Source organism: Paenibacillus sp. 22594 (genome assembly GCF_052044425.1).
Lineage (GTDB): Bacteria > Bacillota > Bacilli > Paenibacillales > Paenibacillaceae > Paenibacillus_AQ.
In genome coordinates this window covers 57,672-173,014 of the sequence record NZ_JBQENA010000005.1, presented here as the reverse complement: position 1 = coordinate 173,014, position 115,343 = coordinate 57,672, and the positions used below count along the sequence as shown (strand labels likewise).

Genomic DNA, 115,343 nt, shown 5'->3' with positions numbered 1-115,343 from the left:
ATACTCTGCAGCAGCAAGAAAAGCTCAGGAAGAATCTCACAGCCGATGTGGCCCATGAATTGCGTACACCCTTGACCACTGTCCAGAGCTATATTGAGGCTTTTCAGGATGGTGTGTGGGAAGCCACGCCTGAGAGGCTCCAGATCTGTCATGGACAAATCCTGCGGCTGGTGCAGCTTATTGATGATTTGGAGAAGCTGAATGCTGCCGAGAACCCGATGCTTCAGCTGCGGTATGAGCGCCTGTGCCTAAATGACGTGCTCCGGGATTCAGTTCATTCCGTTGCCGGCAGACCGGAGCTGGACCAGGTAGTCCTGACACTGAAGGAAGATAAAGAGCACTGGGTCCGTGGTGATTATGAACGGCTGGTGCAGGTATTCGTCAATTTATTAAATAACGCGCTGAAATTCACCAAAGAAGGCCAAGTGGAAATCAGCTTTTTGGAGAATTCCTCTGAGGTCACAGTTTGCATTGCAGATACAGGGGCAGGAATCGCTGAGGACGAGCTGCCATACATTTTTGAACGATTTTACCGGGGGGAGAAGTCACGCAACCGTAAAACCGGTGGAGCAGGGATTGGACTTACCATTGTAAAAGCAATTGTCGAAGCCCATGGAGGACAAATAACCGTCTCCAGCACTTTAGGTACAGGTTCGGAATTCGATGTTCATCTGCCTAGATAAATATCTTGTGATGATACTTCATCTGTTGTGCCGCAACGCAGGCCTCACTGTCGGTAAGACAGATGGGGTCTTTTTTGCATAAGGCTGTAATTTCCTGTCGCAAATAAAATATGGAAAAAATATGCACATATCCTTATACTTAGATAGAATAATGGAAGCATATTGAGGAGGATGAATTTTTTGGATAGACATGCAAGTAAACAGTACAGTACACCCTTCATTCATCAAACAGTCAAAACCGCACTGATTACTACAGTAGCCCTCGCTCTGTTGTTGCCCGGCGGACTGGCCGCAGCGGATTCAAGCCAAACTACTACTGCTGCCGCCCCTTCTGTTATGGAAGCTCAAGGACAAGCCGCAGATGCCACTGATCCCTCCAAAGCCAAGATCACAGAGGATCAGGCCGTTGCCAAGCTCAGAGAGCTGTTTCCCGTTCTGAAGGATGCAACCGTATCCAGTACCCGGCTGGGCGGGGACGGTTCCTGGCCAGCCAGCGGCAATCAAATGATGTGGAATATTTCGTGGAGTTTTGAGATCGGCAACTCAGGTTATGGTTTTTCTAGCCAGGTTGATGCGCTTACCGGGGACTTGATCAATAGTAACATGCCTTATCCTTTCTTGCGGGAAGATGCATATTATCCACCCAAGTTGACGCGTGCAGAGGCACTGGAGCAAGCACGGAAATTTATTGCCAAAGCGGCCCCTTCCCTGGGTACAGGTGACATTCAGCTGGAGGATAACGAGGCCATGAATATGTCAGGGAGCAGCCTGTTCGGAGCCGTTCAATATAACTTCTCCTTCAAGCTTCTCAAAAATGGCCTGCCTACAGCTTCAGATCAACTCTGGGTTACGGTCGATGGCAACGGCAACGTCACTCAGTATAACAAGCCATCCTCCGGACTGGCATACCCTTCGGCCAAACCCGCCGTTTCCCTGGAATCGGCGCAGAAGAAGTATGCGGACAGCTTTGCCTTGGGGCTCTACTATATTCCGGTTTACAAGGATGGTATTGTGGAGCGATGGGTACTGGGCTGGCGTCCGCAGGAACAGTCGCTGTATTCAATAGATGCCCAGACCGGTAAGAGAACAGACAACGAAGGCACAGAAGTCTCCTCTTTGCCGGTAACCTATGAGGCTGTGCCTCAGACTAAGGAGCGATTCCAGGCGATCAGTACCGGTAAGGAGCTTACCGCCGCGGAAGCTGCAAAGCTTGTACAGCAGATAATGCCGATTCCGGCAGGACGCAAGCTTAACGACCAAATGCAGGGTAATGTCTACCCGAATACGAAGCAAAAGGTCTGGCGGTTGTCCTGGCGTGAGAACAGCAGCGCACCCATGGCTGGATTTACACCTACTTCTTACGCTGAGGTGGATGCAGTAACCGGCCAAATCTACCAATTCCAGCTGGAGCAATTTACCGGCAACACGAATGTGAAGCCGCAGCCTGCGCCTGCCGGAGGAAAGAAGCTGTCTCAGGCGGAAGCCAAGCAGCAAGCGATAACACTGGTCAACCGTTTGTATGATCAGGCCAGCAGCGTTCTCAAGCTGGAAGAGCATGGCGGGACATGGAGTGTGCTTCCGGATGGTAAAGGCTACCGTTTTCAATTTGTCCGTTATTATAAGGGCATCCCGCTAAGTGACTCAGGCATTACGCTGGTCATGGATATGTACGGCAGACTCGAAAGCTATTCCGCAATGAGCCGCAGTGATCTCGCAACGATAAAGGAGCAGCCCACCCCGGCTATATCCCAAAGCGAGGCGCTGAAAAGCTATAAGGACCGGTATGTCCTGAAGCTTCAATATAGCCGCATAGGCGGAATGTACACCAACAATGTCTACGTAGAACCGCGGGTTAAGCTTGTCTACAGTCCACTGCCGGTCAACGAACAAGATCAGTATGCAGTCCTGGATGCCTCCACGGGTAAATGGGTGCAGGTTAACACCTATTACGGCCAGAGTGTATTAGCATCTGCAGCAGTTGACCTCAAGGGCCACCCTGCGGAAAAAGCATTAACCGAATTGGTGAAGTATGGTGTCCTTAATCCGGATGCAGACAGTAAAATAAATCCGGATCAAGAAATCACTGTAGGAGATTGGTTTAACTTCATCGCCAAAGCTTCTACTCCATACTATTCAGGATATTCGAATGGAACAGAACCCAAGGCCGTTGCTGGTGTAAGCCCGGACAATGAGTATTATTCGGCTGTAAGCTTTGCTGTGAACTACGGCTGGATCAGCAAGGAAGCTGTACTGCAGCCTGGTAATAAGCTGAGCCGAGAACAGCTCGCCGTGCTACTGGCCTCCTTTTTGAGATACAATAAACTCTCTTCGTTCCTGGTAAATGATACCGCTGTGACCAGCCTTAGTGACAGCGCTGCTATTAAGGAAAAAGGTGCGGTGGCGCTCGTTGTGAAGCTGGGGTTATTACAGGGAGACAACGGCAAATTTAATCCGCAGCAAAATGTTACCAAAGCTGACATCGCCACTGTGTTGATGAAGCTTGTAGAACTGCAGGGCAGAGTAGACCAGGGTATCGGCCAGAATATTCGCCAGTACTAGCTTTATCTGCAGCAAAGCCTGCTCCCCGCCTGATGGCGGGAGGCAGGCTTATGTGTGTTTGGATATTATAGCCGATGTTCTATTTACCGAGCTGCTTATCGACTTCTCGAACCGGATTTTCGCCTACGTTCTCTTCAATCTTGTGACTGCTCATGAACCAGCCGGTGGCTGCAATAATTACGAGCACTACATAGAAGGTAGCCTTCCACCAGGTGCTGTGGGCGAAATCTTCGGACAGTACACCCAGCGAAGGATGGGCCAGTGTGATGACGGCCAGCTTGACGCCGACCCAGCCGACAATAAAGAATGCGGCAACTTCAAGACCCGGACGGGAGTGGAGCAGCTTGACGAAGAAGGACGCTGCGAACCGCATAATAACCAGTCCGATGAATCCACCAGCAAAGATGACAAGGAACTGTCCACCGTCAAGCCCCCCGATATTGCTGATTCCGCTTGGCGGAAGCGCAACGGCAAGCGCAACAGCCGCCAGGATAGAGTCAACGGCAAAGGCAATATCTGCTACTTCGACCTTAAGTACAGTAAACCAGAAGCTGGACTTCTTCTTTTCAACGGATTTTTCACTGCCGCTTTCGGCAGCTTCATCGGTAACAGGCTTCTTGAACAGCACTTTTCGGAAGATATGGTTACCGGCAATGAACAGCAGATAGATCGCGCCAATGGCTTGTACCTGCCAGATGTCCACCAGATAAGAGATAACAAAAAGCGAACCAAATCGGAACACAAACGCCCCGGCCAACCCGTAGAACAATGCTTTTTTACGTTCCTCATCAGGAAGATGTTTAACCATGATTGCCAGTACCAGTGCGTTATCTGCGGCGAGCAACCCTTCCAGTGCTACGAGAACGAGCAATACCCATCCGTATTCTAATAATAATCCCCAATCCATTGCTGCTTCCTCCTCATTTGGATGTAAGTACCACCATTAAATTCCTGTGATACCATTATCTTTGCCAAAAGTATATAAAAAAGACCTTTACCAAGCAGATCAGCCTTTGGAATAAAGGACTAACCTGATTGGTAAAGGTCTCGCTAACAATAGTTCATTGCCGATAAAACCGGAGAACATCCTCACATTCTCGTATTGACGATTTTATCTAACAGCTACTCCCCTTTACGGGATATATTAAATTTTATTGGTTGCGTGTGTGACTTAAAAGTATCATATATGACTTGAGAGCCATTGTCAATGCCTGTGAGAATAAATATCACTAGAAAATGACTGGAATGGAAACGGAAACATGTTACATATAAGTAAGATAACATAACATGTGGTATGGCGAAACTGCAAACATAAGGAAAATGAGGGCTTTTTAAGCCTAAACCTGATTGACGATGTGTAGGAATGAAAATATGATGAGACTAATTAAAGCGGCCAGGCGATTTGTTGTTAGGTAATATAACATTGATTCATTTGGCTCTGCTAGCTAAATTCTATTAGAAATTAAGCAAATGCTTACGAAGCGAGTTTTACTGCGAAGTTGTTTCAAAGAAGTAACGCTCCGTAAAAACTTAAGCAAATGCTTACGAAGCGAGTTTTACTCGATGACACATCAGGGAAGTCAATGCTCGTAAAACTTTTAGGAGGTGGGAAATGATGCAGCCGTCGTCGTGTATATCAAGTGCAGCAGAGGAGGAGCTCAGCCGCCACCCTTGCTACAGCGAGGAAGCCCATCGGTATTATGCCAGGATGCACATCCCGGTAGCTCCCGCCTGCAACATCCAGTGCAATTACTGCAACCGCAAGTTTGACTGCGTGAATGAGAGCAGGCCTGGAGTGGTCAGTGAGGTGCTCACCCCGGAGCAGGCAGAACGTAAAGTGAAAGGGGTGGCTGCTCAGCTCATGCAGCTTTCGGTAGTCGGCATTGCCGGTCCCGGCGATCCGCTGGCGAATCCTGAGCAGACGTTCGATACGTTCGCCCGGGTTAAGGAATACGTGCCGGATGTCTCCCTGTGCCTCAGCACCAACGGATTGACGCTTTACCGGCATATCGATGAGATTATGGAGCTTGATATCCGCCATGTCACCATCACCATCAATGCCATTGATCCTGAAGTCGCCGAAGAGATTTACCCTTGGGTGTTCGACGAAGGTGTGCGCTATGAAGGAAGAGCGGCAGCGGAGCTGCTGATCAGCCGCCAGCTGCTCGGTCTTGAACTGCTGGCAAAGCTGGGTATTCTCGTCAAGGTTAATTCCATTATGATTCCAGGGGTCAACGACCATCATTTACCCGCAGTGTCCAAAAGAGTAAAAGAGCTCGGGGCTACACTGCACAACGTCACACCGCTTATTATCGCACCGGGCAGCCAGTACGAGCTGGACGGCCGCAAAGCGCCCCGTCCGAAGGAACTGCACAATCTGCAGGAGCTCCTTGGCCGCGACGGCATGAAGGTGATGCGCCACTGCCGGCAATGCCGGGCTGACGCCATTGGGCTGCTGGGCCAGGACCGCAATCAGGATTTCCCTCTTGAAGGGATGGAAGCTGATCCGGTGATCAACCAGGAGGCCAGAGCGTTGTTCCAAGGTGAGCTTGATGCGAAGATCCGCGAGCGGGTCCGGGCCAAACAGGCCAGACGATTGCAGGAGAATTCCCCAAAGATAAGGGTCGCGGTAGCTACCCGGGGCGGCGACAAGGTCAATCAGCATTTCGGGCATGCGACAGAATTCCTGGTATACGATACCGACGGAGCGGATGTACAACTGCTCGGTGTCCGCAAGATACAGGCCTACTGCCAAGGCAAAGCAGACTGTAACGGTGATAAAGCCGCCACGCTGCAAGAAATCATATCCATACTAAGTGATTGCCGCATTCTTCTCTGCTCCGGCATCGGGGATGGCCCGCGTGCCAGCCTGAACAAAATCGGAGTCTTGCCTCTCGTCCGTAAAGGTGGAATACAGGAAGCGATTCTCGAAAGTGTGAAGTACAGCTCTTATTTTGAAAATATAAACATTTCGAAGGGATGATGAATCATGAGACAAATAGCTTTCTACGGTAAAGGCGGTATCGGTAAATCCACAACTTCCCAAAACACTTTGGCCCAATTGGCAACCAAATTCAAACAAAGAATTATGATCGTTGGTTGTGACCCTAAGGCAGACTCCACCCGCCTGATTCTGAATACCAAAGCGCAGAACTCCGTACTGGAACTGGCGGCTGAACTGGGTTCGGTAGAGGATCTGGAGCTTGAAGATGTGCTGCAGACCGGCTTTGGCGACATCATCAATGTAGAATGCGGCGGACCTGAACCGGGCGTAGGCTGCGCAGGACGCGGGATCATTACTGCCATCAACTTTCTGGAGCAGGAAGGCGCGTATCAGGATCTGGACTTCGTATCCTATGACGTACTGGGCGACGTTGTATGCGGTGGTTTCGCAATGCCAATCCGCGAAGGCAAGGCACAAGAGATCTACATCGTGTGTTCCGGTGAAATGATGGCCATGTACGCAGCCAACAACATTGCACGCGGTATCCTGAAATATGCTACAAGCGGCGGTGTGAGACTGGGCGGACTGATCTGCAACAGCCGTAACACTGACCGTGAAGATGAGCTGATCATGGAGCTTGCCCGCCGTCTCAATACCCAAATGATCCATTTTGTTCCCCGCGATAACATTGTTCAACATGCCGAGCTGCGCAGAATGACAGTAGCCCAATATAACCCTGCCCATCAACAAGCTAAGGAATACGAAATCCTGGCTGAAAAAATCCTCAACAACAAAATGCTGACCATCCCTACTCCGATTTCCATGGAAGAGCTGGAAGAGCTGCTGATGGAATTCGGTATCATTGAAGATGAAGAAGCAGCGATCAAGAAGCTGCAAGCTTCCGGTCAATAAGACTGCCAAGCCGCGATACCCAGTCATCCGGTGAACGGAGTGGAGAGACGGTCTTCACCGGATGAACTTTCAGTGGCTAATGGCTACGCAGGCGGCTTAAGCGTCCTGCACCACGAAAAGGAGGGTCAATAAATGGGACTGAATATCGAAGAGAATAAGAAATTAGTAGAAGAGGTTCTGGAAGCCTATCCCAAAAAAGCGAAGAAAGACCGCGAAAAGCATTTTCAGATCAATACCGAAGAAGCTCAATCCTGCGGCACTTGTGCCCTGAAGTCTAATATTAAGTCCCGTCCGGGCGTAATGACACCCCGCGGATGCTCCTATGCAGGCTCCAAAGGGGTGGTATGGGGTCCGATCAAGGATATGGTTCATATCAGCCACGGTCCCATCGGCTGCGGACAGTACAGCTGGGGCACGCGCCGCAATTATGCCAACGGAACACTGGGGATCGACAATTTTACCGCTATGCAGATCACTAGTGATTTTCAGGAAACGGACATCGTATTCGGCGGTGATAAGAAACTGGAAGTAATCATGCGTGAGATCACAGAAATGTTCCCCCTTGCCAAAGGGATTTCAGTACAATCCGAATGTCCGGTCGGTCTGATCGGCGATGATATTGAAGCGGTATCCAAAAAGATGTCCAAAGAGCTGGAAATGCCGATTGTTCCGGTACGCTGTGAAGGATTCCGCGGTGTCAGCCAATCGCTGGGTCACCATATTGCTAATGATGCCATTCGTGATTTTGTGCTCGGCAAAGCCGAGCTGGCTGAAACCGGCCCATACGATGTCAATATCATCGGCGATTATAATATCGGCGGCGATGCATGGGCTTCGCGGATTCTGCTGGAAGAAATGGGCCTTCGCGTCATTGCCCAGTGGTCTGGGGACGGTACTCTGAACGAACTGGAAATTGCCCATAAGGCTAAGCTGAACCTGATCCACTGCCACCGCTCGATGAACTACATGGTGGAGCATATGGAGAAGGCCTACGATATTCCGTGGATGGAATACAACTTCTTCGGTCCATCCAAGACCTATGAGAGCCTCCGTGCGATCGCAGCCCGTTTTGATGAAACGATTCAGGAGAACTGTGAGAAAATGATCGCCAGACACCAACCGGAAATGGATAAAATCATCCATAAATTCAAACCGCGGCTGGAGAACAAAAAGGTTCTGCTGATGATCGGGGGCTTGCGTTCCCGCCATACGATCGGCGCTTATGAAGATCTGGGCATGGATATCGTAGCTTCCGGTTATGAATTTGCCCATAAGGATGACTATGAAAAGACCTTCCCGATGATGAAGGAAGGGACCATCATTATGGATGACCCGACTGCGTATGAGCTGGAAGAGCTGGCTCAGAAATTGAATGTAGATCTGGTAGGCTCAGGCGTCAAAGAAAAGTATGTGTACCACAAGATGGGCGTTCCGTTCCGCCAAATGCATTCCTGGGATTACAGTGGTCCATATCATGGCTTTGACGGCTTCAAGATTTTTGCCAAAGATATGGATATGACCGTCAACAGTCCGGTATGGAATCTGATCAGCAAAAAGGAAAAAGCGCAAAAAGAGGGGGCGGGCGTATGAGTAAGGACAGACTGGATCTCCCGGACTACAACTCATTGTTCTCGGAAGAACGCTACGTGCAGCAGCGGGAAAACAAAAAACAATTTGAAGCTCCCTGCAGCGACCAGGATACGGCAGAAGCGCTCGCCTACTCCAAATCTGCAGAATATATGGAAAAGAACTTTGACCGTAAAGCGGTTGTTATCAATCCGCATAAAGCCTGCCAGCCGCTCGGATCGGTGATGGCTGCTCTCGGATTCGAGAAAACACTGCCATTCGTTCACGGTTCGCAGGGCTGCAACTCTTATTTCCGCAGTCATCTCAGCCGCCACTTTAAAGAGCCTACGCCTGCGGTTTCCTCTTCCATGACTGAAGATGCAGCAGTATTCGGCGGCATGAACAATTTGATCGACGGATTGGAGAACAGTGTTGCCCTTTACAAACCGGAGATGGTAGCCCTCTGTACAACTTGTATGGCTGAAGTTATCGGTGACGACCTTTCGTCTTTTATCGGCAATGCCCGCATTAAAGGCGCGATCACGGAAGAATTTCCGGTAGCCTTTTGTAATACACCGAGCTTTGTCGGCTCGCATATCACTGGCTATGATTCCATGCTGAAAGGGATATTGAGCTACCTGTATGAGCGCTCTGGAATTAAGGCCAACCCTGGAATTGGTGCGGAATCCGGTGAGAAGCTGAATGTAATGCTTGGTTTTGAGCCTTACACCGGAAACTTTGCGGAAATCCGCAAAATTCTTGACGCCTTTGATACCCAATATACGATCCTTGGTGACCACAGCGGCAACTATGACTCTCCGGCAACAGGCGAGTATGAATATTATTACGGCGGTACGAAGCTTGCTGATGTGCCTTTGGCAGCCAATGCACTGGGTTCACTGTCCCTGCAGAAATACACCCTGAAGAAGACGCAGGATTTCATCAGCGGAACCTGGAACCAGCAGATCACTGCAATGTCTACACCACTGGGGATCACCGGTACGGATAAGCTGCTGGAAGCGATCAGCGAGCTGACAGGTCTTCCGATTCCGGCTTCACTTACCGAAGAACGGGGCCGCGTAGTGGATGCCCTAACAGACAGCCACCCTTACCTGCACGGCAAACGGGTTGCACTCGTAGGCGATCCTGACCTGTTGATCGGACTGATTGGATTCTGCCTCGAAGTGGGTATTGAACCTGTGCATATCGTCTGCTCAAACGGTGATGTGGATTTTAATGAAGTGAAATTTAAAGATGAAGCTCAGGCTCTTCTGGATTCAAGCCCTTATGGCTCGGAGGCTACCCTGTACATCGGCAATGACCTCTGGCATATGCGCTCGCTGCTTCTGAATGATCCGGTTGATCTGGCTATCGGCAGCTCGCATCTGAAATTTGCCGCCAAGGACGCGGGTGTGCCGCTGATCCGGGTAGGATTCCCGATTCTCGACCGTCATCACATGCACCGTTATCCAATTATCGGCTACCAGGGTACTCTGAACCTGTTGAGTCTGATCGTGAATACCGTACTGGATGAGCTTGACCGTAACAACTCCGGCTTTAACTATGATTTGGTCCGGTAAGAAATTCGTACTTGAAGCAGAATAAATGTAAAAATTATTTTACCCGGCGTTCTCTGGTCCCCTATATTTGGTGAAGTATTTTTTCAGCCACATACAGGGACAGGGCAGGCCGGGAATTTTGCAATCATGTAGAATGGCCGCCTTAGTAGCGCAAGGTTTGCGTGAAGCAAGCAACTTTAGCGAAGGAGATGAAGTGCCATGGACCCTGTTCGAAAAGACGAATTTGACTCCGAGGCTTGCGGGAGCCTAGCCCCGAAGGTAAAGCCCTGTCCACGGCCCAAACCGGGTGAAGCGGCTGGAGGCTGCTCCTTCGACGGAGCCCAAATTACACTGCTGCCGATTATGGACGCTGCGCATCTTGTCCATGGTCCGATTGCTTGTGCCGGGAACAGTTGGGAGAGCAGGGGAACCCTGTCCAGCGGCCCCTCCCTGTCTCAATATGGTTTTGCTACGGATCTTACGGATTCCGATATTATTTTTGGCGGAGAAAAAAAACTGAAGGATAGTATTGACTATATTGCCGAGCGCTTTGCGCCTCCGGCAATATTTGTATATTCAACGTGTGTGACTGCTCTGATTGGTGAAGACATGGATGCTGTCTGTAAGACTGCAGCCGAGCGGCTCGGCATCCCGGTCATCCCTGTGAACAGTCCCGGATTTGTCGGCAGCAAGAATCTCGGCAACCGTCTGGCCGGAGATGCGCTGCTGCAGTATGTTATCGGCACCGGGGAACCATCTCCCGAGATGTCCATGGGTATCAATCTGATAGGTGAATACAATATTGCCGGCGAGATGTGGGATATTGAAAAGCTGATGAACAGTGCTGGTATTTCAGTGACCTCACGTATTACTGGAGATGCCCGTTATAAGGAGATTACCTGGGCGCATCGTGCGAAGGTGAATATGGTCGTCTGCAGCCGCGCCTTGCTGGGGCTCGCCAAGGAAATGGAGTCGAGATACGGTATTCCTTATTTCGAAGGCTCTTTCTATGGCGCCAAGGAAACAACCTATTCGTTAAGACAAATGGCCTATTTGATGAATGACCGCGAAATGGAGCGCCGGGTAGACCGCCTGACCGAACGTGAGGAGGCCCGTCTTACCCAGGATCTTCGTCCATACCGCAAGATCCTGAAAGGCAAGAAGGCGGTGCTCTATACCGGCGGCGTCAAAAGCTGGTCCGTTATTTCTGCACTTAAGGAGCTTGGTGTTCAGGTGGTGGGCGTTGGCACGAATAAAAGCACGGAAGATGACGTCCGGCGGATTGCTGATCGTGTAGGCGACGACACCGAATATATCCCCGAGGGCGGAGCCAGCCGCATTCTCAAAACGGTGCGGGAACGCAAAGCGGATATGATGATCGCAGGCGGCCGCAATATGTATGTGGCAATGAAGGAGCAGATTCCGTTCATTGATATCAACCAGGAGAGACACAAGGCTTACGCTGGTTATGAAGGGCTCTTGCGGCTCGCCAAGGAGCTGACCTATTCCCTGGCCAATCCGATCTGGAAGCTGGCTGCCAGTCCGGCCCCATGGGATAAGGAGGCGCCTCCCTATGACTGTTAACAGAAGGAAGAAGCCGGCTTCGGTCAATCCGATCAAAATCGGCCAGTCGCTCGGCGCCGTGCTGGCACTGCAGGGTTGCTACCGCGCCATGCCGCTGATGCACGGTTCGCAGGGCTGCTCTGCTTTTCCTAAGGCGCTGCTGACCCGTCACTTTCGTGAGCCGATCGCCGTTCAGACCTCCGCGCTGCAGGAGATGGATGTGATTTTTGACGCTAACCGCAATCTGGAAGAGGCTCTGAATTTGGTGTTAAGCAAGCACCGGCCTGATATTATCGGGATCATCGGGACGGAATTGACCGATGTGGCCGGGGTGGATTATCAGAGCATGCTCAAGTCCTACAAGCGGGAACGGAATATGCGTGGGGGGCTTGCTTTTTCCGTGGTATTGCCGGATTTCCGCGGGTCACTTGAATCCGGCTTCAGTGCTACAGTGGAATCCATGATCGATGAGATGATCCAACAAGTAGGGCATAAGGGCTCACGAAGCGTAAATACCCGGCAGATTACGCTGCTGCCCGGATCATTTTTGACACCTGCGGATGTGATGGAGCTGAAGGAGATGATTTCTTCCTTCGGATTCGAGGTTATTGCGCTGCCGGACATTTCGACTTCCTTGTCAGGGCATTTGCTGACCGGGTTCTCCCTGCTGACCCGTGGCGGTGTGCCGCTGGATTCCATGCTGCAGAGCCTGCAGTCCGGGCTGACGATCGCGGTCGGCGGCAGTATGGAGCGTCCGGCAAGGAGACTTCATAATGCGCTCGGTACGCCATATAAGGTATTCGAGAGTGCGATGGGACTTAAGGCTTCGGATGAACTGCTGCATTTTTTGCACCAGATCAGCGGAGAGCCGGTGCCGCTGCGGTATTGCTGGCAGCGGGAGAATCTGCTCGACAGCATGCTTGACGCGCATTTCCAGTTCGCCGGAATGTCCGTTGTGGCTGCGCTGGAGCCAGACCACCTGTACTCGATTTCCGGGTGGCTTGAGGAGCTGGGTGTGGAGCAGAAAGCGCTGATTGCCTCCTATGAAACACCGCTGATTGCAGGGATGGAGCGCGAGGTATGGGTAGGGGATCTGGACGATGCCGAAGTGCTGGGCAAAGGCGCTGATCTATGGATCAGTAATTCGCATGGTATTGCCGGAGCGCAGCGGATGGAAGCGGCGTTTATGCCGGCAGGGTTTCCGGTATGGAATGAGCTGGGGGCATATATGTCAGTCTCTGTTGGATACAGAGGGGCTATGGAATGGAGTAATAAAGCAGGGAATTTGTTAATGCAGAGGGAGGCTGGCCACCGTGAAAGTAGCATTCGCCACAGATGATGGAAATCGAGTGAATGCCCATTTCGGGCAAAGTCCTATGTTTGCCGTATATAATGTGACCAAAAATGGCGGTGAACTGCTTGAGCTACGCAAGCTGCCGGTTGTTCTCAATCAGGATGAAGCCGGGAAAATTGACAGCCGTCTGGCGGCGGTAGAGGATTGTACGCTGATCTTCATCATGCAGATCGGTGCTTCAGCCGCCGCGCGGGTGACGCGCCGCAAGATTATGCCGGTTAAGGTTCCATTCGGCAGCCCGATTGATGAGCAGGTGAAACGTCTGGTTGAGATGCTTCAGGGTAAGCCGCCGATGTGGCTGGCCAAAGTCCTGCGTGCAGAAGAAGAAGGCACAGGTGAAGGGGAGGAATCCAATGGAACCGTTGGCTAATGACAAGTTGGCATTTCAGGCGGAAACTTTCCAAAAGGGAGCGGCGGTACAACCCCGCCGCCGCAAGGCGGTAAAAGAACTGGATCAGGTTACGGCGGATGCATTTGTCCGCCGTTTGTGCAATCTTTTGGATACAGCCGACTTCTTCGGACGTCATGCTTCGCTGTCCCCGCAGGAGAAGATAACCAAGCTGTTTCTGGCTTCGGCCGAGGACAAGGATAAATCCGAATTCAACTGTGCTGTATCACCGAAGGTTCGCCAGCAGGTTCCGGTTCTGTTCCAGGCGATCGCCGGGGTCATGGAAGAGAAGAGCGGAACCATGGTGCAAAGTACTGCCGAGATTAATGTAGAGGGCTTTGGGCGGGGGCTGCTGTACACCGGGCGTGTGATTCTGGTGCTCAAAAGTCTGCGGGCCGGTGCTCCTTTCCCGTTCACTTCCGAGGAGAAGACTATTCGTTATGGAGTGGAATGTATCGAGGAAGGCCTTGCGTTTCTGGAGAAATATAATGAAATGACTGCCTTCCACGGTTTGCTGAGTCTGGAAGGCTAGCGACCAGAAATTTATGTTCAGTCACAGGGGGAATCGGGGATGGAGCAGCTTGCCGGAGGTTTGGAGCTGGAACGGTATGCCCGGCAGTTGAAGCTGCTGGGAGAAGACGGGCAAAAGGCGCTGAAGGAAGCGACGGTCATGGTGGCCGGAATTGGCGGACTTGGAGGAACGGCTGCGATGTATCTGGCCGCGGCGGGCGTTGGCAAGCTTATTTTGGCCCATGAAGGAATGATTGTCCCGCCTGATCTCAACCGGCAAATTCTTATGGACACAGATCATCTGGGGATGGAACGGATCAGTACAGCTATAACCCATTTGAAGCGCCTGAACCCGCATGTCGAGATCGAGGGATATAATGCAAGAATTGAATATGACCTTGCCAAGCCCTGGGTACAGGACGCTGATATTGTAATCGACGCCCGTTATGATTTTCCGGAGAGGTATGCTCTGAACCGCCTGTGTGTAGATACCGGCACACCTATGGTGGAAGCTGCAATGTACGGATTTGAAGTTTCGCTTACCACCGTCATTCCTGGTGTTACACCCTGCCTCGAGTGCTTATATCCGGATGTGCAGCCTCAGTGGGAGCCGCTTGGATTTCCAGTTTTGGGAGCGACATCCGGAATTGCAGGTTGTATGGCTGCGCTGGAAGCCGTAAAATGGATTACAGGGGTAGGGACAACTTATGCGGGCGTGATGCATCGCTTCAGCTCACTCGACTTCGCCTGTTACAGCGTCCATATTTCCCGTAATCCGAATTGCGCTTGCTGCGGAGAAGGAGGTACACCGTGAAAAGTCTCAAGCTATGTGACACGACACTGCGGGATGGCGAACAGGCGGCTGGAGTTTCATTCACGAGGGCAGAAAAGCTGGAAATCGCAAAGTTGCTGTCGGAGAGCGGAGTTGAACAGGCAGAGGTAGGAATTCCTGCCATGGGTAAACGGGAGCAGGAGGATATTGCGGCCATTGCCGAATTGAATCTCCCCATGAAGCTGATGACCTGGAATCGCTCGGTGCCGGGGGATATCGACAAGGCACTGGCTACCGGAGTGAACTGGAGCCACGTGTCTATTCCGGTATCGGTGATTCAGCTGCATGGCAAGCTGGGGTTAACACCGGCGGAGGGGCTGAACAAGCTGCTGGGTGCAGCGGAATACGCCCTGTCGCTCGGGATGACGGTGTCGGTAGGAATGGAGGATTCGTCCAGGGCTAACATGGGTTTTCTGGTGGAGCTGGTGAATTCTCTATATAAGGAGGGCATTCGCAGGTTCCGTTATGCGGATACCGTCTCAGCGCATCATCCGGGACAGATTGCCGAGCGGGTAAGCACGCTGCTTGGTGAGGTTCCTGCAGATGTCGAGCTGGAGGTGCACTGCCATAACGATTTCGGCCTGGCCTGCGCGAATACGCTCAGCGGCGTAGCCGCAGGGGCAGTCTGGGCCAGCACCACAGTGGCTGGAATCGGAGAACGGACCGGCAACGCAGCCATGGAGGAAGTCGCTATGGCCTGGCATCATCTGTATGGCGGAGAGAGTAACGTCAGATTTGATCTGCTGAAAGGCTTGGCCGACAAGGTGATTGCTGCTTCCGGACGAAGTGTTGGCGATGCCAAACCGATTGTCGGGCAGCTGGCTTTTACACATGAGTCGGGAATTCATGTGGACGGGCTGATGAAGGAGAGGGCTACTTACCAGACCTTTGATCCCGCGGAAGTGGGCCGGAGTCACCAATTTGTACTCGGCAAGCATTCCGGTACCGGCGGCGTATCCCATGTGCTGGACCAGTGGGGCCTCGAGATTACCCCGGATACCGCAGGGCATTTGCTGGAGCGTGTCCGCGAATACGCGGAGTCCCATAAAGGCACGGTTCCGGAATATATGCTGGTGCAGTGGCTGATGGAGGAGCAACAGCGGGCTCAGAATGCTGTATAAGCATAGGAGTATTGCCGGTTACGGTGAAAATAAGGTTGTCTGTCTACCGGCAAGATTCCGGCAATGGGCTGAGCCCAATGTTAAGAATTCTCGCAGTCTGGAGTATGGATAGTGCAGGCAGTGGTGTCTTCCTTGGGGGAGACTACCGCTGCCTGTTTTTTTATACTCTCAGGCGCTTAATATCTTGTCTTGGAGGAGAGCCAAACATTCGGGAATACTCCCGGCTGAATTGCGAGGGACTTTCTAATATTCGCTTAAGAGAAACGGCTGCCATCCTGTAGGGGAGGAGGGGCCGTTTTTTTCTTTTCGCGCTCATTTTGCGCTCTGAAATTTACGGTTTTTGAGAAAAGACAGCTTGCATCGCATACGACAAGCCTCTACAATCTTGAGCAGGAACGTTAAGCAGAGAGAGCAAGGATAAGGAGAATGGAGAATCTATGACTAAGAAAACAATCTTTTTTGATATTGACGGTACGATCTATGATGAGCAGAAGAACATACCCGCGTCCACGAAGGAAGCCATTGCTGAACTGAAAAGACAGGGTCATCATGTAGCGATTGCCACGGGTAGAGCCGCTTACATGTTCGAGGATTTGCGCGAAGAGCTGGATATTCATTCTTATGTGTCGCTCAACGGGCAGTATGTTGTTTTTGAAGGAGAAGTGATTTACCGCAACCCCCTGGATACCTCTTCCCTGCAGGCTCTAACCTTGTTCGCCGAAAAAAATGATCATCCGGTGGCTTATATTGATGCCGTAGGCATGAAGGTGAATGTTGCGGAGCATGAGTATATCAGGACTAGTATCGGGTCGCTTAAGCTGGCGTTTCCGACACATGATGCGGAGTATTTTTTGCAGCACGAAATCTATCAGGCGCTAATTTTTTGCCCGGAGGAGAATCAAAAGCTATATGAAGAGACGTATCCGCAATTTCATTTTATACGCTGGCATCCCTTGTGTATGGATGTGCTGCCGGGGAATGGCTCGAAGGCGGGGGGGATCGCTCAAATGATGAAATCGCTCGGAGTCCGGAAGGAAGATATTTACGCGTTTGGTGATGGCCTCAATGATCTGGAGATGCTGAGTTTTGTCGGTCATGGCATCGCGATGGGCAATGGAGAAGATGAAGTCAAGGCTGCCGCGCGCTATGTCACCAAGCCAGTCAGTGAGAACGGAATTCTTGAGGGATTGAGAATGGTGGGCCTGTTGTAGAGAAAACTAATCCTGAGTGGATTGGGCGGGTTGTCCAGCTATAGTATATGTCTGCTGCGGAGCGGACGTGTCCAGGCAAGTGAACAGTTTGTTGTGTTCCCAGGTGATTTTAGCTTGTCCAGGCGTTATAAACACCCGGTTTTCCGAAAAATAAATAGCAGCCTACGAGACGAATGTCCATGCCTCCCATAGGTAAATGGAGTACTATACATCAGAGTCTATGGGAGGTGCTGAAATGAGACGTCTGAAGCTTAAGAAAAAATGCCCGTTTCCTGAAAAGGAACTGCTTGAGTGCCCCTTGCCGAAGCTGTCTAAGAAACGCCCTAAAAGGAAACCTTCAAAACGGAAACATGAACATGGCAAGCAGTGCTGCTGCAAGGAAATCATCGTCAAAAAGCAAATTGTCCGTGTAAACATTCCCCTTGGTGCACTTGGCGCGGCTGGAGCCGCTGGAGCACTTGGCGCCGCTGGTGCTGTAGAAGCGCTGGGTGCAGCTGGAGCTGCCGGAGCGGCAGGAGCTCTGGGCGCCGCTGGTGCAGGTGGATTACTGGGAGCAACAGGCGCTGCTGGAGCTCTCGGAGCTGTAGGCGCCGCCGGGGCGCTGGGTGCAGCAGGCGCCGCCGGGGCATTAGGAGCGCGTGGTGCAACCGGTGGCTTGGGTGCTATCGGAGCGGCCGGGCTTCTTGGCGCCGCCGGGGCTGTTGGTGCGCTTGGCGCAGCGGGTGCAGCGGGTGCAACGGGCGCGCTGGGTGCCGCCGGTGCCCTGGGCGCGGCAGGAGCTTTGGGTGCCGCAGGAGCAATAGGTGCCGCTGGAGCTATCGGCCCGGCGGGAACCGGCGGGCTGGTTGGTCCTCCCGGACCCGCCGGGCCGGCTGGGCCAGCAGGAGCTCCGGGACCGACTGGTGCTGCCGGACCTGCCGGTGCACCAGGAGCCACGGGAGTAGCGGGACCCGCCGGGGTCGCTGGACCTGCGGGAGTAGCGGGACCTGCCGGGGCTACTGGAGCCACTGGGGCGGCTGGACCGTCCGGCGCGGCTGGCGCAACTGGAGCGACGGGCGCAACCGGCGCGGCTGGCGGAATTGCCCAATTCGGCTATGTGTATAACCTCGGCGCGCAAGTGGTGCCGATTGAGGCGGATGTATCTTTTGATACGAACGGTCTGCTGACACCCGGAATTACCCATGCTCCCGGCACAACGACGATTTCGGTGACCAATGCGGGAATCTATGAGGTCAATTTCTCGGTATCCGGTGTGGAACCCAATCAGTTCGCATTGTTCGTCAACGGAGCCCTGGTTCCAGGTACTGTATACGGCTCAGGTGCCGGCACTCAGCAGAATACCGGGCAGGTAATCCTGGCCTTGTCTTCGGGAGATGTGCTGACGCTGCGCAACCACAGCTCCGCGTCAGCTGTCACGCTGCAAACGCTGGCCGGGGGCACACAGGCAAATGTCAATGCGTCGATTGTCATCAAGCAATTAAGCTAGCTTCAGATGGATGGGCAAGCAAACTGAACCAGCACAATCCAATGGAGCAGAGTGGGCAATAATCCAATCAGAAGACGGGAGCACTTCTATACGAAGGCGTTCCTGTCTTTTTTGCTGCCGCTTTATATGCTGAAACGAAGGTTTTATCGAAAATTTGTTATTCCCTTCCTCAGGAGTGGTTAAGATATATTAATGTGTCCGCAAGAGGCCGGGAAGTCCTTTATGCCGGAACATATTTCTTATCCAAGCAGGAATCGCAGAAGCGGAGGGAATCCTTGTGAACCCGAAATGGTGGAAGGAAAGCGTAGTGTACCAAATTTATCCGATCAGCTTCATGGACAGCAATGGTGACGGGATTGGTGATTTGCGCGGAATTATGTCCAAGCTGGATTATTTGCAGGATTTGGGTGTGGATGTGATCTGGATCTGCCCGATTTATAAATCGCCGAACCATGACAACGGCTATGATATTAGTGATTATTGCGACATTATGAAGGAATTCGGGACGATGGATGATTTTGACCGGCTGCTGAGGGAGATGCACTCCCGCGGGATGAAGCTGATGATGGATCTGGTGCTGAACCATACTTCCCATCAGCATCCCTGGTTTATTGAATCCAGAAGCTCGAAGGATAATCCCAAACGGGATTACTATATCTGGAGAAAAGGTAAAAACGGCGGTCCGCCAAACAATTGGGAGTCCTATTTCAGCGGCTCGGTCTGGGAGCTCGACCCCAAGACGGATGAATATTACCTGCATCTGTATTCCAAATTTCAGCCGGATCTGAACTGGGAGAATCCCGCCGTGATCGACAAGCTGCATGAAATGGTGCAATGGTGGCTGAAAAAAGGGATCGACGGCTTCCGTTTTGACGCAATCGCCCATATTGTGAAGAAGGACGGGTATCCTGACGCCTTGAATCCTAAGGGTACGACGACTGTGCGGGCGTATGACATGTTCTCCAATCTGGAGCATGTGCACACGCTGCTGCGCAATCTGAACGAGCAGGTGCTCTACTTTTACGATATTATGACGGTTGGCGAAACTTCGGGGCTTGGCCCGGAGCAGGCGCTGGATTATGTCGGTGACGGACGCCGCGAGCTGAACATGACCTTTCAATTCGAGCATATGAATCTGGACTGTGCGGCTCCGGGCGGAGGAAAGTGGGATACGGTCCCCTGGAGTCTCCTGGAACTCAAGAAGATCATCAGCAATTGGCAGACGGTCCTGCATGACAGAGGCTGGAATGCCAACTATTTGTGCAACCATGACCAGCCGCGTTCGGTATCCCGGTTCGGTAACGATATGTATTACCGCATCCCCTCGGCCAAAATGCTGGCTACCTTTATTCATATGCTGGAGGGAACCCCTTATATTTACCAGGGTGAAGAGATCGGGATGACCAATGCGGGTTTTGAATCGATTGATGATTACCGGGATGTAGAAACACTGAATTACTATGAGGAAAAGCGCACGAATGGCGTTCCCGAAGCAGACATTATGGCCGCTATTCATAAAAAAAGCCGGGACAACGCCCGCACGCCGATGCAATGGGACGATGGAGAGGACGGCGGATTTACCGAAGGCGTACCTTGGATCCGGGTGAACTCCAATTCCCGGGAGATTAATGCAGCCAGTGCGGTCAAGGACCCTGACTCGATCTATCATTATTACAAGAAGCTGATTCAGCTGAGAAAAAAACATCAGGTCATTGTCTACGGTGAATACGCCTTGCTGCTGGAAGAGCACCCGGAAATTTATGCGTATACCCGCATGCTGGAGGATCAGCGGCTGCTGGTGGTGCTGAATTTCTTTGAGCGGGAGCCGGTGTTTGAGCTGCCGGAGGAATTTCAGCCACAGAAGCTGGAGCTGCTGATCTCTAATTACACGCCAAATCATGAGGAAGACCTGAGGAATCTGAAGCTTCGTCCTTACGAAGCAAGAGTATATTTACTGCGACAGAACTAGAGTGGTCTACAGAGTTGCCATGACGCGGGAAGTATGGCGAAATGGCGACTCTTTTTTGAGTTTAGCTATAAAAGACGGTACAATTGCGTTACATTAGGTGATATGTTCAAGCCCCGGTATTCTGAGGAGAATATGGGACAGCGCCATGGGAATCGTGAGAGCTTGGGTTTGAATACACGCGGAGCATACATAGAGAGGTTTGTGCAGGTGCTGCTGCGGGAGGAGAAGGAACATGGGTGAGTGGTATGAGGAGAGTTTTGGTGAGGATTACTTAATTGTATACAAACACAGGGATTTTGGCGGGGCGCGGCGCGAAGTGGAGCGGATGATCGGGTGGCTGGAGCTGCCTAAGGGGGCAAGGGTGCTTGATCTGTGCTGCGGTATGGGCCGCCATTCTCTGGCCCTCGCGGAAGCAGGGTATGAGGTTACCGGTGTGGACCTGTCTGAGGCGCTCCTGCGAGAAGCGCGGGCACAGGCCGGAGCCGAAGCCGTGACCTGGATACGTTCAGATATGCGTCAGCTGCCGCTTGAGGGCGGTTTTGAGGCTGTGGTGAATTTGTTCACTTCCTTTGGCTACTTTGAAGAGGATGAGGAGCAGGTGAAGGTGTTGCGGGAAATCCGCCGCATGCTTGTACCGGGTGGCAAATTCATTGTGGATTTTCTAAATCCGGCTCATGTCATCCGTCATCTGGTTCCGCACTCCGTCCGTGAGGACGGGGATACTCTGATTGATGAGTCGCGGCGGATTGAGGATGGTTATGTTAAGAAGGATATCATCCTGACCTCGAAGTCCTGTGGGGCTTCCCGTATATACCATGAGCGCGTCAAGCTGTATCCGCTGGATCAATTCCGCGAGATGATTGCAGCCGCAGGTCTTCAGCTGGAGGCGGTCCACGGCAGCTATGAGGAAGATGAGTATGTGGCGGAGAGCTCGGGGCGGATGATTTTTACGGGTGTACGTCCGGTGAGGGGATCGTGAGGAAAACAGAGCTAACCTCAGGGGAAGGCGGTGACGATAGCGTGAGGAAAACAGAGCTAACCTCAGGGGAAGGCAGTGACGATAGAATGAGGAAGATAGACCTGACCCCAGGAGAAGCCAGTAGCGATAGCATGCAAAAGGCGGAACTGACCACATGGGAGGGTGGTATTATTCAGGTCTCGGTTCCGATGGACCCGCCGCTGCGCCAGGTGAACAGCTATATTCTCCCTGACCGGAACGGACAGCTTACGGTTATAGACCCTGGTCCGCATACGCCCGAAGCGGAGCTTGCCTGGGAGAATGTGCTGAAGGAGCTGGGCTATTCATGGGGTGAAATTCGGGATATTGTGGTCACTCATCATCATCCGGACCATTACGGTCTTGCAGGATGGCTGCAGTCGCGCAGCGGAGGCAAGGTGTGGATGTCGGAACGGGCCCATGCCGAAGCGCGGCTGACCTGGGGAGAGACAGCTACTCTGAATGAAGCGCTGCCGCAATTCTTCCTCAGCCATGGCATGCCTGGGGAGAGGGTACAGGGAATCAGGGAGCATTTGGAACGCTTCCTGCCCCAGGTCACCCCTCAGCCAGAGGTGACCTATCTCAATACCATGGAGCCGTTCCTCATGGGGAACCGCAAGTGGCAGCCGCTAGTGACTGGTGGACATGCACCGGGGCACCTGTCCTTTTATCATGGCGGCAGTGGGCAGATTCTGTGCGGCGATGCCGTGCTGCCGCAGATTTCGCCCAATGTCAGCCTCCAGCCGGGCAGTGATCCGCAGCCGCTGCTGACCTACATGGATGGGCTGCGCAAGCTGCGTAGTCTCCGGGTAACCCAGGCGTTTCCGGGCCACCGGAAACCGTTCGCGGGTTTTACGGAGCGGGCGGACAGCTTGCTGCGCCATCATGAAGAGCGGCTGGATACGACTGCTGCTCTGCTTGAGGGTGGTCCGCTCAGCGGATTCGCGGTATGCGAAGCGCTGTTCCGCAGCCGCGTGTCGAACGCACACCAGATGCGGTTCGCCATGAGCGAGGCATTGGCCCATCTGGCCGAGCTGGTGCGCCGGGAGCGGGCGGAGGTTCTCCGGCCGGAGAGCGGCGGAGTGACCACGTTCGCGGCAGTGGAGTAAGCTGCGTGTAAACCAGCAGCAATATGATAAAGGCCAGGCCACGTATGGACAGGGGGAACCCCATGTATACGCGGCCTGGCCTTTTTGAGGAACAACGGCAGAAATGCCGTTGTTGAATCGCCCTGGGCGGGTTTGCTCAGAAACAACGGCAGAAGTGCCGTTGTTGAATCGCCCTGGGCGGGTTTGCTCAGAAACAACGGCAGAAATGCCGTTGTTGAACCGCCTGGGGCGGGTTTGCTCAGGAACAACGGCAGAAATGCCGTTGTTGAATCGCCCTGGGCGGATTTGCTCAGGAACAACGGCAGAAGTGCCGTTGTTGAATCGCCCTGGGCGGATTTGCTCAGGAACAACGGCAGAAGTGCCGTTGTTGGAACGCCCCGGGCGGGTTTGCTCAGGAACAACGGCAGAAATGCCGTTGTTGAACCGCCCTGGGCGGGTTTGCTAAGGAACAACGGCAGAAATGCCGTTGTTGGAACGCCCTGGGCGGGTTTGCTCAGAAACAACGGCAGAAATGCCGTTGTTGAACCGCCCTGGGCGGGTTTGCTCAGAAACAACGGCAGAAATACCGTTGTTGGAACGCCCCGGGCGGGTTTGCTCAGAAACAACGGCGGAAATGCCGTTGTTGAACCGCCCTGGGCGGGTTTGCTCAGAAACAACGGCGGAAATGCCGTTGTTGAATCGCCCCGGGCGGATTTGCTCAGGAACAACGGCAGAAGTGCCGTTGTTGAACCGCACAAACGGTCAATTTGTACGGTACCGTACCGTTTACTCTACCTTTTTCATCTTGGACGGGTTGTTGATTTTGTACTTCACAGGATGCTGAGTGAGCTTCTTGGCCACGACCTTTGCTTCAAAGGACACGGTATCGCCGACAGCCAGTTCCAGTTTTTTCAGCGTTGCGCTGTGGCTGGACCAGATTTCATCGATTGCAAGGTCGTGCCCCTCCACAGACACTCCCTCATAAATGATAACCTCGTCATCGTTATCGGAGAAATGATTGGGCACGGTCGTAAACTCTTTGACGACGGCCGTCATCTGCAGCTTCTCTTCAGGCAGGACAAGAGCCGCCTTCTTTGGGGATTTGGCCGGCTTCTTCTTTGGAGCTTCCGGCGTTTCGCCGGCTACAACGGCTACAGCTTCTTCAGCACTTGAGCCCGCAGCCCTTGATGTGGCCTCTGCGTCTCCGCTATCTTCCGGGCCGGCTGCTGAATCTACAGCATTTGCTGCCCCCTCTTCCGCCACAGCATCTTCAGGATCAGTCTCTGAATCCACCGTCTTCGCCGCTTCGGAAACAGCGCCTGCTCTTGAACCGAAGGCGGCAGTCTGCATTTCTTTTAGATAGGCGGGATGAATGCAGTGCTGCTGCTTGTTCTCGAACTGTATCACAACGGTCTGAGGATCAACATATCCTACAATCTCACAGGGCAAAGTAAGCCCTTGCCGCTTGTACAGATAGGTTTTGACCCGGGTTGCTGTGTTGGATAGTAGGTTCCATTCCTTGCAGCGCTCAATCAGCTCATCTTCACTCTCAAAATCCTGTACCAGCATAGGGTTGATCACAAAGGGATAGGTCATCCTGTGTTCACCTTCCTTACCATCTATTATCCGGAGCAGACCAGCCCAAGGGGGTGGTCTGTCCGAAGTCGGTATAGCAACAAAAACGTTATCCGCTATTCCGGCTGTGTCTTTTCTTTCTCCAGCGCTGCCTTCCGTGAGGCTTCCTCAAGATCCTCGGGCGCATGCGGAAGACCAAGCTCCTGCTCGCGGTCTGCCTGCTTCCGGTGAGCGATACGCGAGCTGGCGGCAGCAGCCACTGCTCCTACAATGTCGTCCAGATAGGTATGGATTTGGCCGGTAGTTTTGTCGTTCAGCCGTTCGAGCACCCCTGGCTTCAGCTTGTCCACATAACCGTAATTGGTGAAGCCGATGCTCCCGTATACGTTTACTATGGAAAAGGCCAGAATTTCATCAACACCGTACAAGCTCTCATCATTTTCTATCATGTCCTGCAGAGGGGAGAGCAGCTTGCCCTCTTCTGCCAGCACATCCAGCTGGATACCTGTCAGAACGGCGTTTTGTACCTCGCGTTTGCTAAGCACCATCTCTACGTTATGCACACACTCTTCCATTGTGAGGTTGGGATAATATTTCTTCTGCAGCAGCATCACCAGCTCGGCGATTTCTTCCAAGGTTACTCCGCGTTTATTCAGCCAGAACCTGGTTGCTTCCGCGACCTTTTTGCTGTTTAGACTGTAAGGTATTTTTGCATTAGCATCAGCCATGATCAGTCACCCCGTAAATGTGTCTTAGTTTGGATATTAAGAAAATTGTAACCTGCCTGCGCTGCTATTGTCCAGATTCCGGGAATTTAGGATAAGCTGTTGTTATTTTTTGAGCAGAGGGCTCGTATACATAGCAGTACAACTGATCTTAAGCGTTGAAAGGGGTAATCATTCATGAAGCATATGAAACACATCCGCGGGCTCTCCGCAGCTTGCCTGCTCGCGGTTCCGTTAACCTTGTCCGGCTGCAGTCTGTTCGGATCGGAATCGGCATCGGTGGATCCGCCACCTGGTGAGGTCGAAGCGCAAATGCTGCAAGTCAGCGGTGACGGGACACTGGATACAGGTGTAATCGGGCCCGCAGCACTGGATGGAGCTGACCTTTCCGCCGGAGTGAGTACGGATACTTCGTCTGCTGCTGCAGCCGGAGAACGGACAACCGTTTTCCTGGAGGATGGAAATGGCCTGTTAGCCCCGGTATCTCTAAGCCTGCCGGAAGGCGATGATACCGCCATGCTGAAGAACTCCCTGACCGCACTGGTCAGCAAAGGAGACTATGCCTCGGCATTACCCGAAGGCTTCAAGGGTGTGCTGCCTGCCGGAACGGAAGTGAAGAACATCACCGTAGACAAAGCTAAGCTAGCCGTGGTTGAGTTCAACTCCAAGTTTAATGATTACGAACCGGCAGATGAACGCAAAATACTTGAAGCGGTCACCTGGACGCTGACCGGACAGGACGGAATTCAGGGCGTGCAGCTGTGGGTAGACGGGAAGAAACTTACGGAGATGCCGCTGCAGGGCACGCCGCTGGACCGCCCGTTAACCCGCACCCTCGGAATCAACCTGCCCAAAAACGGACCGCTGCTGATGAATTCCAGCGCGGTCACGGTATATTTTTCTGCAGCTGCTTCAGACGGCAGTTATCAATATTATGTACCGGTTACCCGCTTTGTACCCGCAGGGCAGGATACTCTGAAGGCAGCGTTGAATGAACTGATTGCCGGTCCGGAAACGCAGAAAGGACTGGAGATGGTTATGACTCAGGAAACGGTGCTGGATTCGGTGGAAGCGGGACAGAACGGGGTGGTCACTGTTTCCCTGAATGATGATATGTTCGCGGACGGCAAGGGAGTACCGGCGGAAATGCTTGAATCCGTTGTGCTTACGGTTGCACAGAACTCCGACGATGCGCTGGTACAAATCCGCATGAACGGGCAAAAAACAGTAACCGGCACCAATAACGTTGACTACGGGCAGCCGGTATCGGCTCCGGAATATGTGAATGTGCTGCCGCTGTAAAATCGAAAGTAAGTCAAAAGATGCTTTTGTGCCTGCTCTTTGGTAGAATAAAGCTTGCTACGCTACTGGTTGGAGTCAGAGAACTCTGAACCGCTGTTTACCGTAAGCGTTGCAGGTATTTGTGCTTAGCTTTCCGAATCTTATAGATGAAATTTCAAGGCGATGCCGTCCTGATCTTTATGGGGACGGCATCCCTTTCTGCGTAGAATGTAAGAGGGCGGACGCTGAGGCCACACAACAAACTTAGAGCAAGAGATGTAGGAGGCAGAAAAGATGAGATCAAACGGGCGCAATGCAGATCAGCTAAGGCCGCTGACAATAACCACTCAAACCAATAAATACGCGGAAGGTTCCGTGATCATTGAAATGGGGGACACCAAGGTCATTTGTACAGCCACGGTGGACGAGAAGGTTCCACCATTCCTGAAAGGACAGGGTAAAGGTTGGGTAACCGCTGAATATTCCATGCTTCCCCGTGCAACGCAGACGCGCAACCAGCGTGAAGCGGCACGCGGCAAACTGACCGGACGCACGATGGAAATTCAGCGTCTGATCGGGCGGGCGCTGCGTTCCGTAGTGAACCTGCACGCTCTTGGCGAGCGCAGCATTACACTGGATTGTGATGTCATTCAGGCGGATGGCGGAACACGGACAGCTTCGATTACAGGCGCTTTTGTAGCTATGGCCTTTGCGATTAACAAAATTGCGCTTCAGCATAAACTGAGCGTATTTCCAATTACAGACTATCTGGCAGCGATCAGTGTCGGGGTTGTCGGCGACGAGACTCTGCTTGATCTGAATTATGAAGAAGATTCCAAAGCGAAGGTCGATATGAACGTGGTCATGACCGGCGGCGGGGCTTTTGTAGAAGTCCAGGGTACCGGCGAAGAGCGTCCTTTTACCCGTCAGGAGCTGGATCAGCTGCTGGGTCTGGGTGAGAAAGGGATCTACGAATTGATTGCCGTACAGAAGGAAGTGCTCGGAGCTATCGCGCTCAAAATCCCTTCCGGCCAGCCCGGCCAAGAGGTGTAGCAATGGACTCCGGGGGCGGTATTCTGATTGTCGCGACGAAGAATAAGGGCAAGGTGCGGGAGTTTCAGCATGCATTTGCTCCGCTCGGCCTAACCGTTAAAAGCATGTTCGATTACCCGGATCTGCCTAATGTGGTGGAGGATGGGGCGACTTTTGCCGAGAATGCGCTGAAAAAGTCCCAAGCCGTCGGGGATGCCCTCGGCCTCCCTGTTCTGGCAGATGACTCTGGTCTCTGTGTGGATGCCTTGGAAGGAAGACCGGGGGTCTACTCGGCCCGTTATGCAGGTGAAGGTGCAAGCGATCATGAGAATAATCTGAAGCTGCTGAACGAGCTGGAGAAGCTAAAACAGGGCGAGGACACCGGCCAGCCGCTGCTTAGTACGGCCCGCTTCGTCTGCGCCTTATCCCTGTACGACCCTTCAACGGGCAAAGAATTGACCGCTGAGGGAACTGTGGAGGGCTGGATTACCTCCGAGCAGGCGGGGGCCGGCGGCTTCGGCTATGATCCCCTCTTTTACCTGGCAGAGTACGAAAAAACCATGGCCGAGCTGACGCTGGAAGAAAAACAGGCCATCAGCCACCGGGGGAAGGCATTGCGGTTATTAACCGGGAAGCTTGCGGCGCATCAGGAACTGCAGGGCCAATAACAAAAGAAAGAACAGGCGGGTATTTTGCTCTCTCCCAGCTTTTTAAGCCTCGCCTGTCCCCTTCAAAAAGTCTGTCCGCGAGAGCTGCGGCAGACTTTTTTTATGCAGTGATAAATGGAAAATAGATGATATTACCCCCTAAGTATGGAAATTTCCCCCTAGCTTAATCCGGTACTTTGTATGAAAATAAGAATTGCCTTCATCCTTTCCTTTGTTATGAATCCTCTTATTCTATGTACACTATCCCTCCCAATCGTTTTGTAGGCAAGGCTTTGCCCGACAACAACGTATAAAACGTACTTCTCAAGCACAAGACCAGCTCCGCACACCAGACAACATTACCGCAATTGCAGGCTATGAGAGTATTACAAGATTAAGAGCACAGATGATCATTTTTCGTGCGCTTTTTTTGTGTACTTCATCTAGCATCCCGAAGTCGTGAATCTGATAGAGACAATGGATGAAGGTAAATCCCAATCTGGAGGTGACACAAGGAGCGTTGTCTGAGAAACAGGTTTACAAGCTATGCATAGAACCGAGGAGGTAAATGAAAATGAGGTCGACAAACAGCAGATTTCGTAAAACCTTTGCGCTTGGTATGGCTATTGCTCTTGTGATTGCACTCTTTTCAACGATAGGCACCCATGTCAAAACTGCAAATGCGGCTGCGGGCTACAAGCTCGTCGGTTATTATGCTTCGTGGGCTGCCTACGGACGGGCTTACAACGTTACAGATATCGATCCCAGCAAGATGAATGTGATCAACTATGCTTTTGCTGATATTTGCTGGAACGGGATTCACGGCAATCCCGACCCTACCGGAACGAATCCGGTTACCTGGACCTGCCAAAATGAACAAGGCCAGCCGATCAGCGTCCCGAATGGCACGATTGTGCTGGGTGATCCCTGGATCGATGCCCAGAAAAGCTTCGGAGATGACAAATGGGATGATCCGATTAAAGGGAATCTGAAGCAGCTCTGGAAACTGAAAGAGAAGAACCCGAACCTCAAGACGGTGATCTCCGTCGGCGGCTGGACCTGGTCGAACCGGTTCTCGGATGTTGCCGCCACGCCGGCGACCCGTGAGGTATTTGCGAATTCTGCAGTCGATTTCATCCGCAAGTATCAAATGGACGGTGTCGATCTGGACTGGGAATATCCGGTTAGCGGCGGTCTTGCAGGCAACAGCTACCGTCCGGAGGATAAGCAGAATTACGTGCTGCTGCTGCAGAAAATCCGTGAAAAGCTGAATACCGCCGGAACTGCCGACGGTAAAACCTATTTGCTGACCATTGCCTCCGGCGCAGGCCCGGCATACATTCAGAACAACAATCTTAGCGGCATTGCTGCCGTTGTCGACTGGATCAACATTATGACCTATGACTTCAACGGCAGCTGGAATACGACTACAGGGCACAATGCTCCGCTCTACTACGATCCGGCAGCAGCCTCAACAGGTCTGACTGAGCCGGCGAACTATAATATAGACAAAGCCGTCACAAGCTATCTCTTAAGCGGAGTCCCGGCGAATAAGCTCGTTCTGGGCATGCCGTTCTATGGACGCGGCTGGGGCGGTGCGCCGAGTACAGGGAACGGACAATATCAGGTGTCAGCCGGTATTTCGTCCACAGGCACATGGGAAAAGGGAAGCTATGACTTCTACGATCTCGAGGCCAACTATATTAACAAAAACGGCTATACCCGCTATTGGAACAACACCTCAAAAGTGCCTTATCTCTATAATCCGTCTGCACAAACATTCATCAGCTATGATGACGTGGAATCCTTCGGTTATAAAACGAGCTATATCAAAACCAAAGGCCTGGCAGGAGCGATGTTCTGGGAGACCAGCGGCGACCGCAACAAAACATTGCAGAACAAGCTGAACACCGATCTGGGCGGTGGAGTGGTGCCGACACCAACCCCGACAGCTACGCCAACAGTGACACCGACGGCAATACCAACAGCTTCACCAACGCCAACCGCTACCGTGAAACCGTCAGCTACACCGACCCCAATTCCAACTCCAACTCCAACTCCAACTCCAACTCCTACTGCTACGGTTACCCCAACTCCAACAGCGACTCCAGGAGTAGCCGCCTGGGCAGCAGGAGTCGCCTACAAAGTGGGTGACAAAGTGAGCTATGGCGGCAATGTGTACACCTGTCGCCAGGCACATACCTCGCTGCCAGGCTGGGAGCCGGTTTTGACGCCTGCTCTCTGGTTGTTGAACTAACAGCTCATCTTGAACAGCAAAAAGCTTGCAGAGAAGGCTGAGCCGACTCTGCAAGCTTTTTGTTCAGTTGGAATTTCCGACGGCTGAACCATACATACGGATTTTTGTACAAGAAAAGAAATAGCTGCTCATAAGCTTCCATGCGTTGAAATATAATGCTATGTATGCCTATGTCCAGGTCTTCAAAAAACTTATGCAACGTCATGCCGTTTTTTTCGTTATAGTAGTATATAGCGGAAGGTGGTGGGTTCACCGATGGTGGTCTGGGTATTTTGGTTAATTGCAGCCGGTGTCCTGTTTGTCGTTGAAATGATGACGCTTACGTTTTACCTGCTCTGGTTAAGCATTGGTGCTCTTGCGGCTTGTCTTGTTTCCCTTGTGCTGCCGGATGCGATATTGCTGCAGGTCTTGGCTGGCTCGATCGTTGCCCTGGGGCTGACGATTTGCTCCAGGCCGCTGGTAGCGAGATTCCGCAGTTCGCGGGGGTTCAAGGATACGGGGACAGAAATTGTCGGCAGGCAGGGGCTGGTCGTAGAACCGATTGAGCCGGGACGGTTCGGTCAGGTTAAGGTAGGCGGCGACACCTGGAGCGCAACCTCAATAGAGCCGCTGGGCAAGGATGAAGTGGTCAAAGTGGTCGGAAGAAGCTCCACTATTATTGAAGTAGTAAAATGGGGGGATATGTACTAATGCAATGGGCTATTATTGGAATTATCATTTTTGTTGTTGTCGTATTTGTCGCACTGACCATCAAAATCGTACCGCAGCAGCGGGTAGGGGTTGTAGAGCGTCTCGGTAAATTCCACCGGTTGCTCACACCGGGGTTGAATATCCTTATTCCGATTATCGATCAGGTACGGACGTATCATGATTTGCGGATTCAGCAGGCCAATGTGCCGCCGCAGACCGTGATTACCAAGGATAATGTACAAGTGCAGATCGATACGATTATTTTCTATCAGGTGGTAGGTCCGGAAGAAGCAACCTACGGCATTTCCGATTATGTATACGGGGTGCGCAACATTTCCACAGCCACCATGCGGCAGATCATCGGTAAGCTGGAGCTGGATGAAACCCTGTCGGGCCGGGAAAAAATCTCTTCGGATATCCGCCTAGCGCTGGATGAGGCTACGGAGAAATGGGGCGTGCGGATTGAGCGCGTAGAGGTTATCGATATCAAGCCTCCGCTCGATATCCAGGAAGCGATGGATAAGCAGATGAAGGCGGAGCGCAGCAAACGTGCGATTGTGCTGGAGGCCGAAGCCGCCAAACAGGATATGATCCTGCGTGCCGAAGGTGACAAGCAGAGTAAAATCCTGAAAGCGGAAGGCGATAAGGAAGCGCGCATCCGTCAGGCGGAAGGCTTAGGTCAGGCACAGGAGCTGGAAGCACTTGGCCAGGCCAAAGCGATTCAGGCGGTAGCCGAGGCCGAGAAGGCCCGTATTCAGCTGATCAGCAGCGCCGGACTAGATGAACGGGTGCTTGCGTATCAATCCTTTGAGGCATTGACTGAAATTTCCAAGGGAGCGGCTAACAAGGTGTTCCTGCCTACCAGTGCTGTTGATACGCTGGGTACGCTCGGGGCTATGGCTGAGGTGTTCAAGGTGAGCAAGGAGAGCAAGTAAGAGGGATATTTTACAATTGCGCCACATTCCGTTAAAGTAAAAGCAAAACTTTAAGGAGAGAGAATATGGTGACGCAAAAAGAAATTTCGCCACTGGTGGAAGCGCTGGGGCTGCAGCCCCACGTAGAAGGCGGCTGGTATAAAAGACTATGGAATGCTCCTTTTCAAATTCCGCAGGACACCCTGGGTGAGAGCTACTCCGGGCCAAGAGCATCGGCCTCTTCGATTTATTTTCTGCTGCATGCGGATGAAGCCTCGGAATGGCACACGGTGCTCTCGTCTGAAATCTGGCTGTGGCATTCCGGCAGCCCGATTGTTCTGAGTCTGGGGGGCAGCGGCGACAAGCCGGAGAATGTGACTGAGGTCATTCTGGGCCTTGACATTGCAGCCGGCCAGCAGCCGCAGGTAGTTATTCCGCCAGGCGTATGGCAGGCCGCCCGGCCGCTCGGTGAAGAGCCGGTGCTGGTTTCCTGCATCGTCTCCCCGGAGTTCCATTTCGATGATTTCAGGCTGATTGAGAAATAAATTGAACGGCAATGGAGTGTGGCTGTGTATGCAGCCGCACTCCATTTTTTGCAACCGGGGCATGAACTGCTATACTGATTTTGGAAATGGATGATTACTATATCGGTTTTAAGGTTAAAGGGAGTTTGTTCAAGGATAAGCACGCTGAAATGCAGCGGATTATATTATCCTTATATTTCTCGCTGAGACGGACACTAGCCTGAGTATAGGGTAGCGGGCCGTTTCCGCTTAATACCATTACGTCTGGAGGGCTAATGATGACTGAAGCAAATGGACCATTTTCCGGGGGACCTACGTTAAATGACGGGGCAACCATGCCTTGGCTGGGGCTTGGGGTGTGGCAGACCAAGAACGGGGAAGAAGTGATTCAGGCCGTGAAGTCGGCGGTGGAGACCGGTTATCGCAGTATCGATACGGCTGCCGGGTACAAGAATGAAGAGGGTGTCGGACAAGCCATCCGTGAATGCGGAGTGGACCGGGATGAGCTGTTCATTACGACCAAGCTGTGGAACGGTGACCAGGGGTATGAGTCGACACTGAAGGCTTTTGAGGTCAGCCGCAAGAAGCTTGGTCTGGAGGTTGTGGATCTGTTCCTGATCCATTGGCCTGTGGCCGGCAAGTACCGCGATTCCTGGAAAGCTCTGGTGCATCTGCAAAAGGAGGGGCTTGTCAAATCCATTGGCGTGAGCAACTTCCAGCCGCATCATCTGCAGGATATCATCGACGATACGGGAGTGGTGCCTGCGGTGGATCAGGTTGAGTTCCATCCGCTGCTGACCCAGCGCGAGCTGCTGAAGTATGCGAAGTCGCATGATATTCAGGTAGAAGCCTGGAGCCCGCTTATGCAGGGCAATCTGGATCTGCCGCTGTTGAAAGAGTTAGCCGGTAGATACAACAAGACGGCAGCGCAGATTGTGCTCCGTTGGGATCTTCAGCAAGGTGTCATCACGATTCCCAAATCCGTGCATGCCGAGCGCATCGTGGAGAATGCGGGATTCTTCGATTTCACCCTTAGCGATGAGGATGTCCAAGCGATTGAAGACCTGAATCAGAATCACCGCTTCGGTCCGGACCCGGATAATTTCAACTTTTAAGCGCTTAAATGGCATTGGATAAAATATTGCAAACCAAAGAGCAAGTCTCCTTCGTGGGACTTGCTCTTTGGCTTAGATGGACGGATTAGCGGCAGCTCTGTCGGGAACGAGGCAGGCAGAGCCGCCCTTTACTGTGTAGGCGGGACGCTGCGGCGTCTGCCCAGGATCCGCATCAGCAGAATGCCGTGGATAATAACCAGCATACTGCAGACCATGGCCATCACCTCGGCCGCCTGGTTGCTGGCGGTAAGCAGATCAAAGATACCGTGCCACAGGATCACAGGCAGGATGCTCCAGCGGCTTCCGGCGCAAATCCAGGCTAGCACGACCGAACCGTATGTGAGGCTGATTGCCCAGCCGATCACACCAAAGCCCATCCCGAGGTAGCTTTCATTGAACCAGAAGGCTGGTAAATGCCAGGCCATCCAGATAACGGCAACCAGCAGGGCTGAGGTGAACAGAGAGTAACGTTGATGCAGCTCCGGCAGCAAGTAGCCGCGCCACCCGCTCTCCTCCCCGATCCCGAAGGTAATCATCCATACGAGGGCGGTCATCCAGACACCAAACTGCGGCGGCAGATCAGAGGTTATGCCGAACTGGCGCATATCCGGCGCACTGCCGGTAATCAGGGTATGAGCCAGAATGGCCGCCGCCCCGTAGGCCAGGGGCAGTCCAGCAGCCAGCCCCAGCCATTTTTTGGGGAAAGCAAGAGAAAAAGCAGTTCTACACCAGGCGGTAAATCCGCCTGCTCCCGGCAGCCTCACGCTCACGAGTGTGCCAAGCAGCGGACCGAAGGAGCCGAGATAGAACTGTCCGGGCAGCACCGGCAGGCCAGCGGCAAACTGCTTATTCAGCAGCAGTGGCAGCCAGCACAGCCAGGTGAAGCTAAAGGTCACCAGAATAAAGACAGTCAGCTTTTTTGTGAACAGGGGATTACGGTTAACAGAGGACTCCATCTGGATTAAACCCCTTATGCCAAGATATGTTTCATCTATAGTTGTAGAGGTTTTCCTCTCTCACGGCTGTGGGAATGATCACGCGGGCTGGTCTGTACAGCGATAAATCTGCGTAAACGCTGACCCGGCAGCTGTATTACCCGATCGAAACGTTATACTTGCGCAGCCAAAGATTAACTTGGGACAGATAAGCAAACAGCTGTGGACCCGACATCAACTGGCCGAACCAGGGCAGGTTGCTGGAGGATTCCGGTGACGCGGCGATTTCACGGATTTTGGCGGCGTCTATTAATGGCAGAATAGGTGAAGATGAGTCATCCAGAATGTTCAGCATCTGCGTCCGAACGGCATTTAAGTAAGCCGGATTATGTGTTTTGGGATACGGGCTTTTTTTGCGGTAGAGTACATCGTCCGGGAGAATGCCTTCCAAGGCTTTGCGGAGAATGCCTTTTTCCCGGTTGCCTACAGTCTTGATCTCCCAGGGAATGTTGAATACATACTGCACGAGACGGTGATCGCAATAAGGTACGCGGACCTCCAGGCCTACGCCCATGCTCATCCGGTCTTTACGGTCCAGCAGGGTAGGCATGAAGCGGGTAATGTTGAGGTAGGACATCACGCGCATTTGCGCCTGTTTGCCGGTCTCGCCGTCAAGCTTTGGCACCTCTGCTACCGCATCGCTGTATCTGTCGCCCAGATACTCCAGCGGACGTATCCATTCACGGATCTCCGGTGACAGGAGCTCAGAACGCATTTTTGGTGCGACCGCCCAAGGGAAAGTGCCTGAAGACAGCATTTCTTCACGGTGGAACCACGGGTATCCGCCAAAGATCTCATCGGCCGCTTCGCCGGAAATGGCGACGGTCGCGTTCTTTTTGATCTCCTGGCAAAATAAATAGAGCGAAGAATCCACATCAGTCATCCCCGGCAAATCGCGGGAATAGAGGGCGTTGTCCAGCGCCGCCACCAGCTCGGGGGTATCAAACGCCACATAGTGGTGGATCGTCTTCAGTTCATCAACCATCCGCTTAATCCAGGGGCCGTCTGCACCGGGCTGGAAGGTGTGGCTTTTGAAATGCTTGTCATTATCGACATAATCTACGGAATAGGTATCTACCTGGCCTTGGCCGGTCCGGTTGTAATAGTCCACAGCTAGTGCGGTCAGCGCGCTTGAATCCAGTCCTCCAGAGAGCAGTGAGCAGACCGGAACATCGGAAACCAGCTGGCGCTCCAGAGTATCCTGCAGCAGTTCACGGACCTTGGTCGCCGTTTCATCCACATTGTCAGTGTGTTCGTAGCTGGTAAGCTCCCAATAGGCATATTTGCGGATTCCATTCCGGCTATAAATCATGGCATGACCTGGACGAAGCTCGAATATATCTTTATATACCCCCTGTCCCGGTGTACGGGCCGGACCGATGATGAAAATTTCCGCAAGCCCCTCCGGTCCGACATCCGGCTTCACTTTGGGATGCTGCAGCAGCGCTTTGGGCTCAGAGCCAAAGATAAACACATCGTCGACTTGACTGTAGAACAGCGGCTTCACCCCGAGACGGTCGCGTGCCAAAAACACCTGATCGCGCAAACTGTCCCACACGGCAAAAGCAAAAATGCCATTCAGCTTCTCCGTGCAGTCCGGTCCCCACTCGATATAGGCGTGGAGCAGAACTTCTGTATCACATTCCGTGAGAAAATGATGCCCGCGTTGCTTGAGTTCGATTTTGAGCTCAGGGGCATTATATAATTCGCCGTTATACACAATCGCGTACACCTTGTCGTCATGGCGGGCGATCATCGGCTGGGCGCCGTTCTCGGGATCGATAACGCTAAGTCTCCGGTGTCCCAAAGCGCATGGGCCAGAGATCCAGGTTCCGGCTGCATCCGGTCCGCGGTTCTCCAGGGTTTCAGTCATTTTTACTAGCAGTTGCGAGTGCTGTGTGAGGTCGCCGCGCCACTGGATAAATCCGGTTATTCCGCACATGATGCTTCATCCTCTCTTTTGTGCGATTGTTGTCCAAATATAAGAATTTATATGCTTCACGCAATAAATGATCCTTATATTTCTCGCTGAAACGGATACCTCAAAGCGATACAAAGTATCGCTCCTTCGGAAGCATAGGCTTCTTTGGGGACGGCGCAGCCGTTTCCACTTGTTTCTTTTTTGCCAAGTAATTCAGATATATGCCGAAGGAAGGCATAAAATGTATGTCCTTATCCGAACACTAGAGAAGAGGAAAATTTGCCAGGAGGGATGATGACCAGTGTATTACATTAAAGACGCCAAAATCCGCAGAATGACCGAATACGACGGCGCACCATGTGCAGAGGTTGGCGTATTACCGGGGGCTGTGAGCGATTCCGCCCTTTTGGTGTACATTGTGGAGGACCAGCGTGAGGAAGGCTATGAAATTGTACGCATTCTGACGAATGATGCCGATACCGCAACCGACTGGTTTGATAACAATTTGCATGATGCATTTCAGGACGTAACGTTCAGCGGCTTCACCGGCAGCACCATTATGACTCCGGAGGATGAACGGTCGAAGTTTCAGCAGGAGCTGCTCATTTTTGGAGATCTGAAAAAACAGCTGGAGGCGCATTTCCATAAGCTGTCCTAAAGAGTAGGCTAAAGAGCAGCGGCAGCGGAACTCATGCCGCTGAACCTGCCCCGGCAGCGGCGTTTTGAGGAAGAAGCGCGTGGACTTCCTCTATATTCGCTCCGGGGGCAGAAATGCCGGTAAGGAGAGAAGGATGGACATACTTTTAAGCAGCCTCTTGAAATATTTGCTGAATAAGGTATAATAGATAACGTTGCGTTAATACATATGTCTTATAAGCTTTGCATTTTCACATGTGTCCCGGTAGCTCAGCTGGATAGAGCATGCGCCTTCTAAGCGCACGGTCAGGGGTTCGAATCCCTTCCGGGACGTCAATTAACAGCCTTCCTTCGGGAAGGCTGTTTGTGCGTCCGGAGGATGAGAAGCCCAAACGGTTCGTTGGAGCATAGGCATCGAGAGCATTCGCTTCGCAATCAGCCTAAACGGGCTGTATCCCTTCCGGGACGTCACTGGACAGCCTTCCTTCGGGAAGGCTGTTTGTGCGTCTGGGGGGGAGGAGAAGCCCAAATGGTTCGTTGGAGCATAGGCATCGAGAGCATTCGCTTCGCAATCAGCCCAAAGGAGGCGGGGCACCTTCACATTTCAGGCTTTATTTCGTTACGTCTGTTATAAATAGGAGGAAACAGACCCGCTATTTCAGGTGGATTCCTCAATATACCTGGAATAAAGGGAATTTATCCCTTTAATATCACCAGAAGTCTATTGGAAAGGGGTTATGGCCTAAAATAGAGGGGGGATTTGCCTCTATTTACCTGAAAATTACCTCCCACTCCAGATTAGAGGGTGTTCTACCCGCTATTTCAATTTTTTCGCTCGTTTTTGCCGGGACTCCGAAAATATCCACTCATCATCCCAACCTTTGTCCAAGTCTCCGTCCAAGTCATCCCAACCATCGCCCAACCTTATCCAACCCCATATTAGTAGGTAGGGTCAAAAAATATTGTAGCTCTAATTCATGTTCAGCGTGGAATTGCTACATCCGGTCGGGCTTCGGCAGTCCGAGTACGTCCAAGACCTCGCCTAGGGTATTCTGAAAGCGCCGGGTGAGCCAGATCCGGAAGCGGATGGAGGATTTCTCTCCCTTAAGGATCGGACAGGTGGAATAAAAGTTGTTGAACAGTGAGGCCAGGGTATGAGCATAGTTGCAGATACTACCAGGCGTCAGCTCGCGGCTCGCCGTATAAAGGGTGTCCTCCCAGGTGCTGAGCTGTCTTAGCAAGGCTAGCTCGGCTTTCTCCAGCTGTGCCGGGAATTGGGGGACTGCTTCCTGTTCCGCGGGGGAGTCTGCTTTGCTGAGCACACGGCCCGCGCGGGCGAAGGTGTACATCAGATAGACCCCGGTATTACCTGAAATCTCTGTGGCCTGCTTGAAATCGAACACAATCTCCGTGCCCAGATTGAAGCGCAGTAAGTAATAACGGATTGCGGCGGTGGCGATGAGCCGGCTGGAGAGGCCGGTTTTGTCGGAGCGGGTGGCTTCGATGGTGCTCTCCATGAGCTGGACCAGATCGCTCACCTTGACGCCAATCCCTTGGCGGCCGGACATGGCGTAGGAGCTTTTGCCCTCTGAAGTATCGATGCCAAGCTCAGCGGCGGAAGCCGGACTGAGTGAAACTACACCGTAGCTGACATGATTCAGCTTCTCTGCCTGCTCTGCATACCCCAGTACCTCAAGCGCCTGCTTCACCATCGCCTGCGGGTACTCCTGCCGGTAGTCGATGACATTGACCACTCTGTCCGCCTTGCCAAAAGCCATAGGGCCTCCAGTCAAACCGGTTGTCCACAGTCCCGAGTTAAATTCGCTGTAGCTGAAATCCTTGTCCAGCAATCCGAACTTCCAGAGATGATAGGCAATATCCTTGGCAGTGTAGGTCAAAATTCCGTTAGAACGCACCAGCACCTTGTCCTTTTGATGATCCTCCGACTCGTTCTCCGTCCCCTCAGCCGCCGGTTGTTTCAGGATCCAGCACCCTGCTAGTTTACCCTCTGTCTCTTGGACGAATACTGCAGTCTCTTTTAGCAGACTGAAGGCAGATGACCAGAAGCCTCCCTTTAAAATACTGCTCTCCCAGACCAGAAGATCGTACCCGATGCCGAAGTTGTTCATCTCCGCGACATGCTCTTTTACGATCCGTTCCGCAACCAGTTGGCCGAGCCAGGCCGTATTGCCGTGGCCTTCCTCCAGTTCATGGAGAATGTCGGTCCGTTTATGGACCCTCTCCGGCTGCTCTGCATACTTCTTGTTGACGGCGGCATAAATATCCCAGCAGTAATCCCCGAAACGGACATGCTCTCCTGCCAGCGGCACATGAAGCAAGCCCACTACCGTATCCGCCAGTTGATTGCCCAGATCATCCACATAGTTGTGGACTTCCACGTTGTACCCTGTTTTCCGCAAAATTCTTACCAGTGCATCCCCGATACAGGAGTTTCTCAGATGGCCTATATGCATGGATTTGTTCGGGTTCACGCTGGTATGCTCGACAATAACTTTTTCCCCGCTGCCCGGAGGCAGCTCAAAAGAATGGCCCGCCCACTCCTGCCAGTTGATGTACATATTTATAAATCCCGGAGCAGCGATCTCGATACGCTCGAACAATCCTCCGGTAACGCCCATTTGCTGAAGCTCTGCGATGATTAGTCCGGCGATGGTCATGGGGGCTTTGCGCAGCTTTTTGGCCAATTGCATGGCAATGTTGCTTGAATAATCACCGAAATCGGCGTTCGCAGGCTGCTCCAGTGCAACGGTTACCGGTTCAGCAGATTCTGCGCCAAGGCTATTGATTACTTTGTTTACGCTTTGTTCCAAATGGTTGCTAATCAGTTGACTTAACATTGGATTCCCTCCTTAAAATACAACATAGCTGCCAATTCACAGGTCCCGGCAAACACAAAAAAGCCCCGTCTCTAAAAGAGACGAGGGCATAAGCGCTCGCGGTACCACTCTCGTTGCCGAACACCGGGTTCAGCCACCTCACAGGTTAACGGCCTTCAGCCGGGGCTTCCTACTGCCAGTTCAGAAGTCCATCTCCCGGGTGCGCTTCATGACAGGATCTGTACCGGCTTACACTCTCCCGGCTCGCTGGGGACTAGGGTCCTGGATCACTACTTTCCCGTTCATCGAATGTAGATTGATTTTTATCAGTATAGCGAATTTTTGGAAGAAAGCAATAGCCATTTTGTGGTGAGGCCAAACCAGGCATCAGGACGCTGGAGAATAACCGATCAATCTGCAGCAGGTGCGCCGGTCAGATTCTTAATGTCTGTCGAGCCGTAAATCAGCAGAGCAATTACGATTATAAGCAGAATACCGCCGGAAAATTCCTCTCCGTCAAAGCTGTCCATCCGTCAACGCGCCTCCTTTTTGTCATTTTTCCGGGCTTCAGGAGTTATCAGTTTTCTTCTTCAGGGCGGTCATGATTTCGTTCAAGGTCAAGCTGCTGTTATCATCCAGAAAACTGACCAGCTTATCTACATTGTTAGAATTGCCGGAGCTTAAATCGCCCAAGGATTTATACTTTCCCACCAAACTGACGAATAGGGAAGCATCGGTATACATCTGGATAGAATCAACCCGCAGTTTGCCGGTCAGGAGCAGTACAGCCACTGTATATTCCAATCCTTTTGGAATTTGCTTGTTGGGATTAGCCGGTTGTTTGTTGGCACCGGTCTTTTTCCCCTTTCCAGGAGGGGGCATAGAACTCCCTTCTTCCATAAAACAATCTATTTCTACACTCTATGCTCTTGCGCTGATATCGGTGAATGGAGCCTGTCTTCTGTCCACACGGTTAGCAGCTTGCTCGAATATGAATATATTGTGTGACTAAGATCAAACACTGCAAGAGTCTTAGCTTCATAGGCTGAATGGTGAATAAAAGAAAGGAGGAATGGGACAAGATGGCCATTTTATCAACGGGGCCCTTGGAGAACAATGCGGTTCTGGGGGTTAGACCCACACAGCTGGTGACGGTGAAAATGGTATGCCGAAATACAGTGGGTGCTGTCACTGTAACCATTCAAGGGTATGTGCTTGACACTACAAGAACGTTGTATGTAAATGAAACGATTAATATCGGACCCGATGAAGTCGTGACGAGAAATTATTTTGCTGATTTGGATGCCTTCGAGTTTGTGTTTACAACCGGTTCTGGAGATGTGGAGGCTGTTGGAATATCCGTGTGGGGCAAACAATCGTCTGGTCAGCTGGTCGGAGCACACCGGGTCGTGGAACACGAGAAAACAAGTCAGGATGCATAATATGAAATCAAATTAGAATTGGAGTGCCGTAGAACAGGGACCTTCCGGCCTAAATGAGAAGGTCCCTGTTTTGTTATTTGGAAATGATGACTATTTCCTGCTGTCGATCAGATCATCAGAATCTCGCGGATATCCTGCTCTGTTAGGGAAGATAAGGCTTCCTGCCCCGGCTCGATGACTTCATCGATCAGATTTTTCTTCTTCTGCTGCAGCTCGTACATTTTATCTTCTACCGTGCCTAGAGCAATCAGCCGGATCACCTGCACTACTTTCTTTTGTCCGATCCGGTGTGCCCGGTCTGCGGCCTGCTGTTCGACGGCGGGATTCCACCACAGATCATAGAGAATGACGGTGTCTGCTCCGGTCAGATTCAGGCCCGTCCCCCCGGCTTTGAGCGAGATGAGGAACAGGTCCCTTTCTCCTTCATTAAAAAGTCCACACAGTTCAACCCTCTTTGAAGCAGGAGTATGGCCGTCCAGATAGAAATGTGAAATTCCCTGTAAGCCCAGCTCACGGCTGATCATCCCAAGCATCTCGGTGAATTGTGAGAAAATCAACATACGCTTGCCAGAGCTGCGGCATTCCTCGATAATCTCCAGCAGCTGCTCGAATTTGCCCGATCCTCCCGTATAGCCATCCACAAAAAGTGCAGGGTGGCAGCACAGCTGGCGCAGACGGGTAAGTCCGGCAAGCACCTTGATTCGCCCATTGCCGAACCCATTGCCGAACTCATCGCTCTCCAGATGCTTGAGCGCTTCCTTCCGCAGCCTGGCGAGATAGGCAACATACAGCTTTTTCTGTTCCGGCAGCAACTCGGAGGCCTGAAGGGACTCGATCTTTTCCGGCAGCTCTTTAAGTACATCACTTTTCAGGCGGCGCAGCAGAAACGGGCGGATCCGCCTGGCGACAGTCTCCCGGGGCAAATCGTGAAAGGCTTTTTTGCCCGGGAACAGTCCGGGAAACACGACGCCGTAGATCGACCAGAGATCCTCCAGCGCATTTTCAACCGGGGTTCCGGTAAGGGCGAAGCGGTAGCGCGCCTGTAATGCTTTTACTGCCTGTGCAGTCTGGGTGGCATGGTTCTTAATGACCTGCGCTTCATCCAGAATGAGTGTATGGAAAGACCGCTTAACGTATAGTTCGACATCACGGCGCAGAAGCGGATAGGAGGTAATCAAAACATCACAGCCTGCCGCATTCCGCAGCGTCCGGCTCCGTTCGGTCAGGTTCCCGTCGGCGATAGCCACTTGGATCTGCGGAGCAAAGCGCTTCAGTTCGTTCTGCCAGTTGTAGAGCAGCGAGGCAGGTGCAACGATAAGCGCAGGCAACCCGTTCTTGCGGATATCTTCCAGCTCTGAGAGCAGGAAAGCGATGCTTTGCAGCGTTTTGCCCAGCCCCATATCGTCGGCCAGGATGCCTCCAAAACGGTAGTGAGCCAGCGTCTTCAGCCACTGGAAGCCATACTGCTGGTAATCCCGCAGCACCGGAGCTAGTGTCTCCGGGAGCGGAAAGTCAAGATTCTCCGGACTGTGCATGTTCGCCAGAAGACGGCGGAAGGAGCGCCCAATGCGGATAGCATCGGTACCTCCTTTGCCAGTATCGGCATCCAAATGAAGGCCCTGGATTAAAGGCAGAGAGAATTCTGCACCAGGGATATCGGCAGTCCCCATCCCGAGCTCGTTAATGAGTGCGATAATTTCCTGGAACTCGGCGGTTTCAAGCGGCAGCAGCGCCCCGTCGGGCAGGCGGTAATACTTGCGCTTCTCCTGCAAGGACTTCAATACCAATACGATATCTGACTCGGGAATGCCGTCCATAGCGAATTTGAAATCAAGCCAGTCAGTTTTTTCATTCCAGGTCAAACTGGCCTTAGGGACGCACGTACCGGTAGGCATCCTCAACTTGACAGCAGTAGTCGCATACACCTGCAGCAAGGGCTCCAGCAATGGAATCGTATGGTACAGGAAGTCATATTCCCCTTCCTCGTCGTTCATAATATAGCCGCTGTCCGTCCGGGCAAAAGACTCATGGGCCATCAGCTCCAGAATCCGCTGCTCGGTTTCACTATCCCGCATGAGGATAACTTCATCGCCGCGGTCTCGCACCTGCTCCTCCAGCGGATTGACAACAATCGTTCCGTACTGAAATTCAAGCCCTGCCAGCAGCCGGTCCCGCACCCGGTCCAGATAGAGTCTGGCTTGCAGCTGCGTCTGTACAACCCGGTCCGCAATGGCAGCAGCGATATGAACCTGTCCCAGCTTTTTGAGGCCGGGAATCACCTTGTCCATAAAAGTCTCCATCTGCCCCGGAGCGATAACGATTCCGTTGGTTCTGGACTCGGCCAGCATTTTCTTCAGCTCAGAGAGACGTATGCATTCCTGCACCGGCAGCTTCAGCAGCTTGCTTTCAGACAGTACAAGCCCGTAATCCTCCATGACTGTAAGTTGTGCCAGTCCCTTAATATCCAGCCGGTAGCCTGTTTCTTCAGCCTCATCGAACTGAAAACTAAGCTTGGGAAGCCCGATTTCAATGGGAATGCCTGCGGTGACCGTGTCGCCAGCCTGCCAATGAACAGAAGAGGATGCCCCTAGAACAGGCAGAAGTGACTCCCAGAAAAAAGGCGGAATGGCCAGCACCCGCTCTCCGCCCATACTTCCTGAATAAGAGGAATAAGGCGCGGCATTGCCCTGATAGATCCGTTCATTCAGAAGAATCTCGATCAGCTTCAGCAGCACGGCATTGTCTTCCTTCTTGAAGCTGTGCAGGGCAGGGTCATAGATGAAATGCTTGGAGAATTCAAAGGGTTCGCCGCGGTGAACGCGTTCCAGAAACGGTCTTATTTTCTGGACAATGTAGAGGCGTTTGGGACCCACCTTCAGTTCAAGGCCGAGCATGCGGTTGCCAAAGTTATAGGAAAAGGGTTTGCAGATAAATTCCATCTCCAGCGGGATTCTAACATCTACATAGGTTCCAGCGCCGCTCGGGCGTTGGCGGCTGTTCCCGAACAACCCCAGCATGCTGCTTACAAGATGCCGGTCATTTGATGCATCAGCTAAGTTTGATGAATTTCTGTCCAAATGACGCGGGAACAGCACGCCTGTCTTTCCTGTATATACTTCATGATTGCTGCGGTCTTCATCCGGCTCCATTCCAGATGATTGTCCGTCCACGTCTTCCTCGGTATAGAGGATAGATACCAGAACTGCGGCAATATGCTTGCAAAACGGTCCACCGTGGGAATACGCGGGACAGGAGCATTTGCCGTTCACATCTCCGTCGCTGTCTATGGTAAGCATGATATCGTAAGGCTCCAGTCCGTAGACAGTAGCCTGATATTTCGAATATTCCAGTCCCTCATTATCCTCTACGGCGGCCAGCCGGACCTTTCCACCTTCATAATCCTCTGAGCCCCGTTCAAAAGCTGCCTTGCCGCACAGCAGCCTGATTACCCGTTCCGGCACATAAAAACTCACCGCATGATCACTTCCTTCATATCCTTAATTCCTGAATTGCTATAGCTTCCATATTAGCAGAACATGCGTACGCCTTCAAAGCAGGAATCAAGTGGAAACGGCTTCGCCGTCCTTTTTAAGGGACGGAATCCGTTTCAGCGAGAAATATAAGGATGATTTATAGCGTGAAACATATAAATCCTTATATTTAGAAAAAGCCATCCTCTACCTGCAGATCTGCAGGTAGAGGATGGCCGTGGGTCACGGGCGATGTGCTTAATTCGATTGGATGAGCCCGGATTTCTGGAGGAGTCTTTGCAACATTACGGCTACTTCGGCTCTTGTAACATAAGATTGTGGAGCAAGCTCAGTTCCGCTGCGGCCTGTGATCAGACCTGCCTGCAGGCTGGCGGCAATACTGTCCAGCGCCCACGCAGAAGCTTCACCCGTATCGGTGAAACTTCCAAGAAGTTCAGCTGTGCTGCTGCTTGAGAGTTTCGCTGAAAGCCCTGTGAGATGCATTGCCTGTGCAATCATGGTCATCGCCTGCTCGCGGGTGATGAAATCATCGGGCCGGAAGGTACCATTTTCGAATCCGCTGACCAACTGGTAGCGGTAGGCGGTTTGCACTGCGCTGCTGTACCAGTCGGAGCTGCTCACGTCCGTGAAAGGAGTAGAGCCGTGAGCCGTGTTAAGTCCGAGTCCACGAACCAGAATTGTGGCGAACTCGGCGCGGGTAATCTCACGGGTAGGAAGGAAGTATCCGTTCCCGCTGCCGTCTATAACCATTCTTGCCCCCAGGTCATTGACGGCAGTTTCTGCCCAGTGTCTGGACATATCCCTGAATTCCACCGGATGGGAGACAACAGCATAGGTGCTATTGGTGAGACTGCTGATGACTGCAGCATAACCCCCCTCCTGCTGCACAAACCGGGTGGGAACATGGCGCACAGTTCCGTTTGTTTCAATCACAATGCCGGTAGCGTTGCTTATAATTGTACCGGCTGGAAGAGAGAAGCTCCGTTTCACATAAGTGCTGAAGCCGGACAGGCCGGTGGTTTGGCTGCCGTGAATGAGCTTTACCGAGAAGTCGAGAGGCTCGGCTAGGAACGTGAAGCTATGTTCGGCAGCGGCAGCGCGGGCTGTGCTGTCCAGGCTTGGGTCAAGAGCCGCAATCTCAATTTGAATGCGTACTTCTGCTGCGGATACGTTCGCTCCGAGCTGACCTGCTATCGTATCCCAGCTGATATGCTGTAAGGGAATAATATAGGTTGCTTTGCCGTTGTGAACAGACAAAGCTGCCTGATTCTGCTGCAAATATTGAAGCAGCTGTCCGTTAAGCTCTACGGTCTGTACTTCCGAATGATTTCTAAATTCTATGGAGATCTCGGCGCCAGACGGCTGTGCACCGAGTATTCCTTCGAGCTTTCCTTGTTCCAGAATGAGGGTGGAGTGCTGCCTGTTATTGTCCCGGACAATGGATATAGCCCCCAGATCTACAGGTTTGCCGTTCACAAACATTAATACGCTCGGTACCGCCACGGCTGTTGATGACGGTACACTCGGCGTCACGGGTGTTGCGGGTTCTACAGGATCTCCGCCTCCACTGGTTGGAGCTATTGGCGTTACAGGATTAGAAGAGGCAGACCCGGGACTCTTCCCTGCTCCGTTTATAGCTGTGACGGTAAACGTATAGGCCGTTCCGTTCACTAATCCGGTTATGGTAATCGGACTGACAGCGCCCGTTGCAACGCTGCCGCCTGGTGAAGCTGTAATCTCGTAGGAGGTAATGGCGCTGCCACCGTTGTCCGCAGGAGGAGCAAAAGCTATAGTCACCTGGCCGTCTCCCGCAGTGGCGTTGAGTACGACTGGTGCCGCAGGAATCGTTCTCGGTGTGGCGCTGACTTCATTGGATGGTGCGCTGTCGCCGCCAGGATTGGCAGCCTTGACGGTAAAATAATAGGGGGTTCCATTGGTCAGCCCCGCAGCATCATAACTATAGACCGAACCGGTGACTGTACCAGAGGGTTGTTCGTACTTTCCAGGTACCGAACTTTGGTAGATGGTATATCCCGAGGCACCGGCTGCCGGTTCCCAGTGCAGGTTAATCATGCCGTTGCCGGGAACGGGGGTCTCCAGCACTGGTGCACCAGGCGCAGGGACCTGCGGCGTAGCGCTGACTTCAGCGGAAGCCGGGCTATCCCCGCCGCCGTTGACGGCCTTGACGATGAAATAATACGTCGTCCCGTTGGCGAGGCCTGTGGCATCGAAGCTGTAGACGCTACTAGCCACCGTTCCGGCAGCGGCTCCGTACTCGCCGGAGGCCACGCGGGTATAGACTTTATATCCGGTAGCTCCGCTGACCGTAGTCCATACCAGCCGCACCTGACCGTCACCTGCGGTCACCGCTTGCACAACCGGCGCACCCGGCGCAGGAACCTGCGGCGTGGCGCTGACCTCGGCGGAGGCTGCGCTGTCTCCGCCGCCGTTGACGGCCTTGACGACGAAATAATACGTCGTCCCGTTCGCGAGGCCGGCTGCCGAATAGCTGTCGGCAGCCGCGCCCAGGGTCGCCAGTGCGGTTCCGTAGGTTCCCGGAACCGTGCTGGCGAAGACCTTGTATCCGGTCGCGCCGCTGACCGGGATCCAAGACAGCGTGACCGCCGCATCCCCGGCGGCCGGCGCGGCCAGTACCGGCGGTGTCGTATCCTTCACCGCCAACGTGAATAATGGATGGCTTCCCGTATCCATGACAAGTTCAAATACATGCTCCCCTATCGACAGGGTGGACAGGTACTCTTTATGGAAAGTCAAAGTGCTCCCGGACACTGTATAGGCGGTGGTATCTACTACAGCTCCCCCCAGCTTCAAACCGGTCAGCAGATTTCCGTTCAGGGTCAGCTCTGCCTGAACATCCCGGTAATGGCCTGCTGAGGTATTGAAGGCATATTGATCAAAGCTTCCCGATGCAGGAGTAAGTGTGCTGTCCTGTACTCTTCTCACTGTGAGACTGTATATGTTGGAATAGCTGGTGTCTTCAGCAGACACTTTGATGCGGATGGTGTTGGTACCGACGGTCAGAGGGACGGCTGCACCCTGCCCATCCGTTACTGCCCTATAACTCCCGCCATTAACACTGATCTGGATCTGGCCAGCGGCGTCCGACAGGGTTGGCGTTACCGTCAGGCTGCCGGAGCGGACATCAGCCAGTGTATAAGCATTTACAAGGCTGGAAAAGCTCTCACTCAGGCTCCCCGGCGAGACTGAGAGCTGAGACAGGAGCGCATTGTTGCTTTTTCGGTGAACATTCAGGCGGTAGAGCTTCTCAGTGATTCCGTCCTGGGCGGTTACCTTAATTACAATCGTATGATCTCCAGGGCCTAACGCCAGAGGAGCGCTTTGGGAGCCGCTGATTATAGGGTCATAGCCGCTTTGGCTGTTTTGAATGCCTACGGTTGCTGTGGAATCTGAAGTGGTGGGGATTACAGTAATGCCGGTGTCATAATCAACATCCGGTAACGTATAGCTTGTCACAGCGGACTGGAAAGAAGGGGTCAAGCTGAGACCTTGGACGGACAAGGCACTCAAGTTGGTATTGGTTGAGGGCAATCCGCGGGTGACGGTAAGAGCATAGGTATTGGTGTTCGAACTATCCTGTGAGTTGACCTCGACATACACCATATTGCTTCCCACATTAAGCGGGACAGAAGAAGAAACACCGCCTTGGGCACTGTCACCGCCAATACTTACAGCAGCGGCCGGATCATCCGCTTCAGCAGTAACCCCGAGATTACTCTCCGAATAGGGAACGTTTAAGGTGTAACTGGTAGTTGAGGGGTTGAAGGCAGGAGATATGTGGCCTGCGCTTACGCTTAAGCTTCGAAGATTTGCATCATCCGTCTGCGGATAATAGACCTGGACGGTATAAATTTTAGCAGTTGAGCTATCGGATGAAGTCACTTTGTACTGGAAGATATTGTTTCCCCGATTGGTTGCCAGATAGCCTGTCGAGACGTAAGAGCCAATGGGTGTCCAGGAGCCTCCATTCATTGAATATGCCAGAGTTGCTCCTGAATGGGCCGGAATGGCTGCGGCGTAATATCCTATTTCCGAACTGCGCATATGTACTGTGTATTCCGTGATCTCAGGGGAGAAGGCAGGCGAAAGCTCACCTCCCCCCTGATAATAGTAGCTCAGAGTAGCATCGGAATTCGATACATCTGCCTTAGCAACCCATGGCAGAACAATAGCCAGCATGGACACAGCCAGACAGGTGGCCAAATATCTTACGATTCTCATTAATAACCCTCCGTATGTATAAAAATGATAATTGCTATGATTTTTATCATTATATCATACGGATATTTGATGAAATCGGGATTTTAACAAAATTTTCTGTTCATTATTAGTGATTCTCACGCCGTAATGCCGGACCGCCGATTCCATGCAGCATAAACTCAATAGTCAGGTTGATCTCAGCTTCATCATCCCAGTCTTTGTCCGGCATCAGCAGCAGGCGTGCCAGCAGATACCCGATTATGGAGGAGATGGTGAAACGTATAATTGAAGGGGTGGGGACATCTGCCACCTCGCCCTTTTCTTTGAAATGATCGGTGATATTCGTTACCCGCTCCATTATATTGTTCATAACATTTTCAATGAACTGTTCCCGAAGAGCCGGCTGGAAGGGGATTTCCTGTACGAATATTCTCAGGATCTTAAAGTTTTTGCGGGCGAACTCCAGGCGGTTCACCATAAAGGCCCGCAGGAACGCTTCATAGCTCTCAAAAGGGACATCCAGCACTCCGCCGAAATTGCGCAATACGAAAGGCGCGATCATCTTGGCCATCGCCGGGCTTACAATAGACAGCAGCAGCTCTTTTTTGGTTTTGTAGTAGCGGAATATGGTACCTTCTGCCACTCCCGCTCTTTGGGCAATTTCACTGGTGGCGGCAGCAGCGTAGCCCTTTTCGGAAAAAATCTCAATTCCCGCCTGCAGAATGGCTAGCTGCTTGGGTGTCATCTTTTGTTCTTCACTGATGGCCAGCAGCTCCTCGATCCATTCTTCCTGATCTTGCTGCTCTGCCGCTTTTTTCTTTTCCATGCGGTTGTCCTCCCAAAACTTTTCCTTCAATATAGTCTACCACAGGAAATTTGAAGTTTACATTTTACGGTGTTTACGCAGAGCCAGCACATTAAGGAGCATGAACAGTAGGGAGAAGCCAATCAGCGCATAGACATCAAGGTCGATGGCGTTCCAGCCTTTGCCGCGGATCATGATATTCGTCAGCGCTTCCGAGCCATAATAGATCGGTGTTGCCAGTCCGACGCGCTGCAGCCATAGGGGAAGGGTATCCAGCGGGAACAGACCACTCAGAAAAATCTGCGGAACAATAATCAGCGGAATGAACTGGATCATCTGCAGCTCATTGGCGGCATATGCCGAGAGCAGCGTGCCCAGGGTCAGCGCCGACATGGAGAGCAGGAGGGTCAGCAACAGCACATAACCGAAGCTTCCCGCCATCATAATACCGAGCACCTGGATAGAGAACCAGGAGATCAGCAGCGCCTGGAACACGGTGAAGATACCGAATCCGCAGACATAGCCAAGCACGATCTCCCAGCGCTTCAGCGGGGTGGAGAGCAGACGCTCCAGGGTTCCGGTAGTCCGCTCCCGCAGGAAGGATACACCGGCAATCAGGAAGACGAAGAAAAAGATAAATACACCGATCATAATCGGACCAAAGCGGTCAATGGTCTTCATATCCTCAGCGCCGTACAGATAGCTGATCTGCGGCTGCAGCCGGCCTTGTCCGGCATCTGCCGGGTGAAGATTCTGCATTGCTGCAGTCAAAGCCATAAGCACCGCTCGGTTTGCAGTCGGATTGCTGCCCTCAAGAATAACCTCGGGTGTCGTTCCGCTTAGCGTAATCAGGGCATCCAGCTCACTTTTCTGAAGGTCGGCTTTGCCGAGGTCTGCTGATTTGTATGCAACAACCGTGGCGTTCTGCGCTTCGAGCGCGCTGGTGAAAGGGATCGCTTCGCCGGAGACGCCGATTTTCGGCTCATAGGCATTTCCATTGAACACCAGACTCATCAGGCTGAGCACGAGAAGCGGGGCAATGAACATGAGCGCCATTGTTCTTTTATCATGAATGAATTGCTGCAGGATTCGCAGGGTAATTGCGCGTACTCTCATCGCCGGGCACCTCCATAATATAGAAAAGCGTCTTCCATTGAAGCTGCGCCTGCAGATTGCAGCAGACCTTCCGGAGAATCCACAGCCAGCAGCTGTCCGTCCCGGATCATCGCGAGCCGGTCACATTTTTCCGCCTCGTCCATCACGTGGGTAGTCAGCACAATGGTGGTGCCTTTTCCGTTCAGCGCCCGCAGCTCTTTCCATATGGACTTTCGCAGTACCGGATCAATGCCCACGGTAGGCTCGTCAAGAATGAGCAGCGGCGGTTCATGCAACAGGGCGATAGCCAGCGACAGGCGCCGTTTCATTCCGCCGGAATATTGATCCACGCGTTTTCGCAAATGCTCCTGCAGGTTTACAATTTCCATCACATCGGCGATCCGCCGGGTACGGTTTCCGCCTTTAAGTCCATAAAGGGAGGCAAAGAATTCCAGATTTTCTTTGGCGCTAAGCTCTGTGTAGAGTGCGTCCGACTGTGCCATATAGCCGATTTGCTGCAGCAGCGAGAGCTTGGGCACATGGGTACCCAGCACCTTCACCTCTCCTGAGGTAACTTCATCGATGCCGGTCAGCAGCTTCACGAGAGTGGTTTTTCCTGAGCCGGAAGGGCCAAGAATACCAAAGGTTTCGGCCTGCTCCACCTGGAGTGAAATATCCTTCAGCACCTCTCTGCTGCCAAATGCGCGGCGGACATGGGTTACAGTAATCACAGGATTTACTTGGTTCATGTCAATCTCCTCGATTCCAAATTTATGAGTGAGTACTCACTCATTATTCTATAACAATCCGTTTCAGATGTAAATTTCTTTTTCGGCAGTGAATCTCTAACGGAAAGATTTTTTTAAATTTTAACCAAAAAGGGTTTTAATCTGTGGAAGTTCAGGGTAATTATGGGTATCAGTGAATATTCTAATGATATACATTCCATATTGGAGGGGTTGGGAGATGACCTACGGAAAGGTTATGCTGGGCTTGCTGATATTGGTGGCCGCGGCAGGACTTGGTGCATGCAGCAATCCCGGAAGTGAGGCGGGCGGAGGGCATTTTCGCACTTTGGAGCAAGAAGGAGTGGACAAGCCGCAGTATCTTCCCAGGGATTTGCCGATTCCAGCCGGTGCGGGTATTACTTTTACTGAGGGTGAGGCGGCCCACGGAAAAAAATCCTCCATGCTGATCTATGAAACCCGGGAAAGTATGGATGAACTAGGCAGCACCTATCAAAAGTATGTAAATGACAAAGCGCTGAAGCGCGGGACACAGATTGTGGACAGGAATAACATGATTATTAGTGGCAAGGTTCCTGATGCTTATTCCTATTCTATTATTGGCACCAGCTCGGCTTCGAATCCCGGCAGTACCGAAATTATCGTAACTTGGATTGAGAATTAACGAATTTAACCTAAAATTTACCTTAAGGCCGACCTTGATTACTCAGGTGCGGTCTTATTTGTGCAGTTAATATTTCCATAACATTCCTCTCGAACAGAATTGACACTCGTGGATGAAAATAACATTAGCAGTTACCTATAGGAAAAGGGTGAGTCTAATTGAGAAATAGTAAATGGTTCAGCGCGGCTTTGGCTTCAGCACTTCTCGTAACTGGAGGAGCGGGAAGTATTTTGGCAACAAGCAGCAGTGCTAATGCTGCCGCCGTTAAGACCACAGCAGTCAAGGAAGGCAGCACCACCTGGACTGTGAACGGAACGCCAGTGACCCTTAGCACTATTGACAGCAATGGCTACAAGCTGTACTCGCTAAGTCAAGTGGCAGGAGAGCTTGGCGCCAAGCTGATCTTAGGCAGCAGCGGTTTTGAACTGAACGACAGCAAGGGATTACATAATGTAATCATTAAAGCAGGTGCAAAAAGCTATCAAGTAGATGGTGCGGCACAGCAATTCACCGTTGCACCTGTCCATTATAACGGTAAAACGTATGTAGAGCTGACTAAGCTGGTTACTTCACTAGGCGGAGAGCTGCAGGCTGAAGGTCAGACGATTCTGAGCTTTGCCCGTCCAGAAGGCCAGTTTGATACGCTGCACTGGAGTGCCAATGGAAGCATTATTGCGAACAAAAGCGATTCCGAAACAGCTCAGCTGTTCAAATTCCGCACATACCCTGGCGACTACGAGGTTTTCTCTTCCAATGAAAGCGCACTGGATTTCGCAGTTTCCGCAGATCAGAACTGGGGCGCGTTCACCGATGAGACAGGCCAGCTGAAGCTGATCAACCTCGCCAGCGGAGCCATCTCAGCACTGGGGACGGATACCAGCGTGAAGACGGATCTGGTCTGGTCGCAAGACGGCAAGACCATCTACTTCATCCAGGGCGACAAGCAAGAGAAGATCGCTCAAATCTCCGTAGAGACCGGTGCCGTCAAAGCACTGCTTGAAGATAAAGTGGAGAATAAATCGGAGCTGCGTCTGTCTGCTGATGCCAAGAGTGTTGTCTACATTGTTAACGTAACCGGGGTTGCCAAAAATGATGCTGACAGTACGGAAGATTCGCTTACTGTAGATTTCAGCAAAGCCGGAGAGCAGCTGTATAAGCTGGACCTCGCTACTAAAGATGCGAAGCCTGTAGCTCTCACTACAGCGCTGGACAATAAGCTGTATCCGGAAATTCTGGCTAATGGCGGAGTTGTGTACCTGAGTGCAGATCCGGATGGCAATGCAGCCAACACCCTGAAATCCATCGCAGTGGACGGTACCATTACGAACATCGCTCTTGACGTTGAACCTTCATGGTCTACTGGAGTATCCACAGGTCTGATCGTCTCAGGTACAGCAGCGGATGGAAGCACGTCTATCTATTCCATTGATGCCAGCGGCAGCAAAACGGTGCTGTTCCATACGGCCGAAGATGTATCCGAAGTAGCTGTATCCAAAGACGGCAGCAAGCTTGCTGTTGTCAGCGACGGCAAAGTGCTTGTAATCCAGGGCGGCAAAGCACTTCAGCTCTCCAAATAAACGACCGAGGCAACATCCACATCATATAACGGCGGAACCGCCGAGAGGAGAAATTATTCATGAAGATTTTCAAAAAATTCACAGTTACAGCATTGACCGCGGTTATCGCGGTAACAGCATCTTTTGCCGGAATCGCGGCTGCTGCAGATTCACTTAAGGGGAAAATTACAGTCAACGGATCAACCGCATTGCTTCCGCTAACACTGCAGGCAGCCAAAGAATTCCAGAAACTTCATCCGAAAGTCAAAATCGCCGCTTCCGGTAAAGGTTCCGTCACTGGACCGCAAGCCGTGAAGAAGGGGATTGCCGATATCGGCGCATGCGACTGGGATGCAAGCATGGACGTTCCCGGCTTCAAAGCTTTTGAAGGACAAGTAGCTAACAAAGTAGCAGTTATTCCTTTTGCCACCATTGTTAACAAAAATGTAGGTGTAGACAACCTCACCACCGAGCAGCTGCAAGGCATTTTCTCCGGAAAAATCACGAACTGGAAAGATGTCGGCGGATCGGATGCCAACATTGTAGTTGTTACCCGCGCCTTCGGTTCCGGTACACGTGTTAACTATCAGGCAAAGGCACTGGCTGGCGGAGATATCACGAAGAAAGAGAAGAACTATAAGGAAACCGGATCAAGCGGCGACATGAAAACAGCTATTGCCACAACTCCTAACTCCATCGGCTACATCGACCTTGTCTATGTAAGTGGCGGCGACATTAAGGCTGTGAAATTCAACGGTGTAGAAGCAACTTCAGATAATGTCATCAATGGCTCGTACAAGATTTGGGCTTACGGATACTACATGACCAAAGGCCAGCCTACCGGCGCAACTAAAGAATTCATCGATTATGTACAAAGCAAGAAGTTCCAGCAGGGTTCCCTGAAGAAGCTTAAATTCATTCCGATTTCCGCAATGAAGGGTTAATGGTAAGTCTTTTAGAATCATGAACATATATTGAACGGTAACAGCGGCCAGCTCCGGAGTTCATGCGGGGGTGGCCGCTTACAGGAGGGAAAGTATGGGGGCACCGGTCCAGGACCTGGCATCGCGGGCACAGAAGAGCAGTCTTGCAGAAAGTAGTATAAGCACGAAACGCCACAACAGGCATTTATTCGGCAACACCATGTTCCGTTATTATTTTCTGTTCAGTATCCTTGCACTTTGTCTGGTGCTTGGACTTGTCATTGTATTCATCGGTAAAACGGCGCTGCTTCTGTTCGCTAACATCTCGCCGCTTGATTTCTTCTTCTCATTTAACTGGAGCCCGGAAGAAGAAGCCTTTGGCGCCGCTGCCTTTATTGTAAATACATTATCACTAACGGCCCTGACACTGCTCATTGCGGTTCCTGTTTCAGTAGGAATGGCTGTGCTGTGTGCGGAAATTGCTCCGAAATGGCTTAAGAGCTTTATCCGGCCGGTGCTGGATTTGCTTGTGGGGATTCCTTCTATAGTCTATGGCTATCTGGGGTTGACTGTACTATTGCCTTTTCTGCGCAGAGTCAGCGGGGAAGGGCTGGGAGACGGTCTGCTTGCGGCCGCGCTTGTCCTGGCTTTGATGGTGCTGCCGACCATTTGCCGGATCAGTGATGATGCCATCATTGCCGTTCCAGGCAAATACCGGGATGCAGCTTATGCCCTTGGCTCCACCCGTCTGCAGGTGATTATGCGTGTAGTTCTGCCTGCAGCCAGCAGAGGTATTATCTCGGCAATTATTCTGGGCATGACCCGTGCGGTCGGAGAGACAATGGCAGTTGTGATGGTCATCGGCAACACGCCGCAGCTGGCCAAAACCCTGTTCACCCCTTCTTCCGTGCTGACCAGCAACATTGTGATGCAGATCTCTAATGTGGAATTTGACTCCACCTGGAACTATGCGCTGCACATGATGGCCTTTCTGCTGCTATTGATTTCGTTTGTGCTGATCCTTATCATCCGCGTATTAGGCCGGAAAAGGAGGGATGCGGCATGAATTTCACCCGAACAAGACATTCTGCCCGTTCACAACGTAACAATAAACTCGCTACCATTGCCTTTTACACACTGGGCGCTCTGGTTATGCTGCTGATTTTCTGGCTTCTCTTCACTATTCTAAGCAAAGGCTTGCCTTCGCTCAGACCAGACTTCCTGATCAAGCAGCCGGAGGAAATGGACGCAGGGGGCGGTATTGGCCCGGTGCTGTTCAACTCCTTCTATATTTTGTTCATTTCGCTCCTGATTTCGATTCCGATTGGTGTCGGGGCCGGGATTTATATGGCGGAATATGCACCGGATAATCGATTTACCGGAGCGCTGCGCATCTGCGTGGAGTCGCTATCCTCGGTTCCTTCCATTGTATTCGGGCTGCTGGGTCTTGCAATCTTTGCCGAATACTTCAATGTCGGACTGACCATTCTCGGCGGCGGTGTCAGCCTGGCACTGCTCAATCTGCCGATGCTGGCCCGCGTTACGGAAGAAGCGGTTCGCGCCGTTCCCGGAGAGATCCGTGAAGCCGGTTATGCCCTGGGAATGACCAAGTTCCATGTCATCCGTAAGGTGGTGCTGCCGGTAGCCATGCCTGCCATCGTGACCGGTGTCTGTCTGGTGGCAGGACGCGCCTTTGGGGAGTCGGCTGTAATCATTCTGACTGCGGGGCTCAGCACTTCCGGCGAGATGTGGGATTTCAATCTGTTCTCTCCAGGTGAGACACTGGCTGTTCATCTGTGGTATGTACAGTCGGAGGCTATTGTTGAGGATGCACGGCAGATTGCCGACAAGTCCGCAGCCGTGCTTGTGTTCGTGGTACTGCTGATTAATTTCATCTTCCGGTTCCCGTTGTGGCTTGGACGCCGCCGGGGACGCTAAGTGGCAGCAGATCTTTCATTTATGCGTTCTAATGAATACAGAAACGGATGCCGACCTTGGTAAAGGGGGCATCCGTTTCTGCTTATGCTCAAATGTTAATTGCTTAAAATTGTAAACAATACTAAAATGAAAGCAATCCCAATTCCATACAAATACCCCTTTCATCAATTGTACCTTATAAGGAGGTGCGTAAGATGCCCAAACGTATGTCCGAGCAGGATCTGAACAAGCTGATCAATATGCTGGAGCTTACACCTAATGATGGTGAACATGAGTTTCTTGTTAAAGAATCGTTCATTAGCGATGGGTCTCCTGACGATGAACTATCGGGGCGTCTGTTAGTAAGGGCAGACAAAATACTCGTACAGGACCCGCTTCCCGGCGGAGCGCCAGCCGTGATCTCGGCCGTTCTTCCCGTAGTGATCCATGTCAATGGACAAGCCATTGAAGAGCCAACCCCTGTTACGTCACAGGATATTATCGATTGGGAGCTGTCTGAGCCTCCCTTATATGCAATTACCATTTCAGAAGACCGGTTGATGGCCTTTTTTACTCTATATTCCCCGAAGAAATTTCGCTGGCGACTAAACAATCAATATTCTTCGAGTGTGCTTAAAGTTGATGCTTCCATTGATCTGGAGACGGTAACCGGCCAACTGGGGCTGAATCAGATTATTGTAGACTTTGAGCAGCGGGGAATCATTCAGAATCTGAACATTTCCGGCATACATGGAGAACTGCAGAATCCCACCTATCAGCCCATTCCCGCATCCAAAGGAAGAGCGGCCGTACCCGGGGAGAATGCACGTTTGGACTTGTTTTTTTCCGAAACCATTGAGAATGAATTTAATGAAATCGAAGGGCAGGTAGACTACCGCAGCCACCTTCGTATTCCGTCAGCGATCAGAGGGCAGGTTATCGCCCGCAAGACTCCGATTGCTGAAGGGATTCCCGGCTATGATGTTTATGGAGAAATTCTCTACCCGCCTCCCCCGAATGACATTACTGTACTGGCAAGGAATAACACCGTTCTGCTGATTAATAACGAGGTGCGGGCGTTGTATGAAGGAAGGCCAAGAGTCACGGGTGACAAAATCAAAAGTTTCGATATCTGCACCACCTACCTCGTTCCCGGCAATGTGAATATCAAATCAGGCAATATCGTATTCTCAGGAGATGTTGTGATTCGCGGAGATGTTGAAGACAATATGATTATTGAGTCCCTGGGTAATGTGTATGTGGCCGGAAGTATATATAATTCTACAATTACGGCTACCGGCAGTATTCTGGTTAAAGGGAATGTGGTCAACAGTAACCTGTATTCGGGATACTTTGGCGTAATGTACAACCGGATCTATAACTGTTCCAAACAGCTGATTGATGAGGGCAGAAATTTGCAAAAGGCGGTCTGGATGCTGAACCAGGCAGTGCAGAGCCGCAATCAAAGCGTAAATTACGGACAAGCGGTTCTGCTGTTGCTAGAGAGCAAGTTTCAAAAGATTCCACAGATTATTAAGGAACTGCTCTCGGTACTGACAACCGTTCAAGCCAATTATCATCAGGATTTGGGCCAGACACTGCATTTCCTGAATCTGTTCCTGAAGCCGGTGCAGCTTGTGGATTTCCTGACAGAAGCTTCGCTGAGCGGAGTGATCGGGATGCTGGAAGAACTGCATTCCGGTGTGGCCCGGATGCAGGAGTCCAAAGTAGAGGTCAATATCGGCAAATGCCAGAACAGCACATTGAAATCGAATGGAGATATTCTGATTCATAGAGATGGAATTGTGCAGAGCGAGTTGTTTTCCTCAGGAAATATTACGTTTCTGAAGACATTTTCCGTCTGCCGCGGCTCCAAGCTGGAGTCGGGAGGGACTATTTCTGCTTATTACGTCGGAGGTGAGAGCGGCGCGCAATCCCTGCTTAAGGCCAAGCACAGCATTACTGTACGCAAAATGTACCATGGTAAAATTACCGTAGACCGGTATACTACCGAAATCACCGAGCCTGTAGAGAATATGAATTTTGACGCCGAAAAGGTGCGTATGCTGAGACTACAGATGGAATCCAAGTGAATGCTGGCAGAGGGGAGCAACGCATCCCGCCTCGCTCTGCCAGTTTCATTCTCCGACACAGAAACAGCCCTCCGGTTGGAAGGCTGTTTCTTGTTGCGCCGGAAGTTCAATACAATCTGCTGTTATTCCCGCGTCCGCGCTTCTACCGTAAAGCTCCACGCACGAATCCATCCGCTTTTGCAAGCCGCCGCCGTGCCTCGCCAGCATCAACATCACTTAGAATCATAATAATGGCTGTTTTCACATGACCTTCAGCAAGCGTAAAAGCGGCCTCAATCTGCTCCTCGGAAGCATGGGTCGCCAGCTCAATAATACGCTTGGCTCTGTAGACCAGCTTCTCATTGGAGGGGTTGAGGTCGACCATCAGATTCCGGTAGACTTTTCCGATTCTAATCATGGCGGTTGTCGTCAGCATGTTTAGGATCATTTTTTGTGCTGTGCCTGATTTCATCCGCGTGGAGCCCATAACAACTTCCGGTCCTACTACGGCTTCAATCGTCAACTTGCCAACCCCGGCCATCGGTGTGCCCGCGTTATTGCATAGCCCAATGACGACGGCCCCCAGCTCCCCGGCCCGTTTCATTGCTCCTAGCACATAGGGGGTGCGTCCACTAGCAGCGATCCCAATCACTACATCCTTATCGTTGACGGCACAATCGTCGATGTCCTGTGCCCCCAATTCTACACTGTCTTCCGCACCTTCCACCGGATCTTTAACCGCCCGGAAACCTCCGGCAATGAGTCCCTGCACCATGGAGGGAGGGGTGCCGTAGGTGGGCGGGCACTCCGAAGCATCCAGAATACCGATTCTCCCGCTGGTTCCGGCTCCGACATAGAACAGTCTGCCGCCGTTTTGAAAGGCGTATACAATATAATCTGCCGCCCTGGCGATCTGCGGGATCAGGCCCTGGATGCATTCGGCGACGAGGCGGTCTTCATTGTTAATCAACTGCATAATTTCAGCAGAGCTGAGGCTGTCGATGTCCGTGGTATTATCGTTGGGCTGCTCTGTCATCAAATTTGCTAAAATATCGTTCATGAGGTTTCGTCCTCCTGTCTGTCTATTGTTGTCTGTGATAGTGTTTCGATTTCCCGTTCGCTTCGTCCAGCCGCAGCTTCCCCAGCCTTGCCGCCCCCATGGACGGCGGAGCTCCATGGCTCCCATCCACAATCTCCAGTGCACTGCTAAATTTCAGCAGACTCTGGCAGAAGAGTCCGTGAAAAATGGGGGAATACCTGAAGACCGAACCGCTGAGGACTACAGGAAGCTGCGTCAGTACCGGGTTTTGGCGTAAGAGCGCAGCCGCCGTATCGCTAAGAGCTTCTGCCTCTTCGGAGAGAATGGCAGTTGCGGCGGGGTCCCCGGCTTCAGCCGCTCCGATACAGAGCTTCGAGAAGGCAGCAATCTCAGCTTTGGTATGGGAAGGATGATAAATATATTCCTTCAAATCAGTGATCCGCTGTAAACTGTATTCTTCCATAATCATACCGGTCATTGCGGTAGGAGGCTGAACAGCGTCATGGCTGCGCATTACGGTCTGGACTGCACGGAGTCCAATCCGGTAGCCGCTTCCTTCATCCCCAAGAAGATGCCCCCATCCCCCGGTACGACGGCAGGAGCCATCAGGGCTGTAGCCATAGCAGATCGAGCCTGTCCCCGAAATAATCAGTGTTCCGAAGCTGCTGCCCAGCGCAGCCATTAATGATATTTGTCCTTCGGATTGGATGAATACCGGGATGGATAATCCACGCTTCAATAAATGCTGATGAACAGCCGTCTTTAAACAGGCTTGTTCCTCATTTGTCGAAAAACCTGACACTGCAAGACAGATCGAAGCCACATCAGCTATGTCCGTCTGCAAACGTTCCAGCAATCCGTCAATAGCTGACATGACTCTTGTAAGCGCTACACCTAAGGTCGCGCTATGAGGATTGGAGGGGCCGCCGATATAGCGTGCAAGTATCTCTCCCGCCTCATTCAAAGCGGATGCATCGGTCTTTGTGCCGCCACCATCAAGGCCTAAGTACACTTTCATCGATCACTCACCACTTTGATTTTTTCCTAATTATATGAGAATCCACCCATAAAGTAAAACAAAATTTCACAAATAAAAAAGTTGTTGAAATTTTATTTTACAGCTCATATAATGAATTCATTCCAAGTGATTGGGAGAATAGCAAACGGAACGAGTTATATTATCTAACATTGATTTGTGGAGTGTTTGTGTAAGGTCGGCCATTATATGAGGGGGTGCTTGGATTTAATGAACGGCGGATTAATTCGACTGAGGGAAATGTATGATGCATTAAGTCCTTCTGAACACAAGATTGCTGCTTATATCCTGCAGAACCCGGATGAGATGATTCAGCTCTCTATTGCGGATTTGGCAGCGAAGAGTGGATCGAGTCAGGCGGCAATCGTAAGGTTGTGCAAGACTATTGGTTTTAAGGGCTATCAGGATCTGAAGATCAAGGTGGCGGGGGATCTGCAGGGCAGAGATCCGGCAATCATCGGCTATCAGGAAATCCGCCCGAATGATACCATTGCGGCGATCATGCAGAACGTATCCAATAATAATATTCAATCGATCCGGGACACGCTGACGATTCTGGATGAAGACATGGTAGAGCGGGCCGTGGAGGCCATTGACCGCGCCAAGCGGATCTATTTTTTCGGCGTGGGTGCTTCCAATCTGATTGCGATGGATGCCCAGCAGAAGTTTCTGCGGATTAACAAGACCAGCTTTTCCTTTGCTGACCCTCATGTTCAGCTTACGAGCGCGATAACAGCTTCAGAAGAAGATGTGGCTGTGTGTATTTCATACTCCGGAGAGACCAAAGAGGTCATCCGGGCCGCTTCTATTGTCAAAGAAAATGGAGGGACTGTCATCAGCATTGCCAAGTATGGCAGCTCTACCTTGAGCAAGAGCGCAGACATCCCGCTATGCACCTCCGCTACCGAGAATGAAATCCGCAGCGGAGCGATGGCTTCCCGGATCACCCAGCTTAATCTGATTGATATTCTATATCTTGCTGTTGCGAGCCGGAATTATGAGCAGTCCGTTACTTATTTGGAGAGAAGCAGACAACATATCAAACGGCTATAGCCTGGAAAACAAAGGGGAGACAATAATGAAGAAAAGTTTAGGCTTGGGTTTGGTTCTGGTCATGATGCTGATTAGCGCTTGCGGTAACTCCGGAGGCAAGGAGGCAGCAAACAGTCCGGATGCCAAGGACACCATTACGGTCTGGACCTATCCGGTTCATGGAACCTACGAGGATGAGCTCAAAGGACTGGTTGCTGATTTCCAGAAGGAGCATCCGAACATCACCGTTAAGACGGAAGTGCTGTCTTGGGCAGAAGGTCCGAAGAAATTCGATGTTGCCCTGAATGCCGGCAGCCCTCCTGATCTGTATTTTCACAGTGTAGATGGCACTTATGTCAACACCGGACTGGCACTGGATCTCGACCCGTTCATGACCGATGAGATCAAAAATGACTACCTGCCGGGAACACTTGCGCTCGCACAAATAGGCGGTAAACAGTATGGCCTTCCACTGTACCAGTTCCAATGGGGTTGGGGCGGAAATAAGCGCATTCTCGAAGAAGCCGGAATTGACTGGGCTGCCATCCAGCAGAACGGCTGGACCTGGTCTGAGTTTGAAGCGGCGGCTGCCAAGCTGACTAAAAAACTCCCGGACGGCTCCACCCAATACCCGCTGGTCACAGACGGAACCTCGCTCGATTTCATTGAGATGCTGTCCCGCAACAATAATATGCCGGATGTTCTGGACGAATCAGGTGCTTTCCAGTGGAATGATGACCGTATCCTGGGTACGCTGAGCTTCATCAAAGGCCTGCTGGATAAAGGTTATTTACCCAAAGAGACTTCAGCAATTGCTCCAGCCAAACGTTCCGATATGTTCTATGCCGGACAAGCGGCTATAATCTCCAAGGCTATTCCCTACTATGATGTCATGATTCAGAACCGCAACAAGGAAATTGACGCCGGTACGGTAAAAGGCGAGAAGATCGACTTTGTCCTGCTCCCGGTTCCCCATAAGGATGATGCTCCTGCGAAAACGACTATGGGAGCAGAAGGCTATATTGCTTTTAAACAAAAGAACGACAAAGGCGAGCAGCATGCCAAAAACACCTTCCTTGTCCTGGATTACCTGAGCGGGGCGAAAGCCGGAAACTCCTCCAATGAATTGGTGCTGCCATTCGTACGTAAATCCCAGGCAGAGCAGTATGCAGGGAAAGCACTGGGCACAGAAGAGACCATTAAGGCATCGGAGATCATGGCCAAGAATATGGCAATGCCTGTTACCTTGAAGCTCGATACGGCCATTGCCGCCAAAATGAAGCAATTTAAAGAGCAGGTAGTCACTCCAAACATGCAGGCGCTGTATTCCGGAGAGAAAACACCGGAAGCTGTTGCTGAAGATTTCAAGAGTAAAGGCAGCCAAATGCTGGGCAAATAGTTCTTTTATCGGGGGCGTCCTTCAGATTGCGGATAGGGCGTCCTCTCTGAATAGAGGAGGGGTAAGGGATGACGACAATCGCGCCAAAGCGGGTGCGCAGTTCCGCCGGCAGGTTATGGCGTGAATACGGCTGGGCCTACCTGTTTATCCTGGCACCGGTCCTGCTGTTTCTGGTGTTTACACTGTATCCGGTCGTATCGGCTTTGATCATGAGCTTTCAGCAGTACAACATTATGAACTCGACCTGGATCGGCTTCGATAATTATGAACGGCTGTTTCAGGATGCAACCTTCTGGAAATCGATGCGCAATACCGTCATTTTTACGGTGTGCACGGTTCCCGTCAATATCATCATCACCTTTGTGCTGTCTTATCTGATCTATCAGATGAAAACCAAGTGGCAGACCTTCTTCAAGGCCACCTTGTACCTGCCTGCAGTCGCCTCGGGCGTAACGATATCCATCGTGTGGCTGGCGATTTTTGATCCGACGAATGTCGGGCTGTTGAACCGGTTTCTGGAATGGTTCGGCCTGGACCCGGTGATCTGGCTGGGGCAGTCCAAAACCGCGCTGTTCTCGCTGATCCTCATGAACTGGCTGGGCTCGCACGGAGCGGGAATCATTCTGTATCTGGCCTCGATGGGCGGAGTTCCAAAATCGCTGTATGAAGCGGCGGACATTGACCATGCCAGCGGCTGGACCAAATTCACCCGTATTACCTGGCCTTTGCTCAAACCGACCACACTGTATCTGCTCGTAACGGGAGTCATTACTTCCTTCCAGGTGTTTATCTCCGTGTATATGATGACCCAGGGCGGGCCTAACTTTGCGACAACAACGATTGCTTATCTGATCTACCAGACGGCGTTCCAGTTCTATGAATTTGGCCTGGCTTCCGCGCAGTCGTTTGTGCTGGCCTTTCTGATTATCCTGGTCTCTGTCATTCAATTTAAATACTTCTCGAGTGACGTCGAGTATTAGGGCGGAAGGAGCGAACCTGTTATGAAAACCAGATCAAAGACCATTTTTCTGCTGATCGCGGCTGCGTGTCTTATCGTGTGGAGCATCGTGACCATTATTCCGCTGTACTGGATGCTTGTCGGTTCAGTGCAGGACTCGGCGGCAACCGCCAGTTTCCGTCCCAGCATGCTGCCGGAGGCCTTCTCATTTGCTCCGTATGAACGCTTTTTCGCCAAAACAGCGGCCTGGCGCTGGCTGCTCAACTCTTTGTTCATTTCCTCGGTGCTGACGGTTACCAATGTATTTTTTGCTTCCCTTGCGGGCTATGCTTTTGCGAAATTGAAATTTCCCGGAAGCAACGCGATTTTCTGGGTGCTGCTCAGCACGATGATGATCCCGGCCCAGGTCACGCTGATTCCGCTCTATATTCTGATCGTCAATGTGTTCAATCTCGGAGACAGCTATACCGCAATTATTCTGCCTACAGCCATTACGGTCGGCAACATTTTTTTAATGAAGCAGTACATGTCTTCGCTGCCGACCTCACTGATTCATGCGGCGCGGATCGATGCCTGTAGTGAATTCGGGATCTTCTGGAAGGTGATCCTACCGCTGGCGAAGCCGGGGCTTGCCGTACTGGCCATTTTCACGTTCGTCGCTTCCTGGAACGAATTCTTCTGGCCGTTTCTGATTACGAACTCTACGGAGATGCGGACCATACAGGTGGGTCTGGCATCCTTCGTGTTCGCGGAATCGACGGATTTCGGGGCGATTATGGCGGGGGCGAGCGTAGGGGCTTTGCCGATGCTGATTTTATTCTTCTCTCTGCAGCGCTACTTCCTGCAAGGCATTACTATCGGAGCCGTCAAAGGCTGAGTTACAGCAGAAATTCTATTTTTGGAGGGGAAGAGCCATGGCACGAGTTGAATTCCGCAATGTGCGCAAACAATTTGACGATCAGAACAAGCAGACCTTTACGGCGGTGGCAGGTTCCGATTTTGTGATTAACGATAAAGAATTTGTTGTGTTCGTAGGCCCCTCAGGCTGCGGCAAAACCACCTCGCTACGGATGATCGCAGGACTGGAGCAGCAGACGAGCGGGGATATTGTGATCGGTGAACGCATCGTCAATAACCTTCATCCCAAGGACCGCGATATCGCAATGGTTTTTCAGGATTACGCGCTGTATCCGCATATGACGATCCGTGAGAATTTGTCCTTTGGCCTGAAGAATCTGAAGAAGCCGAAGGCTTATATTGAGCAAAAGGTCCAGGAGGCCGCAGCGATTCTCGGTCTCGAGGACATGCTGGAACGCAAGCCGCGCGAGCTGTCTGGAGGCCAGCGTCAGCGTGTGGCGCTGGGTCGGGCCATTGTACGGGATCCGCAGGTATTCCTCTTCGACGAGCCGCTGTCCAATCTGGATGCCAAGCTCCGCATTCAGATGCGGGTTGAGCTAGGTGAGTTGCACAAACGCCTCGGCGCTACCATTGTGTATGTGACCCACGATCAGGTGGAGGCGATGACGCTCGGTGAACGGATTGTGGTCATGAATAAAGGGGTCATTCAGCAAGTGGCTTCTCCAACCGAGCTGTACGCCAACCCCCGGAATATGTTCGTGGCCGGTTTTATTGGTTCTCCGGCAATGAACTTCATTGATGCACGGGTGGAAGGAGAGCGTATCCGGATTGACGGAGCGGAATTCGTCCTGTCACAAGATGCTGCGGAAGGGCTAAAGAGCTATAACGGCCGTGAAATTATTCTTGGCATCCGCCCGGAGCATATTTATGGCGAAGACTTCGCGCCAGGTGTATCGACAGAACATCAGATGCAGGCACATATCAAGGTCGTCGAGCATCTCGGCTCGGAGAATCTGGTCTATTTTAAAATAGGCCGCAGAACCGTTACCGCGAAGGTCCATCCGGAGACAAAAGCATACAGCAATCTCGACAAGCAGTTCATCTTCGATCTGAGCAAAGCGCGTTATTTCGATCCGGCAACGGAAGAGAGAATCGTTTGGTAAAGCAGTGGATCAAATCACAGAAGGAGGAGACAAGTCATGCAGAAACTGAATCAGGTATTAGTCAGTACGGGGGTGGAGTCATTTCGGGAGATTGTGCCTATCGCGCTGCTTAGTCTGGCCAGCTCAGCCATGCTGGTGCCGGTGGTGATTTTCACGCCTATGGCGCTGGCGTTTATACTAATTCCGCTTCTATATATGCCTTTGTTCTATGGCGTATTCTATGCGTATCACCGGAGAACGGAAGGAAAGAAGCTGTCGGTCAAAGAGATGTTGTCGGGTGCCTTCAAGGGCTTTATCCCAGCCGTCGTGTTCGGCCTGTTCTGCTCCTTGCTGGTGCTGATTTTAGGGTCCACCTGGTGGTTCTACGGCGGCCGCGACGGGGTGATGAACTGGACGATAGCCATTTTTCAGACTTATTTTGTAGCAATGGCCTTTGTCTCCCAATTCTATACACTGCAGCTGGTGCACCAGAATAAGATTGGTATCTTCAAGGCCATGGGGGAGAGTGTCAAGCTCTTTCTCCGCTATCCTGCCTATACCATCGGTGCCTTCTTTCAAGCGCTGGTCGTTGGTGTAATGCTCGTGGTTACGGTTGTCGGTTTTGCCTCGCTGTTTAATGGTATGCTTGCCGTTTATCTGCATAAAGCGGCTTATAATGTGCTTCACCCTGAGGAAGATACCGAGGCTGAAGGTGTTCCCGAGACGAGCCCGTCCTATGCGGAAGGCAGGCTGATATGACCGGAAAGGGAAGCAATGGAGCGGAGCGGCGTTCCGGTGACGGCCAGGTTTTACGCGGAAGACAGGCTGCTGTAAGGGGGGCTGTCCACAGCGGAGCGGACCGGCTTGCCGCAGGTCTGTCTCATCCCCTGCTGGACGGACAGCGGATTGGGCTGGTGACGAATCCAACAGGCATCACAGCAGATTTTCGTTCTACGGTGGAGGTTTGCAGAGGGCTTGCTTCCTCCAGACTTACCGCCCTTTTTGCCTGTGAACATGGGATTTACGGTCAGCATCAGGCTGGAGTGAGGTTCGGGGATGAATTCGATGCTGTGCTGGGCATTCCCGTCTATAGCTTGTATGGGGAGCAGAAGACGCCTGTTTCTTATATGCTGGAGGGCTTGGATACCATTGTTTTTGATGTCCAGGATTTGGGGGTACGGTTCTATACGTATCTGTCGACACTTCTGTATGTTATGGAGGCCTGTGCAGAGCATGGCATAAGCCTGCTTGTGCTGGACCGGCCGTCACCGCTTGGCGGCACTGGCTGCGAGGGAGGGCTTTTACAGGAAGGCTATGAATCCATGGTTGGCGCATGGACCATGCCTATCCGTACCGGAATTACAATTGGCGAATTCGCGCGGATGGCCAATGACAGGAAGGGCCTTCACTGTGATCTGGATGTGATTCCGCTGGCAGGCTGGAGGCGGGAAATGGAATTTACGGATACAGGGCTGCCCTGGATGCTGCCTTCGCCCAACATGCCGACTATAGAGACGGTGCGGGTGTATGGCGGCACTTGTTTTTTTGAGGGGACCAATCTGTCAGAAGGACGCGGGATGACGATTCCGTTCCAGTGGATTGGAGCGCCTTGGCTGGATGGCGCCTGTCTTGCTGACGCGATGCGGAAGCATGAACTTCCCGGTGTGCATTTCCATCCCCTGCATGCAACACCGGCGTTCTCGAAGCATCAGGGTGAATTATGCGGTGGGGTGCGCTTGTTCGTGACAGACCCGCAGAGGTATGAGGCGGTGCACACAGGGCTTACTCTGCTGCATGAGGTGAGCACGCTGTATCCTGAGCATTTTGAATGGCTGACTCCGCCGGAGGGCAGGGCGAGATATTTCATTGATTTGCTGACTGGGGGAGAGAAGGTACGCCGCTCTATCGGCACAGTGGAAGGATTGCAGGCAATTGCTGAGGAATGGCGCCGTGACAGTGCTAAGTGGCTGGTTATGCGTCAGCCTTATCTTTTGTATTCTTAAATCTTAACCAGATAACTGAATTCGGGGAGGCGCAGTGATGGCAATCGTTTGGCGTGAAGTGGCAAGGCAGGAAACCGGTCTTGATGGGGCGGTCGCGGCAATGAGTCTGAACGATAAAATCGGCCAGATGCTGATGTGCGGCTTCGATGGAACTGCGGCATCGGATGAAGTGCTTAAGCTTGTGGCTGACAATGGGATTGGCGGTGTGATTTATTTTGCCCGCAATGTGGAGTCGCCGGAGCAGGTTTCCTTGCTGACTGCGGATCTGCAGAAGGCGGCAGCCGAAGGGAGCAAGGCTCCACTCTGGATTTCGATAGACCAGGAAGGTGGCATGGTTGCCCGGATTACCGATGGCATCGCGCTTATGCCTGGCGGGATGGCGATCGCTGCTGCCGGATCACAGGATGACGCCTATCAGGCGGCACTCATCAGTGGCCGCGAGCTGGCCGCGATGGGCATTAATTTGAACTATGCCCCTGTGCTGGATGTCAACAACAACCCGCAGAATCCGGTGATTGGCGTCCGTTCCTTCGGAGAGTCGCCGGAACTGGCAGCTGATTATGGCGCGGCGATGATTCGTGGCTATCAAGAGGCGGGCGTTGCCGCTACAGCGAAGCATTTTCCGGGTCACGGCGATACTGACGTTGACTCACATCTTGACCTTCCAACGATCCGGCACGGCCGGGAGCGAATGGATCAGGTGGAGCTGGTTCCGTTCCGCAGAGCCATCGCCGAAGGTGTGGACGCCATGATGTCGGCACATATTTACTTTCCGGCACTTGAGCGCGAGAAGCTGCCGGTTACCCTATCGAAGACGGTGCTGACTGGACTGCTGCGTGAAGAGCTGGGTTATCAGGGGATCATTATGACCGATTGCATGGAGATGAATGCTATTGCCGAGCATTACGGAACGGTGGAGGCATCGGTGCTGGCTGTTGAAGCAGGCGCGGATATGGTTCTGGTCAGCCACCGTGCCGACCGTCAGCTCGCAGCGATTGAGGCGATCCGCAGTGCGGTAACGTCTGGCCGCATCAGTGAAGCGCGGATTGGTGAATCCGTCCGGCGGCTGCTGGCGCTGAAGGTGAAGCGGGGAGTGATTGCCGCAGGCACGGAGGCTGAGAGGAATGACGGTGCTATGGGTGCAGCTGGCGATCATCCTGGTGCAGCAGAGGTAGTCGGAGCAGGGGCTGGTACCGTTAAGGGCGATACGGCTGCGGCGGGAAACTCGGATTCCAGCGGGAGACTTGCTGTCCTTGGAGCTGCGGCGCATCTTGAAGTGGCACGGCGTATCAGTGAGGCTAGCATAACGCTGGTTCGCAATAACAGTTCTATCCTTCCGCTGAAGAAGTCAGGGAAGACACTGGTCATTACGGCTGCGCCAGTGGTGGCAACGCTGGTCGATGAATCATTCTCAGCCGTGCCCGGACTGGGAGCAATACTCGCAAGACACGGGCTGGATGGCATTGATCGTGTGGTTCCTGCTGCCGAAATCGGGACTTATGCGGCAAAGCTGCTGGAGGAAGCGCGTGCAGAGGAGGTCGTGCAGATTGTCGTCGGCACGTACAATGCCCAGTTTCATGCCGAACAGATTGAGCTAGTGGAGCTGCTGCTTGATCTTGGGAAGCCGCTGGTGGTTGTGGCCCTACGCAATCCATACGATCTGCTGGCTATGCCAGGTGTTCAGGCTTACGTCGCTGCTTATGAGAGCCGCCCACTTGCGCTGGAGAGCGCAGCCCAAGCGCTCCTTGGACACATTGCATACCAGGGCAAATTGCCCGTGTCACTCGGTAAGGAATACCCTGCTGGCTGGGGTATGGAATCATGATTGGCCCGCTCTGGAACAATAAGCCCAGCTCAGTGGTTGTAGGACTAATGTCAGGCACTTCGCTGGATGGCATAGATGCCGCGATCGTTTCTATAGAAGGAAGCGGACTACAGGCGGAGGTTAAACTGCTGCATTATTACAGCACCCCTTATGATGCTGAACTCAGGGAGCGGCTTAAGGAGCTGTGCACAGTGCAGCATTCATCGGTAGATCTGGTGTGCGGTATGAACGTGTATCTGGCGGAACGTTTTGCCGAGGCTGCCATTGAGGCCGTTCGCAGTGCCGGGATGGAGATGAAAGAGATCGACCTGATCAGTTCGCATGGGCAGACAGTATGGCATATTCCGCGGCCGGATATTCATGACCCCTATCTTGTCAGATCCACGCTGCAGCTCGGTGATTTGTCCGTGCTGGCGAAACGGACCGGGTGCATGGTTGTCGGAGATTTCCGCCCGGCAGATATGGCAGTTGGAGGCCAGGGGGCACCGCTGGCTCCTTACGGGGACCTGATTCTGTACCGCGATCCCGGCAAGGGGAGGTTGCTGCAGAACATTGGGGGTATCGGCAACTGTACGGCGCTGCCACCGGCGGCGGGGCCGGAAGATGTGTTCGCTTTTGATACCGGACCCGGCAATATGGTCATCGATCAGGTCGTATACCTGCTGAGCGGTGGTGAACAGTCTTACGATGATGGCGGAACCTGGGCAATGCAGGGGACAGTAGACTGGATACTTGTAGAGGAAATGATACAGCATCCGTACTTTGGGCTGCAGCCTCCGAAGTCTACAGGCCGTGAGGTATTCGGCAAAGCCTACGCCGAGGAATTTGCCGCCAAGGCGAGAGAACGAAGTTTAACCGATGCGGATATCGTAGCAACGGCTACAGCCTTTACCGCGCGGACGATAGCGGAAGGCTACAACCGGTACGTGTTCCCGTTATGCCGGATAGACGAGGTCATTGTCAGCGGAGGCGGCGCGCATAATGCTGCGCTGCTGGACATGCTGCAAGCAATGCTGCCGGATCAGAAGGTACTCACCTCAGGCGAACTAGGCTACAACGATGATGCGAAGGAGGCTATTATTTTCGCTTTGTTGGGCAATGATTTTATGCACGGAGTGGCGAATAATCTCCCGTCCGCTACAGGGGCAGAGCGGCAGACCATTATGGGCAAGCTGGCCTTTCCTTAGGTGTGCGCGGCTTACACAACAGATGCTCAAGGCTGCTATGGCTGTTAACGGCTGTTAACGGCTCTGAGCATATGCTTCTGATTCATTCACGCTTAATAAGCTGCGTCGATTGGATTTATGATGGATTTTGACCCCCAAATCCCCCGGTTCAACTATATTGGTACAAGACTTTTCCAATCTCCAATGTTACGGACACAGAAGACACTATTTACTGGGAAAACCCTGTTGGCAGACACTTGCGGACAGAGAAGCCGTTATTGGAACGGAATTCTCCCGTTTTGTACTGCCTTAGCCAGATTAACGTCTCTCCAGTCCGCAACCACCCCGAATACAGTGGTATTGTGCAAATAGCGTCTCTGGAGTCCGCATAACACATAAATCGTAACGTCATAGAACAGCCTCCCCGAAGGGAGGCTGTTCTATGACGTCCCGGAAGGGATGCAGCCGAAACCCCCGGCTGATTGCGAAGCGTGTGCTCCCGCAGTGTATGCTCCAACGCCCCTTGGGGTTCTCATCCCCGGACACACAAACAGCCTCCCCGAAGGGAGGCTGTTCTATGACGTCCCGGAAGGGATTCGAACCCCCGACCGTGCGCTTAGAAGGCGCATGCTCTATCCGGCTGAGCTACCGGGACATGATGTGATACTGAAAAGCAAGCAAAAATTATGTTATCATATATAGATAACTTTTTCAACTTGTTTTTTTGAAACGGCAGTGGGATATGCTATAATCTACAATTGATCATGGTTCGGAGAAAAGGAGGTGCCCTCATTAATCATTCGAATTCCCCCGCCAAAGAGAATATCGTGCTGTTTCCGAAGACGTTGGATTATTATCAGATTCAGTTGACGGTAATGCTGGAGAGTGAACGTTACGGGGAAGCGATGGAACTTCTGCGGTTTCTGCTGCAATGCCAGGGACAGGAAGAGCGGCACTACGAGGAATGGCAGTCACTTTTGGAATGGCTGGAGGCAGCCTTCCCCTATGCAGCTCATAACGGAGATGACAACACGGAGAACTCTGCAGGCGAACAGGATCTGAAGGAAGAAGACATGGCCCGGATACTGGCCAAATCCAAGCTTGAAGAGGACGCAGATTATCCTAATAAACTGCTGCAAAAGGTAATGCACGAGCCTTTGTCGGAGGCAACGATTCTCGCGCTGGAGCAATTGTCCTATCTCGAAGGTGGTCACATTGACGAGTCGCTTACCGGCTGGCTGGAGCAGACGGCGGTTCATCCGCTCCTGCAGTTCAGGACCCTGCAGACACTCCGCCGACGCGGAGCGCAAGGTATCATCGGGTTGCTGCGCTCTGGTGAGATGTCCTATATTGAGATCGAAACGGTGCCGCTGGCCAATGAAGAATTCCCGCCTCAGGTGACCCAGGTGCTGGAACGGGTAGCTGAGCAGGCGGAAGTGCATGAGCCGACACTGTATTATTTTGCCCAGGAGCTGTGGGGTCAGTTCATGATGTCAATTTATGGTTCAGATGAATACCGTAAGCTTCTTGAGGGGGAGGACGCGCAGCTTGATATTTGGGCAGGTACGCTGCATCAGATGGTGTCCGAAAGCCTGAACGGAACCCGTCAGGAGGAGGAAACGCGGGCCATGTACGGGATCACAGGCAGCATGCGCTTTCAATTCGAAGGGGCATACCGCTCTCTCAAAGGATTTGTAAAGAGTTCTCTACTTGATAAATAGAGCAATGTTGTATATAATATAATGGTTATTCTGTGCGTGAATTGCGTGATAATTTTTAAGAAAACATGTAACCTATTTTTGGAGGGAAAAGTATAATATGAAAGCAACCTGGGAAAAAATAGAGAAGAACCTTGGAGTTCTTGAAGTCGAAGTAGAAGCAGAACGTGTAGCTGCAGCGCTCGACAAAGCTTTTAATAAAGTAGTTAAGAAAGCAAACGTACCTGGTTTCCGTAAAGGTAAAGTGCCACGGCCGATTTTTGAATCCCGTTTCGGTGTAGAAAGCCTGTATCAGGATGCCATCGACATTCTTCTTCCTGAAGCTTACGGTGAAGCGGTTGAAGAAACCGACATCTTCCCTGTTGACCGTCCTGAAGTCGACATCGAGCAGTTCGCCAAAGGCCAGCCGTTCATCTTCAAAGCAAAAGTTACAGTGAAGCCTGAAGTAACTTTGGGCCAGTACAAAGGCGTAGAAGTTCCAGTTCAGAAGGCAGAAGTTACTGAAGAAGAGCTGGATGCTGAACTGAAACGTCTGCAAGAGCGTCACGCTGAGCTTGTTGTTGTGGAAGACGCACCAGCAGCTAACGGCGATATCACTGTGATCGACTTTGACGGATCTGTAGATGGCGTGCAATTCGAAGGCGGTCAGGCTGAGCGTCATTCGCTGGAACTGGGAAGCAATTCCTTCATTCCAGGATTCGAAGAACAAGTAGTAGGTATGTCCACTGGAGACTTCAAAGATGTTGAAGTAACATTCCCTGAGGCTTACCATGCTGAGAACCTTGCTGGCAAAGCAGCAGTATTCAAAGTGAAGCTGCATGAAATCAAACGCAAACAGCTTCCTGCCCTGGACGATGAATTCGCTAAGGATGTAAGTGAATTTGATACCCTTGAAGAATACAAGGCAGATCTGAAGGCACAGCTGGAATCCCGCAAACAGGAAGAACTCAAAGGCGTTCGTGAAACTGCGGTAGTTGACGCAGCAGCAGCAAATGCTGATGTTGAAATTCCTGATGCTATGATCGCAAGTGAAGTAGCGAACATGGTTCGCGATTTTGATAACCGTCTTCGTCAGCAAGGCATGAACATGGACATGTTCCTTAGCTTCTCCGGCCAGACTCGTGAAGATCTTGAGCTTCAGATGAAGGGCGACGCCGAAAAACGCGTGCGCAACAACCTGGTGCTGGAAGTAATCGCGAAGGCTGAGAACATTGAGGTTTCTGAAGAAGAAGTAACAGCAGAACTCGCTTCCATGGCGGAATCCTTCAAACGTACTCCTGAAGAAATCCGCAGCATCTTGGCGGCCAATGGTTCCCTGAGCAGCTTGAACGATGAAATTTCGCTGCGCAAGACTATTGATTTCCTCGTAGAAAACAGTGTTGAAGTTGAAGCTCCAGTAGTAGAAGAAGCTGCAAAAGAAGAAGCTAGCGCTGAGTAATCATTTTCGAGAACTGCATTCCAACTAGAACGGCCAAGCAAGGCGGCCTCCATAAACATAGATAAGGCGCGTAATTTCTGTTACGTGCCTTATTTTTATCGGCGGAGGTAAATATCGAATACATAATCACAGTCATAGGAATTGGCATTCTCATGGGATTTGCGCTATAATGGCATGCACATGAACAATGCGATATCTGCAGCAGTGAAAAAATGACATAGCGCCTTGAACGTGTTAAAATATTTTTGAAACGGAAAGACTAATCTGTACAGAGAAAAGAGGTTGGTGGCATGAGTCTGGTACCAATGGTTGTGGAATCAACAAGTCGGGGAGAACGGTCATACGATATCTATTCCAGATTGCTGAAGGACCGCATTATCTTCCTAAGCAGTGCGATTGACGATGATGTCGCCAATCTGGTCATTGCCCAATTGCTGTTCCTGGCAGCAGATGACCCCGAAAAAGACATTCACCTGTACCTCAACTCGCCCGGTGGTTCTGTGACAGCCGGCATGGGTATATATGATACGATGCAATACATCAAACCGGATGTCTCGACGATCTGCGTGGGCATGGCGGCAAGCATGGGATCGCTGCTGCTTACGGCAGGGGCTCCAGGCAAAAGATACGCGCTGACTAACAGCGAAGTGATGATTCACCAACCGCTCGGCGGCGTTCAAGGGCAGGCATCCGATATTTGGATTCATACCGACTGGATTCTCAAAACGAGACAGAAATTGAATCAAATATATGTGGATCGCACAGGTCAACCCCTTGAAAAAATCGAACGGGATACAGACCGCGATAACTTCATGAGCGCGGAAGAAGCGAAGGAATACGGGCTTATTGACCAGGTACTCTCTTCACCGATCAAATCTTAAAGGGGTGGTTAGATGTTTAAATTTAATGATGAAAAAGGGCAATTGAAATGTTCTTTTTGCGGCAAATCTCAAGAGCAGGTTCGCAAGCTTGTAGCAGGACCGGGCGTTTATATATGTGACGAATGCATCGAGCTGTGCACGGAAATCGTGGAAGAGGAGCTCGGTCATGAGGAAGAGCTGGATCTGAAGGATATTCCGAAACCGAAGGAAATCCGTGACATTCTTGATCAATACGTCATTGGCCAGGAGCAAGCGAAGAAATCTCTCTCCGTTGCCGTGTATAATCACTACAAGCGTGTCAACAGCCAGAGCAAGATCGAAGATGTTGAACTGACGAAGAGCAATATTCTTCTTCTCGGTCCAACAGGATCCGGTAAGACACTTTTGGCGCAGACTATGGCTAAGATTATTAATGTTCCTTTTGCTATCGCAGATGCCACTTCCCTCACGGAAGCGGGGTATGTCGGTGAGGATGTCGAGAATATCCTGCTCAAGCTGATTCAGGCTGCCGATTACGATGTGGAAAAAGCAGAACGAGGCATTATCTATATTGATGAAATTGATAAAGTAGCACGTAAATCGGAGAATCCGTCCATTACCCGTGACGTTTCCGGTGAAGGTGTACAGCAGGCCTTGCTGAAGATTCTTGAAGGTACTGTAGCTTCTGTTCCTCCACAAGGTGGACGCAAGCATCCGCATCAGGAATTTATCCAGATCGATACCACGAACATTCTGTTCATCGTGGGTGGTGCTTTTGACGGCCTGGAACAAATGATCAAACGTCGTATCGGCAAAAAAGTCATCGGCTTCAACGCAGCGGTTGAAGGTCAGAAAGATCTGAAGACCGGCGAATATCTGTCTATGGTATTGCCGGAAGATCTTCTTAAGTTCGGTCTGATTCCTGAGTTTGTCGGCCGTTTGCCAGTTATCTCGACTTTGGAGCCGCTTGACGAGAACACATTGGTTCGCATTCTGTCCGAACCGAAGAATGCTCTCACCAAGCAGTATATCAAGCTCCTGGAGATGGACAATGTAGCACTCAAGTTTGAGCCGCTCGCTCTGGAAGCTATCGCCAAGGAAGCCATCAAACGCAACACGGGAGCCCGTGGACTGCGTGCCATTATTGAGAGCATTATGCTTGATGTAATGTATGAGGTTCCTTCACGTGATGACATCAAAGACTGTGTCATTACCGAGCAGGTTGTACAGGAGAAGTCACTACCTGAGCTGAGCCTGAAGAAAGACAAGAAAAAAGAGGAAAGCGCCTAAGCGCCTTCCTTATCCATACAAGTGATTTACAATACAAGTCATTGTCTCCACCTTACAACCGCCTGTATGGCGCGGGGAGGGTGGAGCTTTGATCGTTATGGGGGGAGAAAACCATGTTCTTGAGACACCAGACCCGTCCCGTCAATGTCGGCGGGGTAATTATTGGGGGAAACAACGAGGTTGCTATTCAAAGCATGTGTACAACCAAAACAGCTGATGTTGAAGCAACTGTAGCCGAGATCCTGCGGCTGGAGGAAGCGGGCTGTCAGCTTGTGCGCGTGACGGTCAACAATGAAGAAGCTGCGGCTGCAATCAAGGAGATTAAGCAACGGATTCACATCCCGTTGGTAGCGGATATTCATTTTAACTATAAGCTGGCTCTGCTTGCGATTGAGAACGGCATAGACAAGGTTCGCATCAATCCGGGGAACATTGGCCGGCGCGACAAAGTCGAAGCTGTAGTCAAGGCCTGTAAGGATAAAGGTATTCCGATCCGTATCGGTGTCAATGCCGGTTCTCTGGAGAGCCATCTCCTCGAGAAATACGGCTATCCGACTCCTGATGCAATGGTGGAGAGTGCCCTGTATCATATCGGAATCCTGGAAGAACTCGATTTTCATGATATCATCGTATCTCTCAAAGCTTCCGATGTGCCGATGGCGATCGAAGCTTACCGCAAAGCAGCGGAGGTCATTCCCTACCCGCTTCATCTTGGGATTACCGAGTCGGGCACATTGTTTGCCGGTACTGTGAAGAGCTCAGCGGGTATTGGTGCGCTGCTCTCTATGGGTATCGGCAGTACCGTGCGGATCTCGCTCAGTGCCGATCCGGTTGAAGAGGTGAAGGTAGCCCGTGAACTGCTCAAGACCTTCGGTCTGATCTCCAACGCTCCAACACTGATTTCCTGCCCAACCTGCGGACGGCTGGACATTGACCTCTTCTCTATCGCTAATGAAGTGGAAGAGTATATCTCCAAGCTCAAGGTGCCGATCAAGGTGTCTGTGCTAGGCTGTGCGGTTAACGGCCCGGGTGAAGCTCGTGAAGCGGACATTGGGATTGCGGGTGCACGCGGAGAAGGTCTGCTGTTCCGCTACGGCCAGATGATTCGGAAGGTTCCTGAAGCGGATCTGGTATCGGAGCTCAAGAAGGAAATTGACGCCATTGTCGTTCATTTTGAAGAAACCGGTGAAATTCCGGGCCGTAAGCATGCAGGACTGGCTCCAACCGTGCAAGTGGGCAACTCAGAACAGTGATCGATTCGGAACTTATTATTAATTCCATCCATTTGTGATTTGCATACAAATCTGGTGACGAAGAACGTCCCCTCATGCCCCGGATCATCCGGTGGCGGGAGGGGACGTTTTTATTTGAGTAGGAGGAACAATATGGACTATGAGCGAGTGAACGAGGAGTTTATTCAGCGTCACCTTTCCAGTCGTTCCGGGGAACGGAGAGGAAGACTGGAGAGGGGGCATCAACACGCGGAAGCATTGTTTTTGCGGAACGTTTGGTGGCCGATTCGTGGCAATTTTAGCGAGCTGCATCCAGAATACGAGGTCATGGATTGGCGAGGGCGGTCTTATTTTGCCGACTTTGCCTTTCTGCCGGGGCCGGTGAAATTACTTTTTGAGATCAAAGGCTATGCGTCCCACGTCAAAGAGATGGATAGGCAAAAGTACAGCAATGAATTGAATCGAGAGACTTTTCTGTGTGCCATGGGCTACCAGGTGCTGTCATTTGCCTACGATGATGTCGAGCGGCGTCCTGAGTTGTGCATTACCTTGTTACGCATGGTGCTAAGCAGATATATGACCGCGGTTGTACCAGTAGATAAAGCTCTGCTTGCTGAGAGGGAAATAATACGGTATGTGATTCGTCAATCGGGTTCAGTGCGGCCGCGGGATGTTGCTCAATATTTTACATTGGACCCCAAAACAGCGCGGAATACACTGAACAGACTTTGCGAAAAGGGCTGGCTGAATCCGGTCACGCATGGAGCTGGAATCCGAAAGGTGCGGTATGAGCTGGCGCGTAGTGTTCTGGATTATTGGGATTGAGTTGTTATGATCCAAGCTCTTAAGCTTTGTTGATGACAGAAGGCCTATGATCTGAACGGAGTAAATCTATACTCGGAAAGGAGTAGAATATAGGGATTTTCTCCCTCTAAATTAGACGAAATGAGTGTTTTTAGGCCATTAGAGGGAATGACGCCCGTTAATCTCTAAGAAAGTTCTGTTTTTGACTAACAGTTAGAAATTACAGGGTGTAAATCCCTCTATTCGCTCAAGCGTAGGGGAATCCGTCAAATTATAGGGCGGATTTCCCTCTAAGTGATAAGAGATGTACGTAGAACGCTCGGCTAGCTCAACCTTATAGATCAATCGCACAGCTCGTCCACACATCTCATCAGCACAGCTCCAACCCTTACATAAAAGCAGAATGTCCTCAGCCGCAGCCAAGCCACATCATCACGCTCTTGTCCTCCCGAAAGATACAACCTTCCAATCGAGCCAGCACTGTTTCGTTATTCTTTCAGAAATCCCTTTATGGGCGTTTACGAATGACTGAAAAGGCTATACTACCTAGTAGTAACCAAATACAGGACAGATAGACTGTAGCGAACAGGAGGATGACCTATGGAATTAAGTATATTGCTGATGATCGTGCAGCTCTTTTTCGCGCTGGTCATCGGCGTTTATTTTTGGAATCTGCTGCGGGGACAGAAGACCAATAAAACGGCGGTGGACCGCGAATCGCGCAAGGAGCTCGACAAGCTGCGGAAAATGCGGATGATCTCCCTAACCAAGCCGCTATCGGAGAAGACGCGCCCGGCCAGCATTGGTGATATTGTCGGACAAAAGGACGGCTTACGCGCACTGAAGGCTGCCTTGTGCAGTGCCAATCCGCAGCATGTCATTATTTATGGGCCGCCAGGTGTCGGCAAGACTGCGGCTGCGCGTGTGGTAATGGAGGAAGCGAAGAAAAATGCGCTCTCCCCCTTCAAAAGTGATGCGAAATTTACGGAGATTGATGCTACCACCGCCCGTTTTGATGAACGAGGGATTGCTGATCCGCTTATTGGCTCGGTGCATGACCCGATTTATCAAGGGGCCGGGGCCATGGGGGTGGCCGGTGTGCCGCAGCCCAAGCCGGGGGCAGTTACCAAGGCGCATGGCGGGATTCTGTTCCTGGATGAGATCGGCGAGCTGCATCCGATTCAGATGAACAAGCTGCTTAAGGTGCTGGAGGACCGCAAGGTGCTGCTCGAGAGTGCTTATTACAATTCCGAGGACAGCAATACTCCTGCGTATATCCATGATATTTTTCAAAATGGCCTGCCGGCCGATTTCCGGCTGGTCGGTGCTACCACGCGCTCACCGGATGAAATTTCACCAGCGCTGCGTTCCCGCTGCATGGAGATCTATTTCCGGCCGCTGCTGCCGGAGGAGATTGCTATCATCGGACGTGATGCGATCCAGAAGATTGGGCTGAAGCCAAGTCCCGAAGCCATTGAGGTGGTGCAGCAATATGCCACTAATGGACGTGAGGCGGTGAACATGATCCAACTGGCCGCAGGACTTGCGTTAACAGAAGGTCGGGATACGCTGAGTGCGTCAGAAGTGGAATGGGTGGCCAGCAGCAGTCAACTGCCTATGCGAACCGAAAGAAAGATTCCATCCTCGCCTCAGATTGGGCTGGTCAATGGTCTTGCGGTATACGGGCCGGGCATGGGGACATTGCTGGAGATCGAGGTATCGGCAGCACCGGCCAAGAACGGGCAAGGCAGAATTAACGTGACCGGAGTAGTAGACGAAGAAGAGACCCGCGGTGGTTCACGAACCATCCGGCGCAAGAGCATGGCCAAGGGCTCCGTGGATAATGTGCTGACGGTTCTCCGGACGATGAATCTGGAGCCTGACCGTTATGATATTCATGTTAACTTCCCAGGGGGAACACCGATTGACGGTCCTTCTGCCGGGGTGGCGATGGCTGTGGCTATAGTTTCTGCGATCCGGCACCTGCCAGTGGACAACACAGTAGCCATCACCGGTGAGATTGGTATTCATGGTCGGGTGAAGCCGGTAGGCGGAGTGATTGCCAAGGTTGAAGCAGCTTTTCAGGCGGGAGCCACTACTGTATTGATTCCAAAAGAGAACTGGCAGTCGCTGTTTGCCGACCTTGCACCGCTAAGAGTAATACCAATGGATACGGTTGAAGAGGTTTTTCGTCACTTATTCGGTGCTGAAACGGCGGATGTGCGCCTGCCGGCAGTGTCAGGGGAGACCTTCTCCGCATCACCATCGCTGTTAAAAGCAGATGCCAGTGGTGACAGTGCGAAGGGCTGATCCTCTGAACGAGGGGAACCCTACAGCCCAGTCCTCTTCAGTGGGACTGCCAGGGAATATCCAGCAGGCCTTTTTCACACAAAGCGATGTGTGTCAGAGGCCTGCTTTTTGAAATATAAAGATTTATATGTTTCACGCTAAAAATCATCCTTCTATTTCTCGCTGAAACGGATACCGTCCTTAAAAGGACGGCGAAGCCGTTTCCACTTGTATGAGGACAGAGCGGACATATTCAGGGTAGAAGTAGCGAATAATAAATCAGGTCTGGCGGCGCGGATTGGCTTAGCTGGAAGCTGCAGCGTTGTGCATCCTGTTGGTGTTTTGATGCCGCTTTTGTTAGAATGAAACATATGACACTACTTGAGAACCATGGGAGGTGCGAAAGCGATGATACAAAGCAAATCCAAAGGTCGTCGTTTTCCTTTATTGCCGCTTAGAGGTCTTCTTGTATATCCCAGCATGGTTCTTCACTTGGATGTGGGACGCGAGAAGTCAGTTCGGGCGCTGGAAAAAGCTATGGTTGAAGATAACCTGATTCTCCTCTGCTCGCAGTCGGAAGTGAATATTGAGGAGCCGGGACAAGAAGATATTTTTCGGGTGGGTACAGTCGCTAATGTGCGGCAAATGCTGAAGCTTCCCAACGGTACGATCCGTGTGCTGGTGGAGGGTGTGGAGCGCGCCGAAATTATTCACTATACGGATAATGAGGAGTATTACGAGGTCATGGCCCGAGTGCTTCCGGAGGAAGAGGATGTGGATCAGCAGAGTGATGCCTTGATGCGTACCGTGCTGAACCAGTTCGAGCATTACATCACTCTCTCCAAAAAAGTCACTCCAGAAACACTGGCCGCTGTCTCCGATATCGAAGAGCCGGGCCGGCTTGCGGATGTCATTACGAGCCACTTGGCGCTGAAGATAAAGGATAAGCAGGAGATCCTGGAGACGATCGATGTCAGCAAACGTCTGGAGAAGCTGCTTGATATCCTCAACAATGAGCGTGAAGTGCTGGAGCTGGAGCGCAAGATCAACCAGCGGGTGAAGAAGCAGATGGAGAAGACCCAGAAGGAATATTATCTCCGCGAGCAGATGAAAGCCATCCAGAAGGAGCTTGGGGATAAAGAAGGCCGGGCAGGCGAAGCCGAGGAATTACGCAGTCAGATGGAAGAGAAGCAGCTGCCCGAACGCGTGCAGGAAAAGATTGAGAAGGAGATCGACCGGCTCGAGAAAATGCCGGCAAGCTCAGCTGAAGGCGGAGTGATCCGTAATTATGTCGATATGCTGTTGAGTCTGCCGTGGAGCGAGTCAACGGAAGATGATCTGGATATCCTGAAGGCGGAGCAGGTGCTGGATGCGGACCATTATGGTCTGGAGAAGCCGAAAGAGCGTGTGCTGGAGTATTTGGCCGTACAGAAGCTGGTCAAGAAGCTGAAGGGTCCAATTCTCTGTCTGGTAGGTCCTCCGGGCGTCGGCAAAACCTCGCTCGCGCGTTCCATCGCCCGTTCGCTGAACCGCAAGTTCGTACGCATCTCTCTGGGAGGCGTGCGTGACGAAGCCGAGATCCGTGGGCATAGACGCACCTATGTCGGAGCAATGCCGGGACGGATCATTCAAGGAATGAAGACTGCAGGCAGCATCAATCCTGTATTCCTGCTGGATGAGATCGATAAGATGGCGGCAGATTTCCGCGGCGATCCTTCGGCAGCACTGCTCGAAGTACTGGATCCGGAACAGAACAACACGTTCAGCGATCATTTTGTCGAATTGCCGTTTGATCTGTCGAATGTCATGTTCGTGACGACAGCCAATACCGTGCATAATATTCCACGTCCGCTGCTGGACCGGATGGAGATGTTATACATTCCTGGCTATACGGAACTGGAGAAGCTGCAGATTGCCAGCCGCTACCTGCTGCCGAAGCAGCGCGAGAACCACGGTCTGGAGGATACGCAGCTGTCTATTGAAGATGACACCTTGCTGAAGATTGTCCGCGAGTATACCCGGGAATCCGGGGTGCGTAATCTGGAACAGCAAATTGCCGCGTTGTGCCGCAAGGCCGCGAAGCAGATTGTATCCGGTGAGAAGGAGCAGGTTAGCATTCTTCCGGCAGAGATCAAGGATTATCTGGGCGCCTCGAAGTACCGCTACGGAATGGCGGAGCTGGAGGATCAGATCGGTACGGTTACCGGACTGGCTTGGACGGAGGTTGGCGGCGATACACTTCTGATCGAAGTCACGGTAGTTCAGGGGACCGGCAAGCTGACCCTGACCGGACAGCTGGGCGATGTGATGAAGGAATCGGCGCAGGCCGCCTTCAGCTACACACGTTCCAAGGCAGAGGAGTTGGGACTAGCGCCCGATTTTCACGAGAAGAACGATATTCACATTCACATTCCCGAAGGCGCCATTCCCAAGGATGGCCCGTCTGCAGGGATCACCATTGCTACGGCTCTGATCTCCGCACTCACGAAACGTTATGTCTCTAAGGATGTGGCGATGACAGGTGAAATTACGCTACGCGGACGGGTTCTGCCGATTGGCGGATTGAAGGAGAAGTCGCTGGCCGCCCACCGTGCCGGTTACAAAAAAATCCTTCTGCCAAAAGACAACGAGCGCGACCTGAAAGAGATCCCTGAGAGCGTCCGCAGCGATGTGGAATTCGTGCCGGTCTCCCACATGGATCAGGTGCTGAAGCATGCGCTTGTCGAGCACCACAACGAAATCAGCAGTGAAGCGCCGAGTAGTGTGCATTAGAAAGGAAGTCCTATGAAAGTTAACAATGCCGAATTTATCATCAGCGCCGTTGGCCCTGATCAATACCCTGTTGACGCCTTGCCGGAGATTGCTCTGGCAGGGCGCTCCAACGTCGGGAAGTCTTCCCTTATCAACCGTATGATTAACCGCAAGAATCTGGCCCGCACCAGCTCTACACCGGGCAAGACGCAGCATATGAACTATTATCGTGTGAATGAGAGCATGTATTTTGTCGATTTTCCTGGCTACGGTTATGCGAAGGTCTCCAAGACGCAGCGCGCCTCATGGGGCAAAATGGTCGAGAAATATATGGCCGAGCGTGACACGCTGAAGCTTGTTCTGCTTATTGTGGACCTCCGTCATCCGCCTACCGGCAATGATAAGATGATGTTCGACTGGTTGAAGCATTATGACCTGCCGTTATGCGTAGTGGCAACCAAAGCAGACAAGATTCCCAAGACCCGCTGGCCCAAGCATATCAAGATCATGAAGCAGGAGCTTGGTGTGCTGCCGGGAGATAATTTCATTTCTTTTTCCTCGGAGATCGGACTTGGCAAGGATGAATTGTGGGAGCTTATAGACCGCTATAATCAGGCCTCTGAAGAGGTGTCGTTAGCTGACCCGGAGATTGAAGAGGGTGGAAATGAACCACAGCCGGATGAACCCTCCGAAGCCTAGAGGTTAGCTGTGTGATGCGTAATCTATAGGATCAGCGCGTATTACTCACAGAATAGTGAGGAATACATATGTAATGTGTGGCTCTTATCCTTTTCTCCCGCTATAAGATGAATTATCGGCGTATATCCTGTTCCTCCTGATGAGAAACCCGCGGCTCTTCATTGTATAATCATGCTAAAGGCTGTTACACAGAATTGAGGGATGGTCATGGCTCAGAGATTGGCTACAGAATATGTGAAGGCGACTTTGCAAATGACGGAATTTCAGATGAAACAATTTCTGCTTACTGCCGATACCTCCTTCATCAGCCACCGGGTGAAAATTCTGGGCGGCGGAGAACAGGAGATCGTCCTGGAGGAGGCGGGGGGCGAGGAGGTTCATTTATCCTTCCAGCAAAGAGGCAGCATCTATGTATGCGCCCTGTCCTGTACCATTGTGAACCCGCATCTGAACAACGCAATCCGCAAGCTGTTCGTTACCTACAAGGGGAGCGGAACAGTAAATCGAATATATCAGGGCTTCACCATGGTCTATGTGTACGAGAGCGGTTCGGTCCGTAAAATCTCTGAAGTTACCCCACTGGGCAGCAAGCTGGTCTACCAGCACAAGCACTCGCTGGTGGAGATGATGCGTCTCTACAAATCCGATGCGATTGAGCGGGAGATAGAGAGCCTGCGTGTGACGATTGATCGTTTACTGGATCAACGTAATCAATTATATAAGGATGAAGAGATTCACGAGATTGACCAAAGACTTGCACATGTGACCCGAAAGCTGTTTGAATTAGAAGCATAGATGACAATTAAGAGTCAGGAACTAGCAATCATTTCCTAGTGAAATGGTTGTATTTTTTTGAGCAATCTATAACTATACGAACGAGAGGGGCCGATAAAAAGTATATGATAGATATCCATTGCCACATTCTACCCTTCATGGACGACGGGGCTGCTGATTGGGAGTCTGCTCTTGCCATGGCACAGGACGCTGAGAAGGATGGGATCTCCACTGTTGTTGCCACGCCTCACCATGCCAACGGAGTGTATATGAACCCCGCTCAGAATATTGGACAAGCTGTTGCGCAGTTGAATGAAAGACTCCGGCAGGCCGGTTATCAGCTGCAGGTCCTTCCCGGTCAAGAGATACGCCTCTATAGTGAACTGCTGAATGACCTGGAGAAAGGTGAGCTCCTGACGCTGGCAGGTTCACGGTATATTTTGCTGGAAATGCCTTCTTCGCGCGTACCCCGCACGATGGAGGAGACTTGTCATGAGCTGATTATTCAAGGCTTCGTGCCGGTCATTGCCCATCCAGAGCGCAATGCCGAGGTTGCCGCCGATCCTTCCAGACTTATTAGATTAATAGAGCTCGGTGCACTGGGACAGTTGACTGCCCAGAGTCTGGCCGGAACCTTCGGAAGCAAGCTGCAGAAGCTGTCGCTGGACCTGTGCCGGAAGAATGCTGTACATATGATTGCCTCCGACGCACACGATAACCGGCACCGTCCTTTTGGCCTGAGCGAGGCCTATGAAGTTTTGACCAAAGAATTAGGAAAAACATCATCCGACTTTTTTCGTCAAAATTCGCAAAATATTATCGACAATGAGGAGATTATTCGGGTAGAATCTACTCCATCTCACACCAAATTTCAAAAATTGTTCGGATTTTTTTCTCGTAAGTAGTGACCTCGCTAGATTTTAATGGTAGAATGGGGATTACTGGGTTATTGTTATTTTTTATCAGAATAGTGTAGACTTAGGGTTGCTACTCTATCTACACTAGCAGTAGCAGTAGTACTAGAATTATAACTACATACAAAGAGGTGGATGAAAAGTGACTTTGAAGAAGAAACTGGCAGTATCATCATTAGCAGTTAGCATGGCAGCAGCATCTTTTGCAGGTTTCCCGTTCAGCAGTACAGGTTTGGCCCAGCATTTAGGTCTTGTAGGAACAGCAGCAGCAGCAGAAGTTGGCCACGATGCAGTTAAGGCTAAGATTAAGGCAATCTATAGCAACCTTACCGTAACCGAAGCAACTTATCTGAAAAATTATTCAAATGAAGTTGCTAGTCTTACCCAGCCTAAGTTCGAGCAAATTTTTGCTCCAGTGCTTGGCAAGCTTCAACTGACTACTCAAGATAAAGCGACTTCCTTGAAACTGTTCAAGAGCGTATCCAGCGTAGTATATGATGTGTATGCTAATGATTTCGACGTTCTGAAAGGTATTCGTAATGATGCCGACAATGTTGCATTGTTCAACAAAATTGCAACCCAGGCAAAAGTTCAAAGTCTTAGCTTTGACGACATTTTGGATTTCTTCTTTGCATCTAACGGTGTGGAAGCAGAATTGCGCACATTGCTGGGCAACAAGTCCAGCGCAGATCTGATCAACATCATTGCTGATCCTGCTTCACAGAAGACGCTGGTTAAGGATGCGGTCTACAAGGTTCTCAACCATAAGACTGGTGTTGGAGCGTTGACAGTAAGTGATGCCGTTTACAACCTGCATATCTCTGCTGATGACCTCGTACAGACTTTTGAGAATGTGAATACAGAAATCAAATCTGCTAAGAAAGCAGCACAAGCCCTTGCTATGGCTTACCTGCGCGCTTATCCGTTAACTACTACTAACCCTGGTGGCGGCAGCACTGGCGGTGGAGTTATCGGTGGAACAACTCCAACTACATCAGCTGGTGTGTATAATGTGTCCGCACTGGTAAGCGTTGTTGGCGACAAAGCAACCCTGAAGCTGGTTGATGCTGATGTTCTGAAGGCATTCGATGCATTGCTTGCTGCGAACCCTGGCAAGACTGGCTTGACTCTGACACTGGATCTGGGAACGGTCAATGCTAAGGTTGTAGAAGTTCCACTGTCCAAAGCTATCATTGAAGCGGCTAAGGCAAAAGGCATTGCTAACATTGCAGTAACCTTCAATGGCTTGACTGTTACGATTCCGGTATCCCAGTTCAGCGATGCAGTGACATTGACGGTTACGAATGAAGCTGACACTACAGTAACTTCATTGACAAGCTTGAAATTGGCTTCGAAAGTCTACACTTTCGATCTGACTGTTGGTGGCGTAAAGACAACAACGTTCAAACAGCCTTTGACTATTAAGCTTCCTTTGGCGAATGCAGCTTCCCTCGACAAGGAATTGCTGTCCGTAACCAAGATCGTTTACAAAGAACTTCAATTCCAAGGTGGCGTAGTTGACGGTGATTTCATCGTTGAACCACGTGATACCTTCTCTTCTTATGCAGTACTGGAGAACAAAGTGAACTTCAGCGACATTGCAAGTGTACAAGCATGGGCAGGAAGACAAATTCAAGTTGTAGCTGCTAAAGGCGCAATTGAAGGTGTTGGTGCCAGCAAGTTCGCTCCGAAGAGCAATGTTACCCGCGCTGAATTCTCGAAGATGCTGATTCGTGCTCTGAACCTGGAGAACAGCACAGCAACTGAAAGCTTCAACGATGTAGCTTCCACAGCTTGGTACGCTCCTTATGTAGCGGTTGCTGCTGAGAAGGGTATCGTAACTGGCCGTAGTGCTTCCCAGTTCGATCCGAATGCTACAATTACCCGTGCTGAAATGGCAACTATGATTGCCCGTGCCGTTAAGTCGGTTAACTCTGCAGCTACTGCAGGAGATGCTTCGTCGCTGACTAAATTCTCGGATGCAGCGAAGATCGCAGCTTCCCTGAAAGACGGAGTAGCCTTTGCAGCCAGCCACAACCTGGTAATCGGCAATGCTGGTAAGTTCAACCCGAACAACACAGCTACCCGTGCAGAAGCAGCTGTAATCATCTATCGTACAATTAACTTCAAGTAAGAATCAACAATAAGCAAGTGGAGAGCCTCCTCTCGTATAGGTGAGAGGGGGCACTTTTTTAGCTTATATACACTGAACTTGCGAATAAGAGACTAAGTACGCCTACATCTTTTAGGTTATAGATAAACTGAGGTGTTTTTGTTGGCATTAAGGTAATGGATTGAAACTTTAGTGTTGAACGCGTACCGGATTCACAAGTTCATTGTGTATAGGATGAAATATTACAGAATCAGCTTGGAGGGAATTTCACTTGTCAGCACAAGAATTGGATCTTCGCGATTATTTCCAGATTGTCAGGAAGAGACTGTGGATGATTGTAAGCATCGTGGTTGTAGTTTGTATTCTTGCCGGAGTGTACAGCTTGTATATCAAGAATCCGGTATATGAAGCTTCGACCAAAATTATCGTCAATCAGACGCCTACGCAGTCTACGGTAGGGCAGCTTGATCTGAATCAGATCAACACTAATATTCAGTTGATTAATACGTACAAGGAAATTATCAAGACACCAGCTATATTGGATGTCGTAGCCAAGAACTACCCGCAATTCAATGTTACTGCGGAAGATTTGCTCAAGAAGGTCAACGTGAGTTCCGTCAATAATACGCAGGTGATGACACTTGTCGTTCGAGATAATTCGTACCAGAGAGCCGCTGAAATCGTGAATGCCATTTCACTTGTGTTCAAACAGGAGATTCCATCTTTGTTCAATGTACAGAACGTATCCATACTGAACGAAGCCAAGGTTGATCCTCCGGTAGCTCCTGGACCTGTAGAACCTAATGTGGTAATGAATCTGGCCATTGCATTCATTGTTTCTTTGATGATTGGTCTGGGTATCGCCTTCTTGCTGGAATATATGGATGATACCTTGAAGACAGAAGAAGATATTGAGAAATATTTGGGTCTGCCAACAATCGCGATGATTACCAGACTTGGACAAGAAGAGACCAAAGCAACTGAATCTCAAGCTCAGACGCTGACCAGAAAGGCAGGGGAACTCGAACATGTCACAGCAGCCAAGTAAACAACGCCATCTGATTACAGTGACGAATCCGCGTTCACCCGTATCGGAAGCGTTCCGGGCACTGCGTACGAATATTGACTTCTCATCGGTTGATAAGCAGATTCAGATTATTATGGTTACCTCGTCTGGCCCTGAAGAAGGGAAATCAACAGTCACGGCTAACCTTGCAGCGGCCTATGCCCAAGCAGATAAGAAAGTACTGTTAATCGATGGGGATATGCGTAAACCGACGGCTCATAAGACGTTTTCGTTAAGCAATCGCTTTGGATTGTCTTCGTTACTGTCACAGCAAGCTGATCTGGAAGAAGTTGTCCAGGAGTCAGGTGTGACTAACCTCTTCATTATGACATCAGGTCCAATTCCCCCTAATCCGGCAGAAATGATGTCCTCCAACCGGATGAGTGCTGTACTGGAGGAACTGCGTCAACGCTATGATATGATTTTGTTTGATACTCCGCCGCTCTTGGCTGTTACGGATGCGCAAATTGTCGCTTCCAAGAGTGACGGGGTCATTATGGTGGTCAGCTATGGCAAGGTGAAGCGGGAAATCGCTGTCAAGGCTAAGGCCAATCTTGATCGTGTGGGTGCGAAGATGCTCGGTGTTGTATTGAACAATGTAAAGCGTAAAGCCAGTGAAGGATATTATTACTATTACTATGGGAATTGACATTCAAGTATAAAGAAATTTGTTATTTTTGGAGGCACTAAAAATGACAGCGAAATCCAGGGTATTCATGTTATTCCTCATCGATCTGGTTATCATCTGGTTCAGTATCACAACATCGTATATGTTCAGGTTCTATGACGGCATTCCTCATGAGTATATGGTACAAATGCTCCAGTTCGGGCTGATCTCGACCATTGCTATAGGTGCTAGCTTGGTCTATTTCGGTCTATATCGGCGGATGTGGCAATATGCGAGTATCGGAGAAATTGTATCCATACTTAAGGCTATTGTGGTAGGTGTGGTAATCTCTTATGCTATCGCGTTGTTAATTCTACCTGCACGTGTTCCTTTTGGGGTGGGTATTCGGACCATGGAAACCATCCTAGTGTTGGTAGGCGGTACCCGTTTTCTATGGAGATTCTTTCGCTATGAACGGATGAATTCCAAAGATACCGAGACACACGCCCTCATCGTAGGTGCCGGGGATTGCGGGATGCTCATCGCCAAGGAAATGATGGGGCCTTCTTTTGCTCAGACCAAGTTAATTGGGTTCATCGATGACAATCAGAACAAATACCATATGTCGATCCTTGGGCTGCCTGTATTGGGCAACAGATATGATATTCCCCGGCTTGTCAAAGAGAAAGATATTCATGAGATTATCATTGCTATGCCGTCAGTGTCCAGAACGGAAATTTCGGATATTATTAATCTGGCTAAGACAACCGGAGCCAAACTGAAGATCATTCCGGCTCTGAACGATCTGATCGCTGGTAAGATATCCGTTAAGAAACTAAGGGATGTCAGTGTAGAAGATTTGCTTGGACGGGAACCGATCATTGCTGATCTGAACGGCATCCTCGGTTACGTACATAAGAAGACGGTTATGGTTACCGGTGCAGGAGGTTCGATCGGTTCGGAGTTATGCCGGCAAGTATCTCCATTTGCTCCAGACAAGCTATTGCTGCTAGGACATGGTGAGAATAGCATTTATACAATTGAGATGGAGCTGCGCCAGAGCTTTCCCGAGCTGGAGATTATCACGGTAATCGCAGATGTTCAGGACCGCAATCGGATGATGGATGTATTCCGCAGCTACAGACCGCATGTTGTCTTTCATGCGGCAGCACATAAGCACGTTCCCTTGATGGAGCGCAATCCATCTGAAGCCATCAAGAATAACGTATTCGGAACCCGGAATGTAGCGGATTGTGCGGATCGATTCGGAGCAGAACGGTTTGTAATGATTTCCTCAGACAAGGCTGTTAACCCAACAAGTGTTATGGGAGCAACCAAGCGAATTGCGGAGATGTATGTACAGAGCTTGAACACCACGAGCCAGACTAAATTCTCTGCTGTACGATTCGGAAATGTATTAGGTAGCCGTGGCAGTGTAATCCCGGCGTTCAAGAAGCAGATAGCTGCAGGTGGGCCGGTTACAGTTACGCATCCAGAGATGGTACGTTATTTCATGACGATTCCTGAGGCGGTTCAGTTGGTCATTCAATCTGGATCGTTTGCTAAGGGTGGAGAAGTATTCGTGCTAGATATGGGTGCGCCTGTTAAGATTCTTACATTGGCAGAAGATTTAATTACATTGTCTGGATATGAACCCTATACAGATATCGATATAACCTTCTCTGGTATAAGAGAAGGGGAGAAATTATACGAGGAACTGCTGACGGACGAAGAGAATCTTGGCTCTACCCAGCATGACCGTATTTTCATTGGTAAACCGAATGTAATCAGTCAGAATCAACTGGAACTGGAATTCAAACGCTTAGAGCGCGTCTTGACGGAGGAACCAAGTGCGATCCGTGAAGTGATCAATCAGATTGTTCCGATGCAGCCTGTCGCCCAAGCCGCGATTAGCTAACAAATACGTTACGGAGGATTACTTATGTTCAACAAGAGATGGAAGAGAATACTGGTATGGTCTCTGTCGGTAGTTATTGTATTAGCGGTTGGAGGATTATTTACTGCTAATTATGCAGTAGATAGACTGATGAGTTCAATGGCTGGAGGCTTGGACTTGGAGTCTGAAGATACTACTCCAATTGCTGATCAAGCTGCAATTACAGATCCAACTTCTGCACCTGTAAGTAATGAAGCTGCTCCATTAGAGACCGCAACTGCTGAACCTACACCAGGCGTTGTCTCGGAGAGTGCAAAACCGACAGCTACAGAAGAAGCTTCCACGATTCCAAGTCAGCAAGCTGTTTCAAAATCAACTCAATCCATTGCTGCACCAACGACTCAGCCAACCAATACAGTACCTCCTACCAAAGACAAAAATCCAAATGGATATTCAGCCCAAGTATCTACTGATAAAGCTAAGCAAATACAAGAGAATGTTACGGTTAAAGAAAAAGCGGATGTGGCATCTATTGTAATGAGCCAGCTAAGTATCTCGGATATCAAACGGTTGCAGGAGTTGGCTTCTGGAGGTTTAACCCTCGATGAGAAACGCGAAGCGCGCAGTATTATCCTTGGTAAGGTGTCAGAAGAACAATATAATGAACTTTCAAAGATTGCCAAGAAATATGGTGTTAGCGAAGGCAAAACACAAAAGCAAGTGTTAGCAGAAGAAAAAGCTTTGGAAGAAGGAAGTGAACAGCAATGAGTAAAGTCAAAATTCCTGCAGCAGCTCTACTGCTCCTCTTATCAATCGGGGCTGCTCCATTGACGGCTTCGGCACCTCTATCTGCATCAGCTGCATCAGTAGCTGTTACCGCAGCATCAACAACTAACACTATTAAGGTTCAAAATATGAATGTCAGAATGATATTTGATGGTGTAAGTATGGTGCCACCTCCCGGCCAACTGGTATTTATTCATAACAATACGACTTATGTCCCCGTAAGATTTATGTCTTATGCACTGCAAAAGAGCGTAACCTGGGATGCTAAGAATCTCAAGGTTACGGTAGGTGAACCAAACGGTTCTGAGCTGGTTGTAATGAAAGATTACATTATGAATGTAGCGAATACTAACGCGACCTTTTATACTTCTAAACCTGTAACCTTAACTTCGGTGAAGGCAAACTTTGTATTTGATGGAGTTGATAAAAGTCTGCCTGCTAACCAATCTAGTTATATCTTAAATGGAGCATTATATGTGCCTCTTCGCTTCCTTTCAGAATCAGTAGGTAATGTAATCAGCTGGGATCAGAAAGCGAAAGTTATTTCGGCTGCATCCAAGTCCTACCAAGAACAAGTGAGTGAAGGGAATACAGCAGGTAATGCAGGCCAGGGAGCAAGTACTATAACTCCAACACAGGCTGGTGGCTCAACTTCCGGGAAACTTTCTTATGAAGATATAACAAGTGCAACAGAAGCTAAGCTTAATGCATTGAAAAATCAAAGTCAGTCAACCTTGATGAGTATTGCCTTTGAGTATCTAGCGGCCAAAGATGATGCAAGCAAAACTAGCATTAAGAACAAGGGTCTTGAACAACTGTCTTCATTTACAGCCAGTTTTAATAGTATTGTGGCTGATGCAGAACAACAATTGAAAGCTAATGGGTATAGTACTGATGTCATTAGTCAGTATAGAAGTGCTTTTGAAGCTGAGTTGCAAGCAGGTAAATCCATTGCTGAAAGTATGGGAAATTAAATTGGCTGGTTAAGCCCTTCAGAAAATAGGTGAATGAATGAGGCCTTATTTGATAATTAAACAATTGATAGATATTTTTATTTCATCAATTGCACTATTAATATTGTTTCCATTCTTTTTGTTGATTTCAATCATCATTAAATGCACTTCTAAAGGTCCTGTTTTATTTAAACAGAGAAGGATAGGGAAAGGGAAAAAAGAATTTTATATACTAAAATTTAGAACTATGTACATTGAAGCACCTAATGATATGCCAACACATTTATTGGAGAACCCTGATCTTCATATTACCAAAATCGGGAGATTACTTCGTAAGACAAGCTTAGATGAAATGCCTCAAATACTCAATATAATTAAGGGAGATATGAGTATTGTTGGACCAAGACCTGCATTATGGAATCAAAATGATTTAATACGAGAACGTGATAAGCATTTAGTTAATTGTATCAAACCGGGATTGACTGGATGGGCTCAAGTTAATGGTAGAGATGAATTATCTATAGATTTAAAAGTAAAACTTGATGGTGAATATGTTGAGAAAATCGGATTTTTATTTGATTTGAAAATTTTCCTGAAAACATTTCAAAAAGTATTTAAAAGTGAAGGTGTTATTGAAGGGAAGAATGAAACTGGGATTTCTGTGGAGCATACTTTATGAGAGTCTTAATTACGGGGAGTAATGGATACATAGGTCGAAAGCTAAAAGAATGGTTAAGGCAATGGCCAGATTCATATGAAATTGAAACCATAGATTTAAGAGAAGAGAGTTGGAGAGATCGAGACTTTTCTCTGTGTAATGTGATTATACATTTGGCTGCTGTTGTACACAAAAAGGAATCCCCAGAAATGAAGGAACTGTATAAAAGAGTAAATGTTGAACTTACATTAGAACTTGCGAATAAAGCGAAACAAGCAGGAGTACCTCATTTTATTTTTATGAGTAGCATATCAGTGTACGGTATTGAGGGGTCTATAAAACAAAATACTATTATCAATGAAGAAACACAATACAATCCGAAGAGTTTATATGGGGAAAGCAAGTTGAATGCTGAGTTTGGATTAATTAAACTCAGGGAACAGGGATTTAGTATATCAATTATTAGAGCTCCTATGATATATGGCCCGGATTGTCCTGGGAATTTTTCCAAACTGAAATCTTTATTATTGAAAACCCCTATATTTCCTTTAGTTAAAAACAGTAGAAGTATGTTATATATTGATAATCTCTCTGAATTCATAAGACTTATAGTAGTTTTTAAATCAGAAGGACTGTTTTTTCCCCAGAACAAGGAATATGTCAATACTATGGATTTAGTAAGGTTAATTGCAAAGAATAATTCGAAAAAAATTTTTATATCTACCTTTTTGGGTTTTTTAATTAAGCATTTTAGTGGGAATTTTAATTTTGTGACCCTAAATAAAGTTTTCGGGAATTTAGAAATTGATTTAGAATTGTCTTCGTATATGGATTTTGCATATAATGTTGTTGAATTTGAACAGTCATTAATCTTGTGCGAGAGTTAAACCATTTGGTTCACAAAACTTATTCTGTAGGTGCATCTTTTATGAGGGATTTTGTATCAATAATTACACCGGTCTACAATGGGGAAAGATTTCTTGAGGAAATGATACTTTCAGTTGTTAATCAAATTCATGAACATTGGGAATTGATAATTATTAATGATTGCTCTATTGATAAAACTCAAGCAATTGCTGAGAAATACAAAGCTTTGGATAAAAGAATTCGAATTATTAACTTAGAACATAATTCTGGAATCGCGACTGCGAGGAATTTAGGTATTAAAAGTTCCAAAGGGGATTATGTTGCCTTCTTAGATAGTGATGACTTATGGAAACCTAATAAATTAATTACTCAATTAACCTTTATGAAAAAAAAAAATGTGTTATTCACTTTTTCAGATTATGAATTAATTGATAATAACGGACAAAAAATGGATAAAATAATCAAGTCTCCCTTGAAAATTGATTATAAACAATTACTTAAAGGTAATGCTATTGGATGTTTAACTGTTATGATCGATAAAAGAATAGGTACCATTGAAATGCCATTGCTTCATCATGAAGATTATGCGACTTGGCTAAGTTTACTAAAACGAGGTTATAACGCTTTTGGAATACAAGAAAACTTAGCAATGTATAGGAAAACTGATGGTTCTATAAGTTCAAATAAGTTAAAGACTATTACTTGGACGTGGAGAATTTATAGAAAAAGTATGCAATTGAATTTTTTTGCATCTATTAAGTATATTGTATATTTTATAATAAATACAACTATTAAATATTTAAGGAAATAATAAGGTGTTATATTTGTGTGAATATCTTATAGTTAAATGGTGCATTTGGGCATAAATTCAAATATTAGGTGACTATTCTGGAAAAGGCTATTAATTAAGGAGAGCGAATAAGTGGATCATAAGATCTTTCCAAGAGTTTTAGTAATAAGCCATAATGCATTTAGTACAACCTCTAATATGGGGAAAACGTTAGCTTCTTTTTTTTATGGCTGGGGGAAAAATGAAATCGCACAGTTGTATTTCCATATGGAGTTTCCTAATTCTGACATCTGTGATAATTATTTTAGAATTACTGATTTTGAGATGCTTAAATCAATACTAAAGTTTGAAATGCCTGGTGAGATTTTAAATAAAAATGATGTTAAGTTGGATACAGCTTCCAATAATTTTGATACAGGTATTAAATCAGATATTTATAGAATTGGGAAAGAAAAAAAATCCTATATGTACTTCCTTAGGAATCTAATATGGGACTCGAAAAAATGGAAATCAAACGAGTTGTCTAAATGGTTAGAAGATTTTTCGCCCGAAGTAGTTTTTTTTGCTGCTGGAGACTATAGCTTTTCTATGAAAATAGCTTTAAACATATGTAATGCTAGAAAAATCCCTTTGGTCGTTTTTTTTGGTGATGATTATTATGTAAATACTATACATAAAGGTCGGTCATTAAACTTTTTGAATAGAAGAGTATTCAAATCAGTATTTTCAAATATGTTTTCGTACTTAAGTAATTATATTACTGCTAGTGATAAAATGTTAAGGGAGTATTCTGAGATTTTTAATAAGTCTGGTCATGCTATTATGACTTCAACGGAAATAGTAGTCGGAAATGATGATTTGAAATCAAACAAAGTATTAAGGATATCTTATATAGGTAATTTAGGAGGTGGAAGATGGAGGTCTTTGGTGGAGATCGGGTTGTGTCTGAAAAGTATTGGTTTTTTATTGGATATATACTCTGCCGAGACTAGAAACGACATAATTAAAGACCTAAATGAAATGAATGGAATAGTTTTTCATGGCGCTATTCCTGCATATAAAGTAAAAGAAATAATACGTTCAAGCACTATAATTATTCATGTTGAATCATTTGAGAGTGATGATAAGGAACGAACTCAATATTCTATGTCTACTAAAATAGCTGAGTCATTAGGAAGCGGGGTTTGTTTATTAGCATATGGTCCTAAAGATGTATCTTCAATAGAATACTTATTAGAGAATGAGGCAGCTTATGTGGTAACCGAAAAATTGGAATTGAAAGAGAGATTGATAGAAATTATTGAATCAGAAGAACTTAGAGGGAATTACATTAATAATGCTATTAGCTTAGCGTTACAACGTCATGAGGTTAAAGAAAATACAAAATTATTTTATGAGATTATGTTGGAAGCCTCATTCGGAGGAGGGAGTTAACATTGAAAATCTTACAAGTAAATTGTGTCTATAACAGGGGTAGCACTGGTAAGATAGTAACTGAGATTCATAAAGGGATACTAAAAAGTGGTATGGAGTCAATCGTTTGCTATGGAAGAGGACCGAAAACCAATGATTTCAATATTTACAAAATGTCAGGTGAGGCTTCGGCCAAATTTAATGCGTTGAAATCGCGTATTACCGGGTTACAATACAATGGTTCAGTAATCGCAACTAAAAGATTGTTAACATTTATAAAAAATGAAAGCCCAGATGTTGTTCATCTCCATTGTATCAATGGATATTTTGTAAATATATATAGATTGCTTGAGTTTTTAAAAAAAAATGAAATGAATACTGTTTTAACTTTGCACGCAGAATTTATGCATACTGGTAGTTGTGGTCATGCATATGAATGTAATAGATGGATGACTGGTTGTGGAGAATGTCCTCAATTATGGGAATCTACTAAGTCTTATTTTTTTGATCGTACAAATATTGCTTGGATTAAAATGAAGAAGGCATTTGAGGGGTTTAATAACTTGCATATTGTATCAGTATCTCATTGGCTAAATGAGAGAGCAAAAAAATCTCCGATCTTGCAAAACTTTGATTTTTCCGTCATTGGTAATGGTATTGATACTGAAAATTGTTTTTATCCTCAAGACAATAAAGACTTAAAGAATAAACATAGTTTATCTAAAGAGAAAGTTTTACTTCATGTAACTGCAGGTTTCAGCATGGAGGATGATGATATAAAAGGTGGTAGATTTATTGTTAAATTAGCCGAGGAGCTTAAAAACGAGAATATTAAAATAATTGTGATTGGGAGCCATAACTTAACTTTAAATCTTCCAGACAATATTATTAATATTGGACGTGTTAACAATCAAATTGAATTAGCGAAATATTACTCATTAGCAGATTTAACAATTTTGACTAGTAAACGTGAAACGTTCTCAATGGTATGTGCAGAGTCTCTAGCTTGCGGGACACCTGTAATTGGTTTCAAAGCTGGCGCTCCAGAGTCTATATCCTTGGAGAAATATAGCGAGTTTGTTGAATTTGGAAATATAGATTCACTTAAAGCTAAAATCATGGAATGGATAAATATGAAAAACGATGAAACATCCACCACCCTTTCATCACAAGCGAAAATAATATACTCAAAAGAAAAAATGAACTTAGAATATATAAAGATATACAATCAATTATATCAAAATATAATCAAGGGGTCATAATGTGCACATCTTATTAATTGTATTACTTTTATTGGGCGGATTTGGTGTTTCTAACATTAGAGATAAGAAATTCAAATTGAAATTGGTTGTTGTTTGGAGTGGTTTTGTTTTATTTCTTTACGGAGCTCTACGTTCTATAAATGTTGGAACGGATGTTAATGGGTATTCATTAAGTTATTTACAACTACAAAATATATCCTTTAAGGAGATATTTTTATCAAATACTGTTATTTCAAGAGATCCATTTTTTTATTATTTGTTAAAGATACTCACCTACATTAATACGGATCCTCAATTTATGATTGTAGTAACTACGGCTATCGTTATAATTTGTTTATCCGTGTTTATTTATAAAAATTCTGTTAATCCTCTTTTGAGTTTTGTGCTATTTGTTGGATTAAGGTTTTATTCATTTACTTTATCTGGACTTCGTCAAGCAGTTGCATGGAGTATAATTATGCTTTCATACAACTTCATTAAAGAAAAAAAACCAATAAAGTTTCTAATTCTAGTTTTAATTGCTTCGTTATTTCACAAAAGTGCATTGATATTTTTAATTGCATATCCTTTCGCTAAAATAAAAAGAATTGGATCCATAAGTTTTGCAGTCCCTTTTATCTTTATTTTTAATTATGTAACGAATAATAGTTTGGTTGAAATTGCTTTGAAGTTATCTTTTTTTCAACAGTATGATGGACAACTAAGTAATGGAAATAATAATTCGGGTTCAACTCTTCTATTGATATATATAGGTATTTATATTTTTTCTTTAATTTTAAGGAAAAAGACTAACGATGAAAGTCAAGAAAATTATCAGATGTATAACTTAACATTACTTGGAATCATAATAACTATGCTGTCTTTAGATTATGATAACTTTTTTAGAATTGGTTATTATTTTATATTTTCTATAGTTTTGTTGTTACCGCATACCATCAATAGAATAGGAGATGAGAAAACACGCAATTTGGTAAGTGCAATAGTCATTATATTAATAATTGCTCAATTTATTATTATTGGTCCTGGTGCAGGTACAGAAAATTATAGTTTTTTTTGGGGTTAATTAAAGTATTTTCAATACTATAAATAAATTTGGAGGAAATAATGTTTAAAAATAAGACACTTTTAATTACTGGTGGTACTGGCAGCTTTGGTAATGCTGTTCTTGATCGTTTTCTTGATACTAATATTGCTGAAATTCGTATTTTCTCTAGAGATGAAAAGAAACAAGATGACATGCGCAGGTTGTATAAAAATGATAAAATCAAATATTATATTGGTGATGTACGTGACATTGCAAGTGTAAGGAATGCAATGCATGGTGTGGATTTTGTGTTTCATGCTGCTGCACTAAAACAAGTTCCGTCATGCGAATTTTTCCCTCTTGAGGCAGTGAGGACTAATATTCTTGGGACTGAGAATGTTCTGACTGCGGCTATTGAATATGGAGTGATGAAATGTATATGTTTATCTACAGATAAAGCTGCATATCCCATAAATGCAATGGGGATATCTAAGGCTATGATGGAAAAAATTATTATTGCAAAATCCAGAACTATAGCACCAGAGAAAACTACAATTTGTGTTACTAGATATGGTAATGTCATGGCTTCAAGAGGATCTGTAATTCCTTTGTTTGTACAGCAAATTAAGTCTGGACAAGCAATTACGGTTACCGATCCAAATATGACACGTTATTTAATGAGCCTCGAAGAGGCTGTTGAACTAGTGATTTATGCTTTTCAGAATGCTTCAACAGGTGATATCGTTGTACAGAAGTCTCCCGCTAGTACAGTGGGACAATTGGCAGAAGCTTTGTGCCAGTTGTTCGCACCTGAACATGAAATTAAAGTAATTGGCACACGACATGGAGAAAAGGTGTATGAAACTCTTTTGACAAAAGAAGAGTTTTTTAAAGCCCAAGATATGGATAGTTACTATACTGTTCCGGCGGACAATAGAGACTTGAATTATGATAAATATTTTATTGAAGGTGACAAGCGACTTTCAACAATCGACGAGTATAACTCTCATAATACTTATAGACTTAGTATTGAAGAAGTAAAAGAGAGACTTCTATCTTTAAGTTTTATTAGAGAGGAATTAGAAGCATGGAAATCAGGAAAATGAAGGTTTTAATTTTAGGTGCAACTGGAATGGCTGGACATACTATATCATTATATCTGCAAGAGAGAGGTCATGATGTTACTGCTTTTTCCACTAAAAAATTCCCTTACTGCAAAAATATAAATGGGGATGCAATGGATAAAGAATTAATTATTTCAGTATTACAAAAAAATAAATATGATGCTGTAATTAATTGCATTGGTGTCTTGAATTCTTCATGTGACTTGGAACCATCTAGAGCTGTTTATCTAAACAGTTACTTACCACATCTGATTGCAGATACTTTAAAAGAAACAAAGACAAAACTGATTCATATGAGTACCGATTGTGTTTTTTCGGGGAAAGACGGGAATTATGATGAAAAGAGTTTTCCTGACGGAGAAACTTTTTATGACCGAACAAAAGCTTTAGGTGAAGTTATTGATAAGAAGAATCTTACATTTCGCAATTCAATTATTGGTCCTGATTTAAACAGAGATGGGATCGGTTTGTTTAATTGGTTTATGAAACAAGACGGTGTAATTAATGGATACACCAAAGCGATTTGGACCGGGGTTACAACATTAACTTTAGCAAAGGCTATGGAAGAAGCAATTAATAATGATATATCTGGAATTTATAATCTTGTTAATAACGATAGTATAAGTAAAATGGAACTATTGAAATTGTTAAACTATCATATCAGGAAAAATGAGGTTGAAATTATTCCGAATGCGATTGTCAATATAGATAAATCGCTAGTTAATAAAAGAACAGATTTCTCCTTTGAGGTTCCAAACTATGAACAAATGATTATAGAGATGAAAGATTGGATATATTTGCACAAGGATCTATATCCACACTATTTTAGGGGGGCGTAAGTTGAAAAAGTTAAAAGTTATGACAATTGTGGGTACGCGCCCGGAAATAATCAAATTGTCGGAAATTATTAAGAAGTGTGATAGATATTTTGAACATATACTCGTACATACGGGGCAAAACTATAATTATGCTTTGAATCAAGTATTCTTCAATGAACTCGGTCTCAGAGAACCTAATTACTATCTTAATGTAGTAGGAGATGATCTTGGGCAAACAATGGGGAATGTTATTTCAAAGACATATGCATTGATGTCTGAAGAGAACCCGGATGCAGTTTTGATTTTAGGTGATACAAATTCATGTCTTTGTGCAATTTCAGCGAAAAGACTGAAAATTCCCATTTTTCATATGGAAGCGGGAAATCGCTGTTTCGATGAAAATTTACCTGAAGAAATAAATCGTAGAATTGTAGATCATACAAGTGATGTGAATTTATGTTATACAGAACATGCGAGGAACAATCTTAACTATGAGGGAGTTCCAAAAGAAAGAACGTATGTGGTAGGTTCACCAATGGCTGAGATTTTAACATCAAATATTGATAAAATAAAAAAAAGCAATATTCTTGTAGAGTTGGGATTAGAAAAAGGGAAGTACATACTCTTATCAGCCCATCGTGAAGAAAACATAGATAATGAATATAATTTTTTTGAATTAATGAATTCAATTAATGAAATGGCACAAAAGTACAATGTTCCTATAATATATAGTACTCATCCAAGAAGTAAAATGTTTATAGAAAAACGAAACTTTAAATTTCATAGAAATGTGCGTAATTTAGAGCCGTTTGGTTTCTTCGATTATAATAACTTACAACTTAATTCTTTTTGTGTTGTATCTGATAGTGGTACTATAGCTGAAGAAGCCTCCTACTTTAAATTTCCAGCTGTATCTATAAGAACGAGCACTGAGCGTCCTGAAGCATTAGACAAAGGGAATCTTATTATTGGTGGAATTACAGCAGAAGAGGTTTTACAAGCTGTTGATATGGCTGTGATCATGTATAACAACAATGAAATTGGTGAAAGTGTACCCAATTATATTGATGAGAATGTAAGTTTGAAAGTTTTGAAAATTATTCAAAGTTATACAGGGATAGTGAATAATGTTGTGTGGAAAAAGCAATATTCTAAAATAGAAAGATAATACTGTTTACGCTACTTTAAGAGAGGTAGAAGAATAATGAGAGATCAATATTTAATATCAATTATAATTCCTACGAAAAATAGAGAAAAATATGCTTACAAAGCTGTAGAACAAATTCTACAAATAGACGATGAAAGAATACAAGTTGTTGTTCAAGATAATAGCGATACGAGAAAACTTGAGGAATTATTACACAGGTTTAAAGAAAATAAACGTTTGAAATATAATTATACTGAAGGTATAGTTTCGTTTGTAGATAATTTTAGCATCGCAGTTAGTCTAGCAGATGGTGAGTATCTGTGTTTAATTGGTGATGATGATGGTATTGTGCCTCAGATTATTGGTGTTGTAGAATGGGCAAAAAAGAATAACGTAGATGCAATAAAACCAGAATTAAATGCTGTCTTTTTCTGGCCCCATTCTGAAGCCTTGAAGGAAAGTATTGATAATGGTTATTTAAACATCACTAAGATTACTTCTAAGGCAGAATGGTGCAATCCATTAAGTGAAGTGGAGAAATTATTAAATCAAGGTGCTCAAAGGTACTTATATTTGGATATGGTAAAGCTTTATCATGGAATTGTTAGGAAAAGTTGTTTGGAAAATATAAAGATTCTTACAGGTAGGTATTTTGGTGGTTTATCCCCTGATATATATATATCAGTAGCTCTTTCTCTCACTGTAAAGAATTTGGTGAAAATAGATTTCCCATTAACAATATCTGGAATTTGTAGTAAAAGTGGTTCTGCAGACTCTGCAACCGGTAGACATACTGGAAGATTGGTAGATGCACCTCATTTTCGTGGACAAAAGAATTATGAATGGTCTAAGTTAGTGCCTGAATTTTATAGTGTTGAAACAATATGGGCAGATTCTGCTTTAGCTGCAATTAAAGATTTAGATAAAGAAGAATTAATAAATAAATTTAATATTGGAATATTATTGTTTAATTGTTTGAAAAAATATCCTCAGTTTGAGAATATAATTACTGAACACAGTAATAGCTTTGCAAAAAATGAGTTGAGTATACGTTATACCTACTATTGCTCTAATATCATAGAAATATCAAAGAAAGTTCTAAATAAGCTAACTAATAGATCTCTTCGTATCAATGGTGTAGATAATATTATAGAGGCAAATAATTTTCTGCAACAAAGAATTAATAAAATAAATATAGATAACAATAAGATTCAGCAAAGTCTAGATAAATTGATTGGGAAACTATAGTATATGATGATTTATCATTAGTAAAGCTGTTATCGTAAGTTATAATTTATTCATTTGCTGTATATATGATTGGAGCATTTAATATGAAGGGGTTATTTTCGAGGTTTTTTTCTAGTGAGCAAGATAAAGTGGTTTTTAGAAACATTGGAGCTGCTTTTATAATTAAAGGTGGAGCATTATTAATATCTTTCTTTAGTCTTCCTGCATATATAAGATATTTTGATGATAAAAATGTACTTGGAGTATGGTTCACTGTGTTATCAGTTCTAACATGGATACTTTCTTTTGATTTTGGAATAGGAAATGGATTGCGTAATAAACTTGTAGGAGCCTTGGTAAGGAACAATAAACATGAAGCAAGGCAATATATTTCTTCAGCTTACTTTGTAATTGGTAGTGTAGTTCTTTTGATGACATTTATAGGATTGAGTGTATTCAAATTCATAAATTGGAATTCTATTTTTAATATTTCTGACGATTTGATATCATCTTCCACAATGCATTTTGTTGTGAAATGTGTGTTTTACACTATAATGCTACAACTTTTTCTAGGTTTAATTTCTTCTATATTATATGCAATCCAAAAATCAGCTGTAAACAACTTAATAACATTAATGACAAGTACAACACAATTGGTTTTTGTTTTGCTCTTTAATTCTGTTGATATTGAAAGTAATTTAAAAATCTTGTCAGTTGTGTATTTACTATGCGTTAACATTCCACTTTTTATAACCACTGTAATCGTTTTTTTAACGAGCTTAAAGGGAGTATTTCCAAGCTATAGATATCTTAGTAAGAAAGCTGCAAGTGGCATATTACAACTGGGCGGTATGTTTTTTTTGAACCAAATCATGTATATGGTGATAACTGGAACTAATTCAATATTAGTAACGAATTATATAGGCCCAAAAAGTGTTGTGGATTATCAAATATATTATAGATTGTTTTCTATACCGGGGATGTTATTCACTCTCGCACTAACACCATTATGGTCTGCTATTACAAAAGCTTGTGAAGAAAAAAACATCTCATGGATTAATAAATATTTTAAATTGATGCATCAATTAGTATTGTTTGTAATATTGATTGAATTTCTTGTTATACCATTTTTGCAACCTCTAGTAAATTTTTGGCTAGGAGAAAGCACTGTGATGATTGATTATACTAAAAGTATAATATTCGCTACATTTGGAAGTGTCTTTGTCTATCAAAGCGTTCTTTCTACATTTGCTTGCGGTATAGGAGAAATCAAGTTGCAGCTAGTTTGTTACTCATTAGGAGTGCTATTTAAATTTATCTTTATTTATATAGGTGTTAGTTTATATAATGATTGGATAGTAGTAGTTTTATCTGATATTTTAATTTTATTACCATATTGTATATTTCAGTTTATTGCACTAAAAAAGAATTTTTCAAGGTTAAGCATGCAAGGAAATAAGTCTTAAAACACGTTGTTAATGACATCAGATTTCAGCCATTTCCAAAGTCCCTTCACAAGGTTCAATTGCGGACTATAGGGCGGCAAGAAAACCAATTCCAGACGCTTTTTGTGATCTTGCAAAAGGATGAAAGGCATTATTCTGGCCGGAGGCAGTGGAACGCGCCTCTATCCATTAACCATGGTAACCAGTAAACAACTCCTACCTGTTTACGACAAGCCCATGATTTACTACCCATTATCCACTTTGTTGCTGGCCGGAATTAATGACATTCTGATTATCTCCACGCCTGTGGATACCCCAAGGTTTGAAAGCTTGTTAGGAGATGGGTCTCAGTTTGGCATCTCTTTACAATACATAGTTCAACCTAGTCCTGACGGTTTAGCTCAGGCTTTTATTTTGGGTGAAACGTTTATTGGTGATGAATCTGTGGCAATGATACTTGGCGATAACATTTTACTATGGAAATGGTATTCGAAAGATGCTAAAGCGTGCTTTGGATAAAGAGTATGGAGCGACTGTGTTCGGCTATCATGTGCAAGATCCGGAGCGTTTTGGTGTGGTAGAATTTAATGATGAAGGTAAATTGCTCAGCGTGGAAGAGAAACCGACTCATCCGAAGTCGAGTTACGCCATTACTGGATTGTATTTCTATGATAATCGGGTCGTAGAGATTGCCAAGAGTGTGCAGCCTTCTTCAAGAGGTGAACTTGAAATCACTTCGATTAATGAAGCTTATCTTAAGCTTGGTGAGTTGGATGTTGAGCTACTCGGCCGCGGGTTTACTTGGCTCGATACAGGAACTCATCAGAGTCTTGTGGATGCAATTAATTTTGTCAGAACGATTGAAGACCATCAAGGGATTAAAATGGCAGATCTGGAGGAAATATTCTATATTAACGGCTGGATTACCAAAGAACATTTATTGAGCTGCGGACAGAAGCTGAGCAAGACTGGGTACGGTCAATATTTGATTAAAGTAGCTACCGGGAAGAACCAATATTAAGCAGTAAAGGTGTGGAAGAAATGAAGTTAACGGAAACAGGACTGGCTGGCGTATATATCGTGGAACCAGCGGTATTCGGGGACCATCGCGTTTAGTTCATGGAGACTTTTAGTGATACCAAGTTTAATCAGCAGAGGATTGATATTACTTTTGTACAGGATAATCAATCTTATTCCGCTGCCAAAGGAACACTTCGCGGTTTACACTTTCAACTTAATCCTAAAGGGCAGACCAAGCTTGTTCGTTGCACGCGTGGAGTAATATTCGATGTTGCTGTGGATATTAGACAAGGTAGCCCTACATACAGTAATTGGTTCGGTATGGAGCTGAGTGCGGAGAACAAGAAGCAGTTGTTGATTCCAAAGGGTTTTGCACATGGGTTCATGACTCTTACTGAGGATGTTGAGGTTCAATATAAATGCGATGAGCTGTATGCACCGGAATGTGATGGTGGGATTCTTTGGAATGACCATGCTATTGGTATTGAATGGCCTATACATGTGGCACCGATTTTATCCGGCAAAGATGAGCAGGCTCCATTATTGAGGGATGCTAATTTGAATTTTACTTATGATTGTTAGAAGAATTCATTGAATTTGAGGTGCTTAGAATGAGCAGGAAGAAATTACTGATCACCGGCGGTGCTGGATTTATAGGCGGCAACTTCGTACAATACATGGTTGGTAAATACTCCAGTTACGATATCGTTAATCTGGATTTGTTAACTTATGCTGGTGATTTGACGAAGCACACAAAGATTGAAGACAGAGAGAACTATCGGTTTGTTCAAGCAGATATTGCCGACCGTGAGACAGTTATATCGCTTTTTGAACAAGAAAAGTTTGACTATGTCGTGCATTTCGCAGCAGAGAGTCACGTAGACCGTTCTATTACTGATCCGGCTGTATTCGTTCGTACGAATGTGATGGGGACACAAGTGTTGCTGGATGCTTCTAGGAAGATAGGGCTCTCCAAATTTGTTCATGTCTCGACGGATGAGGTGTATGGGGAACTGGATTTTGATCCTACTGTCTTCTTCACAGAGGAAACTCCCTTGCAGCCTAATAGCCCGTATAGTGCCAGTAAAGCGGCATCGGATCTGCTGGTTCGGGCTTATAATGAAACATATGGCTTACCAATGAATATCACTCGTTGTTCTAACAATTACGGTCCTTACCATTTCCCGGAGAAGTTGATTCCACTGACGATATCTAAAGTTCTGAACGAGCAGAGGGTTCCTGTCTATGGGAATGGCAAAAACATTCGGGACTGGCTGCATGTCTGGGATCATTGTGCTGCTATTGACTTAGTGTTGCACGAAGGAGTAAGCGGTGAAGTATATAACGTAGGCGGCCATAATGAACGTACAAATCTCGAAGTAGTAAAGACTATCATCCATACTCTGGGTAAATCTGATGACTTGATTGAATTTGTTACAGATCGCTTGGGACATGACAAACGTTACGCTATTGATCCTACAAAGCTGGAGAAATTAGGCTGGAAGCCTACGTACACGTTTGAGACCGGAATTGCTCAGACTATACAATGGTACACAGCACATGCAGAGTGGTGGGAGCACATTCTTAGCGGCGAGTATCGGAAATAGCAATGAAGAACATAAAGGTTAGTAGCATGACGAGCAGGCGTAGAAAGAGAATTCTCTTTCTGTACTTGCCCGTTCTGTTAATTCTTACATTATTCTTCTATAATGCTGGACGTTTTCTTGAGGTCAATCAGAATCAACGGAAATCAGATGTTATTATTGTACTTAGCGGAGGATCTGGCAGGCTTGAGAAAGGAGCAGAACTATACAAGGAGAACTATGCTCTCTACCTGCTTCTCTCCAATGCCAAAGAATCAACCAGTACTTCCGGCGACGTGCTTCAAACCGCCCTTGCACTTGGCATTCCTCAAGATGCCATCCTGACCGAAAATGCAGCGCGTAGTACCTACCAGAATGCCGAGCTGACACTTCCAATTATGAAGCAGCATGGCTTCACTTCAGCTATCGTTGTTTCCTCTGAGTTTCATATGCGGCGGGTAAAGTTGCTTTTCGACCATATCTATAAGAATTCCGGGATTGAGCTTACTTATATAGGTTCGGACTCTGGCTACAACGCTAAGCGTTGGTGGAGTGACGAGTACAGCCGGGAGACCACATTTAGCGAGTATACGAAGATGATTGGAAATGCTTTTGGCTATAATGGACCTGAGGCCAAAAATGCCTTGGAGCAGATAAAGCGCTGGTTCTACTAACGAAATGATTATAAATTAGAACCAAGAACCGAAATCCAAAATCCAAAGTTGGTATTGCTCCTTATGATAAGTCTACAAATTGGATTCTAATTAATTATGTCCAGATTATTTCGATTTAGATATACACAACGCTGGTAATTTGTAATATATGGAGACCTGACGAAGATTATTCGTTAGGTCTCTTATCTTTTGAATACTTGTTACGTACCTTAACATGTTAGGACAAAATTCGACAAATCTGATAGACTAATACTACTAAGTTAAAAGGGGTTTTGCATTAATGTTTCTGAGGTACATAAATAACTTTCGTGGAATTGCTATTATAATGGTTCTATTAATTCACACACTTATTCCGTTTACTGAAAGTATGAATCCTGTTATGTTTGATATTTTATTTGCTGTTTTCCAAGATAGTACAGTTCTTTTTGTGTTTATATCGGGTTTTTTGTTCCAACATCTATTGAAAAAGTATGAGTTTAAAAAGTATATAAAGTCAAAAGCCAGTTATGTGCTTTCCCCATACTTACTCCTTTCTATCCCAGGGGTGATTTGGAATGCTTATGATTCAAGAGATATACATATCACTTTAATAATCAAAGGTCTACTTACTGGTGCTATTAGTGGAACAATGGGTACGTATTGGTTTATTCCTATGATAATTATATTTTTTATTGCTTCTCCTTTACTCGTTATGATTGATAATCGTCCAAAATTATATTATGGCTTACCATTGTTGTTTATTGTTTCTACTTTTATTACACGCGATGGTTTGCCTTATCAGAATTTTGTTCATTTCCTACCAATCTATCTTTTTGGAATGTTTGCTAGCCATTTTAAGGAACAGTTATTTCCGATTTTTAATAAATATAAAGGTATCATTTTTACGGCCTTCTTGATTTTATTATTTCTAGACATCATAAACGTACAAACACATTATCAATATAGTCCATTAGGTGATAATGCATTTTTACGCATGTGGAGTAAAGTGCTATTATGTTGTCTGGTTATTAATTTTCTTAAAACTAAAGATCACATACTAGAAAATAAGTTCGATATATTTGCAAGATATAGTTTTGGCTTGTATTTTATTCAAGGATATGTAATTACGGTTCTTAATAAGACTGTATTGAGTTATTTTGCATCAGGAACTATACTTTCATATTTACTTTTTTCAATTCTAACTGTAGCTATATGCCTATCAATATTATGGTTAGCAAAGAAGATACTTGGGCGGTATAGCAGATACTTTATAGGTATTTAATAGAATAGTATGTGGGTGAAGCATGGATCGAAGCGCCACAAGCTGGTGGGTAAGGAACGGAGACGGAGGCCTAACGGCCTCCGTTTCTTTTTTTAGGAACTATTACCTTAGACCCAGTTGATGTATAATTATTCCTGCAAGTCTAGTGGCTACTCTCTTTCTTGGGAGTAGAACGTTGATAGTCAGGACTGCTTATTCTGGTTGGGGGCGATGAGAGTGAAGGGCAAGACAATGAAAGTGTTGGCAGTGTGGGGGATGCTGCTGAGTTTGCTGGGCGGGGGAGTTGCTAATGCGGCGACGGTAGTTCAGCAGACATCGTCTTATGCTTTTGTGGATGTACAGACGACGTATTGGGCAAATGAAGCGATTCAGAGTATGGCGAGCCAAGGCATCATTACAGGTAATCCAGACGGCTCCTTTAAGCCGGAAGCGGCAATAACGCGGGAGCAGCTGGCTAAGCTGATTACGCTGACCTTTGGGCTTGATCTGGTCTCGGACGGAACACAGACCTTTTCGGATGTGAATTCTTCTTCCTGGGCTTACAAGTATGTTGAAACGGCCAAGGATTATCTCACCGGGTATTTCCCTATGAAGGGGAAGCCGTTTTTTGATCCCCAGGCGAATGCTACCCGTGAAGATGTTGCGGTTGCGCTTGTTCGTGCTATGGGACTGGAAACCGAAAGTGTTGACGCCGATGATGTGCTCCGCTATAAATTCAACGACTATGAGGATGTTACTCCACAACTGGCTAAGGAAGTAGCGGTTGCTGTGGATAAGAAGCTGATTCAAGGATTTCCGGATGGCACATTCAGACCGAATAGCCCGATTAATCGTGCTTCTGTAGCCACTTTACTGTACCGTGTGCTGAAGTCTTCCTATACTACGGCTACACAGGATGTGAAGCTGGACGTGCAGGCTCCGAAGCAGGTTTCGGACACAACCGTTAAGGTAACTGGCAAAGTGAACGCTGACGCGAAGGTCTATATCAATGATGAAGAAGTAGAGAATGTAGATGGGTCTTTTGCTGAGGCTTATGATCTGGATGAGGGTGAGAAGGTCTACGAATTTGTAATCAAGGCCGTGCTGCCGAATGGTCGCTCTAACACGGTCACTAAGCAGGTCACTTATCAGACTTCAGGACCTCAACTCACGGTGCAGGCCCCGGAAACATCCAATCAACCTACGGTTAAGATTACCGGGAAGGTTAAGGACAGCGGCGATACCAATCCAAAGGTTACGATCAATGACAAAACAGCCTATGTTTCTTATAATGGCGATTTCAGTGAAGAGCTGACCTTGAAGGAAGGTATCAACAAGATTGTTGTGACTGCTGTCAATAAGTATGAGAAGAAGGCAGTAGTGGAGAAGCAGATTATTGTTACCTTGGGTGGTCCCGTACTGACACTGGATCTGATCCCGGATACTAGTAACAGTAAGACTATAACGTTAAGTGGAACAGCCACAGATAAGAATGACAGCTCCCCGAAGATTTATATGAATGACGAATTGGTAGGCAGCTACGGTTCTTTCAATAAAACGGTGACGCTTAAGGAAGGCGAGAATGTCTTTAACTTCAAGGCCACTAACAGCCTGGGCAAAAGTTCAGCAGTGATTACCAAGACGATTACGTTCAGTGTGGGTGGACCTGTGCTGACGCTGGACCTGATTCCTGAAGCAAGCAATAACAAGACTATAACTTTAAGTGGTACAGCTACAGACAAGAATGATAGTAGTCCGAAAATCTACATGAATAATGAGCTTGTGGGCAGCTATGGTTCTTTTTATAAGTCGGTGACCCTTAAAGAGGGGGACAACATCTTTACCTTTAAAGCAACGAACAGTCTGGGCAAAAGCTCGGCTGTCATCACCAAAACGATTACTTTCAAAGTAGGGGGTCCTGTACTGACACTGGATCTGATCCCGGAGTCTAGCAGCAGCAAGACTGTAACCCTGAGCGGGACAGCAACAGATAACAATGACAGTAGCCCAAAAATCTACATGAATGACGAACTCGTAGGCAGTTACGGTTCTTTTAATAAGTCTGTAACGCTCAAAGAAGGGGCAAACGTCTTTACTTTCAAAGCAACTAACAATTTAGGTAAAAGCTCAGAGCCTGTTACGAAGACTATTACATTTTCGGTAGGCGAACCCGTTCTTACTCTGGACTATATTCCCGAAACGACTAGTAAGAAACAGCTTACACTAAGCGGCAATGCTACGGATGTGAATGACAGCAATCCAAAAATCTATTTGAACGACGAGCTGGTAGGCAGTTATGGAAGCTTTTATAAATCGGTCACTTTGGCCGAAGGAAGTAATAAATTTGTGTTCAAGGTTACCAATAGCTTTGGAAAAGTAACTACGGTTGAGAAGACTGTCATTTACACCCCGGCACCAAGTAAAGAGTAGGATTACAACGATCTATGCAAATGGTATGGATGTAATGGTGGAGCAGAGGATATCTCTGTTCCACCATTTTTTTGTTTTGGGAACTGAGTGTGCATAAGGCTCAAGCCTTCCCCCCAACCAAAAACCCCAGCCCCGGCACCCGCTTCACCACCATACTGAGCACCAGCGACCCTGCAACAGCTATCACTGTGGTTGGGAACCAGCTTAGGTAGCTGTCATAGACGTTGTGCTCCATGAAGTTCAGCAGCAGGATGAAGATGCCGTAGTGGAAGATCAGGATGGCGAGAGAATCTTGGCCGATGTAGGTGAGGAAGGCAGTGAAGAATCTGGATTTGGAGAGCAGTTGGGTCATTTGGATGGCGAGCAGGCTGCCGGCGATCCCGGCGGTGTAGAAAAGAAGCAGATTGCCGTATTCCCTATTGTTCATATCTACATAGCTGTTGAAGTAGGCTGCGACTAGGAAAATGACCATTAGTAGGAGGGTGCCCAGGTTGAAGATACGGATCTTGGCGAGCAGCTGACGCTGCTTAAGCTGGTAACCGATGAATACGAAGAACTGGGCAACGAGTGCGACATCGATGTTCCAGGGCAGGAAGGCTACAGTGCTTAGAGCATAGCCGGACAGGCTTAATGAGAGCATGGCGGCAAGCTGCAGGAGGAGCGGGCGTCCACTCAGATAACGCATACTGAGGCAGAAAATAATCTGGGTCATGAACAGACAGGCCAGGAACCAGATGGGAATGTTCAGGAGCAGGCCGCCGGAATAGGTTCCGTAAGCGATAGCCACTAGAGGTTCATGCCAAGCAATGTCCGGGGTGTGATTGGTCTCGATGGTTCGGAGTGTAAGCCAGAGCAGGTAGCTTAGGAGTCCAGCAGAGAGATAGGGAACGACGAGGGTAATGATTCGGGTACGCAGCAGGGATGTGAAATTGTCAAAATATTTGGAGGCGCTGAAGAGGTACCCGGAGACGATGAAGAACAGCGGAAGCCGGAAGTCTCTGAACATATCATTCAGAACGACTGGAGTTAGGCCGGCATGTCCTACTACCACGAGCAGAATCGTAATGCCTCTTACCATGTCGATCACTTTGAGCCGAGGGGTCCTTACGGTGGCGGAAGTCGATTCCGCTGCAGTTGTCACTAAAGATGTGTCCGGTGCTTGCATAGCTTGGCGGCAGCCCCCTTACATATAAGTTATACATTAGGTTATAGGAAATAATAGGTAAGGACAATGGTACAAACTAGTTATTTCAAATACTACCTTAGCTGGTTGATATTCTTACGTGATCGTTATATAAATAGGGGGAGTTGGGGTTCTTTTTATAATTGATGTGTAATCATATGAAATGAAAGGAAAGTGAGCGGATGAAGGAATATGACTATTCATTGGATGCAATCAAGGGAATTAGCTGTATTTTGATGATTATGGCGCATATTCCGCTTTATTTTAATGGCAATGAACGAGTATTTCAGATTGTTGCCGGTTTGGCTCCTGTACTTTTCTTTGCGGTCTCCGGGGTGACAACCACGCTGCAGGCACGCAGGCGAAGCTTCAGATCGATGCTTAGCTTTTATGCGCTCTTCGCTGTCATCGGATTCTCTTATAATCTCATGTGGAGACCGGATATTCAGGCATTCAAGATTATGGACGTTCCTCAGATCATCGCACTTGGAGTGCTCAGTGTATACCTTCTGGAGAAATACCTCAAACCTCCACTCTATTTTTACCTCCTTTTGTCGCTGATAGCGTATTCGGTACATGGTTTCATCGGCCACCGCTTGCCGGATTTCCCTCTCAAGTCTGTTTTGTTCACAGAGACGATCGGGTTTACGTATTTCCCCTGGATGTTTGCGTTTGTGGCTGGAATCTTTGCCTACCGGTGCAGTAATCGGGTGAATCTCACTCTAGCTCTGTGTGCCGGGCTGCTGCTTGCCGTAGTCAGTTACGGAGGCGTGCATGAAGCGGATTTTGTTAAATATAATATGTCCGTGCAATATCTGCTGCTGTCGCTGATGGTGTTATTCGGGACCTTTTATCTCTTCAGACGTAAAAAAAGCTACGCTTCCACAAATCTGATTCTGTATTTCGGCAAGCATTCGTTATTATTTCTGTTTACCCATCTGTTTCTGATCCTGGCGTTTGACCGGTTGGGTCTGGGCCGCTTGTATATTGTGTGGATGTGGGGTTTGGCCCTAGTCTGCACCTATGCGGCGATGAGAATCCTGCTGTGGCTGGGCCGCTACATAGAACATTACATGGATCATCCGGTCCCCTGGGTTCTTATCGTCGTGGGTGTTGTTGCGATTCCGCTCTTGATCTCCAATAGGGATTTCATCATTGTTGCAGAAGCCGCACTGGGCATTCTCTTCTCGCTGAATTATAAAAAACTCTCCAGCTTAATACCTGCAAGCCCATCTTCCCGCCCGCTGCCGGCCCTTCAGGAGGCTCTTCATGACCAAGCCTAATTACAAGCAGATCAGTACGTACCGCACCCAGCTCATGGGACTGGCGATTCTGTGGGTGATGCTCTATCACTCGACGGTGGATTTTTCCTCCATTCCGGTTCTGGGCACCTTGCAGGCGTATGGATATGGCGGCGTGGATATTTTTCTGCTGGTATCCGGCTTGGGGCTATATTACGCCTATCGTAAAAACACCAGCACCACTCTATTTTACCAAAGAAGGCTGCAGCGGATTCTGCCCACTTATCTCCCGGTAGTGCTGCTGTTTTGCCTCTTGTATTGGGCGATGGGTGAGATGTCCTTGTTGGACGTTCTCTTGAATCTGACAACGCTCAGCTTCTGGCTTGGGCTGGACAGCCGATTTGACTGGTATGTTCCTGCACTGCTGGTCCTGTATCTGCTGACGCCGCTGTTTATGCACTTTTTCAAGGTGCGGAATAAGGGGGTTACTGTTACTGTAGCCAGTCTGGTTGGAGTTCTGCTTAGCGTGGTCCTATCTGGAACACCGCTGTCCTATTTACTGATTTTTACGATAAGAATTCCGATATTCTTCGTTGGAGTGCTTGTAGGTTATCTGATCGATAAGCATGAGGTGATCTCGCGGAGGAACGGGATTGTGTATCTTGGGATGCTTCTGACAGGTGCAGTGCTGCTGGCAGCGAGCCAAA

General features: G+C 48.6%; 92 protein-coding genes, 2 tRNA genes, 4 pseudogenes and 1 other annotated feature (2 of these 99 cut by a window edge). Of the genes and pseudogenes, 79 read left to right on the top strand and 19 right to left on the bottom strand.

All coding sequences use genetic code 11. From position 1 onward, the window contains the following. Positions 1 to 683, top strand: the 3' portion of a protein-coding gene (locus ACTJKB_RS18025) for an ATP-binding protein (protein WP_440835794.1). It extends 652 nt beyond the left edge of the window; the window shows 683 of its 1,335 coding nt (coding positions 653-1,335); its start codon lies beyond the left edge, outside the window; its stop codon occupies positions 681 to 683. A 180-nt stretch (positions 684 to 863) separates the two neighbouring features. After that, complete coding sequence (locus ACTJKB_RS18020) at positions 864 to 3,242, top strand: S-layer homology domain-containing protein (RefSeq protein ID WP_440835793.1); 2,379 nt, start codon at positions 864 to 866, stop codon at positions 3,240 to 3,242. Positions 3,243 to 3,321: 79 nt separating this feature from the next. On the opposite strand, the gene ACTJKB_RS18015 is transcribed toward ACTJKB_RS18020, so the two are convergent. Continuing rightward, positions 3,322 to 4,149, bottom strand: coding sequence for a TerC family protein (locus tag ACTJKB_RS18015; protein WP_440835792.1), 828 nt, complete (start codon positions 4,147 to 4,149; stop codon positions 3,322 to 3,324). Between the two features lie 708 nt (positions 4,150 to 4,857). Between ACTJKB_RS18015 and nifB the strand changes: the two genes are divergently transcribed. From nifB to ACTJKB_RS17965, 10 genes are all read left to right on the top strand, one after another. Then, complete coding sequence (gene nifB / locus ACTJKB_RS18010) at positions 4,858 to 6,225, top strand: nitrogenase cofactor biosynthesis protein NifB (RefSeq protein WP_440835791.1); 1,368 nt, start codon at positions 4,858 to 4,860, stop codon at positions 6,223 to 6,225. A gap of 6 nt (positions 6,226 to 6,231) precedes the next feature. Then, on the top strand, positions 6,232 to 7,098 hold the full coding sequence (gene nifH / locus ACTJKB_RS18005; RefSeq protein ID WP_074084154.1) for a nitrogenase iron protein: 867 nt from the start codon (positions 6,232 to 6,234) through the stop codon (positions 7,096 to 7,098). Between the two features lie 132 nt (positions 7,099 to 7,230). Then, positions 7,231 to 8,688, top strand: a complete 1,458-nt coding sequence (nifD, locus tag ACTJKB_RS18000; protein ID WP_440835790.1) for a nitrogenase molybdenum-iron protein alpha chain — start codon at positions 7,231 to 7,233, stop codon at positions 8,686 to 8,688. Beyond that, positions 8,685 to 10,244, top strand: coding sequence for a nitrogenase molybdenum-iron protein subunit beta (nifK, locus tag ACTJKB_RS17995; RefSeq protein ID WP_440835789.1), 1,560 nt, complete (start codon positions 8,685 to 8,687; stop codon positions 10,242 to 10,244). Before nifD ends, nifK begins: the two co-directional genes overlap by 4 nt. 198 nt (positions 10,245 to 10,442) lie before the next feature. Then, positions 10,443 to 11,807 (top strand): nitrogenase iron-molybdenum cofactor biosynthesis protein NifE, encoded by a 1,365-nt coding sequence (gene nifE, locus ACTJKB_RS17990; RefSeq protein WP_440835788.1) that lies wholly within the window; start codon positions 10,443 to 10,445, stop codon positions 11,805 to 11,807. Beyond that, on the top strand, positions 11,797 to 13,125 hold the full coding sequence (nifN, locus tag ACTJKB_RS17985) for a nitrogenase iron-molybdenum cofactor biosynthesis protein NifN (RefSeq protein WP_440835787.1): 1,329 nt from the start codon (positions 11,797 to 11,799) through the stop codon (positions 13,123 to 13,125). The genes nifE and nifN overlap by 11 nt, the downstream gene beginning before the upstream one ends. Next, on the top strand, positions 13,100 to 13,510 hold the full coding sequence (gene nifX, locus ACTJKB_RS17980; protein WP_440835786.1) for a nitrogen fixation protein NifX: 411 nt from the start codon (positions 13,100 to 13,102) through the stop codon (positions 13,508 to 13,510). Before nifN ends, nifX begins: the two co-directional genes overlap by 26 nt. Then, a complete protein-coding gene (locus ACTJKB_RS17975; protein WP_440835785.1) occupies positions 13,494 to 14,060 on the top strand; it encodes a DUF269 domain-containing protein in 567 nt (188 codons plus the stop codon). Before nifX ends, ACTJKB_RS17975 begins: the two co-directional genes overlap by 17 nt. Positions 14,061 to 14,099: 39 nt before the next feature. Then, complete coding sequence (locus ACTJKB_RS17970) at positions 14,100 to 14,852, top strand: HesA/MoeB/ThiF family protein (protein WP_440835784.1); 753 nt, start codon at positions 14,100 to 14,102, stop codon at positions 14,850 to 14,852. Next, complete coding sequence (locus ACTJKB_RS17965) at positions 14,849 to 15,991, top strand: homocitrate synthase/isopropylmalate synthase family protein (protein WP_440835783.1); 1,143 nt, start codon at positions 14,849 to 14,851, stop codon at positions 15,989 to 15,991. The genes ACTJKB_RS17970 and ACTJKB_RS17965 overlap by 4 nt, the downstream gene beginning before the upstream one ends. 160 nt (positions 15,992 to 16,151) lie before the next feature. Here the strand turns inward: ACTJKB_RS17965 and ACTJKB_RS17960 are convergent. Further along, positions 16,152 to 16,235: pseudogene (locus ACTJKB_RS17960) on the bottom strand (helix-turn-helix domain-containing protein); the annotation flags it as partial. Between the two features lie 193 nt (positions 16,236 to 16,428). On the opposite strand from ACTJKB_RS17960, the gene ACTJKB_RS17955 reads away from it, so the two are divergent. The 5 genes from ACTJKB_RS17955 to ACTJKB_RS17935 all read left to right on the top strand — a co-directional run bounded on the left by ACTJKB_RS17955 (position 16,429) and on the right by ACTJKB_RS17935 (position 22,763). Continuing rightward, positions 16,429 to 17,202, top strand: a complete 774-nt coding sequence (locus tag ACTJKB_RS17955) for a Cof-type HAD-IIB family hydrolase (RefSeq protein WP_440835782.1) — start codon at positions 16,429 to 16,431, stop codon at positions 17,200 to 17,202. A 235-nt stretch (positions 17,203 to 17,437) separates the two neighbouring features. Then, entirely contained in the window at positions 17,438 to 18,688 is a 1,251-nt protein-coding gene (locus tag ACTJKB_RS17950; RefSeq protein WP_440835781.1) for a BclA C-terminal domain-containing protein, read from the top strand. 277 nt (positions 18,689 to 18,965) lie between these two features. Continuing rightward, positions 18,966 to 20,657 carry a glycoside hydrolase family 13 protein gene (locus ACTJKB_RS17945; RefSeq protein WP_440835780.1) on the top strand — a complete coding sequence of 564 codons (1,692 nt, stop codon included), beginning with the start codon at positions 18,966 to 18,968 and terminating at the stop codon, positions 20,655 to 20,657. A 232-nt stretch (positions 20,658 to 20,889) separates the two neighbouring features. Beyond that, a complete protein-coding gene (locus tag ACTJKB_RS17940; protein ID WP_440835779.1) occupies positions 20,890 to 21,636 on the top strand; it encodes a class I SAM-dependent methyltransferase in 747 nt (248 codons plus the stop codon). Further along, entirely contained in the window at positions 21,633 to 22,763 is a 1,131-nt protein-coding gene (locus ACTJKB_RS17935) for an MBL fold metallo-hydrolase (protein ID WP_440835778.1), read from the top strand. Before ACTJKB_RS17940 ends, ACTJKB_RS17935 begins: the two co-directional genes overlap by 4 nt. Before the next feature lie 765 nt (positions 22,764 to 23,528). On the opposite strand, the gene ACTJKB_RS17930 is transcribed toward ACTJKB_RS17935, so the two are convergent. Together ACTJKB_RS17930 and ACTJKB_RS17925 are read right to left on the bottom strand one after the other, a co-directional pair. Beyond that, positions 23,529 to 24,338, bottom strand: a complete 810-nt coding sequence (locus ACTJKB_RS17930) for a hypothetical protein (protein WP_440835777.1) — start codon at positions 24,336 to 24,338, stop codon at positions 23,529 to 23,531. 95 nt (positions 24,339 to 24,433) lie between these two features. Next, positions 24,434 to 25,045 carry a phosphatidylglycerophosphatase A family protein gene (locus tag ACTJKB_RS17925; RefSeq protein WP_440835776.1) on the bottom strand — a complete coding sequence of 204 codons (612 nt, stop codon included), beginning with the start codon at positions 25,043 to 25,045 and terminating at the stop codon, positions 24,434 to 24,436. A gap of 174 nt (positions 25,046 to 25,219) precedes the next feature. Between ACTJKB_RS17925 and ACTJKB_RS17920 the strand changes: the two genes are divergently transcribed. From ACTJKB_RS17920 to ACTJKB_RS17885, 8 genes are all read left to right on the top strand, one after another. Next, positions 25,220 to 26,344: a GerMN domain-containing protein gene (locus ACTJKB_RS17920; protein WP_440835775.1), complete on the top strand. Its 1,125-nt coding sequence runs from the start codon at positions 25,220 to 25,222 to the stop codon at positions 26,342 to 26,344. Between the two features lie 273 nt (positions 26,345 to 26,617). Continuing rightward, on the top strand, positions 26,618 to 27,376 hold the full coding sequence (gene rph / locus ACTJKB_RS17915) for a ribonuclease PH (RefSeq protein WP_074111589.1): 759 nt from the start codon (positions 26,618 to 26,620) through the stop codon (positions 27,374 to 27,376). Between the two features lie 2 nt (positions 27,377 to 27,378). Beyond that, positions 27,379 to 28,023 carry an XTP/dITP diphosphatase gene (locus ACTJKB_RS17910; RefSeq protein WP_440835774.1) on the top strand — a complete coding sequence of 215 codons (645 nt, stop codon included), beginning with the start codon at positions 27,379 to 27,381 and terminating at the stop codon, positions 28,021 to 28,023. A 547-nt stretch (positions 28,024 to 28,570) separates the two neighbouring features. After that, positions 28,571 to 30,259 carry a glycosyl hydrolase family 18 protein gene (locus ACTJKB_RS17905; RefSeq protein WP_440835773.1) on the top strand — a complete coding sequence of 563 codons (1,689 nt, stop codon included), beginning with the start codon at positions 28,571 to 28,573 and terminating at the stop codon, positions 30,257 to 30,259. A 255-nt stretch (positions 30,260 to 30,514) separates the two neighbouring features. Further along, on the top strand, positions 30,515 to 30,949 hold the full coding sequence (locus ACTJKB_RS17900) for an NfeD family protein (RefSeq protein ID WP_440835772.1): 435 nt from the start codon (positions 30,515 to 30,517) through the stop codon (positions 30,947 to 30,949). Further along, on the top strand, positions 30,949 to 31,884 hold the full coding sequence (locus ACTJKB_RS17895; protein WP_440835771.1) for an SPFH domain-containing protein: 936 nt from the start codon (positions 30,949 to 30,951) through the stop codon (positions 31,882 to 31,884). The genes ACTJKB_RS17900 and ACTJKB_RS17895 overlap by 1 nt, the downstream gene beginning before the upstream one ends. A 65-nt stretch (positions 31,885 to 31,949) precedes the next feature. Further along, entirely contained in the window at positions 31,950 to 32,408 is a 459-nt protein-coding gene (locus tag ACTJKB_RS17890; RefSeq protein WP_440835770.1) for a cupin domain-containing protein, read from the top strand. Positions 32,409 to 32,665: 257 nt separating this feature from the next. Next, positions 32,666 to 33,502, top strand: coding sequence for an aldo/keto reductase (locus ACTJKB_RS17885; protein ID WP_440835769.1), 837 nt, complete (start codon positions 32,666 to 32,668; stop codon positions 33,500 to 33,502). Between the two features lie 128 nt (positions 33,503 to 33,630). On the opposite strand, the gene ACTJKB_RS17880 is transcribed toward ACTJKB_RS17885, so the two are convergent. Next, positions 33,631 to 34,458: a lysostaphin resistance A-like protein gene (locus ACTJKB_RS17880; RefSeq protein WP_440835768.1), complete on the bottom strand. Its 828-nt coding sequence runs from the start codon at positions 34,456 to 34,458 to the stop codon at positions 33,631 to 33,633. Positions 34,459 to 34,594: 136 nt separating this feature from the next. Then, complete coding sequence (asnB, locus tag ACTJKB_RS17875; RefSeq protein WP_440835767.1) at positions 34,595 to 36,439, bottom strand: asparagine synthase (glutamine-hydrolyzing); 1,845 nt, start codon at positions 36,437 to 36,439, stop codon at positions 34,595 to 34,597. A gap of 280 nt (positions 36,440 to 36,719) precedes the next feature. Here asnB and ACTJKB_RS17870 point away from each other — a divergent pair, with 280 nt between their 5' ends. Both ACTJKB_RS17870 and ACTJKB_RS17865 read left to right on the top strand, forming a co-directional pair. After that, on the top strand, positions 36,720 to 37,076 hold the full coding sequence (locus tag ACTJKB_RS17870; protein WP_440835766.1) for a hypothetical protein: 357 nt from the start codon (positions 36,720 to 36,722) through the stop codon (positions 37,074 to 37,076). Between the two features lie 237 nt (positions 37,077 to 37,313). Continuing rightward, a tRNA-Arg gene (locus ACTJKB_RS17865) sits at positions 37,314 to 37,387 on the top strand. Positions 37,388 to 38,049: 662 nt separating this feature from the next. Here the strand turns inward: ACTJKB_RS17865 and ACTJKB_RS17860 are convergent. Next, the gene (locus ACTJKB_RS17860; protein WP_440835765.1) at positions 38,050 to 39,912 is read right to left on the bottom strand and encodes an arginine--tRNA ligase; all 1,863 of its coding nucleotides are present in this window, start codon (positions 39,910 to 39,912) and stop codon (positions 38,050 to 38,052) included. 73 nt (positions 39,913 to 39,985) lie between these two features. Continuing rightward, positions 39,986 to 40,206 (bottom strand) — a binding site (T-box leader). Between the two features lie 252 nt (positions 40,207 to 40,458). Further along, complete coding sequence (locus ACTJKB_RS17855; RefSeq protein ID WP_440835764.1) at positions 40,459 to 40,773, bottom strand: hypothetical protein; 315 nt, start codon at positions 40,771 to 40,773, stop codon at positions 40,459 to 40,461. Positions 40,774 to 40,973: 200 nt separating this feature from the next. Here ACTJKB_RS17855 and ACTJKB_RS17850 point away from each other — a divergent pair, with 200 nt between their 5' ends. Next, entirely contained in the window at positions 40,974 to 41,333 is a 360-nt protein-coding gene (locus ACTJKB_RS17850; protein WP_440835763.1) for a hypothetical protein, read from the top strand. Between the two features lie 107 nt (positions 41,334 to 41,440). Here the strand turns inward: ACTJKB_RS17850 and ACTJKB_RS17845 are convergent, their stop codons facing one another. The 5 genes from ACTJKB_RS17845 to ACTJKB_RS17825 all read right to left on the bottom strand — a co-directional run bounded on the left by ACTJKB_RS17845 (position 41,441) and on the right by ACTJKB_RS17825 (position 51,712). Continuing rightward, complete coding sequence (locus ACTJKB_RS17845) at positions 41,441 to 44,806, bottom strand: DEAD/DEAH box helicase (RefSeq protein ID WP_440835762.1); 3,366 nt, start codon at positions 44,804 to 44,806, stop codon at positions 41,441 to 41,443. A gap of 255 nt (positions 44,807 to 45,061) precedes the next feature. Further along, a complete protein-coding gene (locus tag ACTJKB_RS17840; protein WP_440835761.1) occupies positions 45,062 to 49,084 on the bottom strand; it encodes a cadherin-like beta sandwich domain-containing protein in 4,023 nt (1,340 codons plus the stop codon). 106 nt (positions 49,085 to 49,190) lie between these two features. After that, complete coding sequence (locus tag ACTJKB_RS17835) at positions 49,191 to 49,889, bottom strand: TetR/AcrR family transcriptional regulator (RefSeq protein WP_440835760.1); 699 nt, start codon at positions 49,887 to 49,889, stop codon at positions 49,191 to 49,193. A 57-nt stretch (positions 49,890 to 49,946) separates the two neighbouring features. Continuing rightward, entirely contained in the window at positions 49,947 to 50,984 is a 1,038-nt protein-coding gene (locus tag ACTJKB_RS17830; RefSeq protein ID WP_440835759.1) for an ABC transporter permease, read from the bottom strand. After that, complete coding sequence (locus tag ACTJKB_RS17825; RefSeq protein ID WP_440835758.1) at positions 50,981 to 51,712, bottom strand: ABC transporter ATP-binding protein; 732 nt, start codon at positions 51,710 to 51,712, stop codon at positions 50,981 to 50,983. Before ACTJKB_RS17825 ends, ACTJKB_RS17830 begins: the two co-directional genes overlap by 4 nt. A gap of 217 nt (positions 51,713 to 51,929) precedes the next feature. Between ACTJKB_RS17825 and ACTJKB_RS17820 the strand changes: the two genes are divergently transcribed. The 6 genes from ACTJKB_RS17820 to ACTJKB_RS17795 all read left to right on the top strand — a co-directional run bounded on the left by ACTJKB_RS17820 (position 51,930) and on the right by ACTJKB_RS17795 (position 58,862). Beyond that, a complete protein-coding gene (locus ACTJKB_RS17820) occupies positions 51,930 to 52,373 on the top strand; it encodes a hypothetical protein (protein ID WP_440835757.1) in 444 nt (147 codons plus the stop codon). A 158-nt stretch (positions 52,374 to 52,531) separates the two neighbouring features. Beyond that, positions 52,532 to 53,950, top strand: a complete 1,419-nt coding sequence (locus ACTJKB_RS17815) for a TolB family protein (RefSeq protein ID WP_440835756.1) — start codon at positions 52,532 to 52,534, stop codon at positions 53,948 to 53,950. Between the two features lie 59 nt (positions 53,951 to 54,009). Next, the gene (locus ACTJKB_RS17810; protein ID WP_440835755.1) at positions 54,010 to 54,873 is read left to right on the top strand and encodes a phosphate ABC transporter substrate-binding protein; all 864 of its coding nucleotides are present in this window, start codon (positions 54,010 to 54,012) and stop codon (positions 54,871 to 54,873) included. Between the two features lie 94 nt (positions 54,874 to 54,967). Further along, the gene (gene pstC / locus ACTJKB_RS17805) at positions 54,968 to 55,918 is read left to right on the top strand and encodes a phosphate ABC transporter permease subunit PstC (RefSeq protein ID WP_440835754.1); all 951 of its coding nucleotides are present in this window, start codon (positions 54,968 to 54,970) and stop codon (positions 55,916 to 55,918) included. Continuing rightward, entirely contained in the window at positions 55,915 to 56,790 is an 876-nt protein-coding gene (pstA, locus tag ACTJKB_RS17800) for a phosphate ABC transporter permease PstA (protein WP_440835753.1), read from the top strand. The genes pstC and pstA overlap by 4 nt, the downstream gene beginning before the upstream one ends. A 194-nt stretch (positions 56,791 to 56,984) precedes the next feature. Beyond that, positions 56,985 to 58,862 carry a flagellar assembly protein A gene (locus tag ACTJKB_RS17795; protein WP_440835752.1) on the top strand — a complete coding sequence of 626 codons (1,878 nt, stop codon included), beginning with the start codon at positions 56,985 to 56,987 and terminating at the stop codon, positions 58,860 to 58,862. A 142-nt stretch (positions 58,863 to 59,004) separates the two neighbouring features. Here the strand turns inward: ACTJKB_RS17795 and murQ are convergent, their stop codons facing one another. Both murQ and ACTJKB_RS17785 read right to left on the bottom strand, forming a co-directional pair. Then, positions 59,005 to 59,901: an N-acetylmuramic acid 6-phosphate etherase gene (murQ, locus tag ACTJKB_RS17790; RefSeq protein ID WP_440835751.1), complete on the bottom strand. Its 897-nt coding sequence runs from the start codon at positions 59,899 to 59,901 to the stop codon at positions 59,005 to 59,007. Between the two features lie 22 nt (positions 59,902 to 59,923). Next, the gene (locus tag ACTJKB_RS17785) at positions 59,924 to 60,898 is read right to left on the bottom strand and encodes an N-acetylglucosamine kinase (protein ID WP_440835750.1); all 975 of its coding nucleotides are present in this window, start codon (positions 60,896 to 60,898) and stop codon (positions 59,924 to 59,926) included. A gap of 228 nt (positions 60,899 to 61,126) precedes the next feature. On the opposite strand from ACTJKB_RS17785, the gene ACTJKB_RS17780 reads away from it, so the two are divergent. The 9 genes from ACTJKB_RS17780 to ACTJKB_RS17740 all read left to right on the top strand — a co-directional run bounded on the left by ACTJKB_RS17780 (position 61,127) and on the right by ACTJKB_RS17740 (position 71,320). Beyond that, positions 61,127 to 61,969 (top strand): MurR/RpiR family transcriptional regulator, encoded by an 843-nt coding sequence (locus ACTJKB_RS17780; RefSeq protein ID WP_074084192.1) that lies wholly within the window; start codon positions 61,127 to 61,129, stop codon positions 61,967 to 61,969. A gap of 25 nt (positions 61,970 to 61,994) precedes the next feature. After that, positions 61,995 to 63,347: an ABC transporter substrate-binding protein gene (locus ACTJKB_RS17775; protein WP_440835749.1), complete on the top strand. Its 1,353-nt coding sequence runs from the start codon at positions 61,995 to 61,997 to the stop codon at positions 63,345 to 63,347. A 68-nt stretch (positions 63,348 to 63,415) separates the two neighbouring features. Further along, positions 63,416 to 64,327: a carbohydrate ABC transporter permease gene (locus ACTJKB_RS17770; protein ID WP_074111562.1), complete on the top strand. Its 912-nt coding sequence runs from the start codon at positions 63,416 to 63,418 to the stop codon at positions 64,325 to 64,327. A gap of 21 nt (positions 64,328 to 64,348) precedes the next feature. Continuing rightward, entirely contained in the window at positions 64,349 to 65,182 is an 834-nt protein-coding gene (locus ACTJKB_RS17765) for a carbohydrate ABC transporter permease (RefSeq protein ID WP_074100627.1), read from the top strand. A 37-nt stretch (positions 65,183 to 65,219) separates the two neighbouring features. Continuing rightward, on the top strand, positions 65,220 to 66,326 hold the full coding sequence (locus ACTJKB_RS17760; protein ID WP_440835748.1) for an ABC transporter ATP-binding protein: 1,107 nt from the start codon (positions 65,220 to 65,222) through the stop codon (positions 66,324 to 66,326). Between the two features lie 36 nt (positions 66,327 to 66,362). Then, a complete protein-coding gene (locus tag ACTJKB_RS17755) occupies positions 66,363 to 67,064 on the top strand; it encodes a hypothetical protein (protein WP_440835747.1) in 702 nt (233 codons plus the stop codon). Continuing rightward, on the top strand, positions 67,061 to 68,308 hold the full coding sequence (locus tag ACTJKB_RS17750) for an exo-beta-N-acetylmuramidase NamZ family protein (RefSeq protein WP_440835746.1): 1,248 nt from the start codon (positions 67,061 to 67,063) through the stop codon (positions 68,306 to 68,308). The genes ACTJKB_RS17755 and ACTJKB_RS17750 overlap by 4 nt, the downstream gene beginning before the upstream one ends. Before the next feature lie 37 nt (positions 68,309 to 68,345). Continuing rightward, positions 68,346 to 70,133, top strand: coding sequence for a beta-N-acetylhexosaminidase (nagZ, locus tag ACTJKB_RS17745; protein WP_440835745.1), 1,788 nt, complete (start codon positions 68,346 to 68,348; stop codon positions 70,131 to 70,133). After that, positions 70,130 to 71,320 carry an anhydro-N-acetylmuramic acid kinase gene (locus tag ACTJKB_RS17740; RefSeq protein ID WP_440835744.1) on the top strand — a complete coding sequence of 397 codons (1,191 nt, stop codon included), beginning with the start codon at positions 70,130 to 70,132 and terminating at the stop codon, positions 71,318 to 71,320. Before nagZ ends, ACTJKB_RS17740 begins: the two co-directional genes overlap by 4 nt. A gap of 560 nt (positions 71,321 to 71,880) precedes the next feature. Here ACTJKB_RS17740 and ACTJKB_RS17735 read toward each other — a convergent pair. Next, positions 71,881 to 71,954 (bottom strand) — tRNA-Arg (locus ACTJKB_RS17735). Between the two features lie 109 nt (positions 71,955 to 72,063). On the opposite strand from ACTJKB_RS17735, the gene ACTJKB_RS17730 reads away from it, so the two are divergent. The 7 genes from ACTJKB_RS17730 to lonB all read left to right on the top strand — a co-directional run bounded on the left by ACTJKB_RS17730 (position 72,064) and on the right by lonB (position 80,951). Continuing rightward, positions 72,064 to 73,020 (top strand): hypothetical protein, encoded by a 957-nt coding sequence (locus tag ACTJKB_RS17730; protein WP_440835743.1) that lies wholly within the window; start codon positions 72,064 to 72,066, stop codon positions 73,018 to 73,020. Positions 73,021 to 73,117: 97 nt separating this feature from the next. Continuing rightward, positions 73,118 to 74,455 carry a trigger factor gene (gene tig / locus ACTJKB_RS17725; protein ID WP_440835742.1) on the top strand — a complete coding sequence of 446 codons (1,338 nt, stop codon included), beginning with the start codon at positions 73,118 to 73,120 and terminating at the stop codon, positions 74,453 to 74,455. A gap of 290 nt (positions 74,456 to 74,745) precedes the next feature. Next, positions 74,746 to 75,336 carry an ATP-dependent Clp endopeptidase proteolytic subunit ClpP gene (gene clpP / locus ACTJKB_RS17720; protein WP_025708435.1) on the top strand — a complete coding sequence of 197 codons (591 nt, stop codon included), beginning with the start codon at positions 74,746 to 74,748 and terminating at the stop codon, positions 75,334 to 75,336. A gap of 12 nt (positions 75,337 to 75,348) precedes the next feature. After that, the gene (gene clpX / locus ACTJKB_RS17715; protein WP_020430248.1) at positions 75,349 to 76,605 is read left to right on the top strand and encodes an ATP-dependent protease ATP-binding subunit ClpX; all 1,257 of its coding nucleotides are present in this window, start codon (positions 75,349 to 75,351) and stop codon (positions 76,603 to 76,605) included. Between the two features lie 113 nt (positions 76,606 to 76,718). Continuing rightward, positions 76,719 to 77,858, top strand: a complete 1,140-nt coding sequence (gene ispG, locus ACTJKB_RS17710; RefSeq protein WP_074111627.1) for a flavodoxin-dependent (E)-4-hydroxy-3-methylbut-2-enyl-diphosphate synthase — start codon at positions 76,719 to 76,721, stop codon at positions 77,856 to 77,858. A 132-nt stretch (positions 77,859 to 77,990) separates the two neighbouring features. Beyond that, positions 77,991 to 78,662, top strand: coding sequence for a hypothetical protein (locus ACTJKB_RS17705; protein WP_440835741.1), 672 nt, complete (start codon positions 77,991 to 77,993; stop codon positions 78,660 to 78,662). A 579-nt stretch (positions 78,663 to 79,241) separates the two neighbouring features. Further along, positions 79,242 to 80,951, top strand: a complete 1,710-nt coding sequence (lonB, locus tag ACTJKB_RS17700; protein ID WP_440835740.1) for an ATP-dependent protease LonB — start codon at positions 79,242 to 79,244, stop codon at positions 80,949 to 80,951. 152 nt (positions 80,952 to 81,103) lie between these two features. Here the strand turns inward: lonB and ACTJKB_RS17695 are convergent, their stop codons facing one another. Then, positions 81,104 to 81,301, bottom strand: coding sequence for a hypothetical protein (locus ACTJKB_RS17695; RefSeq protein WP_440835739.1), 198 nt, complete (start codon positions 81,299 to 81,301; stop codon positions 81,104 to 81,106). A 37-nt stretch (positions 81,302 to 81,338) separates the two neighbouring features. On the opposite strand from ACTJKB_RS17695, the gene lon reads away from it, so the two are divergent. The 21 genes from lon to ACTJKB_RS17590 all read left to right on the top strand — a co-directional run bounded on the left by lon (position 81,339) and on the right by ACTJKB_RS17590 (position 105,286). After that, positions 81,339 to 83,702: an endopeptidase La gene (lon, locus tag ACTJKB_RS17690; protein ID WP_440835738.1), complete on the top strand. Its 2,364-nt coding sequence runs from the start codon at positions 81,339 to 81,341 to the stop codon at positions 83,700 to 83,702. Between the two features lie 12 nt (positions 83,703 to 83,714). Beyond that, positions 83,715 to 84,380, top strand: a complete 666-nt coding sequence (yihA, locus tag ACTJKB_RS17685; RefSeq protein WP_440835736.1) for a ribosome biogenesis GTP-binding protein YihA/YsxC — start codon at positions 83,715 to 83,717, stop codon at positions 84,378 to 84,380. A gap of 207 nt (positions 84,381 to 84,587) precedes the next feature. Further along, positions 84,588 to 85,175 (top strand): non-ribosomal peptide synthetase module, encoded by a 588-nt coding sequence (locus tag ACTJKB_RS17680; RefSeq protein ID WP_440835734.1) that lies wholly within the window; start codon positions 84,588 to 84,590, stop codon positions 85,173 to 85,175. A gap of 104 nt (positions 85,176 to 85,279) precedes the next feature. Continuing rightward, a complete protein-coding gene (locus ACTJKB_RS17675; RefSeq protein ID WP_440835732.1) occupies positions 85,280 to 86,059 on the top strand; it encodes a tyrosine-protein phosphatase in 780 nt (259 codons plus the stop codon). A gap of 196 nt (positions 86,060 to 86,255) precedes the next feature. Beyond that, positions 86,256 to 88,202, top strand: coding sequence for an S-layer homology domain-containing protein (locus ACTJKB_RS17670; RefSeq protein ID WP_440835730.1), 1,947 nt, complete (start codon positions 86,256 to 86,258; stop codon positions 88,200 to 88,202). Positions 88,203 to 88,452: 250 nt separating this feature from the next. Beyond that, positions 88,453 to 89,229 carry a YveK family protein gene (locus tag ACTJKB_RS17665; RefSeq protein ID WP_440835729.1) on the top strand — a complete coding sequence of 259 codons (777 nt, stop codon included), beginning with the start codon at positions 88,453 to 88,455 and terminating at the stop codon, positions 89,227 to 89,229. Beyond that, entirely contained in the window at positions 89,210 to 89,896 is a 687-nt protein-coding gene (locus tag ACTJKB_RS17660) for a CpsD/CapB family tyrosine-protein kinase (protein WP_440835728.1), read from the top strand. Before ACTJKB_RS17665 ends, ACTJKB_RS17660 begins: the two co-directional genes overlap by 20 nt. Before the next feature lie 43 nt (positions 89,897 to 89,939). Next, positions 89,940 to 91,772 carry a polysaccharide biosynthesis protein gene (locus ACTJKB_RS17655; RefSeq protein WP_440835727.1) on the top strand — a complete coding sequence of 611 codons (1,833 nt, stop codon included), beginning with the start codon at positions 89,940 to 89,942 and terminating at the stop codon, positions 91,770 to 91,772. 24 nt (positions 91,773 to 91,796) lie between these two features. After that, positions 91,797 to 92,519, top strand: coding sequence for a hypothetical protein (locus ACTJKB_RS17650; protein ID WP_440835726.1), 723 nt, complete (start codon positions 91,797 to 91,799; stop codon positions 92,517 to 92,519). Further along, the gene (locus ACTJKB_RS17645; protein ID WP_440835724.1) at positions 92,516 to 93,511 is read left to right on the top strand and encodes a copper amine oxidase N-terminal domain-containing protein; all 996 of its coding nucleotides are present in this window, start codon (positions 92,516 to 92,518) and stop codon (positions 93,509 to 93,511) included. The genes ACTJKB_RS17650 and ACTJKB_RS17645 overlap by 4 nt, the downstream gene beginning before the upstream one ends. A 37-nt stretch (positions 93,512 to 93,548) precedes the next feature. Next, a complete protein-coding gene (locus ACTJKB_RS17640) occupies positions 93,549 to 94,169 on the top strand; it encodes a sugar transferase (RefSeq protein WP_440835723.1) in 621 nt (206 codons plus the stop codon). Next, positions 94,166 to 95,035, top strand: a complete 870-nt coding sequence (locus ACTJKB_RS17635; protein ID WP_440835722.1) for an NAD-dependent epimerase/dehydratase family protein — start codon at positions 94,166 to 94,168, stop codon at positions 95,033 to 95,035. The genes ACTJKB_RS17640 and ACTJKB_RS17635 overlap by 4 nt, the downstream gene beginning before the upstream one ends. 41 nt (positions 95,036 to 95,076) lie before the next feature. Next, on the top strand, positions 95,077 to 95,826 hold the full coding sequence (locus ACTJKB_RS17630) for a glycosyltransferase family 2 protein (RefSeq protein ID WP_440835721.1): 750 nt from the start codon (positions 95,077 to 95,079) through the stop codon (positions 95,824 to 95,826). Between the two features lie 111 nt (positions 95,827 to 95,937). Continuing rightward, the gene (locus ACTJKB_RS17625) at positions 95,938 to 97,239 is read left to right on the top strand and encodes a glycosyltransferase family protein (protein WP_440835720.1); all 1,302 of its coding nucleotides are present in this window, start codon (positions 95,938 to 95,940) and stop codon (positions 97,237 to 97,239) included. A 2-nt stretch (positions 97,240 to 97,241) separates the two neighbouring features. Continuing rightward, a complete protein-coding gene (locus ACTJKB_RS17620; RefSeq protein ID WP_440835719.1) occupies positions 97,242 to 98,480 on the top strand; it encodes a glycosyltransferase in 1,239 nt (412 codons plus the stop codon). 1 nt (position 98,481) lies between these two features. Next, positions 98,482 to 99,543 (top strand): EpsG family protein, encoded by a 1,062-nt coding sequence (locus ACTJKB_RS17615; protein WP_440835718.1) that lies wholly within the window; start codon positions 98,482 to 98,484, stop codon positions 99,541 to 99,543. Positions 99,544 to 99,584: 41 nt separating this feature from the next. Further along, positions 99,585 to 100,610, top strand: coding sequence for a polysaccharide biosynthesis protein (locus ACTJKB_RS17610; RefSeq protein WP_440835716.1), 1,026 nt, complete (start codon positions 99,585 to 99,587; stop codon positions 100,608 to 100,610). Next, complete coding sequence (locus ACTJKB_RS17605) at positions 100,592 to 101,467, top strand: SDR family oxidoreductase (RefSeq protein WP_440835714.1); 876 nt, start codon at positions 100,592 to 100,594, stop codon at positions 101,465 to 101,467. Before ACTJKB_RS17610 ends, ACTJKB_RS17605 begins: the two co-directional genes overlap by 19 nt. A gap of 1 nt (position 101,468) precedes the next feature. Beyond that, positions 101,469 to 102,614, top strand: coding sequence for a non-hydrolyzing UDP-N-acetylglucosamine 2-epimerase (gene wecB, locus ACTJKB_RS17600; RefSeq protein ID WP_440835712.1), 1,146 nt, complete (start codon positions 101,469 to 101,471; stop codon positions 102,612 to 102,614). Between the two features lie 36 nt (positions 102,615 to 102,650). Beyond that, the gene (locus tag ACTJKB_RS17595; RefSeq protein WP_440835711.1) at positions 102,651 to 103,841 is read left to right on the top strand and encodes a glycosyltransferase; all 1,191 of its coding nucleotides are present in this window, start codon (positions 102,651 to 102,653) and stop codon (positions 103,839 to 103,841) included. Between the two features lie 83 nt (positions 103,842 to 103,924). Further along, a complete protein-coding gene (locus ACTJKB_RS17590) occupies positions 103,925 to 105,286 on the top strand; it encodes a hypothetical protein (RefSeq protein ID WP_440835709.1) in 1,362 nt (453 codons plus the stop codon). Here ACTJKB_RS17590 and ACTJKB_RS17585 read toward each other — a convergent pair. Continuing rightward, positions 105,286 to 105,420, bottom strand: a pseudogene (locus ACTJKB_RS17585) (transposase); the annotation flags it as partial. The gene ACTJKB_RS17590 and the pseudogene ACTJKB_RS17585 sit on opposite strands and share 1 nt — an antisense overlap. Here ACTJKB_RS17585 and rfbA point away from each other — a divergent pair. The 6 genes and pseudogenes from rfbA (at position 105,407) to ACTJKB_RS17555 (ending at position 112,212) form a co-directional block, all read left to right on the top strand. Then, a pseudogene (gene rfbA / locus ACTJKB_RS17580) lies at positions 105,407 to 106,286 on the top strand (glucose-1-phosphate thymidylyltransferase RfbA). The pseudogenes ACTJKB_RS17585 and rfbA sit on opposite strands and share 14 nt — an antisense overlap. A 20-nt stretch (positions 106,287 to 106,306) precedes the next feature. Then, a pseudogene (gene rfbC / locus ACTJKB_RS17575) lies at positions 106,307 to 106,867 on the top strand (dTDP-4-dehydrorhamnose 3,5-epimerase). A gap of 29 nt (positions 106,868 to 106,896) precedes the next feature. Beyond that, positions 106,897 to 107,892 carry a dTDP-glucose 4,6-dehydratase gene (gene rfbB / locus ACTJKB_RS17570; protein ID WP_440835707.1) on the top strand — a complete coding sequence of 332 codons (996 nt, stop codon included), beginning with the start codon at positions 106,897 to 106,899 and terminating at the stop codon, positions 107,890 to 107,892. A 26-nt stretch (positions 107,893 to 107,918) separates the two neighbouring features. Next, positions 107,919 to 108,542 carry a YdcF family protein gene (locus tag ACTJKB_RS17565; RefSeq protein ID WP_440835705.1) on the top strand — a complete coding sequence of 208 codons (624 nt, stop codon included), beginning with the start codon at positions 107,919 to 107,921 and terminating at the stop codon, positions 108,540 to 108,542. Positions 108,543 to 108,822: 280 nt separating this feature from the next. Then, a complete protein-coding gene (locus ACTJKB_RS17560; RefSeq protein WP_440835702.1) occupies positions 108,823 to 109,803 on the top strand; it encodes an acyltransferase family protein in 981 nt (326 codons plus the stop codon). 216 nt (positions 109,804 to 110,019) lie between these two features. Then, positions 110,020 to 112,212 (top strand): S-layer homology domain-containing protein, encoded by a 2,193-nt coding sequence (locus tag ACTJKB_RS17555; RefSeq protein WP_440835700.1) that lies wholly within the window; start codon positions 110,020 to 110,022, stop codon positions 112,210 to 112,212. 100 nt (positions 112,213 to 112,312) lie between these two features. Here ACTJKB_RS17555 and ACTJKB_RS17550 read toward each other — a convergent pair whose 3' ends face one another. After that, positions 112,313 to 113,377, bottom strand: a complete 1,065-nt coding sequence (locus tag ACTJKB_RS17550) for an acyltransferase family protein (RefSeq protein ID WP_440835698.1) — start codon at positions 113,375 to 113,377, stop codon at positions 112,313 to 112,315. A 200-nt stretch (positions 113,378 to 113,577) separates the two neighbouring features. On the opposite strand from ACTJKB_RS17550, the gene ACTJKB_RS17545 reads away from it, so the two are divergent. Together ACTJKB_RS17545 and ACTJKB_RS17540 are read left to right on the top strand one after the other, a co-directional pair. Then, entirely contained in the window at positions 113,578 to 114,678 is a 1,101-nt protein-coding gene (locus ACTJKB_RS17545) for a hypothetical protein (RefSeq protein WP_440835697.1), read from the top strand. Beyond that, a protein-coding gene (locus tag ACTJKB_RS17540) for an acyltransferase family protein (RefSeq protein ID WP_440835696.1) crosses the window boundary here: on the top strand, positions 114,665 to 115,343 show its 5' portion. It continues 362 nt past the right edge of the window; 679 of the gene's 1,041 nt are visible here — the first part of the coding sequence; its start codon is at positions 114,665 to 114,667; its stop codon lies beyond the right edge, outside the window. The genes ACTJKB_RS17545 and ACTJKB_RS17540 overlap by 14 nt, the downstream gene beginning before the upstream one ends.

Coding starts and splice junctions, on each gene's coding strand:
- rfbB (WP_440835707.1), top strand. CDS start 106,897: ATGAGCAGGAAGAAATTACTGATCACCGGCGGTGCTGGATTTATAGGC.
- ACTJKB_RS17755 (WP_440835747.1), top strand. CDS start 66,363: ATGCAGAAACTGAATCAGGTATTAGTCAGTACGGGGGTGGAGTCATTT.
- ACTJKB_RS17605 (WP_440835714.1), top strand. CDS start 100,592: ATGGAAATCAGGAAAATGAAGGTTTTAATTTTAGGTGCAACTGGAATG.
- ACTJKB_RS17955 (WP_440835782.1), top strand. CDS start 16,429: ATGACTAAGAAAACAATCTTTTTTGATATTGACGGTACGATCTATGAT.
- ACTJKB_RS17595 (WP_440835711.1), top strand. CDS start 102,651: ATGAGAGATCAATATTTAATATCAATTATAATTCCTACGAAAAATAGA.
- ACTJKB_RS17880 (WP_440835768.1), bottom strand. CDS start 34,458: ATGGAGTCCTCTGTTAACCGTAATCCCCTGTTCACAAAAAAGCTGACT.
- ACTJKB_RS17910 (WP_440835774.1), top strand. CDS start 27,379: ATGGACTCCGGGGGCGGTATTCTGATTGTCGCGACGAAGAATAAGGGC.
- ACTJKB_RS17660 (WP_440835728.1), top strand. CDS start 89,210: ATGTCACAGCAGCCAAGTAAACAACGCCATCTGATTACAGTGACGAAT.
- ACTJKB_RS17775 (WP_440835749.1), top strand. CDS start 61,995: ATGAAGAAAAGTTTAGGCTTGGGTTTGGTTCTGGTCATGATGCTGATT.
- ACTJKB_RS17895 (WP_440835771.1), top strand. CDS start 30,949: ATGCAATGGGCTATTATTGGAATTATCATTTTTGTTGTTGTCGTATTT.
- nifH (WP_074084154.1), top strand. CDS start 6,232: ATGAGACAAATAGCTTTCTACGGTAAAGGCGGTATCGGTAAATCCACA.
- ACTJKB_RS17760 (WP_440835748.1), top strand. CDS start 65,220: ATGGCACGAGTTGAATTCCGCAATGTGCGCAAACAATTTGACGATCAG.
- murQ (WP_440835751.1), bottom strand. CDS start 59,901: ATGAACGATATTTTAGCAAATTTGATGACAGAGCAGCCCAACGATAAT.
- pstA (WP_440835753.1), top strand. CDS start 55,915: ATGAATTTCACCCGAACAAGACATTCTGCCCGTTCACAACGTAACAAT.
- ACTJKB_RS17560 (WP_440835702.1), top strand. CDS start 108,823: ATGTTTCTGAGGTACATAAATAACTTTCGTGGAATTGCTATTATAATG.
- ACTJKB_RS17890 (WP_440835770.1), top strand. CDS start 31,950: ATGGTGACGCAAAAAGAAATTTCGCCACTGGTGGAAGCGCTGGGGCTG.
- ACTJKB_RS17655 (WP_440835727.1), top strand. CDS start 89,940: ATGACAGCGAAATCCAGGGTATTCATGTTATTCCTCATCGATCTGGTT.
- nifE (WP_440835788.1), top strand. CDS start 10,443: ATGGACCCTGTTCGAAAAGACGAATTTGACTCCGAGGCTTGCGGGAGC.
- nifB (WP_440835791.1), top strand. CDS start 4,858: ATGCAGCCGTCGTCGTGTATATCAAGTGCAGCAGAGGAGGAGCTCAGC.
- ACTJKB_RS17770 (WP_074111562.1), top strand. CDS start 63,416: ATGACGACAATCGCGCCAAAGCGGGTGCGCAGTTCCGCCGGCAGGTTA.
- ACTJKB_RS17920 (WP_440835775.1), top strand. CDS start 25,220: ATGAAGCATATGAAACACATCCGCGGGCTCTCCGCAGCTTGCCTGCTC.
- tig (WP_440835742.1), top strand. CDS start 73,118: ATGAAAGCAACCTGGGAAAAAATAGAGAAGAACCTTGGAGTTCTTGAA.
- ACTJKB_RS17590 (WP_440835709.1), top strand. CDS start 103,925: ATGAAGGGGTTATTTTCGAGGTTTTTTTCTAGTGAGCAAGATAAAGTG.
- ACTJKB_RS17885 (WP_440835769.1), top strand. CDS start 32,666: ATGACTGAAGCAAATGGACCATTTTCCGGGGGACCTACGTTAAATGAC.
- ACTJKB_RS17930 (WP_440835777.1), bottom strand. CDS start 24,338: ATGACCTATCCCTTTGTGATCAACCCTATGCTGGTACAGGATTTTGAG.
- ACTJKB_RS17670 (WP_440835730.1), top strand. CDS start 86,256: ATGGCAGCAGCATCTTTTGCAGGTTTCCCGTTCAGCAGTACAGGTTTG.
- ACTJKB_RS17970 (WP_440835784.1), top strand. CDS start 14,100: ATGGAGCAGCTTGCCGGAGGTTTGGAGCTGGAACGGTATGCCCGGCAG.
- clpP (WP_025708435.1), top strand. CDS start 74,746: ATGAGTCTGGTACCAATGGTTGTGGAATCAACAAGTCGGGGAGAACGG.
- ACTJKB_RS17705 (WP_440835741.1), top strand. CDS start 77,991: ATGGACTATGAGCGAGTGAACGAGGAGTTTATTCAGCGTCACCTTTCC.
- ACTJKB_RS17975 (WP_440835785.1), top strand. CDS start 13,494: ATGGAACCGTTGGCTAATGACAAGTTGGCATTTCAGGCGGAAACTTTC.
- ACTJKB_RS18015 (WP_440835792.1), bottom strand. CDS start 4,149: ATGGATTGGGGATTATTATTAGAATACGGATGGGTATTGCTCGTTCTC.
- ACTJKB_RS17940 (WP_440835779.1), top strand. CDS start 20,890: ATGGGTGAGTGGTATGAGGAGAGTTTTGGTGAGGATTACTTAATTGTA.
- lonB (WP_440835740.1), top strand. CDS start 79,242: ATGGAATTAAGTATATTGCTGATGATCGTGCAGCTCTTTTTCGCGCTG.
- ACTJKB_RS17645 (WP_440835724.1), top strand. CDS start 92,516: ATGAGTAAAGTCAAAATTCCTGCAGCAGCTCTACTGCTCCTCTTATCA.
- ACTJKB_RS17855 (WP_440835764.1), bottom strand. CDS start 40,773: ATGCCCCCTCCTGGAAAGGGGAAAAAGACCGGTGCCAACAAACAACCG.
- ACTJKB_RS17830 (WP_440835759.1), bottom strand. CDS start 50,984: ATGAGAGTACGCGCAATTACCCTGCGAATCCTGCAGCAATTCATTCAT.
- ACTJKB_RS17750 (WP_440835746.1), top strand. CDS start 67,061: ATGACCGGAAAGGGAAGCAATGGAGCGGAGCGGCGTTCCGGTGACGGC.
- ispG (WP_074111627.1), top strand. CDS start 76,719: ATGTTCTTGAGACACCAGACCCGTCCCGTCAATGTCGGCGGGGTAATT.
- nifN (WP_440835787.1), top strand. CDS start 11,797: ATGACTGTTAACAGAAGGAAGAAGCCGGCTTCGGTCAATCCGATCAAA.
- ACTJKB_RS17730 (WP_440835743.1), top strand. CDS start 72,064: ATGGTTCGGAGAAAAGGAGGTGCCCTCATTAATCATTCGAATTCCCCC.
- ACTJKB_RS17650 (WP_440835726.1), top strand. CDS start 91,797: ATGTTCAACAAGAGATGGAAGAGAATACTGGTATGGTCTCTGTCGGTA.
- ACTJKB_RS17765 (WP_074100627.1), top strand. CDS start 64,349: ATGAAAACCAGATCAAAGACCATTTTTCTGCTGATCGCGGCTGCGTGT.
- ACTJKB_RS17850 (WP_440835763.1), top strand. CDS start 40,974: ATGGCCATTTTATCAACGGGGCCCTTGGAGAACAATGCGGTTCTGGGG.
- ACTJKB_RS17950 (WP_440835781.1), top strand. CDS start 17,438: ATGAGACGTCTGAAGCTTAAGAAAAAATGCCCGTTTCCTGAAAAGGAA.
- ACTJKB_RS17825 (WP_440835758.1), bottom strand. CDS start 51,712: ATGAACCAAGTAAATCCTGTGATTACTGTAACCCATGTCCGCCGCGCA.
- ACTJKB_RS17675 (WP_440835732.1), top strand. CDS start 85,280: ATGATAGATATCCATTGCCACATTCTACCCTTCATGGACGACGGGGCT.
- yihA (WP_440835736.1), top strand. CDS start 83,715: ATGAAAGTTAACAATGCCGAATTTATCATCAGCGCCGTTGGCCCTGAT.
- nifK (WP_440835789.1), top strand. CDS start 8,685: ATGAGTAAGGACAGACTGGATCTCCCGGACTACAACTCATTGTTCTCG.
- ACTJKB_RS17680 (WP_440835734.1), top strand. CDS start 84,588: ATGGCTCAGAGATTGGCTACAGAATATGTGAAGGCGACTTTGCAAATG.
- ACTJKB_RS17905 (WP_440835773.1), top strand. CDS start 28,571: ATGAAAATGAGGTCGACAAACAGCAGATTTCGTAAAACCTTTGCGCTT.
- nifD (WP_440835790.1), top strand. CDS start 7,231: ATGGGACTGAATATCGAAGAGAATAAGAAATTAGTAGAAGAGGTTCTG.
- ACTJKB_RS17640 (WP_440835723.1), top strand. CDS start 93,549: ATGAGGCCTTATTTGATAATTAAACAATTGATAGATATTTTTATTTCA.
- ACTJKB_RS17695 (WP_440835739.1), bottom strand. CDS start 81,301: ATGTTTCATTCTAACAAAAGCGGCATCAAAACACCAACAGGATGCACA.
- ACTJKB_RS17785 (WP_440835750.1), bottom strand. CDS start 60,898: ATGAAAGTGTACTTAGGCCTTGATGGTGGCGGCACAAAGACCGATGCA.
- ACTJKB_RS17900 (WP_440835772.1), top strand. CDS start 30,515: ATGGTGGTCTGGGTATTTTGGTTAATTGCAGCCGGTGTCCTGTTTGTC.
- ACTJKB_RS17740 (WP_440835744.1), top strand. CDS start 70,130: ATGATTGGCCCGCTCTGGAACAATAAGCCCAGCTCAGTGGTTGTAGGA.
- ACTJKB_RS17835 (WP_440835760.1), bottom strand. CDS start 49,889: ATGGAAAAGAAAAAAGCGGCAGAGCAGCAAGATCAGGAAGAATGGATC.
- clpX (WP_020430248.1), top strand. CDS start 75,349: ATGTTTAAATTTAATGATGAAAAAGGGCAATTGAAATGTTCTTTTTGC.
- ACTJKB_RS17550 (WP_440835698.1), bottom strand. CDS start 113,377: ATGCAAGCACCGGACACATCTTTAGTGACAACTGCAGCGGAATCGACT.
- nagZ (WP_440835745.1), top strand. CDS start 68,346: ATGGCAATCGTTTGGCGTGAAGTGGCAAGGCAGGAAACCGGTCTTGAT.
- lon (WP_440835738.1), top strand. CDS start 81,339: ATGATACAAAGCAAATCCAAAGGTCGTCGTTTTCCTTTATTGCCGCTT.
- ACTJKB_RS17810 (WP_440835755.1), top strand. CDS start 54,010: ATGAAGATTTTCAAAAAATTCACAGTTACAGCATTGACCGCGGTTATC.
- ACTJKB_RS17925 (WP_440835776.1), bottom strand. CDS start 25,045: ATGGCTGATGCTAATGCAAAAATACCTTACAGTCTAAACAGCAAAAAG.
- rph (WP_074111589.1), top strand. CDS start 26,618: ATGAGATCAAACGGGCGCAATGCAGATCAGCTAAGGCCGCTGACAATA.
- ACTJKB_RS17635 (WP_440835722.1), top strand. CDS start 94,166: ATGAGAGTCTTAATTACGGGGAGTAATGGATACATAGGTCGAAAGCTA.
- ACTJKB_RS17820 (WP_440835757.1), top strand. CDS start 51,930: ATGACCTACGGAAAGGTTATGCTGGGCTTGCTGATATTGGTGGCCGCG.
- ACTJKB_RS17780 (WP_074084192.1), top strand. CDS start 61,127: ATGAACGGCGGATTAATTCGACTGAGGGAAATGTATGATGCATTAAGT.
- asnB (WP_440835767.1), bottom strand. CDS start 36,439: ATGTGCGGAATAACCGGATTTATCCAGTGGCGCGGCGACCTCACACAG.
- ACTJKB_RS17610 (WP_440835716.1), top strand. CDS start 99,585: ATGTTTAAAAATAAGACACTTTTAATTACTGGTGGTACTGGCAGCTTT.
- ACTJKB_RS17860 (WP_440835765.1), bottom strand. CDS start 39,912: ATGTTAAGTCAACTGATTAGCAACCATTTGGAACAAAGCGTAAACAAA.
- ACTJKB_RS17545 (WP_440835697.1), top strand. CDS start 113,578: ATGAAGGAATATGACTATTCATTGGATGCAATCAAGGGAATTAGCTGT.
- ACTJKB_RS17840 (WP_440835761.1), bottom strand. CDS start 49,084: ATGAGAATCGTAAGATATTTGGCCACCTGTCTGGCTGTGTCCATGCTG.
- ACTJKB_RS17630 (WP_440835721.1), top strand. CDS start 95,077: ATGAGGGATTTTGTATCAATAATTACACCGGTCTACAATGGGGAAAGA.
- ACTJKB_RS17565 (WP_440835705.1), top strand. CDS start 107,919: ATGACGAGCAGGCGTAGAAAGAGAATTCTCTTTCTGTACTTGCCCGTT.
- pstC (WP_440835754.1), top strand. CDS start 54,968: ATGGGGGCACCGGTCCAGGACCTGGCATCGCGGGCACAGAAGAGCAGT.
- ACTJKB_RS17795 (WP_440835752.1), top strand. CDS start 56,985: ATGCCCAAACGTATGTCCGAGCAGGATCTGAACAAGCTGATCAATATG.